The sequence below is a fragment of the Agromyces cerinus genome (assembly GCF_016907835.1).
In the GTDB taxonomy this organism is placed as follows: domain Bacteria; phylum Actinomycetota; class Actinomycetes; order Actinomycetales; family Microbacteriaceae; genus Agromyces; species Agromyces nitratus.
The window spans coordinates 2,167,290-2,279,341 of record NZ_JAFBCT010000001.1 but is presented as its reverse complement, the minus strand read 5'-3'; the positions used below and the strand labels follow the sequence as shown (position 1 = coordinate 2,279,341).

The following is a 112,052-nucleotide window of genomic DNA, read 5'->3' as shown; positions in this document are numbered from 1 at the left end:
CGAAGGTGAGGGCGGCCATGTAGCGGCCCTGCTCGCCGAAGCCGAGCGCCTCGACGGTCGCGATCGCGTCGTCGAGCGTCGTGTAGAGCGCGTCGTTCGAGCCCTCGTGCTGCACACCGTCCTCCTCGCCGCCGACGACGCCGATCTCGACCTCGAGAATGGCGTTGATCGCCTTCATGCGGGGGAGGATCTCTTTCGCGATCTCGAGGTTCTCGGTCAGCGGCACAGCCGAGCCGTCCCACATGTGGGACTGGAAGATCGGGTTGCGGCCGGCCTTGACCTCGGCCTCGGAGGCCTCGATGAGCGGGAACACGAAGTCGGCGAGGGCCGGCTTCGGGCAGTGGTCGGTGTGCAGCGCGACCGTGATCGGGTAGTTCTTGGCGACCTCGTGGGCGAAGCGCGCGAAGGCGAGCGCGCCGGTGGCACGGGCCTTCACGGTGTGGCCGGCGAAGTAGTCGGCGCCGCCGGTGGTGACCTGGATGATGCCGTCGGAGCCCGCCTCGGTCAGACCCTGCAGCACCGCGTTGAGCGTCTGCGAGGAGGAGACGTTGAACGCCGGGAACGCGAAGCCCTTGGCCTTCGCGGTGTCCAGCATCTCGGCGTACTGCTCGGGGGTGGCGATGGGCATGGTGCTCCTTCGGACGACAACGGGTTTGGCGTCGAGTCTACCGACTTGCCGAGGGGTGCTCAGGTGTCGGATGCCGCGGCGCCCGCAGCACGGCAGGATGGACGCGTGCCGACCGACCAGCTCCGCCTCGCCGAACTCGGCCTCGTCGACGGTTTCCGCCGCGCGACGGCGGTCGCCGCGGTCGCCGCATCGCCCCTCGTCGGCTCGGGCGACGGCCACGGCGTCGACGGGCTCGCGGTGCAGGCGCTGCGCGCAGCGCTCGGCGAACTCGACGTCGACGGGGTCGTCGTGGTCGGCGAGGGCGAGAAGGACGAAGCGCCGATGCTGTACGTCGGCGAGCGGTTCGGCCGCGCTGGCAGGGGTTCGCCCGTCATCGATCTCGCGGTCGATCCGGTCGACGGCACCCGGCTGGCGGCGGCCGGTGCACCCGGTGCGATGGCCGTGCTCGCGGTCGCGCCGCGCGGTGCCCTCGCCGCGCTCGGCGCCGCCCACTACCTCGAGAAGCACGTCACCTGGCTTCCGGATGCCCCGGCGGGCGCCCCTGTCGGCGAACTCGTCGCCCGCATCGCCGCGGCACGGGGCGTTGCCGCCTCCGAGGTGCGGGTCGCCGTGCAGGAGCGACCGAGGAACGAGGGATTCGTCGCCGAGGCGCGGGCGGCGGGGGCATCCGTCGAGCTCTTCGTGCACGGCGACGTGGAGCGCAGCCTCCGCGCGGCGGGCGGCGAAGCGGGGCTCGATCTCGTCTCGGGCATCGGCGGCGCCCCCGAGGGTGTGCTGACCGCTGCGGCGGTGCGGGCGCTCGGCGGCTCGATGTGGGCGCGACTCGCGCCGCAGTCGGCCGAGGAGCGGCAGCGCGTGCTCGCCGACGGTCTCGACCTCGGACGCGTCTGGTCGCTCGGAGAGCTCTGCGGAGCACCCGCATGGGTCTTCCTCAGCGCCGTGACCGAGTGTGCACCGGACGGCGGGGTGATGCCCGGCGTGCGAACGCGGCCGGACGGCCCCGCCATCGTGAGCACCTGGCACGCCGGGCCGGGCGTCGACGCCATGGTCGGCGAGGTGCGCGTGGCGTGAACGCCGGCTTAAGAATGCACATTCTTTCATCGCCGGCGACCCGAAAACAGGCGAGATCGGCGGGCGCGCTGCATAGGCTGGATGCATCGTTCCATGGCCGCCCCGACTGGCCGGCCGCACTAGCGTCCGGGAGGACCCTCGATGGTGAGCACCGACACGGCAAGCCTGTTCTTGCACCCCGACCGCAACATCGCACTCGAACTCGTGCGTGCCACGGAGGCTGCGGCGATCCGCTCGTACCCGTGGATCGGCAAGGGCGACAAGCTCGGGGCCGACGGCGCAGCGGTCGACGCGATGCGCGCATTCCTCGGCACGGTGGACTTCGAGGGCGTGGTCGTCATCGGCGAGGGCGAGAAGGACGCCGCGCCAATGCTCTTCAATGGCGAGCGCGTCGGCACCGGGCGCGGCCCGGCCTGCGACATCGCGGTCGACCCGATCGACGGCACCTCGCTCACGGCCGCCGGCCGTCACAACGCGCTCTCGGTCATCGCCGTCTCCGACCGCGGCACCATGCTCGACGCCTCCTCGGTCTTCTACATGGACAAGATCGTCACGGATGCCTCGGGCATCGGCGTCGTCGACATCCGGAAGCCGATCGGCGAGAACCTGCGCGCGCTCGCCGCGGCGAAGGGCAAGGACGTCAGCGAACTCCGCGTCGCGGTGCTGAACCGCGATCGCCACGAACAGCTCATCGCCGACATCCGCGAGGCCGGCGCCGGCACACGTCTGATGAGCGACGGCGACGTCGCCGGCGGCATCAACGCGGCCCGCTACGAGTCGCGCATCGACATGTGCGTCGGCATCGGCGGCAGCCCCGAGGGCATCACCACGGCATGCGCGATCAAGGCGCTCGGAGGCTTCATGCAGGGCGTGCTCGCGCCGAAGGACGACGCCGAGCGTGCGCGCGGTGAGGCCGCCGGCCTCGACTGCGAGCGGGTCTACGAGCTCGACGACCTCGTGCGCGGCGACAACACGTTCTTCGTCGCCACGGGCGTGACCGACGGCGAGCTGCTCGACGGCGTGCGCAAGAAGGGGCCGATCGTGCGCACCGAGTCGATCGTGCTGCGTGGCAAGTCGGGAACGATCCGCCGCATCGTGGCCGACCACCTCGTCGAGAAGTGGCTCGTCGACGACGTGCTGTGACGCCCGGGCGCGCGTGAGCATGTCGGTGGACGTTGCCATGATGAACTGGTGACCACTGCCGCTCGACTCCCGCGCGCCCTCCGACCATTCGGCTCGGGCCAGTACCGGCTGCTCACGGCGGCGCTCGCAGCGTCACTCCTGAGCGCCGGGGCGTGGATCGTCTCGGCCGTCTGGCAGGTCGTCGAGCTCGGCGGCACACCCGTCGACCTGTCGTTCGTGGCGGTCGGGTCGAGCCTCGGGCTCGTGCTCGCAGTGCTCTTCGGCGGTGTCGCCGCCGACCGCATCCCGCAGCGGCGCATCCTCCTCGCCGTCGAGGTCGTACGCGGTGCCGCGTTCTCGGTAGCCGCAGTGCTCGCCGCCACCGGGGTGATCGAGGTGTGGCACCTCGCCGTGCTCTCGTTCGTGCTCGGCCTCGCCGACGGCTTCTTCTACCCGGCCTATTCGGCCTGGCTGCCCGCCATCCTCCCGAACGAGCAGCTGCTCGCCGCCAACGGCATCGAGGGAGTGCTGCGGCCCTCGGTGATGAACGCCGCGGGCCCGGCGGTCGCGAGCGCCCTCATCGCCGTGCAGGGCCCGTGGCTCGCGTTCGCGGTGGTCGCGGGGTTGCAGGTGGTCGCAGCGGCAGTGCTCGGCGTGATGCGGACGACGCCCGTGCGACGGGTGCTCGACGGGCCGCCGGTGCACCCGGTTCGGCAGACGTTCATCGACCTGCGCGACGGGTTCGCGTACCTGTTGCAGACGCGATGGCTGCTCGCGACGCTCATCTTCTCGATCCTGCTGGTCTTCGTCATCATGGGCCCGATCGAGGTGCTGCTGCCCTTCGCCGTGAAAGACCAGACGGGCGGCGGGGCCGGCGCGTTCGCCCTCGCGCTGGCCGCGTTCGGCGTCGGCGGCGCGATCGGTTCGCTCGCCGTCGCGTCCATGCGACTGCCGCGGCGGTACCTGACGCTCATGATCCTGGCGTGGGGGTTCGGATGCCTCCCGCTCGCGATCATCGGCTTCACCTCGTGGCTCTGGGTGATGGTCGTCGCGCTCTTCATCTGCGGCGTGCTCTTCTCCGGGGCGAGCGTCGTGTGGGGCACGTTGCTGCAGCGGCGGGTGCCGCCTGCGATGCTCGGCCGGGTGTCGAGCCTCGACTTCTTCGTCTCGCTCGCACTCATGCCGATCTCGATGGCCGTCGCGGGCCCGGTGGGGGAGTGGATCGGCATCGCGCCGGCCTTCCTCATCGCGGGCATCGCGTCGCCGCTGCTCGCCATCGGCACCCTCGCGCTCGCCCGCCTCGGACAAGACGAGCTGGCGCATCCGCTCGATGCGATGGTCGACGCCGAACCGGTGACCGGTGCGGAGGCCGCCGCAGGATTCGAGCCTCCCGTCGACGAGGAACATGATCGCGAGGTCGGCGCGCGCGCCGATCCCGAGCCCGGCTAGACCCGATGCGGGGTCGACGTCGACCGCGTGGCGTGCGAGTCTGGAACCGAGGTGCGCTCGCGCACAAGTGGCGCACCCGTCGGTGAGAGGGGGATCACGATGGTCACGGTTCGAGATGCGTTCCCGGGGTTCAGCGTCGATGACGTCGAGGCGGCTCGTGAGTTCTACGGCACGAGACTCGGGCTGCCCGTTGACGACGAACCCGGCGCCGGGGCGCTGCGCGTGACGCTGCCATCGGGTCAGGGCGTCTTCATCTACCCGAAGCCGAACCACGAACCGGCGAGCTTCACGATCCTGAACCTCGTGGTCGACGACATCGACCGCGCCGTCGACGAGCTGAACGCGGCAGGCGTGGTCACGAAGATCTACACCGCCCCCGACGACTTCGGTACCGATGAGCGCGGCATCGCGCACGGCTCTGCGACCGGGCAGGGACCCGACATCGCCTGGTTCACCGACCCGGCGGGCAACGTGCTGAGCGTGCTCACTGCTTGACGGCGCAGCGCCTGACGGCCCGCCGCTGCGCGGGCTCAGCCGGCGACGGGCCGGTCGGTGATCGTCTGCCGCAGGGCACCGCGGAGTTCGGCGCCGATCGCCGTCATGCGCTCGAGCACGGCGTCGCGCAGGTCGACCTCATCGCTCCAGTTCGCCAGCACGGCCCAGGCCAGTCCGCCGTCGCCGCCGTCGACGTCGCACACGCCGATGTCGATGCGGGCGGTGCTGATGGTGCCCGTCTTGTTGCGCAGTACGAAGCCGTTGTCGGGTTCGGTGTGCGCGAGGGGGTCGACGCCGAACGGAGCTGCGACCATCGACTGGTCGGTGTTGAGGGCGAGCCATCCGAGCACGCGGGCCGAGACCGCCGGTGACACGATGCGCCCCCGAGCGAGGTCGGCCATCAGGCGCACGAGTTCGGCGGCGTTGCCGCGCGAGAGGGTCGGCGGATGCTGCGGCCCGCGGTCTTCGCGCACCCGGTCGAGCAATGCCGATGCGGTGAAGCCGAGCGATCGGCCGGTGTCGCCGATGCGGTCGATGCCGAGGCGCCGCACGAGCACGTTGGTGGCGAGGTTGTCGCTCACGGCGCCGATCAGGGCGCAGGCATCGCGAATGCTCAGTGCTCCGAGGTCGAGCACGTGCCAGAGTCCGGAATCGGCGACGAGGTCTTCGGGCAGCCGTTGCACCGGCTCGTCGAGGTCGAGCTCACCGGTCTCCGCCTGGCGCGCCGCCTCGATGAGCAGGAAGACCTTGCCCACGCTCGCAGTCTTGAGCACGCGATCGGCGTCGTGCGACCACAGCACTTCACCGGTGGCTGCGTCGGCGACCGCGGCCGACCACTCGACCGTGGTCAGGTCCGCTGCACCGGCCGTGATCGCCTCGTCGAGCCCCTGCACGTTCCACTGCTGCGCCATCGAGGCTCCTCACGTCGTTGCGGCATGCTGGTGAAACGATACCCAACCGCCTGTTACGCACCGTATCATCGAGCAACGTCTTCGCGCACTGCACTCCGAGATGGCAGTGTTGATGCTGTGCAGACGGGGCCGGTTCATCCTCGAGCTGTCGGTTGGATCGATGCCATGTGAAACGTAAGATGCTCGCTACTCGAAGGTAGGAACTCCGCTTGACCGCCTCTGAACTCGGTCCGCTCACCCCCGGCGCCCGCGTCGCCATCGTCGCCCCGAGCGGGCCGCCGCCGTCGGAACTGCTCGCCCGCTCGCTCGAGTTGCTCGACGGGTGGGGACTCGAGCCCGTCGTGTTCCCGAGCGCGACGGCGACGCATCCGCGAGCACGGTACCTCGCCGGGCCGGATGCGCAGCGTGCGGCAGATCTCCAGTCCGCCTGGTGCGATACGACCATCGACGCCGTGTTCTGCGCTCGCGGCGGGTACGGCTCCGTACGGATGATCGACCTGCTCGACCGCGATGCGCTCGCCGCCGCCGCGCCGCCGAAGCCGCTGTACGGCAGCTCGGACGTGACGGGCATCCACGAGTACTGGCTCGAGCGACTCGGGCTGGCGACCTGGTTCACGCCGATGACGGCGACCGCGGCGCTGCTCGACGATGCAGCGGCCATCGAGAGCCTGCGGCGTGCCGTCTTCGAGCCTGTCGGGGGTCGGCGCTTCACCGCGCCGACGGCCGAGACGCTCGTTGCGGGCGAGGCGACGGGCCGGATCATCGGCGGCAACCTCAGCCTGCTCGCCATGACCCTCGGGGCGCACGGCCTGCCGGTCGCGGATCACACCGGATGCATCGCACTGCTCGAAGACGTCGAAGAGGAGCCGTACCGTCTCGACGGCATGCTGACCTCGCTCCTCAGGGCGGGCTGGTTCGACGGCGTCACCGGCATAGCCCTCGGGAGCTGGCAGGGCTGCGGCGACCTCGGCGAGGTGCGCGCGCTCGCCGAAGAGCTGCTCGCTCCGCTCGGGGTTCCGCTCGTGTGGGAGCTCGGCTTCGGCCATGGGCCGCACGCCTCGAGCATCCCGCTCGGGGTGCGCGGGACGCTGGTGGCAGGCTCCGAACCCGAACTCGTGATCGAGGCGTGACCCGCTGACGCGATGAATGTCCCCAGTCCGGGGCTTCGCAGGGGTGTCGCTCTTGGTGGTGCACCCCTCGACCGGGCACGATTGCATCGGAAAGGGTGACATGCCGTCAGATGATCTCGGGAGTCCGCACGAACGATACGACGCGCGGGTGCAGCGGCGCTCTGCGCTGCTGCTGAAGCGTCGCATCGTCGAGCAGGAGCGCGAGCACTTCCTCGCCGCCCTCGACTGGGCTCACGACGAGGCCGCCTTCGAGCGCATCGCGGCTGCGATCGTGGCCTCGCGTCGACGCTTCATCCTCGGCGCGGCGAAGTCGTTCACCTACGCCTCGCTGCTCGCGATGGACCTGAGTGCGGGGCTCGCCAACGTGTCGCTCATCGACGGCACCATCGTGCGGCCGCTCGACGTGCTGAGCGACGTGCGCTCGACCGACGTGCTCGTCGCGATCTCGCTCTCGCGGTACCGCAAGTACACGGTCGACATCGCCCGCCGGTTCGCCGAGGCGGGCGGAACGGTGATCGTCATCACCGACTCCGCCGATGCGCCGCTCGCCGACGTGGCGCAGGAGCTGCTCATCGTCGACACCGAGAGCGCCTCGTTCGCCAACTCGCCGACGTCGGTCGCGCTCGTCATCCACCTGCTCGTCACGTTGACGACCGCCAGTGCGAAGGGCGCCGGTCGCCGGCTGCAGGAACGCGACCGGCTGAGCGAGAGCCTCGACCTGTACTACGACTGAGGCGACATCGACCTCGCGGCCGTGTCAGTCAGCGTCGCTCGTCGCCTCGAGCTGGCGACGCAATTCGGGGTCGAGGTCGGCGCTGCTGGTCGAGACGAGTTCGTACGCCGTGAGCTCGCGCGGCGCCTCTTCGATGCCCGTGAGCGGCGCGAGCACCTTCGACTCGTCGAGTGCGCCGAGCTTGCGGGCGGTCGGCAGCACCTGACGCTCGAGGGAGCCGACGAAGGCGTTGTAGTCCTTCACACTGCGCTCGATGGTGCGGCCGAGCTTCTCGATGTGGCTCGCCGTGGTCGAGAGGCGGGAGTAGAGCTCGCGGCTGAGGTCGAACAGGGTCTTCGCCTCGTTCGTGAGCACGTCTTGCTGCCACGAGAAGGCGACGGTCTTCAGCACGGACCACAGCGTCACGGGCGAGGCGAGAGCGACCCGCTTCGAGAACGCGAACTCCATGATCGTGGGGTCGGCCTCCATGGCCGCGGAGACGAGGGACTCGCTCGGGATGAACGCGATGACGAGCTCGGGGGAGGCGTCGAGGCCGTTCCAGTAGCCCTTCGTGCCGAGCGCCGTGACGTGGGCGCGCACCGCGGCGACGTGCTGCTTCATGAACTCGGCGCGTCGTGCGCCCTCGGCTCCCGTCGCGGTGGCGGGGATCTGGCTGGCTTCGAGGTAGGCGTTGAACGGCACCTTCGCGTCGACGGCGATCGACTTGCCGCCGGGCAGCCGCACGACCATGTCCGGGCGGCCGTGGCCGGAGTCGCTCGTGATGCTCGACTGCACGTCGAAGTCGACCCGTTCGATGAGGCCGGCAGCCTCGACGACGCTGCGCAGCTGCGTCTCGCCCCAAACTCCGCGGGTGCTGTTGGAGCGAAGGGCCGATGCAAGGGACTCCGCCGTGGAACGCAGGCGCTCTTCGGACTCGGCGGCGGACTTCAGCTGCTGGGTCAGCTCGCCGTGCTGGAGCGTGCGCTGGCTCTCGAGCTGCGTGACCTTCGACTGCATCTCGGTGAGCGACTGCTTCACCGGGGCGAGCGCCTGGAGGACCTTGCTCTCTGCGGCGTCGCGCGCCTCGCGGGCCTGCACCTCGGCGCGCTGCCGCTCGACGAGCTCACGGTACTGCTGCTGAGCGGAGAGGATCTGCTCGCGGAGCGCCTCTGCCGTGGCCTGCGTCGAGGCGAGCTCTTCGCGGAGCACCGCCTTCGCGGCCTCTTCGCCGACGCGCACCTCGGCGAGCCGGGCCTGCATGAGGGCCTCGACGAGCGCCGGGTCTTCGGCGACGGGGGCCCCGGCTGCGGCCTGTGCGGCACGGCGCTGCAGCACGAGCGCGGCAACGAGGGCGCCGAGCGCGATGCCGACGATGAGGCCGATGACGAGGGCGAAGATGTCCATGTCCACAGTGTCGCAGGGGCCGCAGACATCGCCCGGCTCCGGTCCCGGCGGGCCGTTACTGCAGTGGGAGCCGGCGGGCCGCTACTGCAGCGCCATCGGGCCGTGCGCCGCACGGTCGTCGCGCGTGGCGACTGGCCCGATCGCTCCGACCTTCACGCGCGTGATGTGCGCGAGCCGGTCGAGGTCGTCGACCTCGTGACGGGCAGCGGAGTGCACGATGATCGCGGCGCACGCCTCGGCATCGGCGAGCGCGTCGTGGTGCGAGAAGCCCTCGAAGCCGGCGGCCATCGCCGCGACCGGCAGCCGGTACGACTCGAGGTGGTACGTGCGCCGGGCGACCTGCAGGCTGCAGAGGTAGCGGAAGTCGGGCACCTCGAGGCCGAGTGCGGTCGAGGTCTTGGCGATGACGCCCATGTCGAAGCCCGCGTTGTGGGCGACGAGCATGTCGTCGCCCGCGAACTCGCGCAGCGCCGGCAGGTGCACCGACCAGTCGTCGGCGTTCGCCACCATCTCGGGCGTGATGCCGTGGATGCGCACGTTCCACTCCGAGAACTCGTTGTGCGGGAACGGCGGACGGATGTACCGGTGCTCGCGCTCGACGACCCGGCCGTCTCTCACCTTCACCAGCCCGACCGAGCAGGCGGAGGCGCCAGAGGAGTTGGCGGTTTCGAAGTCGATCGCGGTGAAGTCCACTGGCACACTGGCATCGTCGCATGCCGCGCCGACACCGCTCGCCACCCGCGCCGCGAACCGCGAGGTTGACGGATGCCCCGGGCTGGGCGTGGAATGGCGGTGACCCGGGTCGGCCGGGGCGACGTGAGGAGAGCAATCGCGATGAACGATCGACCCGAGGCCCCGACGTCCCGCGAGCACGGACTCGTCGTCGACCCCTCCGACCCCGCGACGCTCGAGAGTGCGCGATCCTTCGGCGCCGCGGCATCCGTCTACCATCAGGCCCGGCCCGGCTACCCGGCCGAGGCGATCGCCTGGCTGATCGGCGACGCGACCCGCGTGCTCGACCTCGGGGCGGGCACCGGCAAGCTCACCGAGGCGCTCGTGGCCCTCGACCGCGAGGTGATCGCGGTCGACCCCGTCGAGGAGATGCTCGAGGAGCTCGAGGTCGCCGTGCCCGGGGTGCCGCGCCTCCTCGGCACCGCCGAGGACATCCCGATCGAGGATGCCGCGGTCGACGCCGTCGTCGCAGGGCAGGCCTGGCACTGGTTCCAGCCCGAACGGGCGATCCCCGAGATCGCGCGCGTGCTGCGCCCGGGCGGCGTGCTCGGACTCGTCTGGAACAGCCGGGATACGCGGGTCGACTGGCTCCGCGAGGCCGGCGAGATCATGCACGAGCGGCACGATGCGAGTGCCACGTTCGAGAGCTACGTCAACGTCGGGCCGCCGTTCGGCGAGATCGCCGAGCACACGGTCGAGTGGGGTGCGCGGATGTCGCGGGAGGGGTTCCTCGATCTCGTGCGCTCGCGCAGCTACTTCATCACCGCGACGCCTGAAGAGCAGCACGCGACCATCACCGCGCTCGAAACGCTGCTCACGACGCATCCCGACCTCGCCGGCGCGGAGGAGATCGTCGTGCCGTACGTGACGCGCTGCTTCCGCACCTCGCTCACCGACTGATCGATCGAGCCGGCGCGACGGACCGGCCGGAGCCGCCCGAGCGAGCCCGTATCCTGACCTGATGCATCGCGGACGGGCGTACCTGGCACTCGCGCTCGCCAACCTCTTCTGGGCGGGCAACTACGTCTTCGGCGAGATGGTCACCGCCGAGATCACGCCGATCTCGCTCACGTTCTGGCGTTGGGTGTTCGCTGCGATCCCGCTGCTCGTGCTCGCCTGGGCGATCGAACGGCCCGACTGGCGGTCAGCCGCGCACGAGTGGCCGCTGCACCTGCTGCAGTCGGTGCTCGGCCTCACGGGTTACACGCTCTTCCTCTACAGCGCCCTGGGGCTCACCGGCGCGGTGAACGCCTCGGTCATCTCGGCGATCAATCCGGCGACGATCGCGCTCGCCGCGGCCATCTTCCTGCACCAACGGCTCCGTGGCCTGCAGATCGTCGGCCTCGTCGTCGCGTTTGCAGGCGTGACGCTCGTGCTCACGGGCGGCGATGTGCTGGCCGTGCTCGAGCAGGGGTTCCGCGTCGGGGATCTGCTCGTCGTGGCATCCGTCATCGCCTGGACCGCCTACTCGATCGTCGCCCGGCGACTGCACACCCCGCCCATCACGGCCACCGCCGTGCAGGCCGTGCTCGCGGTCGTGACCATGCTGCCTTTCGTCGCCGTCATCGGGGTCACCCTGCCGACCACCGCGGGCAGCATCGCGGGCCTCGTGTACATCGTGATCTTCCCGTCGATGCTCGGCTACGCCCTCTGGAACCTCGGCTCGGGCGCCGTCGGCCCGGCCCGCGCCGGCATCTTCCTGAACCTGCTGCCGGTCTTCACGGTGCTCATCGCCGTGGTGCTCGGGCAGTCGCTCGAGCCGGTGGCGATGGCGGGCGGTGTGCTCGTGCTGCTCGGCGTGTACCTGACCCTCAGGATCGGGCGGGCGAAGCGAGCGGATGCCGCGACCGACCTGTCGGCGCCGTAGACGCGTGCCGGTACGATAGACCCCCGTGGCTCTCACTATCGGCATCGTCGGCCTGCCCAACGTCGGCAAGTCCACCCTCTTCAACGCCCTCACCAAGAATCAGGTGCTCGCGGCGAACTACCCGTTCGCGACGATCGAGCCCAACGTGGGCGTGGTGAACCTGCCCGATCCGCGGCTCGAGACCCTCGCCGGCATCTTCGGCTCCGAGCGAATCCTGCCCGCCGCGGTGTCGTTCGTCGATATCGCCGGCATCGTGCGCGGCGCCTCGGAAGGTGAGGGGCTCGGCAACAAGTTCCTCGCCAACATCCGCGAGGCCGACGCGATCGCGCAGGTCGTGCGCGGCTTCGAGGACTCCGACGTCGTGCACGTCGAGGGCACCGTCGACCCCAAAGCCGACATGGAGACCATCAACACCGAGCTGATCCTCGCCGACCTCGAGACGCTCGAGCGCGCCATCCCGCGCTTCGAGAAGGAGATCAAGGGCAAGAAGCTCGACCCGTCGGTGCTCGAAGCCGCGAAGGCCGCCCAGGAGGAGCTGCAGCGGGGCACGCCGCTCTCCGCGGCATCCGTCGACCTGACCCCCGTCAAGGAGCTCGGCCTGCTGACGGCCAAGCCCTTCATCTACGTGTTCAACGTCGACGAGACGGTGCTGACCGACGACGCGAAGAAGGCGGAGCTCGCCGCGCTCGTCGCGCCCGCCGAGGCCGTGTTCCTCGACGCGAAGATCGAGTCGGAGCTCATCGACCTCGACCCCGCAGATGCCGCGGAGCTGCTCGCCTCGACCGGTCAGGAGGAGTCGGGCCTCGACCAGCTCGCCCGCATCGGCTTCGACACGCTCGGCCTGCAGACCTACTTGACGGCGGGCCCCAAGGAATCGCGCGCCTGGACGATCCGCAAGGGTGACAAGGCGCCGCAGGCGGCGGGCGTCATCCACACCGACTTCGAGCGCGGCTTCATCAAGGCCGAGGTCATCTCGTTCGCCGACCTCGTCGAGACCGGTTCGGTCGCCGAGGCCCGGGCGAAGGGCAAGGCCCGCATGGAGGGCAAGGACTACGTCATGCAGGACGGCGACGTCGTGGAGTTCCGCTTCAACGTATGAGCGACTCGCTTCCGATCTGTCCTGAGTGCTCGAGCGAGCACACCTACGAGATGGGTGCCCTGCTCGTGTGCCCGATGTGCGCGCACGAGTGGGCTGCCGAAGAGGCAGCAGCGGATGCCGCGGAGTCCGGCCCGCGCGTCATCACGGATGCCGTCGGCAATGTGCTCGCCGACGGCGACACCGTCACCGTGATCAAGGACCTGAAGGTCAAGGGCTCGTCGACCGTCATCAAGGTGGGCACGAAGGTGCGCGGCATCCGGCTCATCGACGGTGTCGGCGACCACGACATCGACTGCAAGGTCGACGGCATCGGCCCGACGCAGCTGAAGTCGAGCGTCGTCAAGAAGGCCTGACCGGTCGGCAGCGGGCCGCTAGATTGACTGCATGACCAGACCCGGAGCGTCCTTCGAGAGCCCGAAGTACGTCCCGAATGAACTGCTCGGTCGACTCCTCGGCCGTCGCCTGAACGCGGTCGTGTTCTCGATGGACTACGTCATGCTCTGGTTCGACGGTGACGTGGGTGGCGACGATGTGGCAGGCGGCAACGTGGTGCTCAATTGCGACGTGTACCCGGTGGCGGAGCACCGAGGACAGGTTTACGCCGAACCTGATCTGGGCTACGGAGACGCGCTGCGCGCACTCATCCCGCAAGAGGTCTCGAGCACGGTCGAACAAACGGGCGCCGGTATCGTCATTTCGTTTCAGACAGGCCGAATCACGATCCGTCCGGCGTTCGACGAGTTGGTGGGACCCGAAATCGCGATGCTGAGCGGGTTTGCGGACGGGGCGTGGATGGTCTGGCGGCCCGGCGACGAGCCGTTCGAGGATCTGGCCGGTGCCTGACGATCGCAGGAATGGTCTCCCCGAAAGTTGCAGTCGTTCTGCAGGAAGGCGTTTCGTTGTTGGAACTCGATACCCCCGCGGCTGTCCGGAGCGCGTTCGCGCTAGCTGGCTACCACGGCCCGCTCGAGGTCCTCATTCCTGGCGACGATGACGAGAGACTGTTCGTCGTGCCGACCGAAGATCTCGCAGGCTTCGGCGAACAGGCGCACCACCTGGGGCACGTCCTCACGGAACTCCTGCATCTGAAGGTCGCCATCGTTCCGGCACACGTTGCGCACGATCTGGTGCCGTTCACCGCACCGAGTTACGAGAGCAGTGGGCCGGGGGAAGCCGTGTTGTCCGGTGGCCAGATCGCCGCCGTTCGCGCTGCTTTCCTACTTGCCGGATTCAATGGCGAGTTGCGGACCTTGCCCGTCGAGTCCGACGACGAGCGGATCTTCGTGATCGATTCGAACGACCTGCGCTCGATGGGCGATGCATACTCGCTCGAGCAGGTCGTTTCGGTCCTCTTGAACCGCAGGGTGCTCGTTACCGACGATTTGGGCGCTGCAAGCGTGGTGTTCGAATGATGCAAACTCGACGCGCGGTCCCGCGTCGAGGGCTACGATCGTGGCACCATGCGCACGCGGAAACTCCGAACCATCGCTCGGCGTTGGTGGCGCTCCGACGGCGGTGATCGGGACTGGGATCGAGTCGAATTCATCCTCGAACAGCGTCACGACCTCGTGCCAGGGCTGATCAACGCGCTTGCCTTCACGGCGCCGGAAGGCGAACTCAGCCAACTGGGGCCATCGATCATCGAACAGTTGGAGCTCCTTCGAGTTCACAGTTTGAGGCGCTCGCATCCGTCGAGGACAATGCAGTTGTTGCGGGAAGCACGGCTCGCGCGGGAGCAGCAGGACGAGATTCTGAGCGGCGCGTACCCCGAATACCTCGAACGGATGAACGCGCAGTGAATCCGATACACGCTGCGCAGCGCTCGTCAGACACAACGAGATCTTCATCCGAGAACGTGATCACGAGGCGCAGCTTCGTGAAGCCGTACCCAGTTCTCAACCGAGCTCCTGCGCGAGTCCGATGAGGATGCCTTCCGGCCCGCGCACGTAGCAGAGCCGGTACACGCCTTCGTACTCGACGACTTCGGTGCTGATGAGTTCCGCGCCGTGCTCACGCAAGCGGGAGAGCGTCTCGTCGAGGTCGTCGACGGCGAACATCACGCGCAGGTAGCCCAGCGCATTCACCGGGGCGTTGCGGTGGTCGGCGACGACGGATGGCTCGATGAAGCGCGAGAGCTCGATACGGCTGTGGCCGTCGGGCGTGCGCAGCATCGCGATCTCGACCCGCTGATTCCCGAGGCCGGTGACGCGTCCGGCCCACTCGCCCTCGACGACGGTCTGCCCTTCGAGTTCGAGTCCGACCTCGCGGAAGAACGCGATCGCCGCGGCGAGATCCTCGACGACGATGCCGACGTTGTCCATCTTCACGGTCATGGCGCCACCCTACCGAGACGAACGCACGGCGGCGTGCTGCGCCGTGGCGTCCGGTCGGCGCTTCCTGCGAGGATGGCCTCGTGACCCTGCCGACCCCGATCCTGCACACCGAGCGACTGCGACTCCGTCCGTTCACCGCCGACGACGGCGACGCCCTCTTCGAACTGCAGAGCGACGCCGACGTGCTTCGCTATTGGGACTCTCCGCCGTGGGTCGACCGGGCCTCGGTCGCGCGCTTCATGGAGGGATCCAGCCGGATGGCGGAGGAGGGGAGTGGCGCGCGCGTGGCGATCGAACGCGGCAGCGATCGGGCGTTCATCGGCTGGTGCACCTTCAACAGCTGGAACCCCGACTTTCGAAGCGCCTCCCTCGGGTACTGCTTCACCCGGGCGGCATGGGGACACGGCTACGCGACGGAGGCGGCGCGCGCCATGCTCGGCTGGGCGTTCGACGCACTCGACCTCAATCGGGTGCAGTCCGAAACCGATACCCGCAACCTGGCGTCGGCCCGAGTGCTCGAGAAACTCGGGTTCATTCGCGAGGGGACGCTGCGCGAGGACTGCATCGTCAACGGCGATGTGTCCGACTCCTGGGTGTACGGACTGCTGAGGCGTGACTGGGTGCGCTGAACGCGTCACCACGGCGTCCGACATGGGATGGCGCAGCGCGCCGTCGTCAGCGTCCCTGACGCTTCTTGTACGGCTTCGGCTTGCCCTTCACGATGGGGGCGCGGCCCTTGCCCTTCGAAGCCTTCGCCTTGCCGCCGGCCTTCACCACCGGCTTCTCGGCGGGCGCAGGCGCAGCGGCGATCTCGGCCCTGGCCTCGTCGAGGAGGAGGACTCCGACCTTGGTCAGCTGAGTCTCGCCCTGCCGGGTGAAGAGCGGGTGCCCGACCTCGGCTTCGAGCTTCTCGATCGACGAGTAGAGCGAGGCGAGCGGGATGCCGAGGGCGTCTGCGGCACGGGGGAAGTGCAGCTCCTCGGCGACTGCGACGAATCGTCGAAGCAGGATGATGTTCACGGGGAGCCTCTCGTCGGCCCGCGCGAATCGCGGTCCGTCTTCAGATTACGTGAGTCGGCGCTCCAGGGCGCGTGGCTGGCGAGCCCGGTGCCATACTCGATGCGCGCCCTGCGCCCCTGAACCCTGCCGACAGAGACGAGTCGCCCCTGATGATCACCGTGCACCTGCGCTACGAGATCGATGCCGACAAGATCGCGGAATTCCGCGAGTACGGCGAGCGATGGATCCGCCTCGTCAACCGGCTCGGCGGGGTGCACCACGGGTACTTCCTCCCGAGCGAGGGCGACAGCGACGAGGCGTTCGCGCTGTTCACCTTCCCGTCGCTCGCCGATTACGAGCAGTACCGGCTGGCCGCCACCGACGATCCCGAATGCATCGAGGCGTACGAGTTCGCCGTCGAGACGAAGTGCATCCGGCGATACGAGCGGCGGTTCCTCTCGCCGGTCTTCGACTGAGAGCACCTCTGCCCCACCGACATCCGTTCGCGACCTCGTCGGTATCGATTCGATCTCGGTGCGTGTCGCGCTCTGCAACCTGCGGTCTCCGGGTCAGGGCGCACCCTAGGCTGATCGCGAGTTGATCGAGTCCCTGCGCTCGTCCTCGCACAGCCCCCGACAACACATCCGCGCGTGCCGCGTCGATGGTCGTCGTCGTGCGCTGACCGAGGCCCGGAGGGGGGCCGGTGGCCAAGATGCTTGGCTGCCACTGACAAGGAGAACGATGAAGAAACTGAGTGTTGCATTCGCGGGGTTGGCCATTGCGGCTCTTGCACTGACCGGATGCACGTCGAGTCCGGCCGACCGGGCCGTCAAGGTGACGCCCTCGGCTGAGGCGGAGCCGTCGGAGGCACCCGAGGCCGCGCCCGCGGATGCCGCCTTCGACGGCGGCGCCGACGCGGCGCCGGGTTCCACGGTTCCCGCCGGCACCTGGGGGAACATCCCGTACCTCGACTACGACGACAACGAGTCGGTGCTGTCGCACCACCTGAAGAGCGTCGACAAGGCGGCCCAGGCCGACGTCGACACCCTCGTCGCCGAGATCCCCGAGCTCAAGGGCATGGACGTCTACTTCGCGAACGTCGAGTCCCGCTACGTGAGCGGCGACCTGCAGCCGTTCACCCAGCCGAGCGACTTCGACGTGGTCGACGCCAACGGCGACCGGGTGCAGAGCCTCATCCTGGTCGGCTTCGACGCCTGCCCGAGCGATTCGTTCGGTGACGAGGACGAGGTCAAGACCCAGGTGATCACCAACTGCTACGCCGCTGCCGTCGCACCGGGCGGCAACGTGCCGGCCGGCGTGAAGTGGTCGCAGTACGAGACGCCCACCGAAGAGGAGCCCGTGCTCTTCGTCGTCAAGTAGTCGCGTTCGAAGCCCCGATCTCCGCTGCGTGCACCGCGGCGGAGGTCGGGGCTTCCTCGTGCCCGAAGCGACCCTCGGCTACGCGGTTCCCTCGTTGCAGGTGATGTCGACGAACCACGAGGAGGCGTAGTCGTCGTCGCCGTACACGACCGGCGTCGGCTCGCCGGCGACCACGTCGAAGTAGCGAAGGGTCTGCACGTAGTCCGCCGTCTCCTGCTCCATCGTCCTCGCGAAGCCGACCGAGACGATCATGATGCTGCAGTCGCTCTCGGGGACGACGCCGGCCGTCCAGCATCCCTGCTCGTGCTCGGCGGAGCACAGGTCGGCGTACCGCCCGTCGGAGTAGTACTCGATCGCGGCTGGGAACGTGAAGCCCATCTCCGATGCGGAGTACCGCTCGACGGTCTCCGAATCCGTGCCCGCATCGAACTGCGGCTCGGCGAGTTCGGTCACGCGTTGGGTGAGCGCCGAGACCCCGAAGGCGAGCGCGACGACCAGCCCGACGACGATCGCCGTACCGCCCGCGACGATCCCGACGATCCAGCCCGTCGAGAGGCCGCGTCGGGGAACGGGCGGCGTCGGGTTCGCGACGCCGAACGCGGCGCTCTCGGCCAGTAGGGTCGCTCGAGCCTGCTGCAGGGTCGTCGCCCATGATTCGGCCGCGTGCCGGCTCTCGGCATCGGGATACCGTGAGGGATGCCGCGCCCACGCTTCGGCGCGATACGCCGATTCGATGTGCTCCGGGGCGAGCGCGCGCACCGGGTCGAGGTTCAGTGCGGCACGGGCGGCGATGGTTTCCACGACGAGATCATATGGTGCCGTGGGCGCGATCGATGACTCGATCTTCGAAGGGATCAGGCGACGTGCCGTGCCGGGGTGTCGTGCCCGTCGCTGAGCACCCGGCTGACGGCCTCGGGTGCGGCCGTGAATCGCCCTGCCGTGCCGTCGTCGGCGAGGTAGTGAACGCGGATGCCGCGGCCGACGCGTGCGAGCTTCGTGACCTCGTAGTTGCCGCCGGAGACGCTGACGAGCGTGTCACCCACGGCGAGGTGCCGGGTCTCTCGCAGTTCGATCGTCGTCATAGTGAGAGTGTCTCAGCACCCACCGACATCCGCGCGCAACCGTAGGTGCCGTCGGCGGCCTTGTCAACCCGTTGTCGACCGGGTGGCACCCTGCCTACCGTGGAGGAGCCGACGCACTGAACAGGTGCGCCGGCGGCATCGATTCCCGAGGAGGACGCCATGAGCGCCAAGGACGACATCGGCAACACCGCTGAACGAATGACCGGAAAGGTCAAGGAGGGCATCGGCAAGATGACCGACAACGAGCGACTCGAAGCCGAGGGCAAGGCCGACCAGGTCAAGGCGGATGCCAAGAAGGCCGCCGACAAGGTCAAGGACGCGTTCGACGACGCTGGGAAGTAGCCCGGCGGCTCATCCGCCCACGACTGAACCGGAGGACATGACATGAGCATCGGCCTCGGCATTCTGCTCGTGGCGATCGGCGCGGTACTCACCTTCGCGCTGAACGTCACCGTCGACTGGATCGACCTCGATCTCGTCGGCTACATCCTGATGATCGCGGGGGCGGTCGTCATCATCTTCGGTCTCGTCTTCATGATGCGACGTCGTCGGAGCATCTCCACGACGAGCACGACCACCGATCCGGTGGCGGGCCAACGCGTCACGCGGACCGAAGACCAGGCCCCACCTCCCGAGGTGTAGGGCCTGCAGGGGAGCGGGTGCCGCGCCGGGGGGCGCGGCACCCGCGCACCGGGGTCGAGGGGCTATCACCGTGGCGACCCCGTGTGCGATGCTGGCGGCATGCCCGAGTCGCCGGAGGTGGAGGCGCTCGTCGAAGATCTCGGCACTCGTCTGACGGGCCGCGAGATCACCGACGTCGACGTCGTGGAGTTCCGTGCAGCCAAGACACGCAGTCGGCCGCCCTCCTCGCTCCGCGGCGAACGCGTGAGTGGCGCGGCCCGACACGGCAAGCACGTCGACCTCGCGGTCGGCGACGCCCAGCACCTCGTGGTCTCACTCGGTCGGCACGGCTGGGCGCGGTACGCCAACGGCGAGGCGGATGCATCCGTCGCCGACGCGCCGCCCACGCTCGTCGTGTTCACCTTCGACGACGGAACGGTCGTCGAGTTGACGGATGCCGGTGACTGGGTGTCGCTCGGCTGCTTCGTTGTCGACGACCCGAAGGAGGTGCCGGCGGTCGCGAAGCTCGGACCCGACCCGGCCGACCCCGGGTTCACGCGCGAGGACTTCGACCGCGTCGTCGCCGGGCGCCGCAAACAGGTGAAGGCCGTGCTGCAGGAGCAGGAGTCGCTCGCCGGCATCGGCAACGCCTATTCCGACGAGATCCTGCATCTCGCGAAGATCTCGCCGGTGGCGCACGCTGCAGCGCTGACCGAGGGCGAGCTCGATCGCCTCTTCGAAGCCACGGTCGGCACCGTCAGGGGTGCGATCGACCGGCAGCGGGGCGTGCCGATCGACCAGCTCAAGGCCGCGAAGGTCGCGTCGATGCGGGTGCACGGCCGGGCCGGCGAGACATGCCCGGTCTGCGGCGACACCGTGCTCGACTTCTCGTTCGCGAGCACGACCGCGCAGTACTGCCCGACCTGCCAGACCGGCGGAGAGCACCTGCCGCTGCGCGCCGCGGAATAGTTTCGCGCGGGGCCGTGCAAGACTCGCGGCTGACGCGACATATACCCGGTGTGAGGATCGCCAGCACCGCAGCACGCGCCGACGCAGCCGAGGAGGTGGCGATGCCCGAGCCCGCAGACGCGGCCGCGACGAACGCGGACACGGCATGGTTCACCGACGTCGTCCGCGAGCACTCGACCGCCCTCGTTCGCTACTTCGCCCGTCGGGGCCCGCGCCAGGACGCGGAGGACCTCGCCGCAGACGTCTTCGCGACCGCCTGGCGTCGCCGCGACGACGTGCCGCGCGACGCGGTGCTGCCCTGGCTCTACCGCACCGCGGGATTCACGCTCGCGAACGGTCGTCGCAAGCACGTCGACCTGCCCGTCGAAGCGGTGCCCGAGACCGGGAGCGCGCGCATCGAGCACGACCCCGAACTCAGCGCGCTCTTCGACGCGGAGCTGCGCGGCGCGCTCGAGAGCGTCGGCGAACGCGACCGGCGCATCCTGCTCCTGCACGCGTGGGAGGGGCTCGACGGCAACGAACTCGCGGAGGCGCTCGGCATCTCGCGTTCCGGAGCCGATGCCGCGCTCTCACGCGCCCGCAAGCGCCTGCGTGAGGCCTGGGGCGAGCGCATGTCGTTCTAGCCCGGTTCCGAGCGTCGATGCAAGGTTCCTCCCCCTCGGGACATATCCCCAAGTGAACCGCACGCACGAAGGGTGTTCGACATGAACGACGACAACGATCTCGACCCGGTCGCACGACTGCGCGGCGCCGACCCCGCAGCAGGCGTCGAGCCCCGCCCCGGATTCGCCGATGACGTCATCGCCCGAGCGACGGCGGAGTCGGCCGATGCGACCGCAACTGCCGGAGTCGCGGCCGCGACCGCAGCCGCGACGGGCGATCCGGCCGACGTCGCCGATCTCGAGGTGGAGCGCGCCCGGCGTCGCCCGCGCTGGCTCGTCGTCGCGGCGGTCGCCGCCTCGGTCGCGATCGTCGGCGGGGCCGGGTTCGGCATCGGCACGATGACAGCCGGATCGACCGAACTCGCCGCCGCTCCGATCTCACTGCAGATGGGCGATGCGCAAGGCGGTGCAGCGCAAGACGGCGCAACGCAGGAGTCCGCAGCATTCGATGCCGCCGGTCGCAAGATGGCCGGGTCGAGCGCCAACGACATGATGATGCCCTACGGCTACGGTCGCAACACGTTCAGCGCCTCCGGACTCTCGACCGCCGGCGGCACGGCCGCCGCATTCGCCTACGATGCGCGAGCCTCATCGAACACCGAGACCGTCGCCGCGCTCGCCGCAGCGCTCGGAATCGAGGGCACCCCGGAGGTGAAGGACGGAAGCTGGACCGTCGGCCCGCAGGACGGTTCGGGCCCGGCGCTCTACGTCGGTCTCGACGGCACGCTCGGCTTCTCGTACTTCGACCCGTCGATCGACCCCTGGAAGTGCGAGCCGATGCAAGTCGAGCCGGCCGCTCCCGACGGCGCGGTCGTTCCCGAGATGCCCACGTGCGAGCCGCCCGTCGCCGACCTGCCGAGCGAGGCCGACGCGATCGACGCGCTCCGGTCGCTCATCACCTCGGTCGGGCGTGACGCCGACGCATTCGAGTACACCTCCGAGATGTGGGAGGGTGCGGTGACGCGGACGGCGCAGGCCTGGCCGGTCGTCGACGGTCAGCGCATCGACCAGGCATGGTCGCTCGAGCTCACGAAGGCGGGAATCGTCAGCGCTTCCGGCGCCCTCGCCGACCTCGTGACGATCGGAGACTACGACGTCGTCAGCGAGCAGGAGGGCTTCGAGCGGCTCTCCGACATGCGGTTCGGTGCGCAGATGACGGCAATGCGATTCGATGGGGCCGACGCGCCTGTCGACTTCCCTGCCGAGGAATGGGTGCCTCCGACCGAGCCGCCGGCCACCCCCGCAGAGGGAAGCTCCGTCTCGTGGCCCGTGAACGACGTGCAGATCGTCAGCGCACGCCTCGGGCTCTCGAGCCAGTGGCAACCCGATGGCAGCGTGCTCGTGGTTCCGGCATACGAGTTCACCGACGCCGACGGCGGCACGTGGTCGGTCATCGCCGTCACCGACTCGAAGCTGGACTTCGCGACGGAATGACTCAGGTCCCGGTGGCTCAGTCGGGTGAACCGAGTGGGCCGGTGCCCGTGCCGCCGGGCACCGTGGTGACGTCGACGAGCTCCTCGCGTCCGCTCCCGCCCGAGATGTCGAGGGTGAGCACGGGGCCGATGCCGGTGGCGTAGAGCTTCAGCTCCGCGACATCCGGTTCGAGCGCGTTCGTGTCGCGAGTGAGCAGGGCGCTGTCGAATATGCCGTAGGGCACCTCGACGAGCTCCTCGACGCTCAGCACCGCGCCGTTGTCCTCGGCGATGCCGGCGGAGTACTCCTGCCGGTACTCCATGCCGGGCGCGGGGTGGGCGGGCAGCGCGATGCCCGGCAGGGCGCCGTCGACGCCGGCCTCGAAGGATCCCTCGCGCGAGACGATCTCTCCGTGCTCGAACTCCGCGGTGTCCTCGCCGAGGTACCAGATCGCGCCCGAAGCATCCTGGGCGTACCAGTCGAAGGTGTCTTCCACGATCTCGCCGCCGCGGGAGACGGTGTCGCGCACGACCCGCGCCTCGATGCCGTTCGCGATGAGCTTCGTCTCGCTCGTCACGGTGACGTCGACGGTGAGTTCGCCGCCGTCGGGGTCGAGTTCGACGTACGACCATCGGGTGCCCGGCTCCATCGGCCAGTAGGGGTTGTCGATCTCGGTCGTGAAGTCGGCAGGGTCGAGCGAGACGGGGTCATCGCCCTGCGGAAGGTCGGCACCGCTCGCTTCCGGGGGCGCTCCTCCCACGCACGCGGTCAGGATGAGCGCGCCTGCTGCGATGAGGGCGAGGACCAAGGCCCTGCGGCTTCGGATGCTGGACATGACGTGCCTCGATTCGAACGGTCGCGACGCCGTTCACCTCTCACGATGCACCCGCAGGAGCCACGCCGCATCATTCGATTCCCGTCGAGTCGGGTGCGGCTGTCGGCGGCCGGGTGCAGGATGTCGGTGTGCCCGAGCTTCCCGAAGTGCAGGCGCTCGCCGCATTCCTCGACGAGCGGGCGGCGGGCCACGCCTTCGCCTCCCTTCGGGTCGCGGCGATCTCGGCGCTGAAGACCTTCGATCCGCCGCTCTCGGCGCTCGAGGGGCAGCGCATCGAGCGCGTGCGACGCCACGGCAAGTTCGTCGACCTCGACACGGGCGGGCCGCACCTCGTCTTCCATCTCGCGCGGGCCGGCTGGCTGCGCTGGTACGACGAGGTGCCGTCGACACCCGTGAAGCCGGGCCGTTCGCCGCTCGCGCTGCGCGTGCGGCTCGACGACGGCTCGGGCTTCGACCTGACCGAGGCCGGCACCAAGAAGTCGCTCGCCGTGTACGTCGTACGCGACCCCGTCGAGGTGCCGGGCATCGCGCGGCTCGGGCCCGACCCCACGGCTCCCGACTTCACCCTCGCCGACTTCGCCGCCGTGCTCGACGGCCGCCGAACGCAGATCAAGGGGGTGCTGCGCGACCAGTCGGTGTTCGCCGGCATCGGCAACGCGTACTCCGACGAGATCCTGCACGCCGCGAAGATGTCGCCCTATGCGCTCGCCGCGAAGCTCGCGCCCGAGCAGGTCGAGACGCTCTACACCGCGATGCGCGAGACCCTCGCCGAGGCGGTTGCCGTGGCATCCGGTCGCCCGCCCGCCGAGCTCAAGGACGCCAAGCGTCGCGGCATGCGCGTGCACGGGCGCACCGGGCAGACCTGCGAGGTGTGCGGCGACACGATCCGCCAGGTCATCTTCGCCGACTCGACGTTCCAGTACTGCCCGGGTTGCCAGACGGGCGGCAAGCCGCTCGCGGATCGGGTGCTCTCCCGACTCGTGAAGTAGTGGTCTCGCCTGCTAAGCAGGAGGGTATGACGACGCCAGACGTGCAATGGCCGCGCCCAGCCGGGCCGTTGGTCCTCCGCGAGCCCTCGAACACCGATCTCGACAAGGTCCTCGAGTGGCGCAACAGCCCCGAGGTCACCCGATGGCTGCTGCGTACCGAGGTCGAGCCCGAGGCGTTCCGCAAGGCCTGGCTCGACGACGACGACCCGTACGATCATTCCGTCGTCGCCGTCCTCGGCGACGAGGTGATCGGCACCGGCGCGCTCTGGATCACCGACGCCATGGGGCAGTCGCACGTCGATGACGGCCCATGGCGCCGATCCGAGGCGGGCCTCGGGTACCTGCTCGATCCGGCCCACGCGGGCAACGGCTACGCCACCGAGATCGCCCGCGCGCTGCTCGACCTCGCCTTCGGGGAACTCGGCGTGCACCGGGTCACGGCCGGATGCTTCGCCGACAACATCGCCTCGTGGCGCATCATGGAGAAGCTCGGCATGCGGCGCGAGCAGCACGGCGTGCGCGACTCCTGGCACGCGGAGCTCGGCTGGATCGACGGCTACACGTACGCGATGCTCGCCGAGGAGTGGCGAGCGGCTCGCTGACCCGACCCGACCGTTCGCCGAGCGACTCGGGTTCGCGCGAGCATTCCTCGAAGCTTTGCAGATCGGCGGGTCGTGCCCCCAGTATGGGGGCCATGATCCTCGCCGATGAGTTGCTGCGCGCCTACGACGACCAACTCCGCACCGACGCCGAGACGCCGAGCGCGATCGGGGTCGAGCGGCTCGGCCCGTTGCGCCTCGTGACCTTCGCGGGAGGCCGCGGATTCGTGACCTACCGCGACCTCGACGGTGCGACCGCGACCGAGATCGCCGGCCTCGTCGTCGGCGCGCTCGCCCACTTCACCGCCGATCCCGAGATCACGCGAGTGGAGTGGAAGACGCGCGGCCACGATGCCGCGCCCGGCCTGCACGGCACCCTCCTCGCCAACGACTTCGAGGCCGACGACGTCGAGTCGATCATGATCGGCGAGGCGAGTGCCCTCGTCGCCGAGGTGCCGCTTCCCGAGGGCGTGACCGTGCGACGTGTCACGGAGGAACCCGATGTCCGCGCCATGTGCCGCATGCAGGGCGAGGTGTTCGGCGACGTCTACTCCGAGGAGACGGCCGACGCGGTGCTCGCCCGCCTCGACCGTGGCGACGGCATGGAACTCTGGGTCGCCGAGGCCGACGGCCGCGTCGTCAGCGCAGGCCGGCTCGAACCGGTGCCGGGCACCGAGTTCGCGGGCATCTGGGGCGGTGCGACCCGTGAGGAATGGCGCGGACGCGGTGTCTACCGAGCGTTGACCGCGGCACGCGCGAAGTCGGCGATCGCCATGGGCAAGCGGCTCATCAACTCCGACTCCACGGAGTTCTCGCGGCCGATCCTCGAACGGTCGGGGCTCATCAGGGTCTCGACGACGACGCCGTACCGCTGGCGGCGCTGAACTCACAGCGCCCGCTGACTAGGGTTGACCGGTGACTGCAACACTCGTGGCCCAGGGCCTCGCCGGTGGCTACGCCCACCGCACACTCTTCGACGGCCTCGACCTCACGGTCGCCCCGGGCGATGTCGTCGGCATCGTCGGCGTCAACGGCGCAGGCAAGTCCACCCTGCTCCGCATCCTCGCGGGCGAGCTCGAACCGCAAGCCGGCACCGTGCACCTCTCGCCGGCCGACGCCTTCGTCGGCTGGCTGCCGCAGGAGCACGAACGGGTCGAGGGCGAGACCATCGCCGCCTACGTCGCGCGACGCACCGGTGCGGCCGAGGCATCCGCTCGTCTCGATGCCGCCGCGCTGGCGCTGGGGTCGACGGATGCTCCGGCGCCCGGCGCACCCGACCCCGCCGACGAGTACTCCGTGGCCCTCGAGCGGTGGCTCGCCTCCGGCGCCGCCGACCTCGACGAGCGGCTGCCCGCCGTGCTCGCCGAACTCGGGCTCAGCCTCGGCGGCGCCGATGCCCACCTCTCCGCCGACTCGATGATGACCTCGCTCTCGGGCGGTCAGGCCGCCCGGGTCGGACTCGCTGCCCTGCTCTGCTCCCGCTTCGACCTCGTGCTGCTCGACGAGCCCACGAACGACCTCGACCTCGATGGGCTCGAGCGGCTCGAGGCGTTCGTCCGAGGCATCCGCGGCGGCGTCGTGCTCGTGAGCCACGACCGCGAGTTCCTCGCCCGCTCGGTCACCCGGGTGCTCGAGCTCGACCTGGCCCAGCACTCGAACCGCATCTACGGCGGCGGCTACGACGCCTACCTCGACGAGCGAGCGACCGCACGGCGGCAGCAGCGCGACGACTACGAGGAGTTCGCGGCGAAGAAGGCCGACCTCGTCTCACGGGCACGCACCCAGCGCGAGTGGTCGAGCCAGGGCGTGCGCAACGCCATGAAGAAGTCGCCCGACAACGACAAGATCCGGCGCAAGGCCGCGACCGAGTCGAGCGAGAAGCAGGCGCAGAAGGTGCGGCAGATGGAGAGCCGCATCGCACGGCTCGACGAGGTCGAGGAGCCGCGCAAGGAATGGCAGCTCGAGTTCACGATCGGCCAGGCGCCGCGTTCGAGCTCGGTCGTCTCGACGCTCAACGAGGCCGTGGTGCGGCAGGGCGATTTCACGCTCGGTCCGGTCTCGCTGCAGGTGGATGCGGGGGAGCGCATCGGCATCACCGGGCCGAACGGCGCCGGCAAGTCGACATTGCTCGCCCTGCTGCTCGGACGGCGTGCGGCCGACGCGGGCACGGCGAGCCTCGGGGCATCCGTCGCCATCGGGGAGATCGACCAGGCCCGCACCCAGCTGACCGGGGAGGCGCCGCTCGCCGACGCGTTCGAGGCACTCGTGCCCGAGTACTCGGCGGGCGAGGTGCGCACGCTGCTCGCGAAATTCGGCCTGAGGGCCGACCACGTGCTTCGCCCCGTCGACGCACTGTCGCCGGGCGAGCGCACCCGGGCGGGGCTCGCGCTGCTGCAGGCGCGCGGGGTCAACGTGCTCGTGCTCGACGAGCCGACGAACCACCTCGACCTCGCTGCGATCGAGCAGCTCGAGGAGGCACTCGAATCGTACGAGGGCACCCTCCTGCTCGTCACGCACGACCGTCGCATGCTCGAGCACGTGCGTCTCGACCGCCGCTGGCATGTCGAGGCCGGTCAGGTCACCGACGACTGAGTGTCGGCTGCCGCTGCAAGACTCGAGAACGATGACGGACGAGACCCAGACACTGCAGGCGACTCAGCCGGCGATGGTGCCGACCCTGCAGACCGAACGATTGCTGCTCCGACCGCTCGCCCTCGACGACGTCGACGCGTACCACGCCGTGTACGGCGACGCCCGCACCTGGGAGCACCTGCCGAGCGGTCGTCACACGAGCCGTGACGAGTCGGAGCGGGCGATTCAGGCCTCGATCGACAGTCGCCGGGTCCACGGCTTCGCGCACTGCGCCGTGCTCCTCCGCGAGCCACTCGGCGAGCTGCCTGCGGGCGTCTTCCTCGGCTCGGCCGGGGCGAAGATGCTCGACTTCGAGGCGTGGAATCTCGGCTACCGCTTCGCACCTGAAGCCTGGGGCCGTGGGTTCGCGACCGAGGCCGCCGCGGTCGCGCTCGCCACGGCGCAGCAGACGCGGCCGGCCACTCCGGTCACCGCCCGGGTGCTCGGCAACAACGTCGGCTCGATCCGGGTGCTCGAGCGAATCGGGCTCGAGCTGCAATGGCGCGGCCGATCGGCGCACCGCGACGGCGGCGCCGACGCCCACCCGTCGACGCCCGGAGGCACCACCCACCTCGAGCGCGTGATCTACGCCGACCGCCGTCTCGACGACGACACCCTCGACGCGGTCATCGCACTCGGCTAGCGACTCGCGACGCGCGTCAGATCGCAGGCGGCGCGCCGTGTCGGCCGGTGCCTTCGGTCTCGGGGTCCTTGCCGACCGTGGTGTCGACGTCGGGATCGAGGGTGTCGGCCTTCTGCAGCCGGTCGTCGGCCTCGGAGTGCAGGTCGGCCGCATCGGCGCGGTGATCGGTGCTCTCGCGGGCGAGGCGGTCGGAATCGAGCCGGGCCTGGGCGACGGCCGCTTCGGCCTGCTTGGCATCAGCCTCCGCCATCGCGGCATCCGCTTCGCGCTGACGCGCTGCGGCCTCCGTCTCGGCTGCGCTCTGCCTCAGGTCGGCGGCGCGCCGTCGATCGGCCTCGATGCGGGCTTCGCGGCGCTGTCTTCCCGTCGCCATGACGATGATGACGACGACGATCGCGATGACGACGACGATGCCGATGATGATCCAGACGATGGTGCTCGTGTCCATGCTGATCCGCCTCCTCTGGTCGGGTCGCACCAGCCAACCGCGCTGAGGCCGTGTCGGCAACGCCTTGCGGAATCGCGCCTCGTGCGAGATGATCCCGCGCGGCCGTGGCCGGATAAGCTCGCGTCAGCTCACGAGAGGCGGATGAATGACCAGCGAGATTCAGCCGATAGCGATGCCCGGCTGGTACGTCGACCCCGAAGCTCCCGACCTTCTGCGATGGTGGGACGGAACGGCGTGGTCCGACACGGAGTTCCGAGGGATGCCCGCCGAGCCGAGCGCGCGAGCGGACACCGGTTCCGGCAACACGATGGCCCGCCGCGCACAGATCCTGTTCTTCTGGGCGCTCGGGGTCGGCGTCGTGTTCTGGATCCTCCCGATCGGTCTGACGCTCGTTCCGAGCCCGGAGCTCCAGACGATCGGCGTCCTGCTCATGTGGGTGGGCTTCCTGCCGGTGGTCGTGCTGTCGATCCTCGCCATCGTGTTCGGGTTCATCGGGTTGGGTCGTGTGCGGGCACTGGGCGGCCGGCGGTCGGCGCTCACGGGCCTCATCGGGGGTGGTTGCGTGCTGGCTGGGCCTCCGATCCTCGCCGTCGGCGCACTCGTCACCGCCGTGATCGTGAACGCGCTCCGTTCGATCTGACGTCGACCTCTCGTTCGAGCAGCCCGTCGAGCAGTCGCGACAGCACGGCGAGTCCGTCGGGGGAGAGCACCGACTCGAGGTGGCCCTGCACCGACGCCACGCGAGGCCCGCGGAGCGCATGCACCACGCCCGTCGCGGCGTCCGCTGCCACCTCGAGGTCGAGGTTCGGCGTGGTCGAGCCATCGGGGGCCGTCGCGCTGAAGGTGTTGTAGAAGCCGATCGCCGACGACTGCCCGAAGACGTCGACGTCGAGCTGCACGCCCTGCCGCGGCGCCGGCAGCGGCGCGATCGGCAGCCCGGCGAGCATCGCCAGCACCTGATGGCTGAGGCACACGGCGAGCACCGGCGCACCGCTCGCGAGGCGCTCGATCATGAGCTCGCGCAAGCGGGCGACGCGAGGGTCGGTTCCGTTGCGCGGGTCGCCGGGCCCGGGGCCGAAGACGACCAGGTCGTCGGATGCCGCGGGCACGGCCTCGCTCCACGGCACGACCCGTGCATCGACACCGAGGTGGCGCAACTGGTGGGCGAGCATCGTCGTGAAGTCGTCGCCGGCGTCGATGACGAGCGCCGTCGCACCTCGAGCGTGATGTGCGGCCTGCGGGGTGCTCCAGAACGGCGCGAGGTGGTCGTTGCGCGAATCGAGGAGGGTGGCGATGCGGACGTTCTCGCGGTGCCCGCTCCCGCCGGCCGACGCGGAAGCCGCGTCCGGAACGACCCGCGGTTCGCCGGTCGTGCCCGCGCGCGGGATCGCCCCGAGCGCGGTCAGCACCCCCGCGGCCTTCGCATGGGTCTCGGCGACCTCGCCGTCGGGATCGGAATGCCGCACGAGTGTCGCCCCGACCGGCACCCGCACCCCGCCATCGGCGTCGACGTAGGCGGTGCGGATGAGGATGGGCGCGTCGAGGTCGTAGCCGCCGGTGGTCGGTGTGAAGCGCGCCAGCACGCCTGCGTAGTAGCCGCGAGCGGTCGACTCGTGGCGTGCGATCACGGTGCAGGCGTTGCCCATCGGCGAGCCCGTCACGGTCGGCGCGAACATCGTGAGGCGCAGCACCTCGCGGGGGTCGAGGTCGCTGCGTCCCTCGAGGAGGTACTCGGTGTGCGTGAGCCGCGACATCCGCTTCAGGAAGGGGCCTCGGATGCGCCCGCCGTCGGGGCAGACCGCGCTCATCATCTTGAGCTCCTCGTCGACGACCATCACGAGCTCCTCGCGCTCCTTCACGTCATCGAGGAACGCGACCAGCTCATCGTCGGCGGGCGGCCCGGCGAGGTGACGGAAGGTGCCGCTGATCGGGTTCATCGAGACGACCCCGTCGATCGACGACACGTGCCGCTCGGGCGTCGCGCCGACGGCCGAGAGGCCGGGCGTGTGCACCGCGAACGTCCAGTACGCGCCGGCCTCATGCTCGAGCAGCGCGCGCAACCAGCCGAGCACTGCACGCGCGGCGGACGCCTCGATGCGCCCCGTGAACTCGCGGCGGATCACGAAGTTCGCGCCTTCGCCGCGCCCGATCTCCTCGTCGATCACCCGGCGCACGCGGTCGGCGTACTCGGCATCGCTCACGTCGACGGCGAGGTCGTCGACGGCGATCGGATGCTCCGGCAGCAGGCCGATCGCCTCGTCGAGGTCGATCGTCTCCCGTTCACGCACGATGAGACAGCGCAGCGGCGCCCCATCGTCGTGGGCGACGAAGCCGCGCTCGCGCACCTGGCGGAACGGCACGAGCGCGAGCACCTCCGCGCCGTCGAGGGGGATGTCGGCGAGGTGCTCGACGTCGACGACGTCACCGACGAGCACGTCGATCGTCGGCTCGTGCTCCCGTCGCACGACGGCGAAGGGCGCGGGATCGGCGGTGGCGAGCAGGGCGGCGAGGAGTCGCGTCATGGGATTCTCCGGTCGGGCCCTCGGACGCCGCCCTCCGCATACGCGAAAACGACCGCCCTCGGGCGGTCGTCAGGTCGTCGAAACGAATGGCCGCCTAGGAGGCGGGCCACCAGTTCTGGTTCGACGAGGTCATGTCGAGGACTCTAGCATCAGCACCCCTCGACAGCAGCGCCGATACGATTCGAGTGATGCCGACCGAGACTGAGACTGAGATCGTGACCCGCCTGCGGGCGGCCGGATGCGTGTTCGCCGAAGACGAAGCGGCGCTGCTGCTCGAGACGGGCGCCGCCGACGGCGAGCTCGAGGTGCTCGTCGAGCGCCGGGTCGCCGGCGAACCCCTCGAGCAGGTGCTCGGCTGGGCCGAATTCGCGGGCCTGCGCATCCGGGTGCTGCCCGGTGTCTTCGTGCCGCGACGCCGCACCGAGTTCCTCGCCGCCGAGGCGGCGCGCCTCGCGACGGTCGCGGGTCGAGCCCGCCTCCCCGTCGTCGTCGACCTCTGCTGCGGAGCCGGCGCCATCGGTGCGGCGATCGCGGATGCCGCAGGGCCGCTGCAGCTCGTCGCGGCCGACCTCGACCCCGTCGCGGTGCAGGCGGCGCGCCTGAACCTCGAACCGATCGGCGGACTCGTCTGCGAGGGCGACCTCTACGACGCGCTGCCCGCAGTACTCCGCGGCCGCATCGACGTGCTCGCCGTCAACGCCCCCTACGTGCCGAGCGACGCGATCGCCATGATGCCGCCCGAGGCGCGCGACCACGAGGCGCGCTTGGCGCTCGACGGCGGGGGAGACGGGCTCGACGTGCATCGCCGCGTCGCGGCATCCGCTCGCTCCTGGCTCGCCCCCGGCGGTGCGCTGCTGATCGAGACGAGTGTGCGGCAGGCGCCCGTCGCCGTGGCGTTCTTCGAGGCGGGCGGGCTCGACGCCCGGATCCTGCACGACGACGACGCCGACGCGACGGTGGTCGTCGGAGTGCGCGGCGCCGATCGCGCATAGGGCGTCTGGCTCGGCGTCCGACCCGGCCACAGCTCGGCCGGCCTTCAGTCGCCGGCTCGCGCCGCCGCCAGCAGCTCGGCCACCTGGGCATCGGTGGTCTGTGCGAAGTCGAGGTAGTGCATGCCGACGGCCATGAAGCCGCGCGGCACCGAGAGGCAGACGATCTCGTCGATCGCGGGGTCGGCGGCGAGCGAGCCCAGCGAGTCGGATGGGCCGACGGGAATCGCGAGCACCACTCGCGAGGCCCCGCGTGCCTTCGCGACGACGGCGGCGACGCGCGCGGTGGCACCCGTCGCGACGCCGTCGTCGACGATCACCGCGGTGCGTCCCTCGAGCAAGACCGGCGGCGCACCGCCGCGGAAGCGGGCGACGCGCGCCTCGAGCTCGGCGCGCTCGACCCGTTCGATGTCGCGGAGCTCCCCGGGTGAGACGTAGACCGAGTCGACGATGTCGTCGTTCAGCACGCGGGCGCCCTGCTCGCCGATCGCGCCCATCGCGACCTCGGGCTGCCCGGGCACCCCGAGCTTGCGCACGACGAGCACGTCGAGCGGTGCGCCGAGCGCCGCGGCGACCGGTGCCGCGACGGGCACGCCGCCACGCGGGAGGCCGAGCACCACCGGCCTGCCGAGGTCGACGCCCTCGAGTGCCGCGGCGAGCCGCCGACCGGCGTCGGCCCGATTCGTGAAGTGCTCCATGTCGTGCGCCCATCGAGCCGTTCGACGGTCGTCGATCACGACCGTTCGGCTCCCTTCAATGCTCCCACCACGGACCCGCCCGGCCAAGGGATCGACGCCGGGTGCCTGGCCGACGACATCGCCGGAACTCCGGGCCGAATGCGAGTGAAGTTCGCGTCTTGCAACTCGTCGCTTACACTGAACCAAATCCCTCCCCATCTGGGGAACCCGAACTGAGGATTCGACGAGGCCCCCACTCGTCGGCTTGGAGTGTCCGTGGGACGTCACAGTGAAGCGGCAACGGCGAAGAAGCCGGGCCGCAAACTCATCCTGTCCATCATCGGTGCAGTCGTCGTCGTCGGAGTCGTGTCATCAGGCGTCTTCGTCTGGGTCGGCGGCTACCTGAACCCCCTGTTCGCGTCGGCCGACTCCGGCTGCGCCGAGACCGAGCGACTCGCCATCGTCGCCGACACGTCGATCGCGCCCGCGCTCGCCGACATCGCCGAGAAGTTCGACGCGAAGTCCGACCTCTGCGTGTCGACCGAGATCACCGCGCAGGACTCGGCCGACACCGCTGCGGTGGTCGCCTCCGGCGGTGCCGAGGCCGACGCCTGGATCCCCGAGGCGACCGTGTGGGTCGACCGCATGAACGCGACCGCCACCTCGCTCGGCCAGTCGGCGCCCGAGATCGATGTTCGCGAGTCCGTCGCCTCGTCGCCGGTCGTGTTCGCCGGCGCCACGACGAAGGCCACCGAACTGGCGGCCGAACCGGTGAGCTGGGCACGGGTGCTCGGCGGCACGCTGCCGACGATCCTGCCCGACCCCGAGGCATCCGCTGCGAGCCTCGCCGGACTGCTCGCTCTCCGCGGCCACTCCTCGCCCGACGACCCGCGACAGTTCGCCGGCGCCATGATCGAGCTCAGCAAGACCATCCCCGCCTCGACGAGTGCCGCGTTCGGCTCCGTCACCGCCTCGCATGAGCCCGCCGTCGTCGTCACGAGCGAGGCGCAGGTCGCCGCCTACAACCTCGACGGCCCGGCCGAGGCCCTCGTCGCGGCCTATCCCGTCGACGGCACCGTCTCGCTCGACTACCCGTTGGTGCGCCTGTCGGCGCCCGACGAGCCGGCAGAGGCCGAGGCCGACGGCGATACCGCCTCCGAGGAGAAAGCGGGCGCTGCGACGCACGACGAACTGCTCGACGCCTTCGAGACCGCGGTCCGCAAGGCCACGAAGATCCTGGCCGCCAACGGCTTCCGAGCCCCCGACGGCTCGGGCAAGCTCGATGTCGCCGGTGTCGGGGCCGAGGCGCCTGCGGCGACGGCGGCACTCGACGGCGCCACGCAGCTCGAGATCCTGCGCGCGTGGTCGGTGCTGACCCTCCGCTCGCGCATGCTCGCCGTCATCGACGTGTCGGGCTCGATGGAGGAGCCCGCCGAGAACGGCTTGCGCCGCATCGACATCTTCCAGCAGGCCGCCGTCGGCGCGATGCAGAAGTTCTCGGGCGAGGTCGAACTCGGCGTCTGGGTCTTCTCCACGGCCCGCAACGGCGAGCTCGACTATGAGGACCTGTCGCCGATCGCGCCGCTCGCCGATGTCGCGCACACGCAGCAGATCGCCGGGATCATCCAATCGCTGCCCGACAGACTCGGCGGGGCTACCGGGCTCTACGACACCACCCTCGCGGCGGTCAAGCGCGTGCGTGAGTCGTACGACCCCGAGAAGGTCAACTCGGTGCTGCTGTTCACCGACGGCAAGAACGAGGACGAGAACGGCATCGATCTCGACACGCTGCTCGCCGAGCTCGCGAAGATCGACGACCCGTCGAAGCCGGTGCCCGTCATCATGATCGGGTTCGGCCCCGACACCGACCTCGCCGCGATGCAGCGCATCGCCCAGGCGACGAAGGGTGCGGCGTACTCGGCCTCGAAGCCCGAAGACCTCGGCACGGTGCTCGTCGACGCGCTCTCGCAGCGCAGCTGTCGCCCGAACTGCGGCTGACTCCGCGGCGAACGACGCGACGCACGACGAAGGGGGCCCGGCATGTGCCGGGCCCCCTTCGTCGTACGCGGTCGCGGTGCGGAGAGCGTCAGTGCGCCACCGGCGCGCCCTCCATCATGTCGGCGGGCTTGCGCACGAAGAACGCCCCGACGATCGCGAGGAGCGAGAGGATCGCTCCCACCATGAACGCCGACCGGATGCCCGACGCCGCAGCCGCCTCGGCCGTCGCACCCGCCGTGGTCGCGGTCAGCGACTGCGTCGCCATGATCGTCACGAAGAGCGCCGTGCCTGCGGCACCGGCCACCTGCTGCACGGTGCCGACGATCGCCGAGCCGTGCGAGTAGAACTTCGGGTCGACCGAGCCGAGCGCCGAGGTGAACAACGGGGTGAACATGAACGCGAGGCCCGCCGAGAGCACGACGTGGGCGACGAGCAGCAGCCACGGCGAGGTCGTGTCGGTCACGAGCGTGAGCGACCAGAGCACGCCGCTGACGACGAACGCGCCCGGTACGAGCAACGGCGTCGGCCCGAGCCGGTCGAAGAGACGGCCGACGGTCGGGCCGAGCAGGCCCATCGTGAGGCCGCCGGGCAGGAGCAGCAGCCCGGTCATGATCGGTTCGAGGTGCAGCACGTTCTGCAGGTAGATCGGCAGCAGGATGATCGTGCCGAACAGCGCCGCCATCATGATCGTCATGAGGCCGATCGAGATCGAGAAGTTGCGCGACAGGAACGTGCGGAGGTCGAGCAGCGCGCGGTCCTGCTTCTGCAGGATCAGCTGGCGCCAGATGAACGCGCCGATCGAGACCGCACCGACGGCGAACGCGATCCACATGGGTGCCGCGCCGAAGGTGCTGCCGGCGGTCTCGGCGCCGATCTGGCTGAGCCCGTAGACGAGGCCGCCGAAGCCGAAGGCCGACAGGACCACCGAGAACACGTCGATGGGGATCTTGCGGGGTTCGCTGACGTTCTCGACCCGGCGGATGCCGATGACGAGCATCGCGAGCGCGATCGGCAGCACGAGCCAGAACATGAACCGCCACGAGAGCGAGTTCAGGATGAGGCCCGAGATGGTCGGCCCGATCGCGGGGGCCACCGACATCACGATCGCGACGCGGCCCATGAGCCGGCCGCGGTCGCTCGGAGCGACCAGGGTCATGAGCGTGGTCATGAGCAGCGGCATCATGATGGCCGTGCCGCTCGCCTGCACGACGCGGCCGACGAGGAGCACCTCGAAGCCCGGGGCCATGGCCGCGATGAGCGTGCCCGTCGAGAAGAGGCTCATCGCCGCGATGAAGATCGGGCGGGTCGCGAATCGCTGCAGCAGGTAGCCGGTGATCGGGATGACGACGGCCATGGTCAGCATGAACGCGGTGGTCAGCCACTGCGCCTGGGAGATCGAGATGCCGAGGTCGACGACGAGGTGCGGGATCGCCACGCCCATGATCGTCTCGTTGAGGATGACGACGAAGGAGGCGGCGAGGAGGAGCCAGATCACCCGGTTGTTGCGGGCGCCGTGCAGCGCCTCGACATCGGAGTGCTCGTGCATGGTGGTGTCGCCCGCAGGGGAGACGACGGGGTCACGGAGTTCGGGAACGGCGCGTTCGGTCAAGGAAGATGCGTCCAATCGATGTCGGCGCAGAACTGCGCCGGGGAAAATGCGTCGAATACGTTGGTCAACCCGCGTCGGGTGACTCGCTATTCCCCGATTCCGACATCGATCGGAACGTATGGAACCGAGCGCTCGGAAAGCGCTACGGCCTGTTGGGAAACTCGGTCGTCGCGGGGCGGCTTACGGAGCCGGTGCCGGGCCGTCGGTGGGCGTGGGACGGGGGAGCCAGCCCTCGAGGAGCTGCTCTTCGGGAGCGAGCTCGTTCTCGATGCGGCGCTCGTTGGCCTTGTCAGCTGCAGATGTCGATTCGCTCATGTCGCCACGATACCGCGAACGGCCGACACGGCACGCGCGACGGATGCCGCGGCATCCGTCAGCTCTTCGGCCGTGGTCTCCGCGCCGAGCGTGAAGCGCACGGCCGTCTGCGCGAGGTCGGCGGGGAGCCCGATCGCCGTGAGCACGTGCGAGGGCTCGTCGCTGCCGGCCGCGCAGGCCGAGCCGCTCGAGCAGACGACGCCGTCGCGCTCGAGCTCGAGCAGCACGGCCTCGCCGCTCGTGCCGGGGAAGACGAAGGAGACCGTGCCGGGCAGGCGGTCCTCGGGGTCGCCGGTCGGCCGGGCCCCGGGAACGGTCGCAGCGATCGTCGCCGTGAACTCGGAGCCGAGCTCGGCGACGCGCGCCGCGGCATCCGCTCGTTCGGCCTCTGCGAGGCGCAGGGCCGTCGCGAAGGCGACCGCGCCCGCGACGTTCTCGGTGCCCGACCTGCGGCCGCGTTCCTGCCCGCCGCCGTGCAGCACCGGTTCGAGCGGCAGGCGTCCGCGCACGACGAGGGCGCCCGTGCCCTTCGGCGCCCCGACCTTGTGACCGGCGAGCGAGAGGGCGTCGACGCCGAGTGCATCGAGCGAGAGGGGGAGCCAGCCGGCCGCCTGCACGGCGTCGGTGTGCATGAGCGCCCCGGCGGCGTGCGCGACGGCGGCGAGCTCGGCGATCGGCTGCACCGTGCCGATCTCGTTGTTCGCGAGCTGCACCGAGACGAGCGCGGTGTCGGGCCGGACGACCCGGGCGAGCGCCTCGGGCGTGACTCGTCCGCCCGCGTCGACCGCGACCTCGGAGACCTCGAAGCCGTGCACCCGGGCGAGGTATGCCGCGGATTCGAGCACGGCCTCGTGTTCGATCGGCGAGACCACGAGGTGCCGCCCGCGCGGGTTCGCGAGGGCGAGGCCCTTCACCGCGAGGTTATCGGCCTCGGTGCCGCCGCTCGTGAAGACGACGTCGCCGGGCCGGCAGCCGACGACCGCGGCGACGGTCGCGCGGGCGGCGGCGAGGGCACGGGACGCCTCGTCGCCGAGTGCGTGGTGGCTCGACGGGTTGCCGAAGGAGCCCGAGAGGTACGGCCACATCGCCTCGAGCACCTCGCGGCGTACGGGCGTCGTGGCCGCGTGATCGAGGAAGATCACGTCGTCACCGCGACATCGAGGCCGAGATCGAGCGAGCGCACCGAGTGGGTGAGCGCCCCGACCGAGATCACGTCGACGCCGGTCGAGGCGATCTCGCGCACCGTCTCGAGCGAGACGCCGCCCGATGCCTCGACGATCGCACGCCCCGCGATGAGCGCGACGCCCGCCCTCAGGCCGTCGGGCGTGAAGTTGTCGAGCATGACGGTGTCGGCCCCGCCCGCGAGCACGGCCTCGACCTGGTCGAGCCGGTCGACCTCGACCTCGAGGTGGGCCGTGTGCGGCATCCGGTCGCGCGCCGCCCGGAGCGCGGTCGCGAGGTCGTGTCCTCCCGCCGTGAGCACGGCGAGGTGGTTGTCCTTCGCCATGACCGCGTCGGAGAGCGAGCGCCGGTGGTTGCGGCCGCCGCCGTCGCGCACGGACTGGCGTTCGAGGCTGCGCAGCCCCGGCGTCGTCTTGCGGGTGTCGACGATGCGCGCACGGGTGCCGTCGGTCTCCGCCACGTACCGGGCGGTGAGCGTCGCGATCCCAGACATGCGCTGCACGAGGTTCAGCCCGACGCGCTCGGCGCGCAGGATGCCGCGTGCCGGACCGCTGACCCGGGCGAGCACCGCACCGGCCTCGAACGGCTCGCCGTCGGCGGCGAGCTGCTCGACGACCACCGCGGGGTCGACGAGTCGGAACGCCGCGGCGAACACCTCGATGCCGCTGAGCACGCCCGCCTCGCGCGCCATGAGTTCGGCGGTGGCGGTGGCGGTGGCGGGGATCAGCACCTCGGAGGTCAGATCGCCCCACGGGGCGTCCTCGTCGAGCGCTGCGCCGACGATGCGGTCGACCTCTCGTGCGTCGGTCATCAGGCGGCCTCTCGTTCGAGCGGGGTGGGGAGGTGGGCAACGACGAGGTTCGGGTCATCCGTGCGGAAGTGCGCGCCGCAGCTCGCTCGGCGAGCACGTGCCGCCGCGACGGTGAGCCGCGCCAGGTCGAGCAGGTTGCGATCCTCGGCGCTGCGGCGGTCGACGGGCTCGAGTGCGCGCCACGCATCGAGCCGAGCGGATGCCGCCGCCAGCCCCTCCTCGTCGCGTTCGAGCCCCACGTGGCTCCACATGAGGGCCTGCAACTCGTCGCGATCGACGGGGACGCCGTGCACGACTGCAGCAGTGTCGGGCGATCCGGCGGCCTCGTCGTCGGCGATGAGGACCTGCCGTACCGGCGCTTCCGAAGCGGTGATCGCCCGCACCGTGCGGTCGGCGAACACGGCCGCTTCGAGCAGGGAGTTCGACGCGAGCCGATTCGCCCCGTGCACGCCCGTGCGGGCGACCTCGCCGACGGCGAAGAGGCCGGGCAGGCTCGTGCGCCCGTCGAGGTCGGTCGCGACGCCGCCCATGGCGTAGTGCGCGGCGGGGGTCACCGGAATCGGCTCCCGGGCCCAGTCGAAGCCGGCTGCACGCGCGACGGTGTCGAGGCCGGGGAAGCGCCGGGCGAGCTCGGCCCTGCCGAGCGAGGTGGCGTCGAGCAGCACGGGGGCACCGCCCTGCTCGAGCGAGCGCCGCCAGACGGCACGCGCGACGACGTCGCGGGGGGCGAGCTCGCCGCGCGGGTCGAGGTCGAGCAGGAAGCGGCGGCCGCCGGCATCGAGCAGCACGGCGCCCTCGCCGCGCACGGCCTCCGAGATGAGCGGGGTGCCGGGGGCTGCCAGCGCGGTCGGGTGGAACTGGGTGAACTCGAGGTCGGCGACCCGTGCACCCGCGCGCCATGCGGCGGCCACGCCGTCGCCGGTCGCGACCGCCGGGTTCGTCGTATGGCGGAAGAGGCATCCGCTGCCGCCGGTGGCCAGCACGACCGCGTCGGCGCGGCGCTCGACGACGGCTCCGGATGGCCCGAGCAGCCGTGCCCCGACCACGTGCCCGGTCTCGACGACGAGGTCGACGAGCATCGTCTGCTCGTCGATCGCCACGGCGCGGCGCCGCACGGTGGCGACGAGGGCGTGCTCGATCGCCGCGCCGGTGGCGTCGCCGCCGGCGTGCAGGATGCGTGCGCGTGAGTGTGCGGCCTCGAGGCCGCGCTCGAGGCCCGACTCGCCGCGATCGAATGCGACCCCGAAGCGGATCAGGTCGCGCACCCGATCGGGGCCCTCGTCGACGAGCACGCGCACGGCAACGGGATCGGCGAGTCCGGCGCCCGCCTCGATCGTGTCGGCGAAGTGGCGTTCGGTCGAGTCGTCGGGGAAGAGGGCCGCGGCGATGCCGCCCTGCGCATAGCGGGTGTTGCCCTCTGCGAGCTCCGCCTTCGTGACGAGCTCGACGGTGTGCCCGGCATCGGTGGCCTTCACCGCGGCCCAGAGCCCGGCGATGCCGCCGCCGATCACGAGCACGCGCGCCATGTCAGGCTCCCGCGACCGGCTGCGGGGCCGCTGCCGGCGGCTTCGCCGCCAGCATCCGCTCGAGGGCGACGCGTGCAGGCTCCGCCACGTCATCGGCCACCGTGATGCGGTTGACGACGCGACCCGCGACGAGCTCCTCGAGCACCCAGGCGAGGTAGCCGGGGTGGATGCGGTACATCGTCGAGCACGGGCACACGACGGGGTCGAGGCAGAAGATCTCGTGCTGCGGGTACTCGGCCGCGAGGCGCTGCACGAGGTTGATCTCGGTGCCGATCGCGAAGGTCGAGCCGGCGGGGGCGGCCTGGATCGCCTTCACGATGAAGTCGGTCGAGCCCGCGGCATCCGCTGCGTCGACGACCGGCATGGGGCACTCTGGGTGCACGATGACCTGCACGCCGGGGTGGTCGATGCGCGCCTGCGCGATCTGGTCGACCGTGAACCGGCGGTGCACCGAGCAGAAGCCGTGCCAGAGGATGACGCGGGCGTCGCCCAGCTCGCCCACCGTGCTGCCGCCGAGCGCCTTGCGCGGGTTCCACATCGGCATCTGCTCGAGCGGCACGCCCATGGCCTTCGCGGTGTTGCGACCGAGGTGCTGGTCGGGGAAGAAGAGCACCCGCTGCCCGCGCTCGAACGCCCACTCCAGCACGGTCTTCGCGTTCGAGGAGGTGCAGACGATGCCGCCGTGCCGGCCGACGAAGCCCTTGAGCGCGGCCGACGAGTTCATGTAGGTGACCGGGATGACCGGCACCCTGCCGTCGGCATCGGTCGCCGTGAGGTCGCCGTAGACCGACTCGAGCTGCTCCCAGCACTCCTCGACCGAGCTCTCATCGGCCATGTCGGCCATCGAGCAGCCCGCGGCGAGGTTCGGCAGGATCACGGCCTGCTCGGGCGTCGAGAGCAGGTCGGCCGTCTCGGCCATGAAGTGCACGCCGCAGAAGACGATGGCCTCGGCGTCGGGCCGGGTGAGCGCGGCGTTCGCGAGCTGGAACGAGTCGCCCACGAAGTCGGCGTGCTCGATGACCTCGTCGCGCTGGTAGAAGTGGCCGAGCACGACCGCGCGGTCGCCGAGCGTCGCCTTCGCGGCACGGATGCGCGCGTGGAGCTCGTCGGCGGAGGCCGTGCGGTACGACTCGGGCAGCGCACCCTGCCGCGGCGAGCCCGTGGGGATCACGTCGCCCATCGAGGAGCCGGGGCCGTACGCGACGGGGCCCGCGTCGAACTCCCACGGCCCCTTCGCGAGCTCGGGCGAGCACGACTCGCCGGCGGCGGCTCCGGCCGTGATGAGCCGGATGGTGCGGTCGACGGATGCCGCGGCGCGCGTGTCATCGGTCTGCAGGTCGTCGATGGAGATGGTCATGATGCCGGTCGCTCCTTCAGCGCTTCGGTTCGCGCGGTCGGTTCGGTGGTCGCCGCGAGGGCGGTGGGGTCGTAGCGGTAGAGCTTCGGAGGCCGGTTCCGTGCGCCGGCCAGGCGCTCGCCGGTCTCGCGCAGTCGGCCCGAGGCGAGCATCGTGCGGCGGAAGTTCGCGGGGTCGAGCGGGCGCTGCAGCACGGCTTCGACGACCTCGCGGAGTTCGGCGAGGGTGAAGGTCTCGCCGAGGAACGCGTGCGCGATCCAGGCGTACTCGACCTTGGTGCGCAGGCGCCAGAGCGCGTACTCGATGATGCGGTTGTGGTCGAACGCGAGCCCGGGCAGCGTGTCGGCAGGCACCCAGCGCACGTTCGGCCCCGCCGTGGCACGTGCCGCCTCGTCGCTCTGCACGAGCGCCCAGTAGACGACCGAGACGACGCGGGCCCCGGGGGAGCGGTCGACCTCGCCGAAGGTGTAGAGCTGCTCGAGGTAGGTGGGAGCGAGGCCGGTCGTCAGTCGCAGGGTGCGAGCGGCCGCGGCCTCGAGCTCCTCGGCGGGCGGCAGCCAGCCGCCGGGCAGGGCCCAGAGCCCGAGTTGGGGCTCACGCGTGCGACGCACGAGCGGGGTCCAGAGCACTGGGCGACCGGAGCGATCGGGGCGCAGGGCGAAGATCACCGTCGAGACCGCGAGGCGTGTCGACAGATCGCCCTGGGATTCGGTCTGGTGCGGCATCCGGCGCCTCCGCTCTTCTGGTCAAGCTGACTCGAACTCGGTCGGACGTCAGCTTACAGTCAATCTGACCAGAACGTGAATCCACTCGGCGCAGATCACAGCCGACGCCCAGCCGACACCGAACCGCGCCGCTGCTAGGATCGGAGCACAATCTCATACCGGGCCATCGACGCGTCGCGGGAGAGCCGGTCAGCACCAACGAACAGCGCCCAGACCGGCACCGAAGGAGCAAGCCTCCCCGCCAATCTCTCAGGTCACTACACCGCGATGACGAGGCCGCTCTGAAAAGTGGATTCCGCGATGGCTCGCGGCCTCCCGCCCACGGTGAAAGCGCGAGACCGCGTGAAACTCTCAGGCTCATGACAGAGGGGGAGTTCCCACACGGTGCCGCTTCCGCGACCGTGACAACGCCGGCGAGCGCCGGCACGTCTGGAGAACTCTCGTGACCAACGAACCCGGTACCACCAGCCTCGAGTCGTCGAGCACCGAACGGCTGAGCCCGCTCGACGCCGTGCACCGCGCAGCGGGCGCGAGCTTCACCGACTTCGCGGGCTGGCAGATGCCCGTGCGCTACTCCAGCGACCTCGCCGAGCACCACGCCGTGCGCACCGCAGCGGGTCTCTTCGACCTCTCGCACATGGGCGAGATCGTGCTCATCGGACCCCAGGCTGCCGCCGCGCTCGACCACGCGCTCGCCGGCAAGCTCTCGGCCATCGAGATCGGCCAGGCCAAGTACTCCCTGCTGCTCGCCGAAGACGGCGGCATCATCGACGACCTCGTCGTCTACCGCACGGGCGACGACCGCTACATGGTCGTCGCGAACGCCTCGAACGCGGCCGTCGTCGCCGACGAGCTGCGCGCCCGCGCCTCCGGCTTCGACACGATCGTCTCCGACGAGAGCGACGACGTCGCGCTCATCGCCCTGCAGGGTCCAGACGCGCGCGCGGTGCTGCTCGAGACACCGGGCTTCGGCGTCGACGGGCCGGGCAACGACGAGGAGGACTTCGACGCGAAGCTCGAAGCGCTCAAGTACTACCGCGCCTTCCCGGCGACCTTCGAGGGCGAGCCCGTGCTCGTCGCGCGCACCGGGTACACCGGCGAAGACGGGTTCGAGCTCTACCTCGCGCCCGAGCGCGCAGCCGGCCTGTGGCAGGCGCTCGCCGAGACCGGTGGCCCCCGCGTGACGCCCTGCGGTCTCGCGAGCCGCGACACGCTGCGCCTCGAGGCGGGCATGCCCCTCTACGGTCACGAGCTGAGCCGCGACATCCTGCCCGTGCAGGCCGGCCTCGGCCGTGTGGTCGCACTCGCCAAGCCCGACGACTTCGTCGGTCGCGCCGCCATCGAGCAGGGCCCCGCAACGGATGCCCCGGTGCTCGTCGGCCTCGCAGCCGAAGGCCGCCGCGCAGCTCGCGCCGACTACGAGGTCTACGACGGCGATGGCGCCGACGCGACCCGCATCGGCGTCATCACGAGCGGCGCACTCTCGCCGACGCTCGGCCACCCGATCGCCATGGCCCTCGTGGCACCGGACGCCGCCGAGCCTGGCCGCGAGCTCTTCGTCGACGTGCGGGGCACGCGCGTCGCGGCATCCGTCGTCGCACTGCCGTTCTACAAGCGCACCGCCTGACCTCGAGTCGCCCGACTCTGCACGGATTCGGGCGGCTCGGCAACCAACCCACTGCAAGGAGCACCCCATGACCGACCAGACCGCACTGCACTACACCGAAGAGCACGAGTGGATCGCCATCGACGGCGACGTCGCGACGATCGGCATCACCGACTACGCCGCCGACAAGCTCGGCGACGTCGTCTTCGTCGAACTGCCCGCGGCCGGCACGACCGTGACCGAGGGCACCGTCGTCGGCGAGATCGAGTCGACGAAGTCGGTCGGCGAGCTGTTCGCCCCCGTCAGCGGCGAGGTCGTCGAGGCCAACCAGACCGTCGTCGACTCGCCCGAGCTCGTCAACAGCGACCCGTTCGGCGAGGGCTGGCTCATCAAGGTGAACGCCTCGAGCCTGCCGAAGTTCCTCACCCACGCCGAGTACCGCGCACTGGTCGGAGAGTAAGCACCCGCATGAGCACCCCCGCCTCCTCAGCATTCGACCTCGACGCCTTCGGGCGCCGCCACATCGGCACCAGCCCGAGCGACCACGGACTCATGCTCGCCGAGCTCGGCTACGACTCACTCGACGCCCTCATGGCCGCCGCGGTGCCCACGTCGATCCGCATGGGGGAGGTGCTGAACTCGGCGATCCCCGCCGCAGCCACCGAGCGCGAGGCGCTCGCCGAGCTCGCGGCGCTCGCCGAGCAGAACACCGTGCGCACCTCGATGATCGGCCTCGGGTACTTCGGCACGGTCACGCCGTCGGTCATCCAGCGCAACGTGCTCGAGAACCCGAGCTGGTACACGGCCTACACGCCCTACCAGCCCGAGATCTCACAGGGCCGGCTCGAGGCGCTCATCAACTTCCAGACGATGGTCACCGACCTCACGGGCCTCGACACCGCCAACGCGTCGATGCTCGACGAGGGCACCGCGGTCGTCGAGGGCATGCTGCTCGCGCGCCGCGCCTCGAAGTCGACCTCGAACCGCTTCGTCGTCGACGCCGACGTGCTGCCGCAGACCCTCGCGCTGCTCGAGTCGCGCTCCGAGGCCGTCGGCATCGAGCTCGTCGTCGCAGACCTCGTCGAGGGCACGGATGTCGCCGCCTTCGGCGAGCACTTCGGTCTCTTCGTGCAGTACCCGGGCGCATCGGGTCGCGTGTGGAACCCGGCATCCGTCATCGCCGCCTCGAAGGCGCAGGGCGCCCTCGTCGTCGTGGCCGCCGACCTGCTGGCCCTCGCACTCATCACGAGCCCGGGCGAGCTCGGCGCCGACGTCGCCGTCGGCACCTCGCAGCGCTTCGGCGTGCCCATGGGCTTCGGCGGACCGCACGCCGGCTACATGGCCGTACGCACGGGCCTCGAGCGCCAGCTGCCGGGCCGCCTCGTCGGCGTCTCGAAGGATGCCGTGGGCGCGCCCGCGTACCGCCTGACCCTGCAGGCCCGCGAGCAGCACATCCGCCGCGAGAAGGCGACCTCGAACATCTGCACCGCGCAGGTGCTGCTCGCCGTCATGGCGTCGATGTACGCGGTGTACCACGGCCCCCGCGGCATCCGTCACATCGCGGTCTCGACGGCCGCGAAGGCGACCGCGCTCGCCGAGGTGCTCACCGGCTACGGGCTCACCCTCGCGCACGACACCTACTTCGACACCATCAGGGTGCACGTGCCCGGCCTCGCCGGCAACATCGTCGAGCGCGCCCGCACCCTCGGCGTGAACGTGTGGGAGGCCGATGAGGCCACCGTGCACATCGCCGTCGACGAGACCACGACCGAGGCCGAGCTCTCGCTCGTCGCCCAGGCGTTCGGGCTGCCCGAGCGCACCGAGGTCCCGGTCGAGACCTCGACCCTGCCGGCCGTCGCGAGCGGTGAACTCCGTCGCACGAGCGGCTACCTCGAGCACCCGGTCTTCAACACGCACCACTCCGAGACGCAGATGATGCGCTACCTGAAGACCCTCGCCGACCGCGACTACGCGCTCGACCGCGGCATGATCCCGCTCGGCTCGTGCACCATGAAGCTCAACGCCGCCACCGAGATGCAGTCGGTCACGTGGCCCGAGTTCGCGAACCTGCACCCCTTCGCGCCCGAGGCCGACGTCGTCGGCACCCTCGGCCTCATCGAGCAGCTCGAGACCTGGCTCGCCGAGGTCACCGGGTACGACACGGTGTCGCTGCAGCCGAACGCGGGCAGCCAGGGCGAGCTCGCCGGCCTCCTCGCGATCCGCGGGTACCACCACGCCAACGGCGAGACCGAGCGCACCGTGTGCCTCATCCCCTCGAGCGCGCACGGCACCAACGCGGCATCCGCAGTGCTCGCCGGCATGCGCGTCGTGGTCGTGGCGACCGACGAGCTCGGCAACGTCGACCTCGACGACCTGCGCGCGAAGATCGCCGAGCACGCTGCGAGCCTCGCGGCCCTCATGATCACCTACCCGTCGACGCACGGCGTCTACGAGCACGAGGTGAAGACCATCACGCAGGCCGTGCACGACGCCGGCGGCCAGGTGTACGTCGACGGTGCGAACCTCAACGCCCTGCTCGGCTTCGCCCGCTTCGGCGACTTCGGCGGCGACGTGTCGCACCTGAACCTGCACAAGACGTTCTGCATCCCGCACGGCGGCGGCGGCCCCGGCGTCGGCCCGGTCGCGGCGAAGGCGCACCTCGCGCCGTACCTGCCCGGCCACCCGATGGCCCAGCGCGCCGACCACTCGGGCGGCGTCACCCACGACGGCGGCCCCGTCTCGGCGGCTCCGTACGGCAGCCCGTCGATCCTGCCGATCTCGTGGGCCTATGTGCGCATGATGGGCTCCGAGGGCCTGAAGCAGGCGACCGCCTCGGCGGTGCTCGCCGCGAACTTCGTGGCCTCGCGCCTGCGCGAGCACTACCCCGTGCTCTACACCGGCGACAACGGACTCGTCGCGCACGAGTGCATCCTCGACCTGCGCCCCCTCACGGCGACGACGGGCGTGACCGTCGACGACGTGGCCAAGCGCCTCGTCGACTACGGCTTCCACGCCCCGACGATGTCGTTCCCGGTCGCGGGCACGCTCATGATCGAGCCGACCGAGTCGGAGGACCTGGCCGAGCTCGAGCGCTTCGTCGAGGCCATGGTCGCGATCAAGGCCGAGGCCGACGCCGTCGCCGCGGGCGAGTGGCCCGCCGACGACAACCCGCTCGTGAATGCGCCGCACACCGCGGAGTCGGTCATCGCCGGGGAGTGGACCCACGCCTACACCCGCGAGCAGGCCGTCTACCCGGTGCACTCGCTCGTGCGCGGCAAGTACTGGGTGCCGGTGCGCCGCATCGACCAGGCGTTCGGCGACCGCAACCTCGTGTGCGCCTGCCCGCCGGTCGAGGCGTTCGCGTAACGAGTTCCGGAGTCGGTCAGCTCAGGAGCCCGCCCCAGACGGCGCGGGCTCCTGAGTCGCCGATCAGCACGAGCAGCACGGCCGTGCCGACGCCGACGATGACGGATGCCACGGCGAGCCCGATGCGCACCGCCCGCGCCGCGACGGGCGAACCCCGGCGCATCCGCTCGTCACCGAAGCGGAACCACGCCCACTGGGCTGCAGCGACGACGAAGAGCGCGATCGCCCAGGGCAGCAGCATCTCGCCGAACTGCTGATGCCGCGCGACGGCGGGGACCGGCCCGATGCGTTCGGCGAGCGACTGCCCGGCCGCGACGGTGATCGGCACGAGCACGAGCACGAGGGCCGCGCCGAGCGCGGTCACGATGCCGAGCCGGCGGCGGGCCGCGGGCCAGAACGCGCCGAGCAGCAGGGCGAGTACCGTGAGCGGTGTGAGCACGACCACCGCGTGCACGATGAGCGGGTGCAATGGCAGCCCCGCGATCTGGAGGACGTCCTCCGAGGCGACCGGTGCGAGATTCGTGGGATCCATGCCGTGAACACGACGCAGACGCCGCCCGGGTTCACCCTCGCCGCGAATGAACGATTCGGAGCGCCCTCTCGTTCTCTCGTCAGAGAACAGGAGGTGATGGATGCCGCTCGATGACGACAGCCGACTCGTCGCGCTCTACGACGCGCACGGGCCGTCGGTGTGGAGGTACGTGGTGCACCTCACCGGTGATGCCGCCGGCGCCGACGACATCGTGCAGGAGACCCTGCTCCGTGCGTGGCGGAGCCCCCGGATCATGGCCCAGGAGCCGGAGACGACGCGGTCGTGGATGATCACGGTCGCCCGGAACCTCGTGATCGACGAGGCGCGGAGCGCGCGTCGTCGGCACGAGATCGGCGTCGCCGAGACGCCGGAGCGCGCGGAGCACGACGCGACCGATGCGCTGTTCGAGAGCCTGCTCGTCGAGGAGGCGCTGGTGACGTTGAGCATGGAGCATCGGGCGGTGATCGTGCATGCCTACTACGGCGGATGCAGCGTGGCCGAGGTCGCCCGGCGACTCGGCATCCCCGAGGGTACGGTGAAGTCCCGACTGCACTACGGGCTTCGGGCCCTGCGGCTCGCGCTGCAGGAGAAGGGAGTGACGCGATGAACCCGGAACACGCGCGCTTCGCGGACTGGGACTCGGCCTACGTGCTCGGCGCGCTCTCGCCGGTCGAGCGGGGCGAGTACGAGCAGCACCTCGAGTCGTGCGAGCTCTGCCGTCGATCCGTCGCCGAGCTCGCCCCGATGCCGGGACTCCTCGCGCGGCTGTCCTCCGAACGCGCCGAGGCCCTCCTCGGCGAGCCCGACACCGTCCCCGCCCCGAAACCCCGCGACGACCTCCTCGACGTGGTGCGGTTGGAGGACCGTCGGCGGCGTCGCCGCCGCACCCGGACCTGGTGGATCGCCTCCGCGGCGGCGGCCGTGGTCGTCATCGTCGCGATCGCCGTGCCCCTCGCGGCCATGCGACCCTCCGTGCCCTCCGAATCGGTCGCCTTCGAGTCGGTCGCCGAGGTGCCGCTCTCGGCCACCGCGACGCTCACGCAGGTCGCATGGGGCACGAGGATCGAGCTCGACTGCCGATACGCCGACGCCGAGGCATCCGATGCCCCGGCCGGAGGCTGGCCGTACGCGCTCGTCGTCGTCGGTCGAGACGGCGTGCGCACCGACGTGTCGAGCTGGCGGGCGAGTCCCGGATCCGCGGCCCGGCTGTCGGCGGGCGCCGCCCTCGACCTCGACGAGATCGCATCGCTCGAGATCCGGGCGATGGGCAGCGGCGACGTGCTCATGCGGATCGACGTCGACTGAGCGGCGAGGTGATGGACCGCGGTTCTCGGTCGGATTGAACCATCCGGTGCTGCGTCTCGTGCTTCTGGAGAGGCCGCGACCGCGGCCGCGAGTACGAGAGAAGGACGACGCATGAAGCTGCGCATCGCAACAGGATTGGCCGTCATGGGCCTCATCGTGGCACTGGCCGGTTGCTCGGCCCCTACCGCGGAGGAGCCCTCGGACGGCGCGGGCACCTCGGCCGAGACCGAGTCGCCCGACATGGGCGCAGAGGCGTCTGGGGCGGTGCTCACCACCGCCGACTCGGAACTCGGCGAGATCGTCGTCGACGGCGAGGGTATGACGGTCTACATGTTCGACAACGACGCCCAGGGAGCCGACGCCAGCAGCTGCGAAGGCGAATGCGCGACCAACTGGCCCGCGGTGACGACCGAGTCGGATGCCCCGGAGGTCGAAGGCGTGACCGGTGAGATCGGCACCATCACGGGCGTCGACGGTTCGACGCAGGTGACGCTGAACGGCTGGCCGCTCTACTACTTCGCGGGCGACGGCGCCTCGGGCGACACGAACGGCCAGGGCGTGAACGACGTGTGGTGGGTGCTCACCCCTGCAGGGGAGAAGATCGGCGGCTGACGGCAGTCTCGACTACGCGGGGCGCGGTGCCGCATGTCGGCCCCGCTCCGTGTAGTCGCGCTGTGCGGGAGCAGCCGCGGGGGAGCGAGCGGGGCCGGGCGCGGCGACCGTGACGAGGGCGCTGCGCCGCGCTGCCACGCGCTCGTGCGCTGCTGCGATCTCTGCCTCGGTCGCGCGGAAGCGGCGGTCGGAGGCGCGGGCTGCGAGGTGGCCCGCGGCGAATGCTGCGGTGAGTGACATGATTCCGTTCCGTCCCTGGTGTCCGGCGGTGGCGGCCGGCGCCCTCGTGACGAGGGGTGCCTCCATGCTCGCGAGCCTCGCGGTTCGAGGGATCAGGGCGACCCCGAGGGGCTCACCCGGGAGTACACTGAGGTTCTCTCGAAATGACCCGCGGGTTCTGTCGGAGGGCCCGGGTTCTCTCGAAGCAGAGGGGGCATGATGTCCGTCGATCTCATCACGGTGCTCACGACCGTCGGGTTCGTGGGGCTGCTCGTCGGCACTTCGGTGCTCGCGGGCCGCGGTCTCGGTCTCGAGCAGCGAGCAGGCCTCCTCCAGCGACGCGATCCGGCCACCGCCGAAGCGCTGCGCAGGGCCCAGTCGATCACCGACTTCGCAAGCGGCAGCGTCTTCGGCGACGAGGGCTTCTACTCGCCCGTCTGCTCGCCGTCTCGACGCAGCGGGCTCGACCTGGCGCGCGTGCGGGGCACGGACTCCGACCTCAGGGTCGAGGCCGCCGAGGAGGCGCTGCCCCCGATGCCGACGACGGTCGTCGCGCTCGGACGAAGCGAGCACGTGCCGAGGACGACCCGCACGCGGCATCCGGTTCGCGCGGATCAGCCCGTGCGAACCGCTCAGCCGGCAGAGACGGCGAAGAACTCCGGCCACCAGCCGAGCGCGAGCGGATAGCCGACGAACGATACGACGTCGAGGATCCAGTGCGCGATGACGAGCGGCATCGTGCGCCCCCAGCGCTGGTAGCACCAGCCGAAGACGACGCCCATCGCGACATTGCCGAAGAACGGCCCGAAGCCCTGGTAGAGGTGGTAGGTGCCGCGCAGCACGGCGCTCGAGAGGATCGTCGCCCACGGACCGACGCCGAGCTCCCTGAACCGCGTGAAGAGGTAGCCGACGACGATGACCTCCTCGGTCAGCGCCGCTTCGAGCGCCCGGAACACGAGGATCGGCACCGTCCACCACAGCCAGTCGGCCGGTGACGCCTCGACAGCGACAGTGATGCCTCCGGCGCGGCCGAGCGCGTAGAGCGCGAGCCCCGGCACGCCGATGGCGAGCACCAGCAGCACACCGGATGCCGCGTCGCGACCCGGTCTCGTCAGGTCGAGGCCGATGCGGCGGAACGGGTTCGTGCCGGGAGCCCAGAGCAGGTAGAGCACGAGCGCGACGGCGAAGAGCCCGAAGAAGACATCGAGGAACTGGTACGTGAAATCGAGCCATTCACGGGGCGCACGAGAGGGGTTCAGCGCGACCGACTGCTCGCCGAGCGGCGTCTCCGCGGTGACCTTCGCGATGATCGAGACGATCGAGTAGACAGCGGATGCCCCGAGCGAGAGTCCGAGCACGATGACGACCTCGAGCCGCAGCCGCCGTGCAGAAGACATGCGGCAATCATCGCATGAGCGGCTCAGACGCAACATTCGTGCGGATTCACGCCGGAATCCGCCGAGGTGTGTGTCGCTAGGTTGCGCGTCGGTAACGGTTTGCCCTTCTGGTTTGCTTACCGGAGGTGAGGTTCATAGTCTCGATCTACCAGCGCTCCAGCGCGGCCACGAGCCGTGTTGTCGTCGCATATCTCACAGGAGGAACATTGAAGATCAAGAGAATCGGCGTTGCAGCCATTGCTCTTGCTGCCGCCGGCGCATTGACGCTGTCAGGCTGCACGAGTGGCGGTGCTGACCCGTCGGCCCCTGCTGGCGATGCCACCGCGGTCATCACGACCAACGGCTCCGAGCCCCAGAACCCGCTGATCCCCACCAACACCAACGAGGTCGGTGGCGGCAAGATCCTCGACGCGATCTTCGCAGGTCTCGTCTACTACGACGCCAAGGGCGCTGCGCACAACGATGTCGCCGAGTCCATCGAGACCGACGACGCGCAGAACTACACGATCAAGCTCAAGGCCGACCAGAAGTTCACGAACGGCGAGCCCGTCACCGCGGCTTCGTTCGTCGACGCCTGGAACTACGGCGCGAACACGGCCAACGGCCCGCAGCTCTCGCAGTACTTCTTCGAGTCCATCGAAGGCTTCGACTACGAGGCAGAGGTCCCCGAGCTCTCCGGCCTCAAGGTCGTCGACGACACCACTTTCACGGTCAAGCTGAAGCAGCCCGAGTCGGACTTCCCGCTGCGTCTCGGCTACTCGGCCTTCTACCCGCTGCCCGAGTCGGCCTTCGAAGACCTCGCCGCGTTCGGTGAGAACCCGGTCGGCAACGGCCCGTACATGCTCGACGGCGAAGGCGCCTGGAAGCACAACGAGAAGATCGACCTCGTCGTGAACCCCGACTACGACGGCCCCCGCAAGGCGGTCAACGGTGGTCTCGACATCATCTTCTACGCCTCGCAGGACGCCGCGTACGCCGACCTCCAGGGCGGCAACCTCGACGTGCTCGACGCGATCCCCGACTCGGCTCTGGCCACCTTCCAGGACGAGTTCGGCGACCGCTCGGTCACTCAGGCCGCTGCGATCTTCCAGTCGTTCACGATCCCGGCGCGTCTCCCGCACTTCTCGGGTGAAGAGGGCAACCTCCGCCGCCAGGCGATCTCGATGGCGATCAACCGCGACGAGATCACCGACGTGATCTTCGCCGGCACCCGCACCCCGGCGCACGACTTCACGTCGCCGGTCATCGACGGCTACTCGGAAGAGATCCCCGGCTCCGAGGTGCTCGAGTACAACCCCGAAGAGGCGAAGAAGCTGTGGGCCGAGGCCGACGCGATCGCTCCCTGGGACGGCACCTTCAAGATCGCCTACAACGCTGACGGTGGCCACCAGGCCTGGGTCGACGCTGTGGCGAACGGCCTGAAGAACGACCTGGGCATCGAAGCCGCTGGCGACCCGTACCCCACGTTCGCTGAGGCGCGCACCAAGATCACCGACCGCACCATCCAGACGGCCTTCCGTTCGGGCTGGCAGGCGGACTACCCGGCGCTCTTCAACTTCCTCGGCCCGCTCTACGGAACCGGTGCCGGCTCGAACGATGGCGACTACTCGAACCCCGAGGTCGACACGCTCCTCAAGGAAGGCCTCTCCGAGACCGACATCGCTGCTGCGAACGAGAAGTTCCAGTCCGCTCAGGAGATCCTGTTCCAGGACCTCCCGGCCGTCCCGCTGTGGTACTCCACGGTGAACGGCGCTTGGAGCGAGGTCGTCAACGACGTCGAGTTCGGCTGGAACTCGGTACCGCTGTACTACCAGGTCACCAAGAGCGAGTAGTTCTCGATCAAGGACGACTCGGGGTTATACTCTGAGGCGCCCGTGGGGCGGCAGCCGAGCAGGCTGCCGCCCCACTCCCACGTATCCACGGTGTTCGCCTGATCGGCGTAGCATCGTGGAGTCGAACTCGCACAACGGTGAGGTTTCTTTCAACATGTCCACATTCGCAGAACGCAGGGCCTGATCCATGGCCGGCTATATCCTGCGCCGACTGCTGCAGGCGATCCCTGTCCTGCTCGGCACCACATTCCTGATCTATTTCATGGTCTTCGCCATGCCCGGCGACCCGATCGTCGCGCTCTTCGGCGACAAGACTCCGCCCCCGTCGGTCATTGAAGCCCTGCGTGAGCGGTACAACCTTGACAAGCCGTTCATCGTCCAGTACCTGATCTTCCTCGGCAACATCTTCACGGGAGACCTCGGTGTCTCGTTCTCGGGTCAGCCGGTCTCAGAGATCCTGATGGACACCTTCCCGGTCACGCTCCGCCTCGCGGCGATGGCAGTGTTCTTCGAAATGGTCGCCGGCATCTCGATCGGCCTCATCTCGGGTCTGCGCAAGGGCGGCATCTTCGACGCGAGCGCGCTCGTCGTGAGCCTCATCCTGATCTCGCTGCCGATCTTCGTGCTCGCGTTCGTGATGCAGTGGTTCTTCGGCATCTATCTGGGGTGGTTCAGAACCACGGTCGGGCCAGGGGCTCCAACGCAAGACCTGATATTGCCGGCCATCGTGCTGGCCACCATCAGTTTCGCCCAGATCGTCCGACTGACGCGGGCGTCGGTCATCGACACCGACGGACAGGACTTCGTTCGCACCGCAGCGAGCAAGGGCCTCTCCCGTGGGCGCATCGTCCCCGTGCACATCCTGCGCAACTCCCTCATCCCCGTCGTCACCTACCTCGCCGTCGACTTCGGCACGCTCATGGTCGGCGCGACGGTGACCGAGGGCATCTTCAACGTGCCCGGCGTCGGCCGCACGCTCTACCAGGCGATCATCCGAGGTGAGGGACCGACCGTCGTCTCCTTCGTGACGATCATGGTGCTGATCTACCTCGTGGTGAACCTGCTGGTGGATCTCCTGTACGCCGTTCTCGACCCGAGGATCCGTTATGCCAAGTAACACCAGACCAGACCAGCAGCACTACGTCGCGCCGCTCGAAGAGACGCCGCTCGTCGCCATCGACTCGGTCAAGGCCGAGGGCAAGCCCTCGAACCTGTGGACCGACGCGTGGAATGACGTGCGCAAGCGCCCGATGTTCTGGATCTCCTCCGTGCTGATCGTCCTCGTGGTCGTCGTCGCGCTGTTCCCCGGCCTGTTCACGCAGACGCCGCCGAACAACGGCTGCCTCCTCGCGAACAGCAACGGCGGTCCGACCGAGGGTCACCCGCTCGGGTTCACGAAGCAGGGCTGCGACATCTACTCGCGGATCATCCACGGCACGTCGACCTCGCTGGCCGTCGGCCTCATCGTGACGTTCCTCGTGGCGCTGCTCGGCATCGTCTTCGGTGCGTTCGCAGGCTTCTACGGCGGATGGCTCGACTCGGTGCTCTCGCGCCTGGGCGACATCTTCTTCTCGATCCCCTACATCCTCGCCGCCGTCGTCATCATGTCGGTGCTCTCCCAGTACCGGAACGTGTGGGTGATCTCGCTCGCGATCGGATTGTTCGCGTGGCCCGCGACCGCCCGTGTGCTGCGAGCCGAGATCCTGCGGGTGAAGAACGCCGACTTCGTCATGGCGTCGACGGCACTCGGCGTCTCGCGATTCCGCATCCTGCTGCGCCACGTGCTGCCGAACTCGATCGCACCGGTGCTCGTCATCACGACCATCTCGCTCGCCGGCGCGATCGTCGCCGAGGCGACCCTGTCGTTCCTCGGCGTCGGCCTGCCGACCGACATCATGTCGTGGGGCAACGACATCAGCCAGGCCCAGACCTCGCTGCGCACCGCGCCCCAGACGCTGATCCTGCCCTCGATCGCACTGTCGGTCACCGTGCTGAGCTTCATCATGCTCGGCGAGGTCGTGCGCGACGCGCTCGACCCGAAGGCGAGGGCGCAGCGATGAGCGAGACTTCGAACGGATCGAACGTGCAAACAGAACGCGCCGCTGGCGCCGAACGGCCGCTCCTCGAGATCAAGGATCTCCAGGTCGGCTTCAACACCCAGGACGGTCTCGTCAAGGCCGTCGACGGTGTCAACATCACCCTCTATCGCGGGCAGAGCCTCGCGATCGTGGGGGAGTCGGGCTCCGGCAAGTCGACGACCGCGCATGCGATCATCAACCTGCTCCCGGGCACCGGCCACGTGTCGGGCGGTCAGATCCTCCTCGACGGCCAGGACCTCACCAAGGCATCGAAGAAGGAGATGCAGACCGTCCGCGGCCGCAAGATCGGCTTCGTCCCGCAAGACCCGATGTCGAACCTCAACCCGGTGTGGTCGATCGGCTTCCAGGTCGAGGAGGCCATCAAGGCCAACGGCATCGCCACGGGTCGCAAAGAGGTCAAGCAGCGCGCCATCCAGGTGCTGAAGCAGGCGGGCCTCGGCGACGCCGATCGCCGCATGCGTCAGTTCCCGCACCAGTTCTCGGGCGGCATGCGCCAGCGCGTGCTGATCGGCATGGGGCTCGCGGCCAACCCGCAGCTGCTCATCGCCGACGAGCCGACCTCGGCGCTCGACGTCACGGTGCAGCGCGTCATCCTCGACCACCTCGAGTCGCTCACCCGTGAACTCGGCACGACCCTGCTGTTCATCACGCACGACCTCGGCCTCGCCGCCGAGCGCGCCGAGCAGCTCGTGGTCATGTACAAGGGCCGCGTCGTGGAGTCGGGACCGTCGGTCGAGATCCTGCAGAACCCGCAGCACCCCTACACGCAGCGTCTCGTCGCCGCGGCGCCGAGCCTCGCTTCGCGCCGCATCCAGGCGACGGGTTCGATCTCGGCGGCCGAGTCGTCGATGGCCGAGGGCGCAGCACATGCCGCAGGCGACGCGATCGACCTGATCGCGACCGCCGAGGCGCGTGCCGAGGCGCTGGCCGCAGCACCTGAAGCCGCACCGGCGATCGTCGTCGAAGACCTCACCAAGGTCTTCAAGATCCGTGGTTCGGGCGAGTTCACCGCGGTCGACAAGGTCTCGTTCCAGATCCCCAAGGGCACCACCATGGCGCTCGTGGGCGAGTCGGGCTCGGGCAAGTCGACCGTCGCGAAGATGCTGCTGAAGCTCGAAGACGCGACGAGCGGCAAGATCGTCGTCGGCGGAAAAGACCTGGCGAGCGTGACCGGCAAGGAGCTCTTCAACCTCCGCAGCCGCATGCAGCCGGTCTTCCAGGACCCGTACGGTTCGCTGAACCCGCTGCGCAACATCGGCAACACCATCGCCGAACCGTTGTTCACGCACAAGGTCGGCACCAACGCCTCGCGTCGTGAGCGGGTCTACGAGCTGCTCGACCAGGTCTCGCTGCCGCGCACGCTCATCAGCCGCTACCCGAACGAGCTCTCGGGCGGTCAGCGCCAGCGCATCGCCATCGCGCGTGCACTCGCACTGAAGCCCGAGATCGTGGTGCTCGACGAGGCCGTTTCGGCGCTCGACGTGCTCGTGCAGGCTCAGATCTTGCGCCTGCTCGCCGACCTGCAGGCCGAGCTCGGGCTGACGTACCTCTTCATCACGCACGACCTCGCGGTCGTGCGCGTCATCGCCGACCACGTCTGCGTGATGCAGAAGGGCCGCATCGTCGAGGCGGCGACCACCGACGAGGTGTTCGACAGCCCGCAGGAGCAGTACACGAAGGATCTCCTCGCGGCGATCCCCGGAGCGAGCATCGAGCTGGGCGCCTAGGCACCGAGCGGCACATGCGCCACGCGAGCGCCCGGCATCCGATCATTCGGAGGCCGGGCGCTTTCGCGTTCTCAGCTTGACGGGCGCGCGACAGGGTACGCTAGAGGGGCGCACGCCGTCACTGCGGCATCCTGCGCTCCCCACAGACCTTCATCTCAGCGCTTCCACGCTGTCTCCGTGCGCTGATCTCTTGCTCGGGGGCGACGGGGGGCCGGCACCCTCGAGGACCAAACATGGCCAACGCCACCCGGAATGATCTGCGAAACGTCGCGATCGTCGCACACGTCGACCACGGCAAGACCACGCTCGTCGACGCGATGCTCAACCAGACGCACTCCTTCGACGCGCACGCGCACGTCGAAGAGCGCGCGATGGACTCGAACGAGCTCGAGCGCGAAAAGGGCATCACGATCCTCGCCAAGAACACGGCGATCACGTACCAGGGTGCGCACGCCACCGAAGGCCCGATCACGATCAACGTGATCGACACCCCGGGTCACGCCGACTTCGGTGGCGAGGTGGAGCGCGGCCTGTCGATGGTCGACGGCGTCGTCCTCCTCGTCGACTCGAGCGAGGGCCCGCTGCCGCAGACCCGCTTCGTGCTCCGCAAGGCACTCGAGGCCCGCATGCCGGTGATCCTCCTCGTCAACAAGACCGACCGTCCCGACGCGCGCATCGACGAGGTCGTCGCCGAGAGCCAGGACCTGCTGCTCGGCCTCGCCTCCGACCTCGCCGACGACGTGCCCGACCTCGACCTCGATGCGATCCTCGACGTGCCGGTCGTCTACGCCTCGGGCCGCAACGGTGCTGCGAGCCACAACAAGCCCGGCAACGGCGAACTCCCCGACAACGCAGACCTCGAGCCGCTGTTCGAGGCGATCCTGCAGCACATCCCGGCGCCGACCTACGACGACGAGCACCCGCTGCAGGCGCACGTCACGAACCTCGACGCGTCGCCGTTCCTGGGCCGCCTCGCCCTGCTCCGCGTCTTCCACGGCACCATCAAGAAGGGCCAGACGGTCGCCTGGGTCAAGCACGACGGCACCGTCCAGAACGTGCGCGTGACCGAGCTCTTCCTCACGAAGGCGCTCGACCGCTACCCGGCCGAGAGCGCCGGCCCCGGCGACATCGCCGTGGTCGCGGGCTTCGAGGACATCATGATCGGCGACACGCTCGCCGACCCCGAAGATGTGCGTCCCCTCCCGATCATCGCGGTCGACGAGCCCGCGATCTCGATGACGATCGGCACGAACACGTCGCCGCTCGTCGGCAAGGTCAAGGGCCACAAGCTCACTGCCCGCATGGTGAAGGACCGCCTCGACCGCGAACTCGTCGGCAACGTGTCGCTGAAGGTCGTCGACATCGGCCGCCCCGACTCGTGGGAGGTGCAGGGCCGAGGCGAGCTCGCGCTCGCGATCCTCGTCGAGCAGATGCGTCGTGAGGGCTACGAGCTCACGGTCGGCAAGCCGCAGGTGGTCACCAAGCAGGTCGACGGCAAGGTGCACGAGCCCTACGAGCACCTCACGATCGACGCTCCCGAGGAGTACCTCGGCGCGATCACGCAGCTCCTCGCGTCTCGCAAGGGCCGTATGGACAACATGTCGAACCACGGCACGGGCTGGGTGCGCATGGAGTTCATCGTGCCGAGCCGCGGGCTCATCGGCTTCCGCACCGAGTTCATGACCACCACGCGCGGCACTGGAATCGCGAACGCGATCTCCCACGGCTACGACGCGTGGGCCGGCCAGATCGTGACGCGCAACAACGGCTCGATCGTCGCCGACCGCTCGGGCGTCGTGACGCCGTTCGCGATCATCGCCCTGCAGGAGCGCATGACGTTCTTCGTGAACCCGACCGAAGAGGTCTACGAGGGCATGGTCATCGGCGAGAACTCGCGCAACGACGACATGGACGTGAACATCACCAAGGAGAAGAAGCTGACCAACATGCGTCAGTCGACCTCCGACACGTTCGAGTCGATGACGCCCTCGCGCCAGCTCTCGCTCGAGGAGTGCCTCGAGTTCGCCCGTGAAGACGAGTGCGTCGAGGTCACGCCGGCCGCCGTGCGCATCCGCAAGGTCGAGCTCGACGCGACCGCCCGTGCCCGCACGACGTCGCGCCTGAAGAAGCAGAACTAGCAGGCGCTGCCGCAGACGAGCGGATGCCCCGGGGTCGATCGACCCCGGGGCATCCGCTTTTCGCAGTGCGGCTTTTCGCGTCGCATCAAGGGGAGACCGCTCTCACGTTCGGGGGGAACATGCATGCGCATTGGAGGTTCCTCCCAGAGTCGGTGCGTACCGTAGCTGAGGTTGTCTCGCACCTGACTCAGAAAATACGTAACGCACCCCATATATGACTCCCCCCAAGCACGGCCGCCGCGCGGCCACCTCCAGCCCTGCCCGCCCGACCTCCGAACTCCGCATCAGCCGGCTCACCGCCGGCATCCGGAGCAGCTTCGCTCGCTTCGACGACGCCCGCAGCAGCCGTGCCCGCACGGGCCCCGCTCGCATCGGCGCCGTTCGCACGGGCACCGTGTCGCTTCGGCCGACCCTCTCCGTCATCGCGATGTCGTTCGCAGCGGCCATGATGGTCGCCACGAGCGTTCCCGCGCTCGCCGTCACCGCGACCGACTCGGATGCGCGCGCCTCGGTCTACGCGCCGGTCGAAGACACGATCGAATACGCGCCGCAGACCGTCGAGGTCGGCAGTGAGGGCGTCATGTCGCAGCTCGCGGCAGAGCAGTACGCCGTCGAGGCCGCGCCGCCGCCCATCACGTCGCAGGTCGCGAGCCTCGGCAGTGTGGAGCTCATCGACACGGACGCGATCGTCTGGCCGGTGCAGAACCCCGGCAAGCGCAGCGGCGGCTTCGGCCCGCGCTCGGCGCCGTGCTCGGGCTGCTCGACCTTCCACGACGGCGTCGACTTCACCCCCGGCAACGGCACGCCCGTGATGTCGATCGCCGACGGCGTGGTCGTGCTCGCGACCGAGAACGGCGGCGGACTCGGCGTCAACGTCGAGGTGCAGCACAACATCGGCGGCCAGCTCATCACGAGCTCGTACGCCCACATGCAGAACGGCTCGATCGCCGTCGCGGTCGGTCAGCAGGTCACCGCAGGGCAGCAACTCGGACTCGTCGGCACGACCGGTCAGTCGACCGGCCCGCACCTCCACCTCGAGATGTTCGGCTCCGACGGCGTGCGGTTCGACGGCGTCGCCTGGCTGTCGTCGCGCGCGGGCTGACCGAAGCCGCGGCGCAGATGTGCCGCATCGCCTCGTCGGCTCAGACGCCGGTGAAGACGGGGTCGCGCTTGTCGATGAAGGCTGCGACGCCCTCGCGCATGTCATTCGTGCGGAACGCATCGCCGAAGGCCGCGATCTCGAGCTCGGTCGCCGACTCCGTGCGGCGGCCCGCGGCGTCGACGAGCACCCGCTTGGCGAGGGCCACCGCGGGCGCGGCGTTCGCACCCACGTCAGCGAGCGTGGCCCTGGCCCCCGCGAAGAGTGACTCGCGGTCGGGGAACGACCGCACGACGAGGCCGATCGCGACCGCTTCGGCCGCGTCGATGCGCCTGCCCGTGTAGATGAGCTCCTTCGCGCGGGCGAGTCCGACCGCCCGGGGGAGGCGCACGGTGCCTCCGAAGCCCGGGATGAGACCCAGATGCACCTCGGGTTGACCGAAGGTCGAGGCATCCGTCGCGTAGATGAAGTCGCAGGCGAGCGCGAGCTCGAGGCCGCCGCCGAGCGCGAAGCCGTCGACGCACGCGATCACAGGGGCGGACAGGCCCTCGATCGCCGCGGCCACACGGTGGCCGAGGCGCGACGCCTCCTCGCCCTGCTCCGGCGTGAGTCCCGCCATCGACCGGATGTCGGCCCCCGCGACGAACGCGCGACCGCCCGCGCCGGTGACCAGCACGCCGCGCACGGCGCTGCCTTCGGCGGCGAGCGACTCGACGGCGCCGAGCAGGGCGGAGAGCACGTCGGGGGAGAGGGCGTTCAGCGCCTTCGGGCGGTCGATCGTCACGATCGCGAGGCCGCCGTCGCGCTCGACGCGCACATCGGGCGCATTCTCGTTGGTGCTGGGCTCGGCCATCATCGGTCCTCTCCGCACGGCCCGTTCCGTGTCCCGCCCCACGCTACGCCATCGCCCCGGTGGGGCCGGGCGATAGAATTCCGAGCAGGGGCGATCGGATGCCGCGTGGCGCCTGCCCGCCCTCTCCCAGACCGCTGCACGCGAGGAGCCGGCCATGCGACAGTCCATCACCCACCGCCGTGCGGGCACTGCGGTGGTGATCGCCGCGGTGACCGCGACGCTGCTCACCGGCTGCTTCCCGAACCCCGGCGACCTCGTCAACCAGGGCGTCGAAGACGCCATCAAAGACGCCACGGGCGGCGACGTCAGCCTGAGCGGCGAACTGCCCGCCGACTTCCCCGCGTCGATCGCGCTCGTCGACGGCGAGATCACGTTCGCCGCGGGCTCAGCAGGGTCCGAAGGATGGATCGTGATCGTCTCGTCGAGCGCGGCGGACCCCGTCGCCGATGCGGCCGCGAAGCTCGAGGCGGCGGGATTCACCGAGGACACCACCCTGAGCGGTGACAACGCGAGCGCCGTCGTGTACTCCGACGGCGAGTACATCGTGCTCCTCGCGGGCGACGGCGAGGCCGTCACGTACACCGTCACGCAGCAGCCGAAATGACGAACCGGAGCAGCCGAATCGGCACGATCGTCGTCGCCTTCCTGGTCGGGCTCGCCTACGGCACCCTCGGCACGGTCGGACACCGCGCAACGCTGCAGGTCGGCGAGGTCTCGATCCCGTGGGGTCTCGTCGCCGCACTCGTCGGGGTCGCGGCACTGCTGCTCGGCATGCGTCTCGTCGCGGGCGGGCGAGCGGCCGCGGCCGCGGCCGGCGCGGGCATCGTCGTGGCGGTCGCCGTGCTCACCCTGCCGGGCCCGGGCGGATCGGTGCTGATCGTGGGCGACCTCACGGGCACCATCTGGTCGGTCGCGCCCGCCCTCATCGCGGTGTTCGTCGTCGCGTGGCCCAAGCTGCCGTCACGGCAGCCGCGCGACGCCTAGACTGGAATCCCAGCCTCTCGAAGGGACAGCGAACACCGTGACCTATGTCATCGCCCTTCCGTGCGTCGACGTCAAAGACCGCGCCTGCATCGACGAATGCCCCGTCGACTGCATCTACGAGGGTGAGCGCTCGCTCTACATCCACCCCGACGAATGCGTCGACTGCGGTGCGTGCGAGCCGGTCTGCCCCGTCGAGGCGATCTACTACGAAGACGACCTGCCCGAGATGTGGGCCGACTACTACAAGGCCAACGTCGAGTTCTTCGACGACATCGGCTCGCCCGGCGGCGCGGCCAAGATCGGCGTCATTCCGAAGGACCACCCCGTGATCGCGGTGCTCCCTCCTCAGGCGCACTGAGCATGGCTCGCGGCGACCTGCCCGACTACCCGTGGGACCTCATGGCGCCGTTCCGTGAGCGTGCGGCGGCGCATCCCGAGGGGGTCGTCGACCTGTCGATCGGCTCGCCGGTCGACCCCACACCGGTGCTCGTGCGCGAGGCGCTCGCGAATGCGACCGATGCCCACGCCTACCCGCAGACCACCGGCACCGACGAGCTCCGCGGCGCGATCATCGACTGGTTCGCCCGCCGACGAGGGGTGACCGGGCTCACCGAGGCCAACGTGCTGCCCACGGTCGGATCCAAGGAACTGGTCGCGCTCCTGCCGTTCCTGCTGGGGCTCGGCGAAGGCGACGTCGTCGTGCACCCCCGGGCGGCCTATCCCAGCTACGAGATGGGCGCCGTGCTCGTCGGCGCCACGTCGATGGCCTCCGACGACCCTGCGGAGTGGCCGGCCGCGACGAAGCTCGTGTGGCTGAACAGCCCGGGCAACCCCGACGGCCGGGTGCTCACGATCGACGAGTTGCGCGCCGCGCGCGAGCGCGCCCTCGAACTCGACGCGATCATCGTCGGCGACGAGTGCTACGCCGAGCTCGGCTGGGAGGGCGAGTGGGCGGATGGCCCGATCCCGAGCCTGCTCGACCCGCGCGTCGTCGGCGACAGCCGCCGCAACACGCTCGTCGCCTACTCGCTGTCGAAGCAGTCGAACATGGCCGGCTACCGCACCGCCTTCATCGCGGGCTGCCGTACCGTCATCGGGCGCATCACGACCGTGCGCAAGCACGCGGGACTCATGCTCCCGCAGCCGCTGCAGGCCGCGATGATCGCCGCGCTCCGCGACGACGAGCACGTCGCCGAGCAGAAGGCGCGCTACCGTGCGCGTCGCGAGCTGTTGAAGCCCGCACTCGAGGCCGCCGGCTTCCGTGTCGACCGCAGCGAGGCGGGGCTCTACCTCTGGGCGACCGAGGGACGCGACGGGTGGGACTCGATCGGCCGGCTCGCCGACCTCGGCATCGTCGCAGGCCCGGGCCACTTCTACGGCGTGCACCACCCCGAGCACGTGCGACTGTCGCTGACGGCGACCGACGAGCGCATCGCGGCCGCGGCCGAGCGACTCCGGGCCGCCGCCGCGGCGTGACATCCGCAGCATCGTGTGAGGCGTCGCCGCGCCGACTGTGACTCTCGCCAACGGATAGGATGATCTGTTGGCGGGTGCGACAGTGTGTTCGGAGCCCGTCTAGGCTGTATTCGGGTCGAGACCGCCAGAGCGATCGAGACCGGAAAGCAGGTGACCGCGCAAGTGACGATCACAGGAGGCGCCGTGAGCGACGTCCGGAACAATGCGGCCGGGGAGACCCCCCAGACCGCGACCCTGAGCTTCGGCAGCACCACCGCCGAACTGCCCGTCCATCGTGCGGTGCAGGGCAACTCGAGCATCGACGTGTCGACGCTGACCCGTCAGACCGGGCTCACCGCGCTCGACTACGGGTTCGTCAACACCGCGTCGACGCGGTCCGCGATCACGTACATCGACGGCGAGCAGGGCATCCTGCGCTACCGCGGGTACCCGATCGAGGAACTCGCGGCGAACTCGACGTTCCTCGAGGTCGCGTGGCTGCTCATCTACGGTGAGCTGCCGACCGCCGACCAGCTGGGCGAGTTCGACGAGAAGATCCGTCACCACACGCTGCTGCACGAAGACCTGAAGCGCTTCTTCTCGTCGCTGCCGCACACGGCGCACCCCATGTCGGTGCTCTCGAGCGCCGTGTCGGCCCTCTCGACGTACTACGAGGACTCGACCGACCCGAACGACCCCGAGCAGGTCGAGCTCACCATGGTGCGCCTGCTCGCGAAGCTGCCGGTCATCGCGGCCTACGCGCACAAGAAGTCGATCGGCCAGGCGTTCCTGTACCCCGACAACTCGCTGTCGTTCGTCGACAACTTCCTGAAGCTCAACTTCGGCAACATGGCCGAGCCGTTCCAGGTCGACCCGGTGCTCTCCACCGCGCTCGACCGGCTGCTCATCCTGCATGAAGACCATGAGCAGAATGCGTCGACCTCGACCGTGCGCCTCGTCGGTTCGACCGGCGCGAACCTCTACGCCTCGATCTCCGCGGGCATCCAGGCGCTCTCGGGTCCGCTCCACGGCGGCGCCAACGAGGCCGTGCTGCAGATGCTCGGCCGCATCCGCGACTCCGGCGAAGGCGTCGAGAAGTTCGTCGAGCGCGTGAAGAACAAGGAAGACGGCGTGAAGCTCATGGGCTTCGGGCACCGTGTCTACAAGAACTACGACCCGCGGGCGACGATCGTCAAGCAGTCGGCCGACGAGGTGCTCGCCGGACTCGGCGTCGCCGACCCGTTGCTCGACATCGCCAAGGAGCTCGAGCAGTTCGCCCTGCAGGACGACTACTTCAAGGAGCGTCGTCTCTACCCGAACGTCGACTTCTACACCGGCGTCATCTACAAGGCGATGGGCTTCCCGACGCGCATGTTCACCGTGCTCTTCGCGATCGGCCGCCTGCCCGGCTGGATGGCGCACTGGCGCGAGATGAACCTCGACCCGCAGACGAAGATCGGGCGACCGCAGCAGCTCTACATCGGCGAGCCCGAGCGGCACCACCCCTCGGCCTGAGCCGCAGCACCACGACCGAACGCCGGTCCCGCCTTCGGGCGGGCCGGCGTTTCGCGTGTCGGGTCGGGTCAGCCCGCAGGCGTCAGCGTCAGCGTGTCTTTCGCGGCAGCCTCGACGGCCTCGCGGGTGAACGCCCAGTCGCGGAGCTCCCCGCCCTGCCAGAGTGGAGCCTGGTCGGCGTAGTTCGCGTGGAACGCGTGGCCCGACGCGCCCGTGAGGTTGATCCAGCGTGACGCGTCGCGGTCGGCCATGTCGACCACCATGCGCATCGACGGAACCCAGTCGACGCCGTACCCGATGCTCGCGTCCCAGCCGATGGCGTTGACGATCGACGAGCCTCCGCCGAGCTCGTAGGGGCCCCGGTTGAAGAGCCATTCGATCGGGGCGATGCCCGACTCGCCGAAGCTCTGGTTGGTGAGCGTCAGCGTGTGCAGGCGGCCCCAGCGCCACGCGTCGGGGTTCGAGCCCATGCGACTCGTCGACTCCGTCCAGGCGGCACCGAGGGCATGCGCGATCATCGCGTCGCGGCCGGCGACACCGAGCTCGTCGTTCGTCCACCACGACGACTCGGGTTCTCCGAGCAGGGTGCCGACGACGTTGAACCAGCGGTCGCCGCCCTGCGGCTGCGCCGATTCGGGCAGCCCGCCGAACATGTCGTCGAGCAGGGTGCGCCAGAACACGGCGAAGTAGGCGGCCTGCGCGCTGTCGACGTCGGCGCCGCCGTCCCATCCGCGGAGGAGGTCGGCTCCGCGCCCGGCGTCGCCGATGAGATCGAGCGACGCGATGACCGGGAGGAACGCGTCGGCGTTCGCGTCACCGGTGTCGAGCTGGATCTCGGCGATCGAGTCGACCGTGAACTGCTCGCCGGCGTCGATGCGTTCGCGGATCAGGCGGTCGATGCCGGCGGCGCGATAGCCGTAGTCCCAGTCCTTCGTGAGCATCGGACCGTCGGGGCCCGCGGCGGCGTTGTTGGCCGTCACGATGTATCCGGTGGCAGGGTTCAGCACCGAGGGCAGCTGGTCGAACGGGATCGTGCCCGACCAGCCGTTCGCGCTCGTCCATCCGGGCATGGGCAGGGTGCCGTCGCCGGTCTTGCGCACGGGGACGCGGCCCGGCGCCTGATAGCCGATGTTGCCCGCGGTATCGGCGTAGATGAGGTTCTGCGCGGGGACGTCGAAGAGCGCTGCCGCGGCGCGGAAGCCCTCCCAGTCCTGCGCCTTGTCGAGGGCGAAGATCGCCCCGGCCGTCGTGCCGGGCGTCAGGGCGGTCCACTGCAGCGACACTGCGTACTCGCCCCCGGGCTGGCCGGAGGCTGTCGGGTACTCGGCCGCGACGCCCGCGAAGTCGTCGCGGATGTCGGTCACGATCGGACCGCGCGCCGTCGAGCGCACGGTGACCGTGACGGGGTCGCCGCCGGCGACCTCGATCGTCTCCTCGCGGAGCGTGAGGGGCACGAGCGCGCCGTCGAGTTCGTAGGAGTCGCCGTCGATGCGCTCGAGGTACAGATCGGCGACGTCGGGCCCGAGGTTGGTGAAGCCCCACGCGACGGCGGGGTTCTGCCCGATGACGATGCCGGGCAGGCCCGAGAACGAGTACCCGGCGACGTCGAAGCCGCAGGTCTCGGTGATCTCGACGCAGTGCAGGCCCATCTGGGTCCAGATGGAGGGCATCGCGGGGCCGAGGTGCGGGTCGTTCGCGAGCAGCGGCAGGCCCGACTCGGTCAGGGCACCGCCCACGACCCACGAGTTCGAGCCGATGTCGCCCCCCTCGGGGCCGAGCAGCTCGGGCACGCCGTCGATCGCCGTGCGCAGGGTGGCGAGGGCGGCGACGTAGTCGGAAGCGGATGCCGCGGCGGCATCCGTCTCGATCGTGTCGGCCTCACCCGGAATCGGGGTCGTCGAGAGCGCCGCGGTGGCCGCAGCGGGCTGTCCGTCCACGATCGTGGGCATGGTGTTCCAGGGGAAGTCGGGATGGAGGCGCGCGACCTCCTCGGGGGGAAGCACGGTCGAGAGCATCGCGCGGTCGATCTCGTCGCCGAGGTTGGAGCGCAGGTCCCACGCCATCGCCTTCAGCCACGCGATCGAGTCGACGCCCGACCAGGGCTCGGGGGAGTAGCCGGGGTTCTGCAGTCCGAGCACGGCGTACTCGAGCGACAGGTCGGCGCCGCCGCGTTCGTCGAGATAGGCGTTCACGCCCTCGGCGTAGGCGTCGTAGTAGGCCTTCGAGACCTCGCCGAGTGCGTCGTACTCCAGCTGGGCGATGCCTCGCCAGTCGAGCGTGCGGATGAACGTGTCGGTGCCGATCTGGGACTCGCCGAACATCTCGGCGAGCCGGCCGGCGGTGACGTGCCGGCGGAAGTCCATCTCCCAGAAGCGATCCTGCGCATGCACGTACCCCTGAGCGAAGAACAGGTCGTGATCGGTCTCGGCGTAGAGCTGCGGAATGCCGGCGTCGTCGCGGACGACGGTCACCTCTGCGCCGAGCCCGGGAACGTCGATCGCGCCGTTCGTCGTCGGGAACGAGCGCTGCACGGTCCACCAGCCGAGTCCGGCCGCCACGACGGCCAGCGCGAGCACGGTGATGAGCAGGCCGATGACGAACCTCATCGCTCGATGCCGGCCTGTTCGCGGTGCGTCGGTACCCACGCCACTCCTTCGTGCTGCGCAAGACGAGGGGCCGCCCCGTGGCGGCCCGAGTCACCAACTGTAGCCGAGAGTCCTCGGGTTGAGGAGGGTCGTTGCAGGGCTGTGATGTGGGTCGAACCGTGCGGCTCGAGCCGCACGGTTCCGCGGGCTACGCGTGCAGTGCGGCGTTCAGTTGCACGCCCTCGCCTGAGCGGGAGAGCGCCTCGACCTGGCCGTTCAGCGAGTTGCGACGGAAGAGCAGGTTCGGCACGCCCGAGAGCACGACGGCCTTGACGGTGTTCGGTCGCTCACCCGGCCCGCCGTGCAGCACGACCTTCGTGCCCGCGGTGACGTAGAGGCCGGCCTCGACGACGCTGTCGTCGCCGATCGAGATGCCGATGCCCGAGTTCGCTCCGAGGAGCGCACGCTCGCCGATGACGACGCGCTGCGTGCCGCCGCCCGAGAGGGTGCCCATGATGGATGCCCCGCCGCCGATGTCGGAGCCGTCGCCGACGACGACGCCCTGCGAGATGCGGCCCTCGACCATCGATGCGCCGAGCGTGCCGGCGTTGAAGTTCACGAAGCCCTCGTGCATGACGGTCGTGCCCGGTGCGAGGTGCGCGCCGAGGCGCACGCGCGCGGCGTCGGCGATGCGCACGCGCTCGGGGGTGACGTAGTCGAGCAGGCGCGGGAACTTGTCGACGCTGACGGCGTGGATGCCGGCGCGCTGCAGGGCGGGGCGCAAGCGGTCGAAGTCGGTCGGATGCACCGGCCCCGCGTTGGTCCAGACCACGGCGGGAAGGTGGGCGAAGATGCCGTCGAGGTTCACGGTGTTCGGCGCCGCGAGCAGGTGGGAGAGCACGTGCAGGCGCAGGTACGCGTCGCCCGTGCCCGCGGGCGCAGCGTCGAGGTCGATGGTCAGTTCGACGACGTCGACGCGCACGTTGCGGCGAGCATCGTCGCCCGCGAGCGCCGCGTGTTCTGCAGCGAGCGGGGATGCCTCGGCCCCGAGCTTCGGCGCGGGGAACCAGGCGTCGAGCACCGTGCCGTCGCCGGCGATCGTCGTGAGTCCGGTGGCGGAGGCCGTGCGGGGAGGAGTGATGGCGTCGTTGTTCGCGGGCATGTCTCAAGGGTAGCGAGGGGTGTCGCGCGCATGACGTGGAGCGTCGGGCCGGTTCGCGCCGAGGCGTGATGGAGGAGTTCACCCGCACGCCCGGCGGGTGTGCTACAGTCCACCGCATGACAGCGCTGCCATACTCGGATCCGGCCACGGCGAACACCGGCACGTCGATCCGCGCCCCCCGTCCACGCCTCGTCGCCCTGACCGTCGCGCTTGCGCTCCTGTCGTCGGTCGTCGTGCCCCTGGCAGGGCCGGCCAACGCGGCACATGCCGCAACCGACCAGACGGACTACACCCAGTACGTCAACCCCTTCATCGGCACCGAGGGCGATCACGGGCAGGACGGCCCTGGGGCCTTCGCGCCCTACGGGCTGGCGACCGTCACCCCGACGACGACGCCCGGCAACCACGTGGGGTACGAGTACACGGCGGGCACGCTCCGGGGCTTCACGAACATCGCCCTCGATGGAGTCGGCGGCGGAGGCGGCGCTGGCGACGTGCTCGTCGTGCCCACCTACCAGAACTACACGTCCCGGCCGTCGACCAGCAGCTATGACAAGAAGATCCGCACGAGCGACGGCGTCAAGGACGAGTCGGCCACGGCGGGCTACTACCGGGTCGGCCTCGACGAGTCGGGCAAGGACATCGACGCCCAGGTGACCGCCGCCACTCGTACGGGCGTTCACGACTACGCCTTCGGTGCCGGTGGCCACGCGGCCCTCGTAGTCGACCTCAAGCACACCGGCAACGGTCGCAAGGCCACCGACCTCGTGATCGGCACGAGCGCGGACGGCAACACGACGATCTCGGGATCCTTCACCGGATTCTTCTACAACTCGTCGTACAAATTGTTCTACCACGCGGAGACCACGGCCCCGACGTCCTCCGTGCAGACATGGGGGAGCGGCGGACTCAGCTCCACCGCGACCAAGCAGGACGGCACGGACATCGGGGCGGTGCTCAACTTCGACGCCGCTGCCGGCGAGCACGTGGGACTCAGGATCACGCTCTCCCCGGTGAGCGCAGAGCAGGCGGCACGCGACGCGGCCGTCGAGGTCGGCGGGAAGGCGTTCGACGACATTCGTGCCGCAACGAAGCACGAGTGGAACGATCGCCTCGGCAAGGTCGAGGTCGATGCCACCGAGACGAACGACCCCACCGGTGACCTGAAGGCCCAGTTCTACACGCACCTCTACCGGCTCGCCAACACCCCGATGAACGCGACCTCGACGGATGGGACGTATCGGGGAGCCGACGGCGTCATCTACGAGGCGACGGGGTACACGCACTACGACTCGTGGTCGCTGTGGGATGACTTCCACAAGTACTCGGCCGTGGCTTCGGTCTTCCCCGACGTCTATCGGGACGTCGTCCAGTCGCTCGTCGATCTCTACGCCAGCGTCGCGGAGAGCGGAAAGGGCTCGGTCGGCGGCCTGGTGCAGTCCGTGCCGACGGTGCGATGGGAGCGTGCTCCGGTCGTCGTGGCGGATGCGATCTCGAAGGGCGTCGAGCTGCAGGGGCTCGAACAGGCCTACCCGGCGCTCGTTGCACAGACCGGAAGCTCGGCGAGCCTGACGAACCTCAACTCCGTCAGCGGCGGTCTCCTCGGCTACTCCTACGACGCGTACGGCCTGTCGGTCATCGCCGACGAGATCGGCGAGACCGCCGACGCCGAGCACTACCGCGTCGAGGGCGCGCGCTGGGCGAAGGCATTCGACGAGAACGCCCTGAAGAAGGACGCCAATGCGACCGCGGCGACCGGTGTCGCCGCGGGTGTCGACGAAGTCGGCCTCCTCATGCCGCGCTCGAGCAACGACGACTCGGCGGACTTCACGGTGAAGAACGCGGAGAGCTGGAGCAGTGGTCTCTACCAGGGCACGTTCTGGCAGTACAACTGGTACGACGCCCAGGACCTCGGCGGCATGGTCGATCTCATGGGCGGCAAGGAGGACGCTGCGAAGGCCGTGAACTACTTCTTCGGCAACCAGGCGCCCGATGACTGCTCTCGCAATCTCCACCTCTTCGCCAACGAGATCTCGGTTCACGCCCCGTTCCTCTTCAACTACGTCGGGGAGCCCGCGAACACGCAGGACTGGACGTACCGGGCGGTCACGGAACCGGTGTGCGTTCGGTACACCGCCGACGGCAGCGGCACGACACCGTCGAAGCGCATGGTGTTCCAGAACGAGCCCAAGGGCCTGCTCCAGACGATGGACAATGATGCAGGAACCATGTCGGGGTACTTCGTGTCGAGCGCGATCGGGCTGTACCCCGTGATGGCGGGCGGCGACTCCTTCCAGATCACGACGCCGATCTTCGACCGCACGACGATCAACTACCCCGGTGGCAAGGACTTCGTCGTCGAGGCGCCCGGAGTCAGCCCGACGAACCACTTCATCCAGAGTGCGACGCTCAACGGCCAGCCGCTGGACCGCACCTGGCTCACCGCCGCGGAGATGAATGCGGGCGGCGTCCTGCACTTCACGATGGGTTCGAGCCCGTCGTCGTGGGGAGCCGACGGCGTCGCGGCGGATTCGCTCAACGACCACGTCAACAGTGCCCTGTACCACCCGGACGACGCAGTCTCCACGACGTCGCAGGTCTTCGAGGAGTCCGGCGCGAACGACGGTTCGATCGACGACGCCATCTCCGTGAAGGTGAGCGGGGCGACGTTCGCCGGCGAGATCGGTTCGGACCTGTCTTCCCGGGTCGACGTCACCGGCGTTCCGACGGGCCTGACCCTCGTGGCGACGAAGTCGGGTGAGGACTCGGTCGACCTGACCTTGGCGGGTTCGGCTGCTCGGCACCTCGTCGACGACTCGACCGACGCCCTCGCGGTCACGTTCGAGCCGGCCGCCTTCTCGGGCACGGTGCCCAGCGCCGACGAGCGTGCACTCGCGCTCAAGGTCCGCTTCGCCGGACACCGTCTCACGCCGAGCGCCACCACGCTCACGGCCGACGCGAAGGGCGACGTGCGGAGCACGATCGACATCACCCTCAGCGGTGGCGCGACGTTCGCCGGCAAGAACCGACCTGCGCTCTCGAACGGAGAGGTCACCTTCCCGGGTCTCGACCAGGGTGTCACGGCCGCCGTCAGGCGGATGAGCGACACCACGGCCCAAGTCACGTTCAAGGGCAAACTGGAGAGCGAGACGAGCACGAACTTCACCCTGCTGCTCGACGACTCGGCACTCGAGGGTGCGACGGCGGCCCAGGTGACCGGGGCCGGAACGACAGCGCTCGTGCCCTTCACGTTGTCGCCGTCCTCTGGCACGCGCGCCGAGCTGCAGACGCTGTTCGACGACGCGCGCCTCGTGACGGCCGACGGATACTCCGCGGCGACGTTCGCGAAGCTCGAGGCGGCGGTCGCGAAGGCGGCGTCGGCCCTCGCCGACGAGAACTCGTCGGAGCGCACGCTGTCCACGGCGGCTGCTCTGCTGCGGGTCGCGGCCGATGGCCTCGCGATCGCCGGCGACAGCTACCGCGTGCTGCAGGCCGAGAGCTTCGACCAGTGGTCCGGTGGCTCGCTCAAGACCGAGAGCGGCGGCAGCGGAACCACTGTGGGCGGGATCTCGCCCGGGGCGTGGCTCGCGTTCCGCGGACTCGACTTCTCGGCGTCCCCGCTCAAGTCGTTCGTCGTCGACTACTCCCACAATCCGGGCACGGCGTCGGCGAGCTCCGCGGTCGAGGTCCGTACCGGCTCGGCCACCGGTCCGCTGGTGACCAGGATCCCGTTGCCCACCACGAACGGCTGGGCGAACTACACGAAGCTCACGCGCGAGCTCACGGCGGACGAGATCGCGAAACTCGACGGCGTCAACGACGTGTACTTCGTGTTCACCGGTGCACTCGCCTCGGGCCAGAGCTGGGTCGCGAACGTCGACTCGCTCCGGTTCACGTCTGCGGCGGAGGCCGCGACAACGTCGAAGACGGTTCAGTTCGAGTCGATCCGCACGGGCTACGGCATGTTGAACGCCGCCGGCTCGGGGCTCACGGAGGGTACGGACTTCTCAGGTGCCGACCTCAAGACCGAAGCCGGATCGGTGGGCGGCCAGCTCGCCGGCACGAAGAACGGCGCGTGGATCCGGTACGGCGATGTCGATTTCGGCGAACGCAGCGCGACCACGCTCAGCGTGCGCTATGACGCGCCGACGACCAAGGTGGCCGACGGTCGCCTCGCCGTCTACTTGGACGAGATGTCCGGCGACCCGTTCGTCACCGTCCCGCTCAAGCCCACGGGCTCGAGCTGGGGCACCTACGGCACGGCGACGGTCACGCTCCCGTCCGAGCTCACCGGCGAGAACACGCTCTACTTCGCGCTCCAGAGCACGCCGACGGCCACCCAGCCCTATGTCGGCAACCTCGACTGGTTCTCGCTCGAGTACGCCGTCGACAAGACGGCGTTGCAGGCGGCGATCACGAAGTACTCGGCGCTTCCCGCTGACGCGGGCCTGTACCTCGTGACCGACTTCGCGGTCTTCACGCGAGCGTTCGACGCGGCGCAGAGCGTCGACGCGGACCCCGCCGCGACCACCGGCGGAGTCGCGGAGGCGTTGCGCGTGCTGAACTCCGCAGCCGGCCACCTGCAGTGGAAGGTGATCAAGCAGGTCGCCGACTGGAAGGCGAGGGCGGAGGCCGTCCAGGCGGACGACGTCACTGCGGTGTCCTATCGCAAGCTCCAGAATGCGATCGCCGCGGCCGACGCGCTCGAGGCGACGAGTACCCACGACGAGTACACGGCGGCACTGGCGCGTCTCGTCTGGGCGTACGAACGCCTGGTCGACGCGAAGTGACCGTTCGGCGGGTCGGCTTTCTCGCCGACCCGCCGAACGGCCCTCGTACTGGAACCGGTCGCACCGTCGACCGGTTCCATCATGCTGCTGCACGGCAGCTCGCCGATTCACCGGCGACCAGACTGAAAGAGCACCGTGACACGAAACCGGATACCGACGATCGAACTGGGCGGGACCCACGTAGCAGTGGCCGTCATCGACACCAGCGCTCGCGCGATCGTCGACGGCACGTATCGGACCCGACCACTGAATTCGGGCGGCGACGCCGATGACATCCTCGAGAACATCACCGCAGCGGCTCGCGCACTCGGAACCGACCACGGCCGGCAATGGGCGGTTGCAGTTCCGGGCCCCTTCGACCTCGCCGAGGGCATCGCGCAGTACTCCGATGTGGGCAAGTTCGACGCGCTCTACGGGATCGATCTCCGGGCGCGACTCGCCGATGCCCTCGCCGCGAACGCGATCTCGTTCACCTTCGTCAACGACGCGGACGCGTTCGCCCTCGGCGAGCACGCAGCAGGCGCTGCACGCGGCCTTTCGAGGTTCTGCTGCGTCACACTCGGCACCGGCGTCGGCTCCGGGTGGGTGGTCGACGGCGAGCGCACCGATGGCGCCGCGCCGGGGGGCGAAGTGCACCTGCTCGAGTTCGAAGGGCAACGCATCGAGGCGCGGATGTCGCGCCGAGCGATCCGGGCCGCCTATGCGCGGCGGATGCGACTCGCAGCCGAGGCGCCCGACGTCCAGGAGCTCGCCGACCTGGCCCGCAGCGGCGACCCGATCGCGCGCGAGGTGCTGGAAGACGCGTTCTCGTACCTCGGCCGAGCGCTCGCCGCACCGCTTGCCCGGTTCGATGCAGAGGCGCTCATCGTCGGCGGGACCATCGCCCGCTCATGGGACCTCCTCGAACCGCCCCTCTCCGCCGGACTCGGGCGACCCGGCTTCCCGGTGATCCGGGCCGAGCTCTCCCACGAAGCGCCGATGATCGGTGCCGCCTACGCCGCCGAAGCGGCGCTACTCGGTTCGCAGGTCTTCTGAATCCGAATCTCGTCCCGCCGTCGACCGGCGGGGCGTGAGATGCATGGGGAGGACGACGTGTTCGGCGGGACGAGTACGATCAGTCAGTCGTGAGAGGGCCAAGCGGGCGGCGTGGCGCCCGACTTCTTCGACATCTCCCGCCACGGTGGTGATCCCCATGACGCGCGCCCATTCGGGTTCGTCGATGCCGATGACGGCAGGGACATCGGTCATGCTCGTCGCCGACAGTTCCTCGAGGACGCCGAGGAGGATCCGGTTGTTGCCCGCCACGATCGCCGTCGGCGGTTTCGGGAGCGCCAGGAGCTCGCGTGTTCGTGCACGTGATGACGCGACGTCGTGCGCATCGTCGCGCAGAAGATCGCGCCACGACGATGACGGGGCTCCGTCGAGGACTGCGGCCATGCCCTCGAGCCGCTCTCGATAGGTGGGAAGCCAGGCGTAGTCGCCGACGAAGGCGATACGGGTGTGGCCGGTGTCGAGGAGATGCCGGGCGGCGAGGCGACCACCCATGCGATTGTCGAACACGACGGAGTCGGCATCGAGATCGACTGGGGGTCGATCGACGAACACGACCGGTACGCCGCGGGCCTGCACATGCGCGTAGTGGGCATGATCCGACATGGCCGAGACCACCACGAGCGCTTTGGCCTGACGGCTGGCGAGGTCATCGACGATGCGCCGCTCCTGCTCCTCGGACTCACCCGAGGTGGCGACGGTCAGGTGCATCCCCTGTCGCCGGATCTCGTTCTCCATGCTCTGTGCGAGCACGGAGTAGAACGGGTTGGTGAAGTCGCCGCCGATGAGCCCGATCGACTCGGCGAGCTGCCCGCTCGCCAGCATGCTTGCTGCGGTGTTTCGCTGATAGCCCAGCGCCGTTGCCGCGGCCAGCACTTTCGAGAGGGTGTCCTGGCTCACATACTGTTCTCCGCCGAGGGCCCGTGACGCCGTCTTCAGGCTCACCCCGGCGTGATCGGCCACCTGGGCGAGAGTGACCCTCTGCGCGTGTTCGCGTGCGTCCTGCATGACCCTCCTCGATGTGCCTCGCGGCAAGGAATCACGATATCTGTTGAGGCCGTCGAACGGCCGAGGCCCGCCGCACGGGCACGACCGCCGCGCATAGACTCGGGGGATGCCCGACGCATCACCGCTCACGCTCGACCTGACCGCCGATTCCGTCGCCATCACGCAGGCGATCTGCGACGTGCCGAGCGTGTCGGGCGACGAGTCGCTGCTCGCCGACCTCGTCGAGCAGGCGCTCGCCGGGGCATCCCACCTCGAGGTGATCCGCGACGGCGACACGATCGTCGCGCGCACGAACCTCGGCCGCGAGCGCCGGGTCGTGATCGCCGGGCACCTCGACACCGTGCCGATCAACGAGAACCTGCCGACGCGATTCGAGACCGAAGACGGCGTCGAATACCTGTGGGGGCGCGGAACGGTCGACATGAAGGCGGGCGTGGCCGTTCAGCTGAAGCTCGCGCTCGAGCTCACCGATCCCATCGTCGACCTCACGTGGATGTGGTACGACAACGAGGAGGTCGCATCATCGCTCAACGGGCTCGGCCGGCTCTCCCTCAACCGACCCGACCTCTTCGTCGGTGACTTCGCCATCCTCGGCGAACCCTCGAACGGGCAGGTCGAGGGCGGCTGCAACGGCACCCTTCGCGCCGAGGTGTGGACCACGGGGCTGCGGGCGCACTCGGCGCGCAGCTGGGTCGGCGAGAACGCCATCCACAAGCTGGCCCCGGCCCTCGCGAAGCTCGCCGCGTACCAGGCCGAGACCGTCGAGGTCGACGGCCTCGCCTACCGCGAGGGGCTGAACGCCGTGCTCGTCTCGGGCGGCATCGCGGGCAACGTGATCCCCGACGAGGCCGTGCTCACCGTCAACTACCGCTTCGCGCCGAGCCGCAGCGTCGCCGAGGCATCCGCCTTCGTGACCGAGTTCTTCGACGGCTTCGAGGTCGCGATCGTCGACAGCGCCGAAGGTGCGAGGCCCGGACTCGACGACCCGCTCGCCCAGCAGTTCGTGCGCGCGGTCGGCGCCGAGGCGCGCCCCAAGTACGGCTGGACGGATGTCGCGCGCTTCAGCGCCCTCGGCATCCCGGCCGTGAACTTCGGCCCCGGGGACCCGCTCAAGGCTCACGCCGATGACGAGCGGGTCGACGTCGCCCAGATCGTGCACACCGAGGCCGCGCTCCGCGCCTGGCTGACCGGCTCCACCGCCTGAGCGGCCCCGCCCGAACGAGGACCCCATGACCACGCCGTCGGCCGCTCTGCGCGAACCCGACCCGTTCCGCGCCACACGCTGGTCGCCACGGGTGCGTTGGCGGGCCGCACCGTGGTGGGCGAAGGTCGTCGCGATCTTCCTCGGCGCACGGGCGATCACCACGACGATGGTGCTCGTGCTCGCGAGCCTGCAGGGCTCGAACCCGTGGACCCAGGCTCGCCCGGGCTACTTCGAGTACGCGAACCTCTGGGATGCCCGGTGGTACCAGATCATCTGGCTCGGCGGGTATCCGGCCGAGCTCCCGCTGACCGAAGCCGGCCAGGTCGCCGAGAACGCGTGGGCCTTCCTGCCCGTCTACCCGACCGTCGTCGGCATCGTCACCTCGTTCGGGGTGCCGTGGAACGCGGCATCCGTCATCGTGTCGCTCGCCGCCGGTCTCGGGGCGGCGCTCGTGACGTACCGACTCATGTCGCGGTTCCTCGAGCCCGATCGCGCACTGTTCGCCGTCGTGCTCTTCTGCGTCGCGCCGGTCTCGCCGATCATGCAGTTCGGCTACGCCGAGTCGCTCGGCCTGCTGTGGCTCGCGCTCGCCCTGCTCCTGCTCGTCGATCGACGATACGGATGGCTCGTTCCCGTGCTCGCCGTGTGGGCGTTCACGCGGCCCGGGGCGCTCGCCTTCGCGCTCACCCTCGGCCTGCACTGGGTGTGGCGCTGGTACACGCGGCGGAGCGACCCGTTCCCGATGGCGGAACGGGTGCTCGTGGCATCCGTCACCGTGTTCGCGGGGCTCGTGGGCCTCGCCTGGCCCGGCATCGTCTGGGTGGCGACGGGGGAGCTGCACGGCTACACCGCGACCGAACTCGCCTGGCGCTCCGCCTACATCGGCTACCAGGAGCTCGTGCCGTTCACGGCGTGGTTCCAGTCGGCCGACTGGTGGCTCGGTCAGCCGATCGGCCCGATCGTCGTGATCGCGCTCATCGCCGGGTTCGCGGTGACGCTGTTCCTGCCGGCGGTGCGGCGGCTCGGCATCGACCTGCGGCTGTGGCTCGCGAGCTACGCGCTGTACCTGCTCGCGGTGTTCTTTCCGCAGTCGAGCACGTTCCGTCTGCTCGCGCCGATGTTCCCGCTCGTCGGCGCGATGGCGCAGCCGAGGGCGCGATGGTACCGCTGGGGGATGGTCGCGCTCTCCCTGTTGCTGCAACTCGGATGGCTGCTCATCGCATGGGGGATCGACGGTCGCGACTGGACGCCTCCCTGATCGGAAGGGCAATCCGAGCGGGTGCGGGAGCGGCTCGACCTGTGGATTGTCGTCAGTCAGGTTGTCCACAGGCTTGCGGCGATTTCTCAGCACCGCCTGTGTTAGCAGATAATGGAATCTCAGCCACGAAAGGGGAGCTCAATGGCGGCCATGAAGCCACGCACCGGAGACGGGCCAATGGAGGCTGTGAAGGAGGGTCGACTCATCATCGTTCGAGTTCCACTCGAAGGTGGCGGTCGCCTCGTCGTCTCGGTGAACGATGCTGAGGCCAAGGAGCTGTACGACGTCCTCGGCGGCGTCGTGAATCCCGCCTGAGTCACATCACTCGAATCGAGCCCCGAGATCTCTCGGGGCTCGAGTCGTTTCCGGGGTCGTTGCGGGGGTCGAGTCTGCGGGTTGAGCTCGTCGAACCGGCCCGGAGGGGTTCCGGCAGGCTCAACCGGCAGGTTCGGCGGGCTAGACGCCGAGCTTCACGATCTGCAGCAGCCCATCGCCGGCGGGCGAGATCGCCGTCGCCACCGCGGACGACGTCGACAGCTCCGAGACGAGGGTGCGGTACGCGCTCGCCGATTCATCGCGTCGTGCGGGATCGGCGACGCGACCCTTCCAGAGCGCGCGCGCGACGAGCACGATGCCGCCGGGCTTGGCCAGGCGCAGGCCGTGCTCGGCGTACTCGATGACCGACGGGGCGTCGGCGTCGATGAAGACGATGTCGTACGAGCTCTCGTTCATGCGCGGCAGCACTTCGCTCGCGCGCCCGGCGATGAGTCGTACCCGGGCGGCGGCGATGCCGGCGTCGGCGAAATGCTGGCGGGCGTGCTGCTGGTACTCGTTCTCGGTGTCGATCGAGGTGAGCAGGGCGCGACGCGCGGCCTGCAGCATCCAGAGGCCCGAGACGCCGACTCCCGTGCCGATCTCGATGATCGACTGTGCGCGGGATGCGGCGGCGAGCACGGCGAGCTGCGCGCCCACTGCCGGCGAGACCGGCTCGACGCCGAGCTCGAGCGATTGCTGACGGGCCTTGGCGATCGACTCGGTCACGGCGACCGAGTCGTCGACGTACTTCCAGTTCAGGTCGTGTTCGGACACGTGGCGGCTCCCGGATGCATCTCTCAGCCCCTAAGCCTAGGGCTCCAGTGGTGTGTCGTTCGTACGCCTCGCCGCCGACTATCCTGTAGGGATGTTCGGTGGACTGACGTTCGACAAGCTCCTCATCGTGGGTGTCATCGCGGTCTTCCTGCTGGGACCGGAGCGACTGCCGCACTACGCCGCGCAGCTCGGGCGGCTGGTGCGATCGCTGCGCGACATGGCCAACGGCGCCAAGGATCGCATGCGCGACGAGATGGGCCCGGACTTCGACGACGTCGACTGGAAGAAGCTCGACCCGCGGCAGTACGACCCACGACGCATCATCCGCGAGGCGCTCACCGACATCGACCCCTTCGCCGAAGAGGCCCCCGAGCCCGTGGTGGCGCGCGCCTCGGTCAACGAGAACTCGGCCTACCTGCAGCGCAAGCGCAAGCGTGAAGGGCTCGGCGCCGAAGAACCGGCACCGTTCGACTCCGAAGCGACCTGATCGGCGCGCACACGTCGTTCAGCGCAGGCGCAGCACCTTCAGCGCCTGCGCGAGCAGCACGAGGAGCGGCGCCTTCTGCTCGTACTCCTGCGCCGTGCGCGGCAGTTGCAGGAGTCCCGTCACCGACGAGATCGTGACGGGCTCGACGAAGCGCAGCAGCCCGGCCTCGCCGTTGCGGCGACCGATGCCCGACTGCTTGACGCCGCCCATCGGAGCCGCCACCGAGGCGAAGGAACCGCGGTACCCCTCGTTGATGTTGACGCTGCCGGCCTCGAGGGCGTCGGCCACGCGTCGGGCGCGCACGGCCGAGGCGGTGAAGACGGCGGCGTTCAGACCGTACTCGCTCGAGTTGGCCGCGAGCACTGCCTCCTCGTCGCTGCCGACGAGGTAGAGCGAGGCGATCGCCCCGAACGTCTCCTCGGCGTACACGAGCATGTCGGGGGTGACCCCGGTGAGGATGGTCGGCTCGAAGAACCAGGGTCCGAGGTCGGGGCGGTGCTTGCCGCCGACGAGCACGACAGCGCCCTTCGCGACGGCGTCGTCGAGGTGCGCCTGCACCCGTTCGAGCTGTGCGGCGCTCGCGAGCGAACCGAAGTCGGCACTGAAGTCGAGGCCGGAGCCGAGCTTGGCCGCCCGAAGCCGCTCGACGAGGGCGAGCTGGTAGGGGCCGGCGACCTTCTGGTGCACGTAGATGCGTTCGACCGAGACGCAGAGCTGACCCATCGCCGAGAAGGCGGCGTGCGCGGTGTTCGCGGCTGCCGTGGCGGGGTCGACGTCGTCGAGCACGAGCAGCGCGTTCTTGCCGCCGAGCTCGAGCGACGAGCCGATGAGGCGGCGCCCCGCCTTCTCGCCGATCTTGCGCCCGGTCGCGGTCGAGCCCGTGAAGCACACGTAGTCCGCGACATCCGTCAGCGCTTCGCCGACCTCGGCCGCAGGGCCGGCGACGACGGCCCAGAGCGCCGCGGGCACGCCCGCGTCGATGAAGGCGCGCCGGAGCGCGAGGATCGACAGGGCGCCCTGGTCGTCGGCCTTCTGCACGACGCCGCAGCCGGCGGCGAGGGCGGGCACCACGTCCATCGCGGCGAGGCTGAGTGCGAAGTTCCACGGCGTGATGACGCCGACCACGCCCTTCGGACGGAACTGCACCCGGCTCGTCGCGACGGTGGGCAGGCCGGAACGCACCGGCCGACCGTGCAGCACCTTGCGGGCAGCGAGGGCGTTGTAGCGGGTGACGGAGACCGCTTCGAAGATCTCCTCGAAGGCCTGGCCGCGCGTCTTGCCGCTCTCGAGCTGGATGAGGTCGAGCAGCATGTCGCGGCGCTCGAGGATGAGGTCGTGCGCCCGGAGCAGCACGCGTCGGCGCTCGGCGAAGCCCGCGCGGGCCCAGGCGAGCTGGGCGAGCTTCGCGCGGGCGAACGCGTCGTGCACGTCGTCAGCGCTCGATCGCGGCAGCTCGTGCAGCGTCTGGCCCGTCGACGGGGTCGGGACGGAGGTGGTCTCGGAGCCGGAGGCGACGACATCGTCGGACAGGCTCGCGTACAGGTCGGGGGAGGCCGTGGGGGCGCGCATGCGCACAGTCTAGGACAGTCGACCCGGTTCTAGGTCAGTTGACCCAGTTCGCGGTCGGACCGGCGCCGACGGGTGAGTACACTGCCTCCATGACCGCATCGGTGCGAACCCTGTCCCGCGGTGTCGTGACCCGCTATGCGATCGGATCCATCGGCACCGGCGGCTTCGCCACGCTGCCCGGCCTCGTGCTCGTGTACTACCTGACCGACACCCTCGGGGTGACCGCCCTCGTCGCGGGTCTCGTCGTCACCGCCGCCAAGCTGTGGGACGTCGTGATCGACCCGTGGATCGGCGAACGCAGCGACCGTGCACTCGCGCGCACCGGCACGCGACGCACGTGGATGATCGTGGGCGCCATCGCGCTGCCCGTCGGGTTCATTCTCACGTTCGCCGTGCCGACGGGGCTCGACCCCGGGGCGTCCGGCATCTGGGTGTTCCTGGCCTTCCTGGCCACGGCGACGGCCTTCAGCCTGTTCCAGGTGCCCTACATCGCGCTGCCGGCAGAGCTCACTGCGGACTACGACGCTCGCACGCGCCTGCTCACCTGGCGCGTCGTGGTGCTCACGATCGCGATCCTGCTCTTCGGCGCCGGCGGCCCCGAGGTGCGCGCGGCGTTCGCCGACGAGCACACGGGATACCTCGTGATGGCCATCGTCGCGGGTGTCGTGATCGGTGCCGGCATGCTCGTCGCCACCACGACGGCGGCGAAGGCCAGAGGATCCAAACCCAGTGCATCGACGGATGCCGCGCCGCGCCGCGACATCCGTGCCGGCTACGCCGAAGGCCTCGCCGCGCTGAAGCGCAGCGCGGCGTTCCGCGCGCTGCTCGCGGCCTTCGTGCTGCAGGGCCTGGCGACCGGCCTCATGCTCGCGGGCGCGCAGTTCGTCGCGACCTGGGTGCTCCGCGACGAGCGCGCGGTGACGTTCCTCTTCGTCGCGCTCATCGGCCCGGCCGTGCTGTTCGCGCCCGTCTGGCAGGCCGTCGCCCGCCGCGTCGGCAAGGAGCGCGGGTTCGCGCTGGCCAGTACCCTCTTCGGCATCGCCGCGCTCAGCCTCGTCGGCATGATCTGGGCGCCGGGCGCGTGGGTGTACGTGCCCGTCGCGCTCGCGGGCGCCGGCTACGCGGGCATGCAATCGCTGCCGATGGCCATGCTGCCCGACGTGATCTCGCACGACGCCCGCACGCACGGCATCGGCCGCGCCGGCAGCTTCGGCGGCGTCTGGACCGCGGGGGAGACCGCGGGAATGGCGCTCGGCGCCACGGTGCTCACGATCGTGCTGGCGCTCACGGGGTACGTGGAGTCGATCGGCTCCCAGACGGTGACCCAGTCGCCGGCCGCGGTCGCGGGCATCGCGATCAGCTTCAGCGCGATCCCCGCGCTGCTCGTGGCAGCGAGCCTCGTGGCGCTGCGCAAGTACCCCCTCCGACGCAGCGACATCGAGGCCGATGCCGCCGCCACGACCGCAGAGACGGTGGCATGATGACCGACTTCCGCCGCGAGGCTTCCGAGATCCTCGCCGAACTCGAGGCGATGCGCGCCCTCGACGCCCCGACCCACGGCGGTCGGGTGCTCTCGTACGTCTACGACTCCGGACTCGCCGAGCTCGACGAGCTGGCCGCCGGCGCAGCGCGCCTCGTGCAGCCCGTGAACGGCCTCGACCCGACGACGTTCACCTCGGTCGCCGCGATGGAGGCGGGCGTCGTCGGTTTCGCCCGGCGCGTGCTCGGCGGCGAGGGTGACGACGAGATCGTCGGCTCGGTCACCTCGGGCGGCACCGAGAGCTGCCTGCTCGCGGTCAAGTCGGCCCGCGACCTGTGGCGGTCGGTGCGGGCCGGCAGCCCCCGAGTGCCGCGCATCGTCGCCCCGGTGACCGTGCACGCCGCATTCCACAAGGCCGCCGAGTACTTCGGGCTCGAACTCGATCTCGTCCCGGTCGACCCGGTCACGGGCGTCGTCTCGGTCGCGGCGATCGAGGAACGCCTCGGCGACGACGTCGCGCTCGTCGTCGTGAGCGCGCCGTCGTACCCGTTCGCGGCGCTCGACCCGATCGCGGACGTCGCGGCGATCACCGGCCCGCGCGGCATCGCGCTGCACGTCGACGCCTGCATCGGCGGCTTCGCGCTCGCCTTCTGGCCCGACGAGCTGCCGGCGTGGAACCTCTCGATTCCCGGCGTCACGAGCCTCTCGGCCGACCTGCACAAGTACGGGTACGCTCCGAAGGGCGTCTCGGTGCTGCTGACGCGCGGCCGCGACCGCCAGCGGTTCCAGTACTTCGCCACGACCGCCTGGCCGGGTTACCCGGTCGTGAATCCCACGCTCACGGGCTCGAAGCCCGCAGGGCCGCTCGCCGCGGCGTGGGCGATCATCGAGGCGCTCGGCGAAGACGGATTCGCCGAGCTCACCGCTCAGGCCGCTCGCGCCACCGAGGCGCTCCGTGAGGTCGTCACGGGCATCGAGGGGCTGAAGATCGTCGGCGCGCCGACCGGCCCGCTCTTCGCCGTCGCCACCGACGAGTCGGTCGCGGTCGAGCGCCGGGTCGACCCGCACCACTGGGCGGATGCCGCGCGCGCGGCCGGCTGGCACCTGCAGCTGCAGCCCGCGCTCACCCAGGCCGACGGCACCCGTCTGCCCCACACGACCCACCTCACGGTGACGCCGGTGACCGAGGCCGTGGTCGGCGATCTGTCGACGGCACTCGTCGCCGCGGCCGACGCCGTGCGCGGCGTGCCGCCCGTTGATGGGCAGATGCTCGTCGCGGGGCTCGCCGAGACGCTGCCCGGTGGCCTCGACGCGCTCGCCGGGGCATCCGCCGGTCTCGACTCGGAGGGTGCTGCGGGGCTGCTGCGCGCGTTCGGGCTGCTCGGCGGTGCTGCGTCCGATGACGAGGCCGCGGGCGCTGATGGGGCCCTGCCCGACCGGCTCGCGCCGGTGCTCGCGCTCGTCGGCGCGCTGCCGCCGCAGCTCACCGAACGACTGCTCGTCGAGCTGCTCGCGCGTGTCGTGGAGCCTGCTGCCGGTTCCTGATCCCCGGCCGATCGATCAGGCGTCGAGGATGAACGCCCGGTCGCCGGTCAGCGGGCGGAGCCGGTCGGTGACCGGGAACGGCACCTCGTGCTCGATCAGCGGAGCGTCGATGGCGCCGAAGTCGTCTTTCTTCACCCGCACCGCGGTCGAGGAGACCTCGGTGATGCGCACGCGAAGCCACTGGCCGTCGTCGAGGCGCAGCTCGTACAGGTCGGCGAGGTAGCCGATCCCCGTCGATTCGAGTGCCTCTTCGGCGCTCAGCCAGTCGAGCGAGTCGGTCAGAGGTCGGCCGAGGAGATCGATGACGACGAAGCCTTCGCCGTCGGGGCGCATCCACCCGAGCAGTTCACCGTCGCCGCGCCGATGCGCGATCCAGTCAGCAGGTACCGTCATGCTTCGAGGCTACCGAAGGCGGCGGTCGCGGCTCAGCTCGTGCGGATTCGGCCTGCAGGGTCGACCGTGATGACGACCGTCTGCACCTTGCGGTTGAGCGCGCGGTAGACGACGTAGATCAGCCACAGGCCCCCGGTCAGGAGCACGAGGATGAGGTTCCAGAACCACCCGATGCGCTTGTTCTTCGAGACGACGGCCTGGCCCGACGCGACGGACTGCACGGTCCAGCCGCGCTGCGCGTACCTCGCCACCTCGGCGTTGAGCAGCTGGGCGCGCGACTCGTCGGAGAGCGCGGCGGGAGACGGATTCGGCGTGGTCATGTCCGGATTCTACCGAGCGTCGCCCTGAGTGCGCCTGAGTGCGCCTGTGCAGCGCCGCCGGGCGTTCCTGATCACTCGAGCCCGCACCGCTCGCCGTAGTAGGCGTAGAGCTCGGCCTTGAGCGTGTCGCCCGATGACCGGTCGAGTCGGCCCTCGCGACCATCGCTCGTGCGGATCTCGAACGGCAGGATCGTGCCGCGCTTGTCGTCGGCGATCGCGTGGGCGTCGCAGCGGGCGGGGCGCACCGGCAGCGTGATCGTCACGGGTTCACCGCCGACGTCCACCTCGACGGCGAGCGGCCAGTCGACGCCGCCCTCGGCGTTCAACAGGGTCGTGCCGTACACGCGGTCGATCACGAACGACCCGGCACCGGATGCCGCGGGCACGACCTCGACGTCGATGAACGCGCGCCGCTCGGTGCCGCTGCCGGTCGAACGCAGGTGCTCGGGCAGCGTGATGGCGGCGACCTGTTCGATCGACTCCGCGAGGCACTCCGAGTTCGCCACCCGGGCGAGGGTGCCGTGCGGGTCGTCGGCCGTGAGCTCGCCGGAGGACGCCCCTGCTCGGGTCTCGACGTCGAGCAGGATCGTCGCCTCGGGCACCGAGGGCTCGGTGTCGGTGTCGGTGCCGTCGTCGGTGTCGCAGACGCTCGCCGACAGCGGCAGGCGGATCTGCAGGGCGTCGCCCGGCGCGACCTCGAACGGTTCGGAGCGCACCATGCCCGGCGCGAGGGTCGGCGCGTCGACCTCGAGCCGTTCGACCGTCACCGGGGCGTCTCCGTCGTTCTCGATGCGCACCACGAGCCGGTGCGCCTCGATGTCGAGGCGGCCCTGCTGCACGCGGGCGGAGAGGCCCTCGGGCAGCTCGGCGGCGGGAATCCGGGCCAGCGGAGCGCAGGCAGCGAGCCCGAGCGTGGTCGCGGTGATCGCGACGAGGGCGGCGAGGGGCATCGCGTGCCGGCGGGTCAGGCGGGCGCGCGACATCCGCTCACCGGACCGTGACGTCGAGTCGTCGGCCTGCCAGCGATCGGGGCACGGCGGCGAGCTGTGCGGCGACCTGCTCGATCGCGCGGGCGGCGGGGTCGTCGGGTTCGGCGAGCACGACCGGCATGCCATCGTCGCCGCCGCGGCGGAGCGCCACGCTGAGCGGCACGCTCGCGAGCAGCGGCACCGGCGCGGGCTGACCAGCCGAGAGGCGCTCGGCGACGATGGCACCGCCACCCGCGCCGAAGAGGTCGAAGATCTCGCCGCCGGGCTGTGCGAAGCCGGCCATGTTCTCGACGACGCCCACGATCTTCTGCCCGGTCTGACGTGCGACGACGCCCGAGCGCTCGGCGACATCGGCCGCCGCGGGCTGCGGGGTGGTCACGACGACGACCTCGGCGTTCGGCAGCAGTTGCCCCAGCGAGATCGCCACGTCGCCCGTGCCGGGCGGCAGGTCGACGAGCAGCACATCGAGGTCGCCGAAGTACACGTCGGTGAGGAACTGCGAGAGCGTGCGGTGCAGCATCGGCCCGCGCCAGGCGACGGCGACGGATGACGCGCGCCCGCCCTCTTCGGAGGGTTCGACGAACATGCCGATCGAGATGACCTTCACACCGTGTGCGACGGGCGGCAGGATCATGTCGTCGACCCGCGTGGGCCGCGCAGCGAGCCCCGACTCGTCGACGAGGCCGAGCAGTCCGGGGATCGAGAAGCCGTGCACGTCGGCATCGACGAGTCCGACCGAGAGGCCGCGAGCGGCGAGCGCGACGGCGAGGTTCGCGGTGATCGTCGACTTTCCGACGCCGCCCTTTCCACTCGTGACCGCGATCACGCGGGTGAGGCTGCCGGGGCCGAAGGGATTGCCGCGGGCCGCCTTGCCGCCGCGGAGTCGCTCGGTGAGGGCGCTGCGCTGCTCGGGCGTCATGACCGAGAGCACGACGTCGGCGTTGCCGTCGCCGACGACCGTCTCGGCCGCCTGCCGCACGTCGCGTTCGATGCGGTCGGAGGCGGGGCATCCGACGATCGTCAGGCGGATGCCGACCTCGACAGTGCCGTCGCCCCGCACGACGACCCGGTCGACCATGTCGAGCTCGGTGACGGGCTTGCGGATCTCGGGGTCGATGACGCCCGTGAGCGCCGCACGAACGGCGGTCTCGATCGTGGCAGGATCGGCCGCGGCGGGCCTGGTCGGGTCAGCGGTCGGCATTGTCCGCCTCCTCCTCGTCGCGACGGTCGAGCTCTTCGATGATCGAGCGCAGCTCCGAGCGGATGAACTCGCGCGATGCGAGGTCTTTCATGGCCAGGCGCAGCGCCACGACCTCGCGCGCGAGGTATTCGGTGTCGGCGAGGTTGCGCTCGGCGCGCTGGCGGTCCTGCTCGATCTGCACGCGGTCGCGGTCGTCTTGGCGGTTCTGCGCGAGCAGGATCAGGGGTGCGGCGTACGAGGCCTGCAGCGAGAGCACGAGCGTGAGCGCGGTGAACCCGATCGCGATCGAGTCGAAACGCCACTCCTCGGGCGCGAAGGTGTTCCACACCATCCAGCCGATCGCGAACACCGACAGACCGAGCAGGAAGCCGGGCGTGCCCATGCCGCGCGCCACCCACTCGGTGAAGCGGCCGAAGCGGTCGCTGTCGCCCGAGCCGCGGAAGGACGGGGCACGGCGAGTGCCCTTCGGGGTGTCGAATCGCCGCTCGTCGGCGTCAGCGCGTGCCATCTCCTGCCCTCCTTCCGTTCGAGATGGGGATACTCCCCGTCGTCAGCTGGGCTCGCGCGGCTGCGCGGCGCCCGACCTCGGTATCTTCGGGATGACTTCGCCAGTCATCGGGCAGGAGGTAGTCGAGCACGTCGTCAATCGTCACCACCCCGACGAGTCGATGCTTCTCGTCGACGACCGGCACCGACACGAGGTCGTAGCTCGCGAGGATGCGGCTCACCTCGGCGGCCGAGGTGTCGGCGCGCACGGGCTCGAGACCCTGGTCGATGAGGGTGCCGAGCCGTTCGTGCGGGGGATAGCGGAGCATCCGCTGGAAGTGCACGATGCCGAGGAACCGTCCGGTCGGCGGCTCGTACGGCGGCAGCGTCACGCAGACCGCGGCACCGAGGGCGGGCGGCAGGTCGTGACGACGGATGAGGGCGAGACCCTCGGCGACGGTCGCGTCGGCAGAGACGATGATCGGCTCGGGAGTCATGAGACCACCGGCGGTGTCGGGTCCGTAGGAGAGCAGGAAGCGCACGTCGTCGGCCTCTTCGGGCTCCATGAGCTCGAGCAGGTGCTCGCCGCGCTCTTCGGGGAGCTGCGCGATGAGGTCGGCCGCGTCGTCGGGCTGCATGTGGTCGAGCACGTCGGCGGCGCGGTCGTCGCCGAGGCCCGCGAGGATCACGACCTGGTCGGACTCGGGCATCTCTTCGAGCACGTCGGCGAGTCGGTCGTCGGAGAGTTCTTCGGCGACCTCCTGACGACGCTGCGCGGGCAGGTCGAGGAGCGTGTTCGCGAGGTCGGCCGGCTTCAGCTCGGAGTACGACGCGATGAGGTGCTCGGCCGACTGCGCCTCACCCGGCGGGTTCACCTCGCGCACCTCGCGCCAGGTGACGTAGGCCGACTGCCCCTTCGAGAACGGGGAAGCGCCCTTCGGCCGGCGCACGAAGAGCTGGTCGACCTGCCATTCGCCGGGCTCGAGCTCCTCGATCGCGACGTCTTCGATCGTGGCATCGCCCGAGCCGTCGGTGAAGGCGACCTTGCGGCCGAGCATCTCGGCGATCACGCGCACCTCGCCGCCGCGCTGCTCGAAGCGACGCAGGTTGATGAGCCCGGTCGTGATGATCTGACCGCCGCCGATCGAGGTGACCCGGCCGATCGAGACGAACACGCGGCGCTTGCCGGGAATCTCGACGATGAGGCCGACGACGCGCGGAGGGTCGTTCTTGCGGTACACGACGAGGACGTCGCGCACCTTGCCGACCCGATCACCGGCGGGGTCGAAGACGGCGCACCCGGCGAGTCGGGCGACGAAGACTCTCGTGGCGCTCACGGTTCCAACTTAGTCCCGGATGCCTCGTGCGCGGCCCGCTTCCCGGCCTGCGGGGCGCGCGTCGTGGGAGAATGACCGGGTGAGCACTCAATCGCCGTTCGGCGGCCGTGTCGGCCGCGCCTACCCGATCCTGCCCAAGGGGGAGACGGTGGCGAGCTTCGAGACCTACGCCGAGGCGCAGTCCGCGGTCGACGCACTCGCCAAGGCCGAGTTCCCCGTGAAGGAGCTCGCGATCGTCGGCACCGACCTCACGAGCGTCGAGCGCATCACCGGCAAGCTCACCTGGGGCCGTGCCGCTGGCGCAGGGGCCCTATCGGGCGCCTGGTTCGGCACCTTCCTCGGGTTGCTCTTCTTCATCTTCGCTCCGACCGGCGCCTCGGTCGGCATCCTCATCTCGGCGGTGCTCATCGGCGCCGGGTTCGGCATGATCTTCAGTGTCGTCTCGTACTCGCTGAACCGCCGCCGACGCGACTTCACCTCGGTCGGCCAGGTGCTCGCGACTCGGTACGCGATCATCGCCGAGAGCGCCCACGTCGATCGCGCCCGCAGCGTGCTCGGCGTCGACGCGCCGGCGCCCGAGCGGCCCGCGGCGAACCTGCCGGTCGAGAACGGCGGGCGACCGCTCAGCTACGGCGAGGCGACGGATGCCGCGAAGCGCGCCGCCGCCGAGGCGGCCCGGGCCTCTCAGGCTCCCGCTCGCCCACGCTACGGGGAACTCGCGCCGACGGCCGACGCCGGCGATGCGGCATCCGCTGCGCCGCAGGCCGACACCGACGGCGCCGGAGCGTCGACGGTCGCTGATCCGCCCGCTTCGGAGCGCTGACCCTCACCGCTTGCGACCTCCCGAGGTCGAGGCGACTTCCCAGACTCGCGATATATCGTGACCGGATGGTGACGAGGGACGAGATCGATCGAGAGATCGCCGAGGGCGAGCGACCTGATCGGCCGATCATGCGGATGCTCCGCGCCATCCGTCGCCGCATCGAACGCAGGCCCGGCCTGCGCCGTGCCTACCGCGTGGCCGTGGCCGTGCTCGGCGGCATGATCGCGACCGTGGGACTGCTGCTCGTGCCGCTGCCCGGGCCCGGGTGGCTCATCGTCTTCCTCGGCCTCGCCATTCTCGGCACCGAGTTCGCGTGGGCGAAGCGGGTCGCCGCGTTCGCCAAGCGCCAGCTCGCCCGTTTCTGGGCGTGGTGGCAGGCGCGCCGGGCCGCTCGCCCCGTTGCCGGCGCCTGACGGCTACCAGGCGTCGATCGCCGCGACCGACAGCGTGAAGCCGTGACCGCTCGAGACGTCTTCGCAGCGCACTCCGTCGCCGACCGGCTCGCATGACACGTCCCCTACGGTGATGCGCTCGCCCGCAGCGAGAACGTGGGATGCCTGGACGCCGCCGAAGTCGGCATCGGTGTTCCGACGCGGCGCCGGAGCCTCCTCACCGTGCACGACGAGGCCGTTTCGGCAACCGAGCTCCTCGAGCTCCTCGAGCTGCGCGCAGTACTCGGCGAACGCAGTGTCCTCCCACTGCCATTCCTGATCCAGGAAGACCGCGCAACCCCACGCGACGACGGCAGGGTCGCCGGACGGCTCCTGGAGCTGGCAGTTCACGGCACCGGAACCGACCCCGAACACCACGCCTGGCACGTACTCCTCGAGGTAGAGCGAGGGGTCGACCTCGACGGGCGCCGCCGGTTCGGGCGTCGGCTCGGATTCAGACGCGGCGGTCGTCGCCGGTGACGAGGTCGCGTGTTCGTTCGGGGTGCTCGACGCGCCCGCCACGCAGGCGCTGAGGAGGAGGGGGATGGTCACCGCTGCGAGGAGGGCGGCGGCGAGCGACGGGATCCGGGTCATTCCCGGAATCTACTCGACGGACTGCGAGAACGATTCAGGGAATGCCCCGCAGCCGATCACGATTCGATTACCGTGCGCCGCCGCGCACCCACGCCTCGACCTCGTCGGCCGTGCGGGGGATGCCGGCCGAGAGGTTCTCGGCGCCGTCATCGGTGACGAGGATGTCGTCTTCGATGCGCACGCCGATGCCGCGGAACTCCGCGGGCACGGTGAGGTCGTCGGGCTGGAAGTAGAGGCCCGGCTCGATCGTGAAGACCATGCCGGCCTCGACGACGCCGTCCATGTACATCTCGCGCCGCGCCTGCGCGCAGTCGTGCACGTCGAGACCGAGGTGGTGGCTGGTGCCGTGCACCATGTAGCGGCGGTGGAACTGGTTGTCGGGCTGGAGCGACTCTTCAGCCGAAACGGGCAGGAAGCCCCACTCGGCGGTCTTGCGGGCGATGACCTGCATCGCGGCCGCGTGCACCTCGCGGAACACGATGCCGGGCTTCACGATCGCGAACGCGGCGTCGGCTGCCTCGAGCACGGCCTCGTAGATCTTGCGCTGCACCTCGGAGAACGTGCCGTTCACCGGGAAGGTGCGGGTGATGTCGGCCGTGTAGTAGCTGTCCATCTCGACGCCGGCGTCGAGCAGCACGAGGTCGCCGGGCACGACTGGGCCGTCGTTGCGGGTCCAGTGCAGGATCGTGGCGTGCGGGCCGGCGGCGGCGATCGAGTCGTAGCCGACGTCGTTGCCGTCGAGGCGGGCACGGGTCGCGAAGACGCCCTCGATGACGCGCTCGCCGCGCACCTCTGCGGTGATGCGGGGGAGCTCGCCGATGACCTCGGTGAAGCCGCGCTGCGTCGCGTCGATGGCGGCACGCATCTCGGCGATCTCGAACGCGTCCTTCACGAGACGCAGTTCGGAGAGCACGCGGGCGAGTCCGGCGTCGGGCTCGTGCGAGCCGCCGACCTCGATCGAGAACGGGGCGTCGGAGGCGTTCGTCGACAGCGCCTGCTCGGCGGCGAAGCGGATGCGGGCGTGGTCGACGCGCTCGGTGACGGATGCGTCGGCCTCGCGCAGCACGAGGGTCGCCGAGTCGACGGCGTCGATGACCCGGTCGAACTCCTCGAGCCCGCGGGTCGCGAGGTCGAGATCTGCGGCGACGTGCGCGAGCGAGGGGCGCGCGCCGATCCAGAACTCGCCGATCGCGGGGTTCGCGTAGAACTCCTCGGAGTCGCGCCCGGCGCGCTCACGGAAGTAGACGGTCGCCTCGTGGCCGTCGGTCGTCGGCTCGAAGACGAGCACGGCGCCGGGCTCGGCATCGGAACCCCAGCCGGTCAGGTGTGCGAACGCCGAGTGCGCGCGGAACGGGTAGTCGGTGTCGTTGGCGCGCTGCTTCATGTCGCCCGCGGGCACGATGAGGCGCTGGCCGGTGAACGCCGCCGAGACCTTCGCCCGGCGTGCGGCCGCGAAGGATGCCTGCTCACGAGCCTGCGGCAGCGTCTCGTCGCGCTCGGCCCAACCGCTGCCGATGAAGTTCTTGAAGCCCTCCGAGCCGGGCGTGGTCGAGCGGTTCGCGTCGCGCACCGTCTCCTCGCTCGCGGTCGTGGCCGGAGCCGCCGTCTCGGTCGTGGAGGTGTCGCTGGTGTTGGCCATGCCGACCATTCTCGCACCGTCGGCTGTCAGTCGACCTCGACGAGGGTCGAGACGATCGGCCGGTGATCGCTGCCGGCGTCGTCGAAGCCCTCGAGCACCTCGAACGCCTCGACGCTCCAGTTCGGGGTCGCCATCACGTGGTCGATCGGGCTGCCGAAGAACGGGGGCACGTCGGTGGGCCAGGTGCCGAGACCGGCGGCACCGGCCTGCGCCGCGGCATCCGCGCACTGGCCCATGTCGCCGCCGTCGATGCCATGACCGGCGAAGTGATCGACCGTGGCGTTGAAGTCGCCCGCCATGATGACGTCGTCGCCGGCGCACTGCTCGGCGAGCCAGTCGAGGTCGCTGCGCCAGTTGCGCAGCTCCCAGCGGATGGGCGCGACGGCGTGCACGGCGACGATGCGGGGCCCGTCGCCGTCGACCGGGTCGGCCACGACGCTCGGCACCGTGTTCGTGTTGCCGGGCGGGCCCGGGACCTCGGGCGTGATCACGTCGTAGTCGCCGAGGTCGGGGCTGATCAGGATCGTCGTGGAGCGGGCCTTCGCGATGTCGTCGTAGGCGGCCGTGTGCACCCACATCGGGCTGCCGCCCTCGCGCATCGCGATCGCGACCTCTTCGCCCATCGGCTCGGTGGTCTCGGGCAGCACGACGATGTCGGCTCCGCGCTCGAGGGCGAGGTCGGCGATCGTCGACGCCTCGGGCACCTCGCCGAGGGTGTTCCACGAGAGCACCGTCACGGAGTCGGGGCCGGACTCGGCGGTCGAACCGCCGAAGCCGCGAGCGGTCAGCACCGCGACGTTGCCCGCCGCGAAGAGCGCGAACACGACGGCCATCGCGAAGGCGAAGACTCGGATCGGCCGCGCGAGGGCGAGCAGCAGGAAGAGGATCAGCGCGAGGATGCCGCCGGCTGCCGCGGTGCCGCGCAGGGCGACGACGTGCGCGGCCACCCACTGGTTCTGCAGCCCGAAGGCCTGCGGCCACAGGAGCACGAGCGCGACGGCTGCGGTGCCGAGCACGATGGCCCAGCCGAGGATGCGGGGGAGCATCCACCAACCCTAGGCGAGTGGGCCGGGCGGATGCCGGTCGTTGCACTGCCGATCGGCTGGGAGTCCCCGGTGAAGTCGCCTCGGGCTCGTCCCCGGGGCGGCCCCGGATAGCATTGCAGGATGCCAGAAGCCACCGTCGTCGCGGGCCAAGCCGACCTGCACACGCACTCGACGGTCTCCGACGGCACCGAGGCTCCCGCCGAGCTCATGCGGCAGGCGGCGCGCGCCGGCCTCTGGGGAGTCGCGCTCACCGATCACGACACGACCAGCGGATGGGCCGAGGCCGCCGCGGCCGTGCCCGAGACGGGTGTCGCCCTCATCCCCGGCATGGAGCTCTCGACCCGCGAGGGCTACACGAGCGTGCACATGCTCGCCTATCTGATCGACCCACTCGACGAGGCGCTCATCGCCGAGACCGCGCACATCCGCGAGTCGCGGTTCACCCGCGCCGAGGCGATCGTGCGCAGCATCGGACGCGACTACCCCCTCACCTGGGACGACGTGCTCGCCCAGACGGTCGAGGGCACGACGATCGGTCGCCCGCACATCGCCGACGCGCTCGTCGCCCGCGGCCACGCCGCCACGCGCTCGGCCGCGTTCGACGGCATCCTGCACCCGCGCGCGGGCTACGCGCGACCGCACTACGCGCCCGATCCGCTCACGGGCGTGCGGCTCATTCGCGAAGCCGGCGGGGTGCCCGTGCTCGCGCACCCGGGCACGCGCGGCGCCGAGCGCGTGATTCCGCCCGAACGCCTCGAGCAGCTCGTCGAGGCCGGTCTCTTCGGGCTCGAGATCGACCACCCCGAGAACCGCGAGGATGCGAAGCCGCGACTGCGTGCGCTCGCCTCGCGCTTCGGGCTGCGCATCACCGGCTCGAGCGACTATCACGGCACCGGCAAGCCGAACCGGCTCGGCGAGTGCCGCACGGCGCCCGACGTCGTCGAGGCGATCATCGCCGAAGGGCGCGGGTCGGCGCCGGTGCTGCCGTAGTCGACCCCATGAGGCGAGCGGCCGAATCATGAAGTACGGTGATCACGCCCGCAGGTGGTTGACCTGTGCCGACGCGGTCGGTGGCACGAAATGAACGATGTCGGAATGTACCGCTCTCCAAGATGAGGACAACGGACCATCGATTCCGCTTCCTTGGCTTGGAATGAGGTGGCGATGATTCCGACAGGTGAGCAGGCGTTCACGAGCCTGCGGCTTCACGCCCGTGCATCCGATCGCCGCTTGCGACGCCTGGCCGTTCGTCGTGGTCTCGTCGCCCGGGTCGGGGCGACAAGCAGTGCGACTTCGGCGGGAGGAGCGGGGTGAACGATCCGGACAAGGTGAGGTGTGACACTGGTTCGATGACCGCAACGCTTCCAGCGCCCCGCGAGCTCGTCGGCTCCGCCGTGAGGTTGACACCGATGTTGGCTTCCGACATCCCTGATCTGTACCAGGCGTTGGCCCGACACGAGGTCTTCGTGGGCGGATTCGGCGGTGGCATCGCGGCGCTGCCGACCAACCTCGACGAATTCCGCGTGTTCGCAGCGTCCTATTACTTCGACGGCGATGCGGCCTCGCTCGCTTGGACGATCCGCTCTTCGACCAGGACTGGGAAGGCCCGTGTCGTCGGCGCGACGTGGATGGGCGACTTCGATCTCGAACACGAGAGCGCACACCTCGGAGCTACCGCATACTGCCCCGAGGCATGGGGCACGATCGTGAACCCCGAAACCAAGCTGCTCACGCTCGGTCTCGCATTCGACAGCGGCTTCAACCGGGTCAGGATCCAGGCGGACTCGGTGAATGCGCGATCCCGCAGTGCGATCGAACGACTGGGCGCCGAGTTCGAGGGGGTCCTGCGGCGCGATCAGAAGAGAGCGGACGGCAGCTGGCGTGACACCGCCGTGTACTCGATCCTCGCGGACGAATGGCCCGCAGCGAAGGCACGGCTCGAGCAGCGGATCGCGGCCTTTGCCCGCGGGGCGGCCGGCGCCGACCAACGGCGCCAGTGATTATCGTCACTCACCGATCGGGGCGAGTGTGCGCTGCAGGATCGACTTCAGCAGGCGCAGCTCGTCGGGGCTGACGGCGTGGAAGAGCTCTGCTGAGACACGCTTGGTGTGCTGCTGCGCAGTCCGGAGGGCATCTTCGCCGTTGGTCGTGAGGGCGAGGATCGTGACCCTGCGGTCGAGCGTCGAGGGCGTTCGCGTGACGTAGCCGAGTCGTTCGAGGTCGTCAATCACTCGCACCATGCCGGTCTTGTCGGTGTTGAGTCGCGCGACGAGGTCGCGTTGGGTCTGCACGCCGTCGCGGATCAGGAACATCACCGTGACGTGCCGACTGGCCAGGTCCATGGGCCGCAGCGCGTCGTTCAACCGGTGCGTCGCCAGCGTGTAGACCTGGTGGAGCAGCAGCCCCACCTCGATCGAGACCTGCCCGCTGTCATTGCTCATGGTCGATTGTCTCAAATTCGATCCAATTGCAATTGATCCATTTGGATCTAATGGATAGGCTCCGATCATGTCCTCGATCAATGACCCGGCTCGCGAATCCCGCCGGTGGCCGATGCGGTTCCTGCGGGTCTCGCTGACGGTGACCGCGCTCCTCATGTTCGGTCAGGCGGTGCTGGCCGGCCTGTTCATGGGCGGGCTGTCGTCGGCGTTCGCGTGGCATCGCGAAATGGCGACGGTGGCGGGTATCGCGTTGATCCTCAGCATCATCGCCGCGGTGCTCGCACGTCGACTCGGGCAGGCGCCTCGCTGGCCGATCTGGGCGACCGTCGCCTTGCTCGCGTTCATGTCGTTGCTGGCGTTCGCGGGATTCCGCGGCCTGACCGCTCTGCATGTTCCACTCGCGGTGATCATGATCCTGCTCACGGCCGTGCTGACCATGTGGGCCTGGCGGTACGTGTCGACCTCAACAGAGGGCACCGTCGCCGAGCGTGGTGGCCCCGCAACTGATGCCGGCGAACGAATCGACGTGCCGACGTCGACGATCGCACGCTGAACGCGAAACGAAATTCAGCAGGACATGGGGTCTGCCTGCCCGTGACTGAGCGTCGCTATGCGGAGACTCTCAGGGGTTCGAGGGCGGCCAGGACGAGGTCGAGGCCGAAGATGAACTCCTCCGTCGGGTCGTAGCCGGCAGCGACGAGCGCCGCGGCGGACTCGTTGAGGTAGGGGAACTCGTCAGGAGGAAGCTGGGGCAGGTAGACGTCCTCGGTCATGTCCGCGAGCTCGTCGGCGGTTTCGAACGGCAGGCTGGACGCCTGCAGGGCGTAACCGTAGACATAGCTGTTGAGTGTCCAGTTGGCGTGCGTCGCCGTCAGGACCGAGAAGCCGGCCTTTCGCAGGCAGGCGGTGACCGCTTCGCGGTGGCGGAGGTTCGCGGGACCCGGGGTCGTCCGCGACTCCATCAGGCTGATCGCCCACGGGTGGCGTGCGAGCACCTGTCGGGTGGAGACCGCCTCCTGTCGCATGGCCGACTGCCAGTCGGTGTCTTCGGGCGGGAGTTCGATCTCCTCGAACACGATGTCGATCATGGCGTCCAGCAGCTCGTCTTTGCTCGCCACGTAGTAGTAGAGCGACATCGCTCCCGCGCCGAGCTCGCCAGCGAGCCGGCGCATGCTCAGCCCGTCGACCCCCTCGCGGTCGGCGAGCCGGACCGCCTCGGCCACCACTCGCTGCTTGCTCAGCCCGGCGTCTGACGTGACCTGGCGTCGTTCCTTCGCAGACACGGGTCCCCTCGCTCGCTCAAACGGCTTGACAATCGTCCAGCGTACGACAATAGTACGGTGTACTACGCGTGGTACAGCGTACGAAGTACAGCGTACGACAGCGACGTCGCCACTCGGATGTGAGGAGTCTTCTGTGGGAATCGAACAGCGATCGAATGCAGGAAAACGCCTGGTGTCGGGGGCGGGTGGGGCCGGGGCGGTGACAATGCGGGCCGCCGTCCAGCACCGCTACGGCCCGCCGTCAGTGCTCGCGTCGTCCGAGGTCGGGATCCCGTCGCCCGGTCGAGGCGAGGTGCTCGTCCAGGTGGGTGCGGCCGCGGTGCATCCTGGCGACTACTTCGTCATGACCGGGGAGCCGTACGTGGTGCGCCTGGTGTTCGGGCTCCGCCGGCCGCGCCACGGCATCCCTGGCAGGGATCTCGCAGGCGTGGTGGCAGCGGTCGGGAAGGACGTCACCGCGCTCCGCCCCGGCGACGAGGTGTTCGGCTGGAGCACCGCTGGAACGCTCGCGGAGTACGCCTGCGTCCCGGCGGACAACCTCGTGTCCGTGCCCGCCAACCTGTCGGTCGTGCACGCGGCAGCGGTGCCCACGTCAGCCCTGACGGCGTTGCAGGCTTTGCGCAAGATCGCACACGTTCAGCCGGGACAGACGGTGCTGGTCACGGGCGCGTCGGGCGGTGTGGGGTCCTTCGCCGTACAGATCGCCAAGGCCCTCGGTGCCGAGGTGACGGGGGTGTGCAGCACCCGCAACGTCGAGTTGGTCCGCTCGCTCGGTGCCGACCACGTCGTCGACTACACGAAGACCGACTTCACCCGCGCCGAGCAGCGCTACGACGTCATCCTCGACAACGTGGAAGCCCAGCCGCTCGCGGCTGTCCGCCGAGCGCTGACGCCCACCGGCACCCTGATCCCCAACAGCGGTCACGGCGGCCGCTGGCTCGGCCCCATCGGACGAATCGTCACAGCGCACGTGCTGTCCGGGTTCACCCGTCAGCAACTGAAGCCCTTCACGTCGGTCGAGAAGCGCCAGGACCTGCTCACCCTGGCCGACCTGCTCACGACCGGGCAGATCACGCCCGTCATCGACCGCACCTACCCCCTCGATGACGCAGCCGACGCACTCCGCCATGTCGCGGCCGGCCACACCCGAGGGAAGGTCGTGATCACCGTCTGACAACCGGACCGCCGAAGAACGACCCGACCCGTGCGCTTGCACGCCCAAACCTGCCGCCACTCCGGCGGACGGACCGCTCCTCTCGAAAGACGAACCGATGACCATCCGAACGCACACTCCGAACGTGCTCGCCGACCCGCCGATCTCCGTGCGAGCCAAGCTCGCCGCCGCATGGACCAGCTTCATGTTCCTGTACATCTACGTCGACTTCTTCAACCTCTACAAGCCCGGCGTCGTCGACGGCATCCTCAATGGCCTCGTCTGGAGGTTCGACGTCAGCCCGACGTTGTTGACCGTCATGCTCGCGTCCGTGGCGATCCCGGCCCTGATGGTGATGCTCTCCATGACGCTGCCCGCCCGGGTGAACCGCGCCACGAACCTCATCGTGGCATCGCTCTACATCCCGTACTCGGTGTTCAATGCGGCAGGGGCGACCTGGGAGTGGGCCTTCTTCTACGGCCTCTCCATCGGAATGGAGGTGCTGCTCCTGGCCTTCATCCTGCGCTCCGCCTGGACCTGGCCCCGAACGCACCACGACGCCGCAGATGTCGCGACGGCCGACCGACTGCGACAGGACCTTCGACAGTAGGTATCCGTGCAAAGTCCTCCGGCGTGAAGCCGCCGAACGCACAGCGCCCGCCCGGCCGAAGCCGAGCGGGCGCTGAGACGTATCTGCTGGTTACACCTGGGGCGTGGTGCCACCGGTGCGGGGGCCGCGGCGACGGCGGCGACGCGGGGGAGCGGCGTTGCCGTCGTGGTGCTCGTGGCCCTTGCCGTCGTGCGTGCCCGTGCCGGGCTCCTTGACGGCGACGGCTTCGGCCGGGGCAGCGTGAGCTGCGGGCGCTCCAGCAGCCTCGGTCGACGCGGACTCGGGGGCGACGCCCGCGGTCTCGCCGGCCGGCTTGCCACCGCGCGTGCGGTTACGGCTGCGGGTACGGGGGGCGCGCTCCGCGCCGGCATCCGCTCGCTCGGAACCGCCCTCGGAACGACCGCCGGAGCGGCCCTCGGAACGACCGCCGGAGCGGCCCTCGCTGCGTCCGGCCGTGGCCGAGCGCGTCGGCGCGGCGACCGCGGACGACGGCTTCAGGCGGCCCTTGGTGCCGGCGGGGATGTCGAGGTCGGAGAAGAGGTGCGGGCTCGACGAGTACGTCTCGGTCGGCTCGGGCTGGCCGAACTCGAGGGCGCGGTTGATGAGCGCCCACTTGTGCAGGTCGTCCCAGTCGACGAACGTCACGGCGATGCCGGTCTTGCCGGCGCGGCCGGTGCGGCCCACGCGGTGCAGGTACGCCTTGTCGTCGTCGGGGATGGTGTGGTTGATGACGTGCGTCACGTCGTCGACGTCGATGCCGCGCGCCGCGACATCCGTGGCGATGAGCACGTCTTTCTTGCCGGCCTTGAAGGCGGCCATGGCGCGCTCGCGCTGGTCCTGGTTCAGGTCGCCGTGCACCGCCGCGGCGTTGAAGCCGCGGTCGTTGAGCTCTTCGACGAGCTTGGCCGCCGCGCGCTTCGTGCGCGTGAAGATCACGGTCTTGCCGCGGCCCTCGGCCTGGAGGATGCGCGAGATGACCTCGTCCTTGTCGAGCGAGTGCGCCCGGTAGACGAGGTGCTTGATGTTCGCCTGCGTGAGGCCCTCGTCGGGGTCGGTCGCGCGGATGTGGATGGGGCGCACCATGAAGCGGCGCGCGAGTGCCACGATCGGTCCCGGCATCGTGGCCGAGAACAGCATCGTGTGGCGAGTCGCGGGCGTCTGCGCCATGAGCTTCTCGATGTCCGCGAGGAAGCCGAGGTCGAGCATCTTGTCGGCCTCGTCGAGCACCATCTCTTGCACGTTCTTCAGCGAGAGGAGGCGCTGCGAGGCGAGGTCGAGGAGGCGCCCGGGGGTGCCGACGACGATCTGCGCGCCGGCCTTGAGCTGCTCGATCTGGCCTTCGTAGGCCTTGCCGCCGTAGATCGACACGATCTTGGTCGGGCGATTGGATGTCGCGAGCTCGAGGTCTTCGGTGACCTGCACGCAGAGCTCACGGGTCGGCACGACGACGAGCGCCTTGACGCCACCCTCGGGGTCGTCGCCGAGGCGCTGGATGATCGGCAGGCCGAACCCGAAGGTCTTGCCCGTGCCGGTCTTGGCCTGGCCGATGATGTCCTGGCCCGCGAGGGCGAGGGGGATGGTCTGTTCCTGGATGGGGAAGGCATCGATGATGCCCTTCCCGGCGAGGGCGTCGACGATGTCGGACGCGATGCCGAGGTCGGTGAATGTGGTCAAAAGTCTGCCTGTTCGTGTTGCTCGAGGTGGCGGTCGGATGCGCGCCCCGTTCTCAACTCCAGGCGCACGGCTGCGGATCCATCGCCCGCATGCACCCTCTACCCTATCCGAGACTCCCTGAACGCCCCGGATGGGCCGTTTGCGTGGTCTTCTGGAGCCGAGACTCCCGCACTGCCTCGGATAGGCTGTCTGCGTGGTCTTCTGGTCGAATCGGCGCCTTCCGCGCCCCGAGATGCCTCGGCTGCGCCCGCGTGTCGCGCCGACCGCGCTCGCGAAGGTGGATTTCACCGAACTCGTTCCCGAGCCCGTGCCGTTCCTCGGGCAGGCCGCCTACATCCAGCTCGAGTTCTTCGAGTCGCTCGCACGCTCCGTCGCGACGGCGCCGACGCTGTCGGCGAAAGAGGGGCTCAGCCGCGCCGCAGGCGGTGCGCTGCGCCAGCACCACGCGCTGATCGCCGAGTTGCGTCGCCTCGACGTCGAGCCCGTCGAGGTGATGGCGCCGTTCGCGCCCGCGGCGGAGCGATTCCGTCTGGCGAGCGCCGGGGCCGACTGGTACGAGCTGCTGCTCGGCATCCATGTCACCGCCGGCATGCTCGACGACTACTTCTCCCGGCTCGCCGAGGGCCTGCCCGGTGAACTCGCGACGCGGGTGCGCGCGATCCTCGCCGAAGACGAGGCATCGGCGGGCGTGCTGCACGACGAGTTGTTCGCGGCGATCGCGGCGGAGCCCGGTCTCGCCGACCGACTCGCCCTCTGGGGCCGCAGTCTCGTCGGCGACACGTTGCTGATCGCACGGTCGGCGCTGCGCGCGTCGGACTCGCGCGATCGCGGCGCCGACGTCGAGCCGGTCTTCACCGAGCTCATCGCCGCGCACACGCGCCGCATGGATGCGCTCGGCCTCACGGCCTGAGCGCGCCCCGATCCCTCAGCTCGAGCGTGGTCGGGCTCACGGCTGACGGCACGGCAGCGCGGCAGCGAGGTTCGCGTCAGGCGCGAACGACGCCCGGGCGGGAGAGGCGCTCGAAGAGCACGGCATCCGCTCGCTCACGGCGCGGGGAGATGAGGTACAGCACCGCGGCCGGCACGAGAGCCGAGGCGACGAGGGCTGCGACCCAGATCCATCCGCCGTCCCATGCCCAGCCGAGCCAGGTCAGCGCGACCCACACGACGGCGGCGACGCCGGCGCCGATCGCCGAGCCCACGGCCACGCCCCTGAGGTGCCGGAGCGGCACGACGAACTGCGTTGCAAGACCCAGGATGGCGCCGCCGACGACGACGAAGATGAGCTCCATGTCAGGCGACGAATCCGACGCGACGCGACTCCTCTGAACCGATCTCGACGTAGGCGAGCGCGGCCGAGGGCACGACGTAGCGGGTGCCCTTGTCGTCGGTGAGCGTCAGCAGCGGCGACTGGCCGGCGAGTGCCGCGGCGACCGCCTGCTCGACCTCCGCAGCTGACTGCGAAGTCTCGAATCCGAGTTCACGGGGGGAGTTCTGAATGCCGATGCGAACGTCCACGGTACGCCTTTCTGCTCTTGCGCCAACCCTACGACACCGGCTCGCGGGGCCGGTGCAGGTTCACTGTCGGCGGAACCCGTTAGCGTTGCCGACATGCACGTCACCGCGACATCCGAAGCCCCCGTGTCGAGGCTCGCGGCAGACGAGCACGTGGCAGTCTTCGGGGCCCCCGGCAGCGGCAAGACCACGTTCGCGATCGACCTCGTCGCCGACCGCATCGAGCGCCTGGGCCACGCCACCGACGAGGTGCTCGTGCTCTCGGCGACGCGTGTCGCGGCGACTGCGCTGCGCGACCGCCTCGCGGTGCGGCTGGGTGTCACGACGCGGGGGCCGCTCGCGCGCACGGCGAACTCGCTCGCCTTCCAGTTGGTGCGGGCGTTCACGGGCACCTCGGTGACGCTGCTCACGGGCGCCGAGCACGACCAGATCATCGGCGAGCTGCTCGAGGGCGGCATCCGCGACGGGTTCGGGCCGGCGTGGCCCGACCCGCTGACGCCCGAGGTGCGGGTGCTCAGGGGGTTCCGCTCAGAGCTCCGCGACCTGCTCATGCGGGCCGTCGAGCACGGCGTCGACGCGCCCACGCTGGCCGCGCTCGGCGAGCGCACCGGCCGGCCCGAGTGGGTCGCCGCCGCCGCGTTCCTCGAGGAGTACGACGAGGTGAAGGCGCAGCTGCGCCCGAACCAGTACGACTCGTCAGAACTCGGCGCGTTCGCCGCAGCGATCGTGCGTCGCAGCACGACGGATGCCTCGGCCGAGGCGGCCCTCGGCCTGCTCGCACGCGTGCGGCTCATCGTCGTCGACGACGCGCAGGAGGCGACCGAGTCGACCGCCGCGCTGCTCGGGGCGTTCGCCGCCCGTGGCGTCTCGGTGATCGCCCTCGGTGATCCCGATGTCGCCTCCAACGGATTCCGAGGCGGGCGCGCCGAGCTGCTCGGCTCGCTCGGCTCGGTGCTCGGCACCGGTGCCGTGCAACGCGTCGAACTGCCGGTCGTGCACCGGGGCCGACCAGAACTGCGCTCGATCGTGCAGTCGGTCAGCGGTCACATCGGCACCGCCCTCGGCGGTACGCACCGATCGGCGGTGCGCGAGACGCCGGCCGACGTCGAAGCCGACCCGCTCGCCGCGGTGCTCGGCATCGAGGCGCCGTCGCATGCGGCCGAGTGCCAGGCCGTCGCCGCCGTGCTGCGCGAGCGCCACCTGCTCGACGGCGTGCCGTGGTCGTCGATGGCCGTGGTGCTGCGCTCGGGCGGCGATGTGCCCGCCTTCGAGCGCGGGCTCGCGCTCGCCGACGTGCCCACCGCCGGCAACGCCGCGCGCACCGCGCTGCGCGACGCACCCGCCGCCGCGGCCCTGCTCGCCGCAGCCTCGCTCGTGCTCGACCGCGAACTGCTCACCCCCGAGCTCGCGGTCACCGTGCTCACCGGGCCGATCGGCCGGCTCGACAGCGTGGGCCTGCGCCGACTCCGGCTCGCCCTGCGGCATGAAGAACTCGCGAACGAGGGCTCGCGCACGGCCGACGAACTGCTGGTCGAGGCGCTCGGCGCTCCCGGTGGGTTCGAGACCATCGACGCGGCGCCCGCACGGCGCGCGGCTCGGCTCGCGAAGCTGCTCGCGACCGCCCGCGGTGTGGCCCTGCGCGGCGGCACCATCGAAGAGGTGCTCTGGTCGATCTGGGAGGGCAGCGGGCTCGCCACCGAGTGGGCAGCGCAGGCCGCAGGCACGGGTGTGCTGGCCGAAGAGGCGAACCGCGCACTCGATGCCGCAGTGGCCCTCTTCGCGGCCGCACAGCGCTTCGTCGAGCGCGAGCCCGACGCGCCGCCCGTGCGCTTCGTCGACGAGGTGCTCGCGAGCGAACTGCCCGAAGACTCCCTCGCACCGCAGCGCTCGGCCGAGACCGTCGTCGTGACCACGCCGCCCGCCGTCATCGGCCGCGAGTTCGAGGTCGTCGTGATCGCCGGCCTGCAAGACGGCGTCTGGCCGAACCTCCGCCCTCGCGGCACCCTGCTGCACGCGGCGCTGCTGCCGCGCGTCGTCGCCGCAGCGCGCGCCGGGGCACCGCTGCCCGCACCCGAGACGGTCGCCGAGGCCAGGGCCTCGGTGCGCGGCGACGAGCTGCGGCTCTTCGTGCTCGCCGCCTCGCGGGCGAGCCGGCAACTCGTGCTCAGCTGCACCGCCAACGACGACGAGCAGCCGTCGATGCTCATGGGCTACGCGATCGAGCGCATCAAGGCCGCCCGACGTCGCCCCCTGCATCTGCGCGGACTCGTCGGCGCCCTGCGTGAAGAGGCGACGAGCTCGGGCGGCGGCGAGGCGCCCGCCGCCCTCGCCCTCCTCGCCGAGCAGGGCGTGCCCGGCGCCCACCCCGATGAGTGGTACGGCCTCGCCGAGCCGTCGACCACGGCGCCGCTCGTCGACCTCGAGGGCGACCCCGAGGCGCTCGTCTCGGTCTCGCCGTCGCAGATCGATCGGGCAGAGGAGTCACCGCTCGGCTGGTTCATCGACCACGTCGCCTCGCCGCCGTCGGGCCTGGCCGCCTCGATCGGCACCATCGTGCACGCCGTCGTCGAAGAGGCCGGCGCCCGAGACGACGGCGACACGAGCATCGAGACCCTGTGGGCCGCCGTCGAGGAGCGCTGGCGCGAACTGCGGTTCGAAGCGGGCTGGGTGGCCGAGCGCGAGCGCCGCGGCGCCCGGCGCATGGCCGAGGGGGCATCCGACTACCTCGCGAACTTCGTCGACGACGGCAAGGTGCTGCTCGGCGCCGAGGGGCGCTTCACCCTCGTCATCGGGCGCGTGCGCATCTCGGGCACGATCGACCGCGTCGAGGCCTCGACCGACGGCACCACGGTGATCGTCGACCTGAAGACCGGCCGCACCCCGCCGTCGGCCGCCGAGACGGCCGCGCACCCGCAGCTCGCCGCCTATCAGCTGGCAGCACGGGCGGGCGAGGTGCCGAACAGCGGCACGCTCGGCGGCGCGAAACTCGTCTACCTGGCCAAGCCCACGCGCGGCAACGCCTTCACCGAGCGCGCTCAGCAGCCGTTCGACGACGAGGCCGAGACGGAGTTCCGCGAGCGGCTCGACACCGTCGCACGCACCATGTCGGGCAGCGAGTTCGAGGGGCCGGCAGAGCTCGGCTACCGATCGAGATTCGGCGGCTGGCAGTACCGCGTGCACCTCGTGCCGGCGGTGTCGGCATGAGCGCCGCAGAGGGCCGCATGGCCACCGGCATCGCCGCCGCCGACATCGCCGCGAGGCTCGGCCTGCACGCGCCGACCGCCGAGCAGCGGGCCGTGATCGAGGCCGACCCGCACGGCCAGAGCATCGTCGTCGCCGGGGCCGGCAGCGGCAAGACCGAGACGATGGCCAACCGCGTGGTCTGGATGCTCGCCAACGGGCATGTCGCGGTGCCCGAGGTGCTCGGCCTCACCTTCACCCGCAAGGCCGCGGGCGAGCTCGCCGAGCGCATCCGCGAGCGCATCGCCCAGCTCGTCTCGCTCGGCATCGCCGAGGTCTCGCTCGACCCGCTCGAGTCCGCGTCGGTCGGCACCTACAACGCATTCGCGAGCGCCATCTACCGCGAGCACGCGATGCTCATCGGGCGCGAACCCGACGCGGCCGTGCTCGGCGAGGCATCCGCTTGGCAGCTCGCCCGCTCGGTCGTCGCGGCATCCGCCGACCCGAGGCTGGTCGAGCTCGACGCCTCGCTCGACAAGGTCACCGGCGCGGTGCTCTCGCTCAGCCGCGCGCTCGCCGAGAACGTCGCCGACAGCCGCGACGTGCGCGCGATGACCCGCGACTTCCTCGCGATGGAGGGGCTGCCCATCGAGGCACCGCGCAAGCGCACCGACTTCGCGTCGTTCGTCGACGCCCTCGGCATCGTCGGTGCGCTGCCGCCGCTCCTCGAACTCGCCGACGCGTACGCCGAGGCGAAGCAGCAGCAGGGCTTCGTCGAGTTCGCCGACCAGGTCGCCCTCGCCCTCGCGATCTGCGAACGACACCCCGAGGTCGTCGCCGCGCATCGCGAGCGCTATCGCACCGTGCTGCTCGACGAGTACCAAGACACGAGCGTCGTGCAGACGCGCCTGCTCTCGGCCCTGTTCGGTGAGCAGTCGGTCATGGCGGTCGGCGACCCCGACCAGTCGATCTACGGATGGCGCGGCGCGAGTGCCGCGAACCTCGCGCGCTTCGGCCGTGACTTCGCGCCCCGGGGCGACGCGGCGGTCTACGACCTGTCGACGAGCTGGCGCAACCCGAAGATCGTGCTCGAGGGTGCGAACACGCTGATCCTCCCGCTCGACGCCGGCATCCCGAAGGCTCCGCTCGGGGCCTCGCCGTTCGCGCAGCCGGGCCGTCTCGAGGCGGCATGGGCCGAGACCATCGAGCAGGAGGCCGACCTCGTCGCGACGTGGTTCGCCGAACGGCTCGGTCGCGCCGGCCGGGGCGCCCCGGGCGAGCCTGCTCCCCGCAGCGGCGCGCTGCTCTGCCGCACGTTCGCGAACGTCGGCATCTTCACCGCGGCGCTCCGTGCCCGGGGCGTCCCCGTGCACGTGCTCGGCATGGCGGGCCTGCTCGACCAGCCGGTCATCGCCGATCTCGTGTGCGTGCTGCGGGCGCTGAACGACCCCACGGCAGGCTCCGAGCTCGTGCGGGTGCTCGGCGGCGCGCGTTGGCGCATCGGCCCGGCCGACCTCGCCGCGCTGCACTCGCTCGCGAAGTGGCTCGCCGATCGCGACCTCTCGACCCGGCGCCTCGGCGACGAGGTGCGCGCCGGTCTCCGCGCCTCGATCGCACCCGACGAGTCGCCCTCGATCGTCGACGCCCTCGACTTCCTGCTCGTGGCCCCCGACTCGCACTCGGCGCTCGCCGCGTTCAGCGACGTCGGCCTCGCTCGCATGCGGCGGGCCGGCGCGCAGTTGCAGTCGCTGCGGCGCCGTGCCGGGCTCGGCCTCGTCGACTTCGTCAGCCTCGTGCAGCAGGAACTGCTGCTCGACATCGAGGTCGCCGCGAACTCCGCCCAGCCGCTCGGGGCGCCGAGCCTCGAGGCGTTCGACGAACTGCTCGCGGGCTTCGCCGAGGTCTCCGAGCACGCCACGCTCGGCGCATTCCTCGGCTGGCTCACCGAGGCCGAGCAGCGCGACCGTCTGGCACCCCGTCAAGACGAGCCCGAGCCCGGCGCCGTGCAGGTGCTCTCGATCCACGGATCGAAGGGCCTCGAGTGGGACGTCGTGGCGATTCCGCGCATGGTCGACGACGAACTGCCGTCGAAGCCCCGCTCGTCGAAGGGCTGGCTCTCGTTCGGCGAGCTGCCCAACGAGTTCAAGGGCGACGCCGACGAGCTGCCCGAATTGCAGTGGCGCGGCGTGCAGAGCCAGGCCGACTTCGACCGCGCGGTCGGCGACTTCGCCGAAGAGAACAAGCAGCGCCACGCCGAAGAGGAGCGGCGCCTCGCCTACGTGGCGCTCACCCGCACGCGCAGCGACCTGCTGCTGACGGGGTCGTGGTGGGCGAGCCAGAAGGCGCCGCGCAAGCCGAGCCCGTTCCTCCGCGAACTCGTGACCGCCGGAGTGATCGAGGCCGGCGTGCTGCCCGGCGCACCCGAGCACGACGAGAACCCGCGGGCCGGCTCGACCGAACGCGTGCGCTGGCCGCTCGACCCGCTCGGCATCCGTCGACCTGCCGTCGTCGCCGCCGCCGAGGCCGTGCGCGCGGCGGCGGCGCGACCGAGCGGCGAGGGCATCGGGCCGGTGCTCGCCGACCGCATCAGGCTGCTGCTCGAAGAACGCCGACGGCGCGCCGAGGGGCCGGGCACCGCCGAGGTGCCCGTGCGCGTGCCCGCCTCGCGGTTCAAGGACTACGTCGACGATCCCGCCGCAGTCGCCGCGCAGTTGCGCCGGCCGATGCCGCAGCGGCCGTACCGGGCGACCCGCATCGGCACGCTGTTCCACCAGTGGGTCGAACAGCGCTCGACCGGTGAGCTCGAGGCCGCCGCCATCGACGCGCTCGACGGTCTCGAGGTGTACGCCGAGCTCGACATCCCGCTCGACGAACGGGTTGCCGATCCCACCGCCGAGCGGCTCCGCGAGCTGCAGGCCACCTTCGAGGCCTCGGAGTGGGGCGGTCGCAAGCCGTCGGCCGTCGAGATCGAGCTGCACCTGCCGATCGGCGAGAACGTCTTCGTGTGCAAGCTCGACGCCGTGTTCGACATCGAGCCGTCGAGCGAACTCGGGCGGCGCGGCATCCGTCACCAGGTCGTCGACTGGAAGACCGGCAAGGCCCCGCGCGACGCGCACGACCTCGAACTGAAGCAGACGCAGCTCGCGCTCTACCGCCTCGCCTACGCGAATTGGGCGGGCATCGAGCCCGACGCGATCGACGCGGTCTTCTACTTCGTCGAAGACGATCAGGTCATCAGACCCGACGCCATCTACGACGAGGCGGCGTTGCGGCGGGCCTGGGCGTCGGTCGCGGCATCCGCACCGGCGCTGTCGTCGTCGCTCTGAGCGGCGTCGCCCCAGTCCGAGAGGTCGAGGGGGATCGGCGCGGTCGCGTCGAACGGCGCGGTGTCGCGTTCACCGGCTTCGCGGCGCTCGAGGTCGGAGAAGTCGTAGCTGTCGGTGAGCAGGCTCGCCCCGGCCTCCCGCGGCAGGCCGTCGCGCGGCGTCTCGTCGAGCATGCGCTCGACGTCGCCGACGGTGAGCACGGGTCCGGTGTCGGGGGAGAGCGGTTCGCTCGAATGGTCGTGCACGCTCTCGACGAGACCGTCGAGCAGGCCGACGGCGTCGGCGATGATCGCCTCGTCGCGGGCCTCGACGCCGTGCAGCAGCCATTTCGCGAGCTCGAGCTCGCCGTAGAGCAGGGCGCGCTGCGGCAGGTGCCCGTCGGCCTCGCCGGCGCGAGCTCCGAAGTAGGCGTCGAGTGCGCGCTCGGCGGCGGCGCCCCGTGACGTGAGCAGCCAGTGCAGGTCGCGGGCGGGGTCGCCCTGGGCGAGCGCCGACCAGCCGATCAGACCGGTCACGGCATCGCCGTCGACGAGCAGCGAATCAGCCGCCAGGGCGCCGTTCACGACGGTCGGGCGGAACCGCCAGAGTGCGGCGTCGTCGGTCGCCTCCTCCCAACGCCGCAGCAACGCGGCGGGCAGGTGGCCGGTGTCGGCGGCACGGCCGATGAGTTCGACGACGGCCTCGTGCGACTCGTCGGCGGTCTGGCGTGAGAGGCCGGCGTCGGCGATGAATCCGGTCGGCAGCGCATGCATCGCGGCGAGGGCGAGGCCGACCGACGTCGCGATGCCGTCGTGCTCGGTGAGTTCGTCGGCGGACCGCACGGCTCCGGGAACGAACGACGTGACGACGGCACGGGTGCCGTCGATGGGCGCTTGTCCGACGACCTCGGGGATCTCGAACGGCAGTCGGGAGCGGATGCCCGGGGTGAGCGCACGGAGCGCCACGAGGTCGGCGGACTGCTCGGATTCGGCGGACTGCGAGCGGGGCACCCGCAGCACGAGCATGCGGTCGTCGGTCGTGCGCAGCAGCACCGCGTCGAATGCACCGTGGCTCTTGCGGGTGTGCGCACGCACCGCTCGCACCTCGAGTCCGGGCACCGCCGCCGTGGCCAACGCGGCTAGAGTGAGTGGAGGTCTGGCCATGGCATTCAGCTTAAGCAGGCATCTCGCGGCTGCGGGCGACCGCCACGCCTTCCGGCCGACTCCGACTCCGACCCGGACATCGAGGGGTGGCACGTGATCGAACCGACATCACCGGTGTTCGCGCGAACGACGATCGACCGGGATGCCGCGTTGCGCGCCGATCCCGAGCTCGAGGCGTTGCTCGACGCCGACCCCGAGACCCGCGTCATCGCGGTGCACCGCGGGCAGGCGCTCCTCGAGGAACGCGTCGACGGCTCGGCCCCGGCAGTGCAACTGATGCACCCGCATGGGCTCCCCGAGCCGGTGCTGCGCTGCTACCTCGGCCGAGAGGGCGGCTCCCGCTTCGAGCTGCGGGTCTTCGATGCGGATGCCGCGGCGACCGTCGAGCCCGAAGCGGCCAGGTGGCAGGGACTCCGCGAGGCGGCGGCGGTGCTGGGCGATCGGGACGCGGCTCTCCTCGTCGAGGCCGTCGCGATCGCCAATTGGCACGAGAGCCATGGTCGCTGCCCGCGTTGCGGCGCCGAGACGGTTCCCGTGCAGGCGGGTTGGGCGCGGCGCTGCACGGTCGACGACAGCCTGCATTTCCCGCGCACCGACCCCGCCGTCATCGTGCTCGTCACCGACGACGACGACCGCGTGCTGCTCGGCTCGAACGCGCTCTGGGCGCAGCACCGCTTCTCGCTGCTCGCGGGTTTCGTCGAACCGGGCGAGGCGCTCGAAGCGGCCGTGGTGCGCGAGATCGAAGAGGAGGCGGGCATCCTCGTCGACCGCGTCGAGTACGTCGCCTCGCAGCCGTGGCCGTTCCCGGCGAGCCTGATGCTGGGGTTCACTGCGCGTATCGCGCCCGGTGTCGCACCGGCTTCGGCCGTTCCCGACGGCGAGGAGATCCTCGAACTGCGCTGGTTCTCCCGCGACGAGATCGTGGCGGCGCACGGTGAGGTCGGCCTGCCGGGCGGCACCTCGATCGCGCACTGGCTACTCGAACGCTGGTACGGCGGGCCCCTCGGCGTCGAGGGGACCGGGCTGTCCTGGTCGACCTCGTGACCGCCGCATCCGACCCCCTGCTCGACGCGCTCGACGACGAGCAGCGTGTCGCGGCCGAGGCGCTGCTCGGACCGGTGTGCGTGCTCGCGGGCGCCGGCACCGGCAAGACCCGTGCGATCACCCACCGCATCGCCTATGGGGTGGCGTCGGGCACCTACGACCCTGCGCGGGTGATGGCGCTCACCTTCACCTCGCGGTCCGCTGCCGAGCTGCGGGCGCGGCTGCGGGCACTCGGCGCCGGCGCCGTGCAGGCGCGCACGTTCCACGCCGCGGCGCTCGCGCAGCTCAACCACTTCTGGCCGATCGTCGTCGGTGGCGGTGCGCCCCGCGTGCTCGAGTTCAAGGGGCGACTGCTCGGCCAGGCCGCCGAGCGCGCCCGGGTGCGGGTCGACACCGCGACCCTGCGCGATGTCGCGGCAGAGATCGAGTGGCGCAAGGTCTCGGGGTCGGGGCCCGAGACCTACGCGGCGCGCCTCGCCACCCGCGGCGCGCCGGGCAACCTCACGGCCGAGCAGTTCCTCGCCGTCGTCGACGCCTACGAGTCGCTGAAGGACGAGCGGCGCATGCTCGACTTCGAAGACGTGCTGCTCGCCATGGCGGGCATGATCGAGTCCGAGGCATCCGTCGCCATGCACGTGCGCGAGAGTTACCGCCACTTCATCGTCGACGAGTACCAGGACGTCTCGCCGGCACAGCAGCAGCTGCTCGACCTCTGGCTCGGGGGGCGCCGCGACCTCTGCGTCGTCGGCGACGCCAGCCAGACCATCTATTCGTTCGCGGGCGCGAGCGCCGACTACCTGCTCGACTTCGAGCGTCGCTACGAGGGCGCCACGGTCGTGCGCCTCGAACGCAACTACCGCTCCACGACCGAGATCGTCGACACGGCGAACCGGCTCATGCGGGGGCGCGCGGGCGCGCTGCGGCTCGAGGCGGTCACCGCGGACGACGAGACGGATGCCGCGACGACGACGACGCCGGCGAGCAGCAGGTCCTCGCACGCCGCCGTGAAGTCGCCGGCCCCGCCGAAGTTGCAGGGTGCGTCGAAGCCGAACGCCGAGCCCACGATCACCGAGTACGCCGACGACCTCGCCGAGGCCCGCGGCGTCGCGACCCGCATCCGCGCGAGCATCGACGCCGGCACCGCGCCCGAGTCCATCGCGGTGCTGATGCGCGTGAACTCGCAGACGGCGATCCTCGAGCGTGCGCTCGACGAGGTCGGAGTCGCCTCGCGTGTGCGCGGCGCCTCGCGCTTCTTCGACCAGCCCGAGGTGCGCGAGGCGGTGCACGCCCTGCGCGCCGCCGCCCTCACGGTCGCCGGTGAACCGCTCTTCAAGTCGGTCAGCGACGTGCTGCGCGCGCTCGGCTGGAGCGCGCAGGCGCCCGACGGCCCCGGCGCCGTGCGCGCCCGATGGGAGTCGCTGAACGCGATCGCCCGGCTCGTCGACGACGCACCGCCCGGCACGACGTTCCGTGGGTTCGCCGACGAGCTCCGCGCCCGCGCCGAAGCGCAGCACGAGCCGACGG

General features: G+C 70.3%; 110 protein-coding genes and 1 riboswitch (2 of these 111 cut by a window edge). Of the genes, 67 read left to right on the top strand and 43 right to left on the bottom strand.

Annotated elements, in window-relative coordinates; translation table 11 throughout:
* A protein-coding gene (gene fbaA, locus JOE59_RS10550) for a class II fructose-bisphosphate aldolase (protein WP_074261482.1) crosses the window boundary here: on the bottom strand, window positions 1-628 show its 5' portion. Its footprint begins 404 nt before the window's first position; only the first 628 of its 1,032 coding nucleotides appear in the window; the start codon lies at window positions 626-628; its stop codon lies off the left edge, out of view.
* A 105-nt stretch (window positions 629-733) separates the two neighbouring features.
* Between fbaA and JOE59_RS10545 the strand changes: the two genes are divergently transcribed.
* The 4 genes from JOE59_RS10545 to JOE59_RS10530 all read left to right on the top strand — a co-directional run bounded on the left by JOE59_RS10545 (window position 734) and on the right by JOE59_RS10530 (window position 4,765).
* Window positions 734-1,699 (top strand): fructose-bisphosphatase class II, encoded by a 966-nt coding sequence (locus JOE59_RS10545; protein ID WP_204460376.1) that lies wholly within the window; start codon window positions 734-736, stop codon window positions 1,697-1,699.
* Window positions 1,700-1,840: 141 nt separating this feature from the next.
* Complete coding sequence (gene glpX, locus JOE59_RS10540; RefSeq protein WP_204460375.1) at window positions 1,841-2,842, top strand: class II fructose-bisphosphatase; 1,002 nt, start codon at window positions 1,841-1,843, stop codon at window positions 2,840-2,842.
* Window positions 2,843-2,890: 48 nt separating this feature from the next.
* Entirely contained in the window at window positions 2,891-4,270 is a 1,380-nt protein-coding gene (locus JOE59_RS10535) for an MFS transporter (RefSeq protein ID WP_204460374.1), read from the top strand.
* Window positions 4,271-4,369: 99 nt separating this feature from the next.
* Window positions 4,370-4,765, top strand: a complete 396-nt coding sequence (locus JOE59_RS10530) for a VOC family protein (protein WP_204460371.1) — start codon at window positions 4,370-4,372, stop codon at window positions 4,763-4,765.
* 35 nt (window positions 4,766-4,800) lie between these two features.
* Here JOE59_RS10530 and JOE59_RS10525 read toward each other — a convergent pair whose 3' ends face one another.
* Window positions 4,801-5,676: a serine hydrolase gene (locus JOE59_RS10525; RefSeq protein WP_204460369.1), complete on the bottom strand. Its 876-nt coding sequence runs from the start codon at window positions 5,674-5,676 to the stop codon at window positions 4,801-4,803.
* 209 nt (window positions 5,677-5,885) lie between these two features.
* Between JOE59_RS10525 and JOE59_RS10520 the strand changes: the two genes are divergently transcribed.
* Both JOE59_RS10520 and JOE59_RS10515 read left to right on the top strand, forming a co-directional pair.
* The gene (locus tag JOE59_RS10520) at window positions 5,886-6,806 is read left to right on the top strand and encodes a S66 peptidase family protein (protein ID WP_204460366.1); all 921 of its coding nucleotides are present in this window, start codon (window positions 5,886-5,888) and stop codon (window positions 6,804-6,806) included.
* 100 nt (window positions 6,807-6,906) lie between these two features.
* Window positions 6,907-7,539: a MurR/RpiR family transcriptional regulator gene (locus JOE59_RS10515; RefSeq protein ID WP_204460364.1), complete on the top strand. Its 633-nt coding sequence runs from the start codon at window positions 6,907-6,909 to the stop codon at window positions 7,537-7,539.
* A 24-nt stretch (window positions 7,540-7,563) separates the two neighbouring features.
* Here the strand turns inward: JOE59_RS10515 and JOE59_RS10510 are convergent, their stop codons facing one another.
* Both JOE59_RS10510 and JOE59_RS10505 read right to left on the bottom strand, forming a co-directional pair.
* Window positions 7,564-8,922 (bottom strand): DNA recombination protein RmuC, encoded by a 1,359-nt coding sequence (locus tag JOE59_RS10510; protein WP_204460362.1) that lies wholly within the window; start codon window positions 8,920-8,922, stop codon window positions 7,564-7,566.
* An 81-nt stretch (window positions 8,923-9,003) separates the two neighbouring features.
* The gene (locus JOE59_RS10505; protein ID WP_074261473.1) at window positions 9,004-9,621 is read right to left on the bottom strand and encodes a 3'-5' exonuclease; all 618 of its coding nucleotides are present in this window, start codon (window positions 9,619-9,621) and stop codon (window positions 9,004-9,006) included.
* Between the two features lie 135 nt (window positions 9,622-9,756).
* Between JOE59_RS10505 and JOE59_RS10500 the strand changes: the two genes are divergently transcribed.
* The 7 genes from JOE59_RS10500 (at window position 9,757) to JOE59_RS10470 (ending at window position 14,419) form a co-directional block, all read left to right on the top strand.
* Complete coding sequence (locus tag JOE59_RS10500) at window positions 9,757-10,554, top strand: class I SAM-dependent methyltransferase (protein ID WP_204460360.1); 798 nt, start codon at window positions 9,757-9,759, stop codon at window positions 10,552-10,554.
* A 61-nt stretch (window positions 10,555-10,615) separates the two neighbouring features.
* Complete coding sequence (locus tag JOE59_RS10495; RefSeq protein WP_204460358.1) at window positions 10,616-11,521, top strand: DMT family transporter; 906 nt, start codon at window positions 10,616-10,618, stop codon at window positions 11,519-11,521.
* Between the two features lie 25 nt (window positions 11,522-11,546).
* On the top strand, window positions 11,547-12,620 hold the full coding sequence (gene ychF, locus JOE59_RS10490; RefSeq protein ID WP_204460355.1) for a redox-regulated ATPase YchF: 1,074 nt from the start codon (window positions 11,547-11,549) through the stop codon (window positions 12,618-12,620).
* The gene (locus JOE59_RS10485) at window positions 12,617-12,973 is read left to right on the top strand and encodes a zinc ribbon domain-containing protein YjdM (protein ID WP_204460353.1); all 357 of its coding nucleotides are present in this window, start codon (window positions 12,617-12,619) and stop codon (window positions 12,971-12,973) included. Before ychF ends, JOE59_RS10485 begins: the two co-directional genes overlap by 4 nt.
* Before the next feature lie 31 nt (window positions 12,974-13,004).
* Entirely contained in the window at window positions 13,005-13,463 is a 459-nt protein-coding gene (locus tag JOE59_RS10480; protein ID WP_204460351.1) for a hypothetical protein, read from the top strand.
* An 11-nt stretch (window positions 13,464-13,474) separates the two neighbouring features.
* Window positions 13,475-14,032 carry a hypothetical protein gene (locus JOE59_RS10475; RefSeq protein WP_204460348.1) on the top strand — a complete coding sequence of 186 codons (558 nt, stop codon included), beginning with the start codon at window positions 13,475-13,477 and terminating at the stop codon, window positions 14,030-14,032.
* A 48-nt stretch (window positions 14,033-14,080) separates the two neighbouring features.
* A complete protein-coding gene (locus JOE59_RS10470) occupies window positions 14,081-14,419 on the top strand; it encodes a hypothetical protein (protein WP_204460346.1) in 339 nt (112 codons plus the stop codon).
* 96 nt (window positions 14,420-14,515) lie between these two features.
* Here JOE59_RS10470 and JOE59_RS10465 read toward each other — a convergent pair whose 3' ends face one another.
* Window positions 14,516-14,953, bottom strand: coding sequence for a VOC family protein (locus tag JOE59_RS10465; RefSeq protein WP_204460344.1), 438 nt, complete (start codon window positions 14,951-14,953; stop codon window positions 14,516-14,518).
* An 80-nt stretch (window positions 14,954-15,033) separates the two neighbouring features.
* Here JOE59_RS10465 and JOE59_RS10460 point away from each other — a divergent pair, with 80 nt between their 5' ends.
* Window positions 15,034-15,582, top strand: a complete 549-nt coding sequence (locus tag JOE59_RS10460; RefSeq protein ID WP_204460341.1) for a GNAT family N-acetyltransferase — start codon at window positions 15,034-15,036, stop codon at window positions 15,580-15,582.
* 46 nt (window positions 15,583-15,628) lie between these two features.
* On the opposite strand, the gene JOE59_RS10455 is transcribed toward JOE59_RS10460, so the two are convergent.
* Window positions 15,629-15,973 carry a LysR family transcriptional regulator gene (locus JOE59_RS10455; RefSeq protein WP_204460339.1) on the bottom strand — a complete coding sequence of 115 codons (345 nt, stop codon included), beginning with the start codon at window positions 15,971-15,973 and terminating at the stop codon, window positions 15,629-15,631.
* Window positions 15,974-16,122: 149 nt separating this feature from the next.
* Here JOE59_RS10455 and JOE59_RS10450 point away from each other — a divergent pair, with 149 nt between their 5' ends.
* Together JOE59_RS10450 and JOE59_RS10445 are read left to right on the top strand one after the other, a co-directional pair.
* Complete coding sequence (locus tag JOE59_RS10450) at window positions 16,123-16,428, top strand: NIPSNAP family protein (protein ID WP_204460336.1); 306 nt, start codon at window positions 16,123-16,125, stop codon at window positions 16,426-16,428.
* Between the two features lie 265 nt (window positions 16,429-16,693).
* Window positions 16,694-17,332, top strand: coding sequence for a hypothetical protein (locus JOE59_RS10445; RefSeq protein ID WP_204460334.1), 639 nt, complete (start codon window positions 16,694-16,696; stop codon window positions 17,330-17,332).
* A 78-nt stretch (window positions 17,333-17,410) separates the two neighbouring features.
* Here JOE59_RS10445 and JOE59_RS10440 read toward each other — a convergent pair whose 3' ends face one another.
* Complete coding sequence (locus JOE59_RS10440; protein WP_204460331.1) at window positions 17,411-18,133, bottom strand: hypothetical protein; 723 nt, start codon at window positions 18,131-18,133, stop codon at window positions 17,411-17,413.
* A 53-nt stretch (window positions 18,134-18,186) separates the two neighbouring features.
* A complete protein-coding gene (locus tag JOE59_RS10435; RefSeq protein ID WP_204460329.1) occupies window positions 18,187-18,414 on the bottom strand; it encodes a hypothetical protein in 228 nt (75 codons plus the stop codon).
* 159 nt (window positions 18,415-18,573) lie between these two features.
* On the opposite strand from JOE59_RS10435, the gene JOE59_RS10430 reads away from it, so the two are divergent.
* The 5 genes from JOE59_RS10430 to JOE59_RS10410 all read left to right on the top strand — a co-directional run bounded on the left by JOE59_RS10430 (window position 18,574) and on the right by JOE59_RS10410 (window position 22,100).
* Complete coding sequence (locus JOE59_RS10430; RefSeq protein ID WP_204460328.1) at window positions 18,574-18,756, top strand: CsbD family protein; 183 nt, start codon at window positions 18,574-18,576, stop codon at window positions 18,754-18,756.
* Between the two features lie 42 nt (window positions 18,757-18,798).
* Entirely contained in the window at window positions 18,799-19,056 is a 258-nt protein-coding gene (locus JOE59_RS10425; protein ID WP_179552559.1) for a DUF6458 family protein, read from the top strand.
* Between the two features lie 99 nt (window positions 19,057-19,155).
* Window positions 19,156-20,004, top strand: coding sequence for a DNA-formamidopyrimidine glycosylase family protein (locus JOE59_RS10420; protein WP_204460327.1), 849 nt, complete (start codon window positions 19,156-19,158; stop codon window positions 20,002-20,004).
* Window positions 20,005-20,105: 101 nt separating this feature from the next.
* Window positions 20,106-20,627: an RNA polymerase sigma factor gene (locus JOE59_RS10415; protein WP_204460326.1), complete on the top strand. Its 522-nt coding sequence runs from the start codon at window positions 20,106-20,108 to the stop codon at window positions 20,625-20,627.
* 81 nt (window positions 20,628-20,708) lie between these two features.
* Window positions 20,709-22,100, top strand: coding sequence for a hypothetical protein (locus tag JOE59_RS10410; RefSeq protein ID WP_204460325.1), 1,392 nt, complete (start codon window positions 20,709-20,711; stop codon window positions 22,098-22,100).
* Window positions 22,101-22,116: 16 nt separating this feature from the next.
* On the opposite strand, the gene JOE59_RS10405 is transcribed toward JOE59_RS10410, so the two are convergent.
* Window positions 22,117-22,914, bottom strand: a complete 798-nt coding sequence (locus JOE59_RS10405; protein WP_204460324.1) for a hypothetical protein — start codon at window positions 22,912-22,914, stop codon at window positions 22,117-22,119.
* Window positions 22,915-23,042: 128 nt separating this feature from the next.
* On the opposite strand from JOE59_RS10405, the gene JOE59_RS10400 reads away from it, so the two are divergent.
* The 5 genes from JOE59_RS10400 to JOE59_RS10380 all read left to right on the top strand — a co-directional run bounded on the left by JOE59_RS10400 (window position 23,043) and on the right by JOE59_RS10380 (window position 27,776).
* A complete protein-coding gene (locus JOE59_RS10400; protein WP_204460321.1) occupies window positions 23,043-23,903 on the top strand; it encodes an Fpg/Nei family DNA glycosylase in 861 nt (286 codons plus the stop codon).
* Between the two features lie 26 nt (window positions 23,904-23,929).
* Window positions 23,930-24,505 carry a GNAT family N-acetyltransferase gene (locus JOE59_RS10395; protein ID WP_204460319.1) on the top strand — a complete coding sequence of 192 codons (576 nt, stop codon included), beginning with the start codon at window positions 23,930-23,932 and terminating at the stop codon, window positions 24,503-24,505.
* 92 nt (window positions 24,506-24,597) lie between these two features.
* Complete coding sequence (locus tag JOE59_RS10390; RefSeq protein WP_204460316.1) at window positions 24,598-25,386, top strand: GNAT family N-acetyltransferase; 789 nt, start codon at window positions 24,598-24,600, stop codon at window positions 25,384-25,386.
* Window positions 25,387-25,417: 31 nt separating this feature from the next.
* On the top strand, window positions 25,418-27,094 hold the full coding sequence (locus JOE59_RS18980) for an ABC-F family ATP-binding cassette domain-containing protein (protein WP_204460314.1): 1,677 nt from the start codon (window positions 25,418-25,420) through the stop codon (window positions 27,092-27,094).
* Between the two features lie 31 nt (window positions 27,095-27,125).
* The gene (locus JOE59_RS10380) at window positions 27,126-27,776 is read left to right on the top strand and encodes a GNAT family N-acetyltransferase (RefSeq protein ID WP_204460313.1); all 651 of its coding nucleotides are present in this window, start codon (window positions 27,126-27,128) and stop codon (window positions 27,774-27,776) included.
* Window positions 27,777-27,792: 16 nt separating this feature from the next.
* Here JOE59_RS10380 and JOE59_RS10375 read toward each other — a convergent pair whose 3' ends face one another.
* Complete coding sequence (locus tag JOE59_RS10375; protein WP_204460312.1) at window positions 27,793-28,224, bottom strand: hypothetical protein; 432 nt, start codon at window positions 28,222-28,224, stop codon at window positions 27,793-27,795.
* Window positions 28,225-28,369: 145 nt separating this feature from the next.
* Here JOE59_RS10375 and JOE59_RS10370 point away from each other — a divergent pair, with 145 nt between their 5' ends.
* Window positions 28,370-28,864: a DUF2510 domain-containing protein gene (locus tag JOE59_RS10370; protein WP_204460311.1), complete on the top strand. Its 495-nt coding sequence runs from the start codon at window positions 28,370-28,372 to the stop codon at window positions 28,862-28,864.
* Here JOE59_RS10370 and JOE59_RS10365 read toward each other — a convergent pair.
* A complete protein-coding gene (locus JOE59_RS10365) occupies window positions 28,827-30,746 on the bottom strand; it encodes an anthranilate synthase family protein (protein ID WP_204460310.1) in 1,920 nt (639 codons plus the stop codon). The genes JOE59_RS10370 and JOE59_RS10365 overlap by 38 nt on opposite strands.
* Before the next feature lie 188 nt (window positions 30,747-30,934).
* Between JOE59_RS10365 and JOE59_RS10360 the strand changes: the two genes are divergently transcribed.
* Window positions 30,935-31,738: a putative protein N(5)-glutamine methyltransferase gene (locus JOE59_RS10360; protein WP_204460309.1), complete on the top strand. Its 804-nt coding sequence runs from the start codon at window positions 30,935-30,937 to the stop codon at window positions 31,736-31,738.
* A 44-nt stretch (window positions 31,739-31,782) separates the two neighbouring features.
* Here the strand turns inward: JOE59_RS10360 and JOE59_RS10355 are convergent, their stop codons facing one another.
* Window positions 31,783-32,433 (bottom strand): phosphoribosyltransferase, encoded by a 651-nt coding sequence (locus JOE59_RS10355; RefSeq protein WP_204460307.1) that lies wholly within the window; start codon window positions 32,431-32,433, stop codon window positions 31,783-31,785.
* Window positions 32,434-32,688: 255 nt separating this feature from the next.
* Between JOE59_RS10355 and JOE59_RS19105 the strand changes: the two genes are divergently transcribed.
* Window positions 32,689-34,410, top strand: coding sequence for a VWA domain-containing protein (locus JOE59_RS19105; protein ID WP_204460305.1), 1,722 nt, complete (start codon window positions 32,689-32,691; stop codon window positions 34,408-34,410).
* A gap of 88 nt (window positions 34,411-34,498) precedes the next feature.
* On the opposite strand, the gene JOE59_RS10345 is transcribed toward JOE59_RS19105, so the two are convergent.
* From JOE59_RS10345 to JOE59_RS10320, 7 genes are all read right to left on the bottom strand, one after another.
* On the bottom strand, window positions 34,499-35,956 hold the full coding sequence (locus JOE59_RS10345) for a DHA2 family efflux MFS transporter permease subunit (protein ID WP_204463353.1): 1,458 nt from the start codon (window positions 35,954-35,956) through the stop codon (window positions 34,499-34,501).
* Window positions 35,957-36,199: 243 nt separating this feature from the next.
* Entirely contained in the window at window positions 36,200-36,334 is a 135-nt protein-coding gene (locus tag JOE59_RS18975) for a hypothetical protein (protein ID WP_275581162.1), read from the bottom strand.
* A complete protein-coding gene (locus JOE59_RS10340; RefSeq protein ID WP_204460302.1) occupies window positions 36,331-37,476 on the bottom strand; it encodes a cysteine desulfurase family protein in 1,146 nt (381 codons plus the stop codon). Before JOE59_RS10340 ends, JOE59_RS18975 begins: the two co-directional genes overlap by 4 nt.
* On the bottom strand, window positions 37,473-38,327 hold the full coding sequence (nadC, locus tag JOE59_RS10335) for a carboxylating nicotinate-nucleotide diphosphorylase (RefSeq protein WP_204460299.1): 855 nt from the start codon (window positions 38,325-38,327) through the stop codon (window positions 37,473-37,475). The genes JOE59_RS10340 and nadC overlap by 4 nt, the downstream gene beginning before the upstream one ends.
* A complete protein-coding gene (gene nadB, locus JOE59_RS10330; RefSeq protein WP_204460297.1) occupies window positions 38,327-39,853 on the bottom strand; it encodes an L-aspartate oxidase in 1,527 nt (508 codons plus the stop codon). Before nadB ends, nadC begins: the two co-directional genes overlap by 1 nt.
* Before the next feature lies 1 nt (window position 39,854).
* Window positions 39,855-41,210: a quinolinate synthase NadA gene (gene nadA, locus JOE59_RS10325; protein ID WP_204460295.1), complete on the bottom strand. Its 1,356-nt coding sequence runs from the start codon at window positions 41,208-41,210 to the stop codon at window positions 39,855-39,857.
* On the bottom strand, window positions 41,207-41,935 hold the full coding sequence (locus tag JOE59_RS10320) for an NUDIX hydrolase (protein ID WP_204460292.1): 729 nt from the start codon (window positions 41,933-41,935) through the stop codon (window positions 41,207-41,209). Before JOE59_RS10320 ends, nadA begins: the two co-directional genes overlap by 4 nt.
* A 167-nt stretch (window positions 41,936-42,102) precedes the next feature.
* Window positions 42,103-42,210, top strand: a riboswitch (glycine riboswitch).
* A gap of 167 nt (window positions 42,211-42,377) precedes the next feature.
* Here JOE59_RS10320 and gcvT point away from each other — a divergent pair.
* From gcvT to gcvP, 3 genes are all read left to right on the top strand, one after another.
* The gene (gene gcvT / locus JOE59_RS10315; protein WP_204460290.1) at window positions 42,378-43,562 is read left to right on the top strand and encodes a glycine cleavage system aminomethyltransferase GcvT; all 1,185 of its coding nucleotides are present in this window, start codon (window positions 42,378-42,380) and stop codon (window positions 43,560-43,562) included.
* A gap of 67 nt (window positions 43,563-43,629) precedes the next feature.
* Window positions 43,630-44,001 (top strand): glycine cleavage system protein GcvH, encoded by a 372-nt coding sequence (gene gcvH, locus JOE59_RS10310; protein ID WP_204460289.1) that lies wholly within the window; start codon window positions 43,630-43,632, stop codon window positions 43,999-44,001.
* A gap of 8 nt (window positions 44,002-44,009) precedes the next feature.
* Window positions 44,010-46,907: an aminomethyl-transferring glycine dehydrogenase gene (gcvP, locus tag JOE59_RS10305; RefSeq protein ID WP_204460288.1), complete on the top strand. Its 2,898-nt coding sequence runs from the start codon at window positions 44,010-44,012 to the stop codon at window positions 46,905-46,907.
* 16 nt (window positions 46,908-46,923) lie between these two features.
* On the opposite strand, the gene JOE59_RS10300 is transcribed toward gcvP, so the two are convergent.
* A complete protein-coding gene (locus JOE59_RS10300) occupies window positions 46,924-47,439 on the bottom strand; it encodes a DUF2231 domain-containing protein (RefSeq protein ID WP_204460287.1) in 516 nt (171 codons plus the stop codon).
* Between the two features lie 100 nt (window positions 47,440-47,539).
* Between JOE59_RS10300 and JOE59_RS10295 the strand changes: the two genes are divergently transcribed.
* From JOE59_RS10295 to JOE59_RS10285, 3 genes are all read left to right on the top strand, one after another.
* Window positions 47,540-48,046 carry a sigma-70 family RNA polymerase sigma factor gene (locus JOE59_RS10295; protein WP_204460286.1) on the top strand — a complete coding sequence of 169 codons (507 nt, stop codon included), beginning with the start codon at window positions 47,540-47,542 and terminating at the stop codon, window positions 48,044-48,046.
* A complete protein-coding gene (locus tag JOE59_RS10290) occupies window positions 48,043-48,744 on the top strand; it encodes an anti-sigma factor family protein (RefSeq protein WP_204460284.1) in 702 nt (233 codons plus the stop codon). The genes JOE59_RS10295 and JOE59_RS10290 overlap by 4 nt, the downstream gene beginning before the upstream one ends.
* 111 nt (window positions 48,745-48,855) lie before the next feature.
* Window positions 48,856-49,356 (top strand): COG4315 family predicted lipoprotein, encoded by a 501-nt coding sequence (locus JOE59_RS10285; RefSeq protein WP_204460283.1) that lies wholly within the window; start codon window positions 48,856-48,858, stop codon window positions 49,354-49,356.
* A gap of 12 nt (window positions 49,357-49,368) precedes the next feature.
* Here JOE59_RS10285 and JOE59_RS10280 read toward each other — a convergent pair whose 3' ends face one another.
* Window positions 49,369-49,596: a hypothetical protein gene (locus JOE59_RS10280; RefSeq protein ID WP_204460281.1), complete on the bottom strand. Its 228-nt coding sequence runs from the start codon at window positions 49,594-49,596 to the stop codon at window positions 49,369-49,371.
* A 195-nt stretch (window positions 49,597-49,791) separates the two neighbouring features.
* On the opposite strand from JOE59_RS10280, the gene JOE59_RS10275 reads away from it, so the two are divergent.
* A complete protein-coding gene (locus JOE59_RS10275; RefSeq protein ID WP_204460280.1) occupies window positions 49,792-50,262 on the top strand; it encodes a hypothetical protein in 471 nt (156 codons plus the stop codon).
* Here JOE59_RS10275 and JOE59_RS10270 read toward each other — a convergent pair.
* Window positions 50,208-50,972, bottom strand: coding sequence for a CPBP family intramembrane glutamic endopeptidase (locus JOE59_RS10270; protein ID WP_204460279.1), 765 nt, complete (start codon window positions 50,970-50,972; stop codon window positions 50,208-50,210). The two genes, JOE59_RS10275 and JOE59_RS10270, sit on opposite strands and share 55 nt — an antisense overlap.
* 206 nt (window positions 50,973-51,178) lie before the next feature.
* Between JOE59_RS10270 and JOE59_RS10265 the strand changes: the two genes are divergently transcribed.
* The 6 genes from JOE59_RS10265 (at window position 51,179) to JOE59_RS10240 (ending at window position 59,870) form a co-directional block, all read left to right on the top strand.
* Window positions 51,179-52,804, top strand: a complete 1,626-nt coding sequence (locus tag JOE59_RS10265) for a peptide ABC transporter substrate-binding protein (RefSeq protein ID WP_204460277.1) — start codon at window positions 51,179-51,181, stop codon at window positions 52,802-52,804.
* Window positions 52,805-52,991: 187 nt separating this feature from the next.
* A complete protein-coding gene (locus JOE59_RS10260) occupies window positions 52,992-53,921 on the top strand; it encodes an ABC transporter permease (RefSeq protein ID WP_204460276.1) in 930 nt (309 codons plus the stop codon).
* Window positions 53,911-54,864, top strand: coding sequence for an ABC transporter permease (locus JOE59_RS10255; protein ID WP_204460275.1), 954 nt, complete (start codon window positions 53,911-53,913; stop codon window positions 54,862-54,864). The genes JOE59_RS10260 and JOE59_RS10255 overlap by 11 nt, the downstream gene beginning before the upstream one ends.
* Window positions 54,861-56,630, top strand: a complete 1,770-nt coding sequence (locus tag JOE59_RS10250) for a dipeptide ABC transporter ATP-binding protein (RefSeq protein WP_204460274.1) — start codon at window positions 54,861-54,863, stop codon at window positions 56,628-56,630. Before JOE59_RS10255 ends, JOE59_RS10250 begins: the two co-directional genes overlap by 4 nt.
* Before the next feature lie 233 nt (window positions 56,631-56,863).
* Complete coding sequence (gene typA / locus JOE59_RS10245; RefSeq protein ID WP_204460273.1) at window positions 56,864-58,768, top strand: translational GTPase TypA; 1,905 nt, start codon at window positions 56,864-56,866, stop codon at window positions 58,766-58,768.
* A 214-nt stretch (window positions 58,769-58,982) separates the two neighbouring features.
* A complete protein-coding gene (locus JOE59_RS10240) occupies window positions 58,983-59,870 on the top strand; it encodes a M23 family metallopeptidase (protein ID WP_204460272.1) in 888 nt (295 codons plus the stop codon).
* Window positions 59,871-59,910: 40 nt separating this feature from the next.
* Here JOE59_RS10240 and JOE59_RS10235 read toward each other — a convergent pair whose 3' ends face one another.
* Window positions 59,911-60,720, bottom strand: a complete 810-nt coding sequence (locus JOE59_RS10235; protein WP_204460271.1) for an enoyl-CoA hydratase/isomerase family protein — start codon at window positions 60,718-60,720, stop codon at window positions 59,911-59,913.
* A 154-nt stretch (window positions 60,721-60,874) separates the two neighbouring features.
* Here JOE59_RS10235 and JOE59_RS10230 point away from each other — a divergent pair, with 154 nt between their 5' ends.
* The 5 genes from JOE59_RS10230 (at window position 60,875) to JOE59_RS10210 (ending at window position 64,674) form a co-directional block, all read left to right on the top strand.
* A complete protein-coding gene (locus tag JOE59_RS10230; RefSeq protein WP_204460270.1) occupies window positions 60,875-61,324 on the top strand; it encodes a hypothetical protein in 450 nt (149 codons plus the stop codon).
* A complete protein-coding gene (locus JOE59_RS10225; RefSeq protein ID WP_204460268.1) occupies window positions 61,321-61,704 on the top strand; it encodes a DUF6113 family protein in 384 nt (127 codons plus the stop codon). The genes JOE59_RS10230 and JOE59_RS10225 overlap by 4 nt, the downstream gene beginning before the upstream one ends.
* Before the next feature lie 37 nt (window positions 61,705-61,741).
* Window positions 61,742-62,062, top strand: a complete 321-nt coding sequence (fdxA, locus tag JOE59_RS10220) for a ferredoxin (RefSeq protein ID WP_056658762.1) — start codon at window positions 61,742-61,744, stop codon at window positions 62,060-62,062.
* 2 nt (window positions 62,063-62,064) lie between these two features.
* Window positions 62,065-63,180 carry a succinyldiaminopimelate transaminase gene (gene dapC / locus JOE59_RS10215; protein ID WP_204460267.1) on the top strand — a complete coding sequence of 372 codons (1,116 nt, stop codon included), beginning with the start codon at window positions 62,065-62,067 and terminating at the stop codon, window positions 63,178-63,180.
* Window positions 63,181-63,363: 183 nt separating this feature from the next.
* On the top strand, window positions 63,364-64,674 hold the full coding sequence (locus JOE59_RS10210; RefSeq protein ID WP_204460266.1) for a citrate synthase: 1,311 nt from the start codon (window positions 63,364-63,366) through the stop codon (window positions 64,672-64,674).
* 68 nt (window positions 64,675-64,742) lie between these two features.
* On the opposite strand, the gene JOE59_RS10205 is transcribed toward JOE59_RS10210, so the two are convergent.
* Both JOE59_RS10205 and dapD read right to left on the bottom strand, forming a co-directional pair.
* The gene (locus tag JOE59_RS10205) at window positions 64,743-67,280 is read right to left on the bottom strand and encodes a penicillin acylase family protein (protein ID WP_204460265.1); all 2,538 of its coding nucleotides are present in this window, start codon (window positions 67,278-67,280) and stop codon (window positions 64,743-64,745) included.
* 187 nt (window positions 67,281-67,467) lie between these two features.
* Complete coding sequence (gene dapD, locus JOE59_RS10200; RefSeq protein WP_204460264.1) at window positions 67,468-68,421, bottom strand: 2,3,4,5-tetrahydropyridine-2,6-dicarboxylate N-succinyltransferase; 954 nt, start codon at window positions 68,419-68,421, stop codon at window positions 67,468-67,470.
* A 116-nt stretch (window positions 68,422-68,537) separates the two neighbouring features.
* Between dapD and JOE59_RS10195 the strand changes: the two genes are divergently transcribed.
* Window positions 68,538-73,211, top strand: coding sequence for a GH92 family glycosyl hydrolase (locus JOE59_RS10195; RefSeq protein WP_204460263.1), 4,674 nt, complete (start codon window positions 68,538-68,540; stop codon window positions 73,209-73,211).
* Window positions 73,212-73,346: 135 nt separating this feature from the next.
* Window positions 73,347-74,246 carry an ROK family protein gene (locus JOE59_RS10190; RefSeq protein WP_307837028.1) on the top strand — a complete coding sequence of 300 codons (900 nt, stop codon included), beginning with the start codon at window positions 73,347-73,349 and terminating at the stop codon, window positions 74,244-74,246.
* Here JOE59_RS10190 and JOE59_RS10185 read toward each other — a convergent pair.
* The gene (locus JOE59_RS10185; RefSeq protein WP_204460260.1) at window positions 74,223-75,398 is read right to left on the bottom strand and encodes a LacI family DNA-binding transcriptional regulator; all 1,176 of its coding nucleotides are present in this window, start codon (window positions 75,396-75,398) and stop codon (window positions 74,223-74,225) included. The two genes, JOE59_RS10190 and JOE59_RS10185, sit on opposite strands and share 24 nt — an antisense overlap.
* Here JOE59_RS10185 and dapE point away from each other — a divergent pair.
* The 3 genes from dapE (at window position 75,376) to JOE59_RS10170 (ending at window position 78,046) form a co-directional block, all read left to right on the top strand.
* On the top strand, window positions 75,376-76,473 hold the full coding sequence (dapE, locus tag JOE59_RS10180; protein WP_204460257.1) for a succinyl-diaminopimelate desuccinylase: 1,098 nt from the start codon (window positions 75,376-75,378) through the stop codon (window positions 76,471-76,473). The genes JOE59_RS10185 and dapE overlap by 23 nt on opposite strands.
* Window positions 76,474-76,498: 25 nt before the next feature.
* A complete protein-coding gene (locus JOE59_RS10175; protein WP_239560203.1) occupies window positions 76,499-77,731 on the top strand; it encodes a hypothetical protein in 1,233 nt (410 codons plus the stop codon).
* Between the two features lie 141 nt (window positions 77,732-77,872).
* Window positions 77,873-78,046: a DUF3117 domain-containing protein gene (locus tag JOE59_RS10170; protein WP_067875042.1), complete on the top strand. Its 174-nt coding sequence runs from the start codon at window positions 77,873-77,875 to the stop codon at window positions 78,044-78,046.
* A 141-nt stretch (window positions 78,047-78,187) separates the two neighbouring features.
* Here the strand turns inward: JOE59_RS10170 and JOE59_RS10165 are convergent, their stop codons facing one another.
* Complete coding sequence (locus tag JOE59_RS10165) at window positions 78,188-78,820, bottom strand: O-methyltransferase (protein ID WP_074261412.1); 633 nt, start codon at window positions 78,818-78,820, stop codon at window positions 78,188-78,190.
* Between the two features lie 91 nt (window positions 78,821-78,911).
* On the opposite strand from JOE59_RS10165, the gene JOE59_RS10160 reads away from it, so the two are divergent.
* Window positions 78,912-79,307 carry a twin-arginine translocase TatA/TatE family subunit gene (locus tag JOE59_RS10160; protein ID WP_204460255.1) on the top strand — a complete coding sequence of 132 codons (396 nt, stop codon included), beginning with the start codon at window positions 78,912-78,914 and terminating at the stop codon, window positions 79,305-79,307.
* 18 nt (window positions 79,308-79,325) lie between these two features.
* Here the strand turns inward: JOE59_RS10160 and JOE59_RS10155 are convergent, their stop codons facing one another.
* A complete protein-coding gene (locus tag JOE59_RS10155) occupies window positions 79,326-80,876 on the bottom strand; it encodes a succinic semialdehyde dehydrogenase (RefSeq protein WP_204460253.1) in 1,551 nt (516 codons plus the stop codon).
* An 89-nt stretch (window positions 80,877-80,965) separates the two neighbouring features.
* On the opposite strand from JOE59_RS10155, the gene JOE59_RS10150 reads away from it, so the two are divergent.
* A complete protein-coding gene (locus JOE59_RS10150) occupies window positions 80,966-82,357 on the top strand; it encodes an MFS transporter (protein WP_204460251.1) in 1,392 nt (463 codons plus the stop codon).
* Window positions 82,357-83,901 carry a pyridoxal phosphate-dependent decarboxylase family protein gene (locus JOE59_RS10145; protein ID WP_204460249.1) on the top strand — a complete coding sequence of 515 codons (1,545 nt, stop codon included), beginning with the start codon at window positions 82,357-82,359 and terminating at the stop codon, window positions 83,899-83,901. The genes JOE59_RS10150 and JOE59_RS10145 overlap by 1 nt, the downstream gene beginning before the upstream one ends.
* A gap of 15 nt (window positions 83,902-83,916) precedes the next feature.
* Here the strand turns inward: JOE59_RS10145 and JOE59_RS10140 are convergent, their stop codons facing one another.
* The 6 genes from JOE59_RS10140 to JOE59_RS10115 form a co-directional block, all read right to left on the bottom strand.
* Window positions 83,917-84,294: a hypothetical protein gene (locus JOE59_RS10140; protein ID WP_204460247.1), complete on the bottom strand. Its 378-nt coding sequence runs from the start codon at window positions 84,292-84,294 to the stop codon at window positions 83,917-83,919.
* 32 nt (window positions 84,295-84,326) lie between these two features.
* Window positions 84,327-84,614 carry a hypothetical protein gene (locus tag JOE59_RS10135; protein ID WP_204460245.1) on the bottom strand — a complete coding sequence of 96 codons (288 nt, stop codon included), beginning with the start codon at window positions 84,612-84,614 and terminating at the stop codon, window positions 84,327-84,329.
* 71 nt (window positions 84,615-84,685) lie between these two features.
* Entirely contained in the window at window positions 84,686-85,597 is a 912-nt protein-coding gene (locus JOE59_RS10130) for a hypothetical protein (RefSeq protein WP_204460244.1), read from the bottom strand.
* Window positions 85,598-85,601: 4 nt separating this feature from the next.
* Window positions 85,602-86,804, bottom strand: coding sequence for an Mrp/NBP35 family ATP-binding protein (locus JOE59_RS10125; RefSeq protein ID WP_204460243.1), 1,203 nt, complete (start codon window positions 86,802-86,804; stop codon window positions 85,602-85,604).
* Window positions 86,791-87,312 (bottom strand): DUF1003 domain-containing protein, encoded by a 522-nt coding sequence (locus JOE59_RS10120; protein WP_204460242.1) that lies wholly within the window; start codon window positions 87,310-87,312, stop codon window positions 86,791-86,793. The genes JOE59_RS10125 and JOE59_RS10120 overlap by 14 nt, the downstream gene beginning before the upstream one ends.
* Window positions 87,299-88,627 (bottom strand): magnesium transporter MgtE N-terminal domain-containing protein, encoded by a 1,329-nt coding sequence (locus tag JOE59_RS10115; RefSeq protein ID WP_204460241.1) that lies wholly within the window; start codon window positions 88,625-88,627, stop codon window positions 87,299-87,301. The genes JOE59_RS10120 and JOE59_RS10115 overlap by 14 nt, the downstream gene beginning before the upstream one ends.
* A 79-nt stretch (window positions 88,628-88,706) precedes the next feature.
* Here JOE59_RS10115 and JOE59_RS10110 point away from each other — a divergent pair, with 79 nt between their 5' ends.
* Both JOE59_RS10110 and JOE59_RS10105 read left to right on the top strand, forming a co-directional pair.
* On the top strand, window positions 88,707-89,450 hold the full coding sequence (locus tag JOE59_RS10110; RefSeq protein ID WP_204460240.1) for a YflT domain-containing protein: 744 nt from the start codon (window positions 88,707-88,709) through the stop codon (window positions 89,448-89,450).
* A 65-nt stretch (window positions 89,451-89,515) separates the two neighbouring features.
* Window positions 89,516-89,863 carry a TIGR02611 family protein gene (locus JOE59_RS10105; protein ID WP_239560200.1) on the top strand — a complete coding sequence of 116 codons (348 nt, stop codon included), beginning with the start codon at window positions 89,516-89,518 and terminating at the stop codon, window positions 89,861-89,863.
* A 3-nt stretch (window positions 89,864-89,866) separates the two neighbouring features.
* Here the strand turns inward: JOE59_RS10105 and JOE59_RS10100 are convergent, their stop codons facing one another.
* From JOE59_RS10100 to JOE59_RS10090, 3 genes are all read right to left on the bottom strand, one after another.
* Entirely contained in the window at window positions 89,867-90,475 is a 609-nt protein-coding gene (locus JOE59_RS10100) for a hypothetical protein (RefSeq protein ID WP_204460239.1), read from the bottom strand.
* Window positions 90,476-90,542: 67 nt separating this feature from the next.
* Window positions 90,543-92,114 carry an aminopeptidase P family protein gene (locus JOE59_RS10095; RefSeq protein WP_204460238.1) on the bottom strand — a complete coding sequence of 524 codons (1,572 nt, stop codon included), beginning with the start codon at window positions 92,112-92,114 and terminating at the stop codon, window positions 90,543-90,545.
* A 26-nt stretch (window positions 92,115-92,140) separates the two neighbouring features.
* Entirely contained in the window at window positions 92,141-93,160 is a 1,020-nt protein-coding gene (locus tag JOE59_RS10090; protein WP_204460236.1) for an endonuclease/exonuclease/phosphatase family protein, read from the bottom strand.
* 120 nt (window positions 93,161-93,280) lie between these two features.
* Between JOE59_RS10090 and JOE59_RS10085 the strand changes: the two genes are divergently transcribed.
* Window positions 93,281-94,150 carry a PHP domain-containing protein gene (locus tag JOE59_RS10085; protein WP_204460235.1) on the top strand — a complete coding sequence of 290 codons (870 nt, stop codon included), beginning with the start codon at window positions 93,281-93,283 and terminating at the stop codon, window positions 94,148-94,150.
* A 359-nt stretch (window positions 94,151-94,509) separates the two neighbouring features.
* Window positions 94,510-95,160 (top strand): GNAT family N-acetyltransferase, encoded by a 651-nt coding sequence (locus JOE59_RS10080; protein ID WP_204460234.1) that lies wholly within the window; start codon window positions 94,510-94,512, stop codon window positions 95,158-95,160.
* A gap of 6 nt (window positions 95,161-95,166) precedes the next feature.
* On the opposite strand, the gene JOE59_RS10075 is transcribed toward JOE59_RS10080, so the two are convergent.
* Window positions 95,167-95,601 carry a MarR family winged helix-turn-helix transcriptional regulator gene (locus JOE59_RS10075; RefSeq protein WP_204460233.1) on the bottom strand — a complete coding sequence of 145 codons (435 nt, stop codon included), beginning with the start codon at window positions 95,599-95,601 and terminating at the stop codon, window positions 95,167-95,169.
* Window positions 95,602-95,668: 67 nt separating this feature from the next.
* Between JOE59_RS10075 and JOE59_RS10070 the strand changes: the two genes are divergently transcribed.
* A complete protein-coding gene (locus JOE59_RS10070; RefSeq protein WP_204460232.1) occupies window positions 95,669-96,154 on the top strand; it encodes a hypothetical protein in 486 nt (161 codons plus the stop codon).
* Between the two features lie 55 nt (window positions 96,155-96,209).
* Here JOE59_RS10070 and JOE59_RS10065 read toward each other — a convergent pair whose 3' ends face one another.
* A complete protein-coding gene (locus JOE59_RS10065; protein ID WP_204460231.1) occupies window positions 96,210-96,884 on the bottom strand; it encodes a TetR/AcrR family transcriptional regulator in 675 nt (224 codons plus the stop codon).
* A 205-nt stretch (window positions 96,885-97,089) separates the two neighbouring features.
* Here JOE59_RS10065 and JOE59_RS10060 point away from each other — a divergent pair, with 205 nt between their 5' ends.
* The gene (locus JOE59_RS10060) at window positions 97,090-98,058 is read left to right on the top strand and encodes an NAD(P)-dependent alcohol dehydrogenase (RefSeq protein WP_239560198.1); all 969 of its coding nucleotides are present in this window, start codon (window positions 97,090-97,092) and stop codon (window positions 98,056-98,058) included.
* A 97-nt stretch (window positions 98,059-98,155) separates the two neighbouring features.
* The gene (locus JOE59_RS10055) at window positions 98,156-98,647 is read left to right on the top strand and encodes a DUF6326 family protein (protein ID WP_204460228.1); all 492 of its coding nucleotides are present in this window, start codon (window positions 98,156-98,158) and stop codon (window positions 98,645-98,647) included.
* 90 nt (window positions 98,648-98,737) lie between these two features.
* Here JOE59_RS10055 and JOE59_RS10050 read toward each other — a convergent pair whose 3' ends face one another.
* Window positions 98,738-100,321, bottom strand: a complete 1,584-nt coding sequence (locus tag JOE59_RS10050) for a DEAD/DEAH box helicase (RefSeq protein ID WP_204460226.1) — start codon at window positions 100,319-100,321, stop codon at window positions 98,738-98,740.
* Between the two features lie 193 nt (window positions 100,322-100,514).
* On the opposite strand from JOE59_RS10050, the gene JOE59_RS10045 reads away from it, so the two are divergent.
* Window positions 100,515-101,231: a ferritin-like fold-containing protein gene (locus tag JOE59_RS10045; RefSeq protein WP_307837027.1), complete on the top strand. Its 717-nt coding sequence runs from the start codon at window positions 100,515-100,517 to the stop codon at window positions 101,229-101,231.
* 76 nt (window positions 101,232-101,307) lie between these two features.
* On the opposite strand, the gene JOE59_RS10040 is transcribed toward JOE59_RS10045, so the two are convergent.
* Together JOE59_RS10040 and JOE59_RS10035 are read right to left on the bottom strand one after the other, a co-directional pair.
* A complete protein-coding gene (locus JOE59_RS10040) occupies window positions 101,308-101,613 on the bottom strand; it encodes a hypothetical protein (RefSeq protein WP_204460224.1) in 306 nt (101 codons plus the stop codon).
* A gap of 1 nt (window position 101,614) precedes the next feature.
* A complete protein-coding gene (locus JOE59_RS10035; RefSeq protein ID WP_056014418.1) occupies window positions 101,615-101,839 on the bottom strand; it encodes a DUF3107 domain-containing protein in 225 nt (74 codons plus the stop codon).
* A gap of 93 nt (window positions 101,840-101,932) precedes the next feature.
* On the opposite strand from JOE59_RS10035, the gene JOE59_RS10030 reads away from it, so the two are divergent.
* Window positions 101,933-105,040 carry a UrvD/REP family ATP-dependent DNA helicase gene (locus tag JOE59_RS10030; protein ID WP_204460222.1) on the top strand — a complete coding sequence of 1,036 codons (3,108 nt, stop codon included), beginning with the start codon at window positions 101,933-101,935 and terminating at the stop codon, window positions 105,038-105,040.
* Window positions 105,037-108,342, top strand: coding sequence for an ATP-dependent helicase (locus tag JOE59_RS10025; RefSeq protein WP_204460220.1), 3,306 nt, complete (start codon window positions 105,037-105,039; stop codon window positions 108,340-108,342). Before JOE59_RS10030 ends, JOE59_RS10025 begins: the two co-directional genes overlap by 4 nt.
* Here JOE59_RS10025 and JOE59_RS10020 read toward each other — a convergent pair.
* Window positions 108,267-109,484 (bottom strand): phosphotransferase, encoded by a 1,218-nt coding sequence (locus JOE59_RS10020; RefSeq protein ID WP_204460217.1) that lies wholly within the window; start codon window positions 109,482-109,484, stop codon window positions 108,267-108,269. The genes JOE59_RS10025 and JOE59_RS10020 overlap by 76 nt on opposite strands.
* Before the next feature lie 93 nt (window positions 109,485-109,577).
* Between JOE59_RS10020 and nudC the strand changes: the two genes are divergently transcribed.
* Together nudC and JOE59_RS10010 are read left to right on the top strand one after the other, a co-directional pair.
* Window positions 109,578-110,528, top strand: coding sequence for an NAD(+) diphosphatase (gene nudC, locus JOE59_RS10015; RefSeq protein WP_204460215.1), 951 nt, complete (start codon window positions 109,578-109,580; stop codon window positions 110,526-110,528).
* A protein-coding gene (locus JOE59_RS10010; RefSeq protein ID WP_204460214.1) for an ATP-dependent helicase crosses the window boundary here: on the top strand, window positions 110,525-112,052 show its 5' portion. 317 nt of this gene lie beyond the right edge of the window; the window shows 1,528 of its 1,845 coding nt (coding positions 1-1,528); it begins with the start codon at window positions 110,525-110,527; its stop codon lies beyond the right edge, outside the window. Before nudC ends, JOE59_RS10010 begins: the two co-directional genes overlap by 4 nt.

Coding starts and splice junctions, on each gene's coding strand:
- JOE59_RS10445 (WP_204460334.1), top strand. CDS start 16,694: ATGAAGAAACTGAGTGTTGCATTCGCGGGGTTGGCCATTGCGGCTCTT.
- JOE59_RS10070 (WP_204460232.1), top strand. CDS start 95,669: ATGTCCTCGATCAATGACCCGGCTCGCGAATCCCGCCGGTGGCCGATG.
- JOE59_RS10040 (WP_204460224.1), bottom strand. CDS start 101,613: ATGGAGCTCATCTTCGTCGTCGTCGGCGGCGCCATCCTGGGTCTTGCA.
- JOE59_RS10290 (WP_204460284.1), top strand. CDS start 48,043: ATGAACCCGGAACACGCGCGCTTCGCGGACTGGGACTCGGCCTACGTG.
- JOE59_RS10080 (WP_204460234.1), top strand. CDS start 94,510: ATGACCGCAACGCTTCCAGCGCCCCGCGAGCTCGTCGGCTCCGCCGTG.
- JOE59_RS10390 (WP_204460316.1), top strand. CDS start 24,598: ATGATCCTCGCCGATGAGTTGCTGCGCGCCTACGACGACCAACTCCGC.
- JOE59_RS10495 (WP_204460358.1), top strand. CDS start 10,616: ATGCATCGCGGACGGGCGTACCTGGCACTCGCGCTCGCCAACCTCTTC.
- JOE59_RS10140 (WP_204460247.1), bottom strand. CDS start 84,294: ATGACGGTACCTGCTGACTGGATCGCGCATCGGCGCGGCGACGGTGAA.
- JOE59_RS10355 (WP_204460307.1), bottom strand. CDS start 32,433: ATGGAGCACTTCACGAATCGGGCCGACGCCGGTCGGCGGCTCGCCGCG.
- JOE59_RS10150 (WP_204460251.1), top strand. CDS start 80,966: ATGACCGCATCGGTGCGAACCCTGTCCCGCGGTGTCGTGACCCGCTAT.
- JOE59_RS10470 (WP_204460346.1), top strand. CDS start 14,081: ATGCGCACGCGGAAACTCCGAACCATCGCTCGGCGTTGGTGGCGCTCC.
- JOE59_RS10465 (WP_204460344.1), bottom strand. CDS start 14,953: ATGACCGTGAAGATGGACAACGTCGGCATCGTCGTCGAGGATCTCGCC.
- JOE59_RS10395 (WP_204460319.1), top strand. CDS start 23,930: ATGACGACGCCAGACGTGCAATGGCCGCGCCCAGCCGGGCCGTTGGTC.
- JOE59_RS10270 (WP_204460279.1), bottom strand. CDS start 50,972: ATGTCTTCTGCACGGCGGCTGCGGCTCGAGGTCGTCATCGTGCTCGGA.
- JOE59_RS10510 (WP_204460362.1), bottom strand. CDS start 8,922: ATGGACATCTTCGCCCTCGTCATCGGCCTCATCGTCGGCATCGCGCTC.
- JOE59_RS10120 (WP_204460242.1), bottom strand. CDS start 87,312: ATGGCACGCGCTGACGCCGACGAGCGGCGATTCGACACCCCGAAGGGC.
- nadB (WP_204460297.1), bottom strand. CDS start 39,853: ATGGCGCGCGTGCTCGTGATCGGCGGCGGCATCGCCGGGCTCTGGGCC.
- JOE59_RS10475 (WP_204460348.1), top strand. CDS start 13,475: ATGGTCTCCCCGAAAGTTGCAGTCGTTCTGCAGGAAGGCGTTTCGTTG.
- JOE59_RS10410 (WP_204460325.1), top strand. CDS start 20,709: ATGAACGACGACAACGATCTCGACCCGGTCGCACGACTGCGCGGCGCC.
- JOE59_RS18975 (WP_275581162.1), bottom strand. CDS start 36,334: ATGAGCGAATCGACATCTGCAGCTGACAAGGCCAACGAGCGCCGCATC.
- JOE59_RS10480 (WP_204460351.1), top strand. CDS start 13,005: ATGACCAGACCCGGAGCGTCCTTCGAGAGCCCGAAGTACGTCCCGAAT.
- JOE59_RS10205 (WP_204460265.1), bottom strand. CDS start 67,280: ATGAGGTTCGTCATCGGCCTGCTCATCACCGTGCTCGCGCTGGCCGTC.
- JOE59_RS10420 (WP_204460327.1), top strand. CDS start 19,156: ATGCCCGAGTCGCCGGAGGTGGAGGCGCTCGTCGAAGATCTCGGCACT.
- dapE (WP_204460257.1), top strand. CDS start 75,376: ATGCCCGACGCATCACCGCTCACGCTCGACCTGACCGCCGATTCCGTC.
- JOE59_RS10435 (WP_204460329.1), bottom strand. CDS start 18,414: ATGACGACGATCGAACTGCGAGAGACCCGGCACCTCGCCGTGGGTGAC.
- JOE59_RS10430 (WP_204460328.1), top strand. CDS start 18,574: ATGAGCGCCAAGGACGACATCGGCAACACCGCTGAACGAATGACCGGA.
- nadA (WP_204460295.1), bottom strand. CDS start 41,210: ATGACCATCTCCATCGACGACCTGCAGACCGATGACACGCGCGCCGCG.
- JOE59_RS10170 (WP_067875042.1), top strand. CDS start 77,873: ATGGCGGCCATGAAGCCACGCACCGGAGACGGGCCAATGGAGGCTGTG.
- gcvP (WP_204460288.1), top strand. CDS start 44,010: ATGAGCACCCCCGCCTCCTCAGCATTCGACCTCGACGCCTTCGGGCGC.
- glpX (WP_204460375.1), top strand. CDS start 1,841: ATGGTGAGCACCGACACGGCAAGCCTGTTCTTGCACCCCGACCGCAAC.
- JOE59_RS10370 (WP_204460311.1), top strand. CDS start 28,370: ATGACCAGCGAGATTCAGCCGATAGCGATGCCCGGCTGGTACGTCGAC.
- JOE59_RS10235 (WP_204460271.1), bottom strand. CDS start 60,720: ATGGCCGAGCCCAGCACCAACGAGAATGCGCCCGATGTGCGCGTCGAG.
- JOE59_RS10345 (WP_204463353.1), bottom strand. CDS start 35,956: ATGCACGAGCACTCCGATGTCGAGGCGCTGCACGGCGCCCGCAACAAC.
- JOE59_RS10135 (WP_204460245.1), bottom strand. CDS start 84,614: ATGACCACGCCGAATCCGTCTCCCGCCGCGCTCTCCGACGAGTCGCGC.
- JOE59_RS10230 (WP_204460270.1), top strand. CDS start 60,875: ATGCGACAGTCCATCACCCACCGCCGTGCGGGCACTGCGGTGGTGATC.
- JOE59_RS10415 (WP_204460326.1), top strand. CDS start 20,106: ATGCCCGAGCCCGCAGACGCGGCCGCGACGAACGCGGACACGGCATGG.
- JOE59_RS10450 (WP_204460336.1), top strand. CDS start 16,123: ATGATCACCGTGCACCTGCGCTACGAGATCGATGCCGACAAGATCGCG.
- JOE59_RS10375 (WP_204460312.1), bottom strand. CDS start 28,224: ATGGACACGAGCACCATCGTCTGGATCATCATCGGCATCGTCGTCGTC.
- JOE59_RS10020 (WP_204460217.1), bottom strand. CDS start 109,484: ATGGCCAGACCTCCACTCACTCTAGCCGCGTTGGCCACGGCGGCGGTG.
- JOE59_RS10360 (WP_204460309.1), top strand. CDS start 30,935: ATGCCGACCGAGACTGAGACTGAGATCGTGACCCGCCTGCGGGCGGCC.
- JOE59_RS10125 (WP_204460243.1), bottom strand. CDS start 86,804: ATGCCGACCGCTGACCCGACCAGGCCCGCCGCGGCCGATCCTGCCACG.
- JOE59_RS10425 (WP_179552559.1), top strand. CDS start 18,799: ATGAGCATCGGCCTCGGCATTCTGCTCGTGGCGATCGGCGCGGTACTC.
- JOE59_RS10060 (WP_239560198.1), top strand. CDS start 97,090: ATGCGGGCCGCCGTCCAGCACCGCTACGGCCCGCCGTCAGTGCTCGCG.
- JOE59_RS10320 (WP_204460292.1), bottom strand. CDS start 41,935: ATGCCGCACCAGACCGAATCCCAGGGCGATCTGTCGACACGCCTCGCG.
- JOE59_RS10155 (WP_204460253.1), bottom strand. CDS start 80,876: ATGCGCGCCCCCACGGCCTCCCCCGACCTGTACGCGAGCCTGTCCGAC.
- JOE59_RS10130 (WP_204460244.1), bottom strand. CDS start 85,597: ATGTCGCGCGCCCGCCTGACCCGCCGGCACGCGATGCCCCTCGCCGCC.
- JOE59_RS10485 (WP_204460353.1), top strand. CDS start 12,617: ATGAGCGACTCGCTTCCGATCTGTCCTGAGTGCTCGAGCGAGCACACC.
- JOE59_RS10030 (WP_204460222.1), top strand. CDS start 101,933: ATGCACGTCACCGCGACATCCGAAGCCCCCGTGTCGAGGCTCGCGGCA.
- JOE59_RS10195 (WP_204460263.1), top strand. CDS start 68,538: ATGACAGCGCTGCCATACTCGGATCCGGCCACGGCGAACACCGGCACG.
- dapD (WP_204460264.1), bottom strand. CDS start 68,421: ATGCCCGCGAACAACGACGCCATCACTCCTCCCCGCACGGCCTCCGCC.
- dapC (WP_204460267.1), top strand. CDS start 62,065: ATGGCTCGCGGCGACCTGCCCGACTACCCGTGGGACCTCATGGCGCCG.
- JOE59_RS10175 (WP_239560203.1), top strand. CDS start 76,499: ATGACCACGCCGTCGGCCGCTCTGCGCGAACCCGACCCGTTCCGCGCC.
- JOE59_RS10100 (WP_204460239.1), bottom strand. CDS start 90,475: ATGACCCGGATCCCGTCGCTCGCCGCCGCCCTCCTCGCAGCGGTGACC.
- JOE59_RS10275 (WP_204460280.1), top strand. CDS start 49,792: ATGATGTCCGTCGATCTCATCACGGTGCTCACGACCGTCGGGTTCGTG.
- JOE59_RS10530 (WP_204460371.1), top strand. CDS start 4,370: ATGGTCACGGTTCGAGATGCGTTCCCGGGGTTCAGCGTCGATGACGTC.
- JOE59_RS10405 (WP_204460324.1), bottom strand. CDS start 22,914: ATGTCCAGCATCCGAAGCCGCAGGGCCTTGGTCCTCGCCCTCATCGCA.
- JOE59_RS10260 (WP_204460276.1), top strand. CDS start 52,992: ATGGCCGGCTATATCCTGCGCCGACTGCTGCAGGCGATCCCTGTCCTG.
- JOE59_RS10105 (WP_239560200.1), top strand. CDS start 89,516: ATGGTGACGAGGGACGAGATCGATCGAGAGATCGCCGAGGGCGAGCGA.
- JOE59_RS10380 (WP_204460313.1), top strand. CDS start 27,126: ATGACGGACGAGACCCAGACACTGCAGGCGACTCAGCCGGCGATGGTG.
- JOE59_RS10500 (WP_204460360.1), top strand. CDS start 9,757: ATGAACGATCGACCCGAGGCCCCGACGTCCCGCGAGCACGGACTCGTC.
- nadC (WP_204460299.1), bottom strand. CDS start 38,327: ATGACCGACGCACGAGAGGTCGACCGCATCGTCGGCGCAGCGCTCGAC.
- JOE59_RS10085 (WP_204460235.1), top strand. CDS start 93,281: ATGCCAGAAGCCACCGTCGTCGCGGGCCAAGCCGACCTGCACACGCAC.
- JOE59_RS10160 (WP_204460255.1), top strand. CDS start 78,912: ATGTTCGGTGGACTGACGTTCGACAAGCTCCTCATCGTGGGTGTCATC.
- JOE59_RS10525 (WP_204460369.1), bottom strand. CDS start 5,676: ATGGCGCAGCAGTGGAACGTGCAGGGGCTCGACGAGGCGATCACGGCC.
- JOE59_RS10295 (WP_204460286.1), top strand. CDS start 47,540: ATGCCGCTCGATGACGACAGCCGACTCGTCGCGCTCTACGACGCGCAC.
- JOE59_RS10300 (WP_204460287.1), bottom strand. CDS start 47,439: ATGGATCCCACGAATCTCGCACCGGTCGCCTCGGAGGACGTCCTCCAG.
- JOE59_RS10025 (WP_204460220.1), top strand. CDS start 105,037: ATGAGCGCCGCAGAGGGCCGCATGGCCACCGGCATCGCCGCCGCCGAC.
- JOE59_RS10095 (WP_204460238.1), bottom strand. CDS start 92,114: ATGGCCAACACCAGCGACACCTCCACGACCGAGACGGCGGCTCCGGCC.
- typA (WP_204460273.1), top strand. CDS start 56,864: ATGGCCAACGCCACCCGGAATGATCTGCGAAACGTCGCGATCGTCGCA.
- JOE59_RS10240 (WP_204460272.1), top strand. CDS start 58,983: ATGACTCCCCCCAAGCACGGCCGCCGCGCGGCCACCTCCAGCCCTGCC.
- JOE59_RS10055 (WP_204460228.1), top strand. CDS start 98,156: ATGACCATCCGAACGCACACTCCGAACGTGCTCGCCGACCCGCCGATC.
- gcvH (WP_204460289.1), top strand. CDS start 43,630: ATGACCGACCAGACCGCACTGCACTACACCGAAGAGCACGAGTGGATC.
- JOE59_RS10090 (WP_204460236.1), bottom strand. CDS start 93,160: ATGCTCCCCCGCATCCTCGGCTGGGCCATCGTGCTCGGCACCGCAGCC.
- JOE59_RS10365 (WP_204460310.1), bottom strand. CDS start 30,746: ATGACGCGACTCCTCGCCGCCCTGCTCGCCACCGCCGATCCCGCGCCC.
- JOE59_RS10250 (WP_204460274.1), top strand. CDS start 54,861: ATGAGCGAGACTTCGAACGGATCGAACGTGCAAACAGAACGCGCCGCT.
- JOE59_RS10225 (WP_204460268.1), top strand. CDS start 61,321: ATGACGAACCGGAGCAGCCGAATCGGCACGATCGTCGTCGCCTTCCTG.
- JOE59_RS10075 (WP_204460233.1), bottom strand. CDS start 95,601: ATGAGCAATGACAGCGGGCAGGTCTCGATCGAGGTGGGGCTGCTGCTC.
- JOE59_RS10145 (WP_204460249.1), top strand. CDS start 82,357: ATGACCGACTTCCGCCGCGAGGCTTCCGAGATCCTCGCCGAACTCGAG.
- JOE59_RS10285 (WP_204460283.1), top strand. CDS start 48,856: ATGAAGCTGCGCATCGCAACAGGATTGGCCGTCATGGGCCTCATCGTG.
- JOE59_RS10280 (WP_204460281.1), bottom strand. CDS start 49,596: ATGTCACTCACCGCAGCATTCGCCGCGGGCCACCTCGCAGCCCGCGCC.
- JOE59_RS10515 (WP_204460364.1), top strand. CDS start 6,907: ATGCCGTCAGATGATCTCGGGAGTCCGCACGAACGATACGACGCGCGG.
- JOE59_RS10255 (WP_204460275.1), top strand. CDS start 53,911: ATGCCAAGTAACACCAGACCAGACCAGCAGCACTACGTCGCGCCGCTC.